At 26.7% G+C, this 115,343-nt stretch carries 105 protein-coding genes (2 of these 105 only partly in view); 56 read left to right on the top strand and 49 right to left on the bottom strand.

What is annotated here, in order from left to right; genetic code table 11:
- The 12 genes from AVENP_RS05735 to AVENP_RS05790 form a co-directional block, all read left to right on the top strand.
- Positions 1-2,203 carry the 3' portion of a molybdopterin-dependent oxidoreductase gene (locus AVENP_RS05735; RefSeq protein WP_128358852.1) on the top strand. It extends 599 nt beyond the left edge of the window, so only the last 2,203 of its 2,802 coding nucleotides appear in the window; its start codon lies beyond the left edge, outside the window; the stop codon is at positions 2,201-2,203.
- Between the two features lie 9 nt (positions 2,204-2,212).
- On the top strand, positions 2,213-2,806 hold the full coding sequence (gene fdh3B / locus AVENP_RS05740) for a formate dehydrogenase FDH3 subunit beta (RefSeq protein ID WP_128358851.1): 594 nt from the start codon (positions 2,213-2,215) through the stop codon (positions 2,804-2,806).
- Between the two features lie 8 nt (positions 2,807-2,814).
- Entirely contained in the window at positions 2,815-3,768 is a 954-nt protein-coding gene (locus AVENP_RS05745) for a cytochrome b/b6 domain-containing protein (RefSeq protein ID WP_128358850.1), read from the top strand.
- Positions 3,765-4,595 carry a formate dehydrogenase accessory sulfurtransferase FdhD gene (fdhD, locus tag AVENP_RS05750; RefSeq protein WP_128358849.1) on the top strand — a complete coding sequence of 277 codons (831 nt, stop codon included), beginning with the start codon at positions 3,765-3,767 and terminating at the stop codon, positions 4,593-4,595. Before AVENP_RS05745 ends, fdhD begins: the two co-directional genes overlap by 4 nt.
- Positions 4,588-5,010, top strand: coding sequence for a ModE family transcriptional regulator (locus AVENP_RS05755; protein WP_128358848.1), 423 nt, complete (start codon positions 4,588-4,590; stop codon positions 5,008-5,010). Before fdhD ends, AVENP_RS05755 begins: the two co-directional genes overlap by 8 nt.
- The gene (locus tag AVENP_RS05760; protein ID WP_228201872.1) at positions 4,988-5,983 is read left to right on the top strand and encodes a cysteine desulfurase; all 996 of its coding nucleotides are present in this window, start codon (positions 4,988-4,990) and stop codon (positions 5,981-5,983) included. The genes AVENP_RS05755 and AVENP_RS05760 overlap by 23 nt, the downstream gene beginning before the upstream one ends.
- A gap of 65 nt (positions 5,984-6,048) precedes the next feature.
- A complete protein-coding gene (locus tag AVENP_RS05765) occupies positions 6,049-6,288 on the top strand; it encodes a hypothetical protein (RefSeq protein WP_128358847.1) in 240 nt (79 codons plus the stop codon).
- 130 nt (positions 6,289-6,418) lie between these two features.
- On the top strand, positions 6,419-7,690 hold the full coding sequence (locus tag AVENP_RS05770) for a Y-family DNA polymerase (RefSeq protein WP_128358846.1): 1,272 nt from the start codon (positions 6,419-6,421) through the stop codon (positions 7,688-7,690).
- Between the two features lie 79 nt (positions 7,691-7,769).
- Positions 7,770-9,746 (top strand): type VI secretion system Vgr family protein, encoded by a 1,977-nt coding sequence (locus AVENP_RS05775; RefSeq protein WP_228201871.1) that lies wholly within the window; start codon positions 7,770-7,772, stop codon positions 9,744-9,746.
- A 282-nt stretch (positions 9,747-10,028) separates the two neighbouring features.
- The gene (locus AVENP_RS05780; RefSeq protein WP_128358845.1) at positions 10,029-10,475 is read left to right on the top strand and encodes a hypothetical protein; all 447 of its coding nucleotides are present in this window, start codon (positions 10,029-10,031) and stop codon (positions 10,473-10,475) included.
- Between the two features lie 72 nt (positions 10,476-10,547).
- Positions 10,548-12,155: a hypothetical protein gene (locus tag AVENP_RS05785; RefSeq protein ID WP_128358844.1), complete on the top strand. Its 1,608-nt coding sequence runs from the start codon at positions 10,548-10,550 to the stop codon at positions 12,153-12,155.
- Between the two features lies 1 nt (position 12,156).
- The gene (locus tag AVENP_RS05790) at positions 12,157-13,215 is read left to right on the top strand and encodes a tetratricopeptide repeat protein (RefSeq protein WP_128358843.1); all 1,059 of its coding nucleotides are present in this window, start codon (positions 12,157-12,159) and stop codon (positions 13,213-13,215) included.
- A 54-nt stretch (positions 13,216-13,269) separates the two neighbouring features.
- On the opposite strand, the gene AVENP_RS05795 is transcribed toward AVENP_RS05790, so the two are convergent.
- A complete protein-coding gene (locus AVENP_RS05795) occupies positions 13,270-13,917 on the bottom strand; it encodes a helix-turn-helix transcriptional regulator (protein WP_128358842.1) in 648 nt (215 codons plus the stop codon).
- Positions 13,918-14,097: 180 nt separating this feature from the next.
- Here AVENP_RS05795 and AVENP_RS05800 point away from each other — a divergent pair, with 180 nt between their 5' ends.
- The 4 genes from AVENP_RS05800 to alr all read left to right on the top strand — a co-directional run bounded on the left by AVENP_RS05800 (position 14,098) and on the right by alr (position 18,537).
- A complete protein-coding gene (locus tag AVENP_RS05800; RefSeq protein WP_128358841.1) occupies positions 14,098-14,472 on the top strand; it encodes a RidA family protein in 375 nt (124 codons plus the stop codon).
- A gap of 32 nt (positions 14,473-14,504) precedes the next feature.
- A complete protein-coding gene (locus AVENP_RS05805) occupies positions 14,505-15,743 on the top strand; it encodes an NAD(P)/FAD-dependent oxidoreductase (RefSeq protein ID WP_128358840.1) in 1,239 nt (412 codons plus the stop codon).
- 146 nt (positions 15,744-15,889) lie between these two features.
- Positions 15,890-17,227 carry an alanine/glycine:cation symporter family protein gene (locus AVENP_RS05810; protein WP_128358839.1) on the top strand — a complete coding sequence of 446 codons (1,338 nt, stop codon included), beginning with the start codon at positions 15,890-15,892 and terminating at the stop codon, positions 17,225-17,227.
- A gap of 128 nt (positions 17,228-17,355) precedes the next feature.
- Positions 17,356-18,537 carry an alanine racemase gene (gene alr / locus AVENP_RS05815; RefSeq protein WP_128358838.1) on the top strand — a complete coding sequence of 394 codons (1,182 nt, stop codon included), beginning with the start codon at positions 17,356-17,358 and terminating at the stop codon, positions 18,535-18,537.
- A 35-nt stretch (positions 18,538-18,572) separates the two neighbouring features.
- Here the strand turns inward: alr and AVENP_RS05820 are convergent, their stop codons facing one another.
- Both AVENP_RS05820 and AVENP_RS05825 read right to left on the bottom strand, forming a co-directional pair.
- The gene (locus AVENP_RS05820) at positions 18,573-19,541 is read right to left on the bottom strand and encodes an aldolase catalytic domain-containing protein (protein WP_128358837.1); all 969 of its coding nucleotides are present in this window, start codon (positions 19,539-19,541) and stop codon (positions 18,573-18,575) included.
- Between the two features lie 65 nt (positions 19,542-19,606).
- Positions 19,607-20,428, bottom strand: coding sequence for a ribonuclease H family protein (locus tag AVENP_RS05825; protein WP_128358836.1), 822 nt, complete (start codon positions 20,426-20,428; stop codon positions 19,607-19,609).
- Between the two features lie 233 nt (positions 20,429-20,661).
- Between AVENP_RS05825 and AVENP_RS05830 the strand changes: the two genes are divergently transcribed.
- Entirely contained in the window at positions 20,662-20,805 is a 144-nt protein-coding gene (locus tag AVENP_RS05830; protein ID WP_172664226.1) for a hypothetical protein, read from the top strand.
- A 102-nt stretch (positions 20,806-20,907) separates the two neighbouring features.
- A complete protein-coding gene (locus AVENP_RS05835; protein ID WP_128358835.1) occupies positions 20,908-23,139 on the top strand; it encodes a methyl-accepting chemotaxis protein in 2,232 nt (743 codons plus the stop codon).
- Positions 23,140-23,166: 27 nt separating this feature from the next.
- Here the strand turns inward: AVENP_RS05835 and AVENP_RS05840 are convergent, their stop codons facing one another.
- Positions 23,167-23,397: a transcriptional antiterminator Rof gene (locus AVENP_RS05840; protein WP_128358834.1), complete on the bottom strand. Its 231-nt coding sequence runs from the start codon at positions 23,395-23,397 to the stop codon at positions 23,167-23,169.
- A 111-nt stretch (positions 23,398-23,508) separates the two neighbouring features.
- Here AVENP_RS05840 and AVENP_RS05845 point away from each other — a divergent pair, with 111 nt between their 5' ends.
- Complete coding sequence (locus tag AVENP_RS05845) at positions 23,509-23,859, top strand: RidA family protein (RefSeq protein ID WP_128358833.1); 351 nt, start codon at positions 23,509-23,511, stop codon at positions 23,857-23,859.
- A gap of 19 nt (positions 23,860-23,878) precedes the next feature.
- Here the strand turns inward: AVENP_RS05845 and AVENP_RS05850 are convergent, their stop codons facing one another.
- The 8 genes from AVENP_RS05850 to AVENP_RS05885 all read right to left on the bottom strand — a co-directional run bounded on the left by AVENP_RS05850 (position 23,879) and on the right by AVENP_RS05885 (position 33,065).
- Entirely contained in the window at positions 23,879-24,352 is a 474-nt protein-coding gene (locus AVENP_RS05850; protein ID WP_128358832.1) for a DUF2721 domain-containing protein, read from the bottom strand.
- 125 nt (positions 24,353-24,477) lie between these two features.
- On the bottom strand, positions 24,478-24,855 hold the full coding sequence (locus AVENP_RS05855; protein WP_128358831.1) for a DUF302 domain-containing protein: 378 nt from the start codon (positions 24,853-24,855) through the stop codon (positions 24,478-24,480).
- A 66-nt stretch (positions 24,856-24,921) separates the two neighbouring features.
- Positions 24,922-25,533: a hypothetical protein gene (locus AVENP_RS05860; RefSeq protein WP_128358830.1), complete on the bottom strand. Its 612-nt coding sequence runs from the start codon at positions 25,531-25,533 to the stop codon at positions 24,922-24,924.
- A gap of 22 nt (positions 25,534-25,555) precedes the next feature.
- Complete coding sequence (locus AVENP_RS05865; protein WP_172664228.1) at positions 25,556-27,130, bottom strand: methyl-accepting chemotaxis protein; 1,575 nt, start codon at positions 27,128-27,130, stop codon at positions 25,556-25,558.
- Between the two features lie 85 nt (positions 27,131-27,215).
- The gene (locus AVENP_RS05870; RefSeq protein ID WP_128360354.1) at positions 27,216-29,411 is read right to left on the bottom strand and encodes a PAS domain S-box protein; all 2,196 of its coding nucleotides are present in this window, start codon (positions 29,409-29,411) and stop codon (positions 27,216-27,218) included.
- A 109-nt stretch (positions 29,412-29,520) separates the two neighbouring features.
- Positions 29,521-30,699, bottom strand: a complete 1,179-nt coding sequence (locus tag AVENP_RS05875; RefSeq protein ID WP_128360355.1) for a sensor histidine kinase — start codon at positions 30,697-30,699, stop codon at positions 29,521-29,523.
- A 14-nt stretch (positions 30,700-30,713) separates the two neighbouring features.
- Positions 30,714-31,394 (bottom strand): response regulator transcription factor, encoded by a 681-nt coding sequence (locus AVENP_RS05880; RefSeq protein ID WP_128360356.1) that lies wholly within the window; start codon positions 31,392-31,394, stop codon positions 30,714-30,716.
- 48 nt (positions 31,395-31,442) lie between these two features.
- A complete protein-coding gene (locus AVENP_RS05885; protein WP_128360357.1) occupies positions 31,443-33,065 on the bottom strand; it encodes a YcaO-like family protein in 1,623 nt (540 codons plus the stop codon).
- Between the two features lie 134 nt (positions 33,066-33,199).
- Between AVENP_RS05885 and AVENP_RS05890 the strand changes: the two genes are divergently transcribed.
- Positions 33,200-33,628, top strand: a complete 429-nt coding sequence (locus AVENP_RS05890; protein ID WP_128360358.1) for a hypothetical protein — start codon at positions 33,200-33,202, stop codon at positions 33,626-33,628.
- Between the two features lie 18 nt (positions 33,629-33,646).
- Here AVENP_RS05890 and AVENP_RS05895 read toward each other — a convergent pair whose 3' ends face one another.
- The gene (locus AVENP_RS05895) at positions 33,647-34,663 is read right to left on the bottom strand and encodes a hypothetical protein (protein ID WP_128360359.1); all 1,017 of its coding nucleotides are present in this window, start codon (positions 34,661-34,663) and stop codon (positions 33,647-33,649) included.
- On the bottom strand, positions 34,650-36,281 hold the full coding sequence (locus AVENP_RS05900; protein ID WP_128360360.1) for an AAA family ATPase: 1,632 nt from the start codon (positions 36,279-36,281) through the stop codon (positions 34,650-34,652). The genes AVENP_RS05895 and AVENP_RS05900 overlap by 14 nt, the downstream gene beginning before the upstream one ends.
- Before the next feature lie 265 nt (positions 36,282-36,546).
- Between AVENP_RS05900 and AVENP_RS05905 the strand changes: the two genes are divergently transcribed.
- The 7 genes from AVENP_RS05905 (at position 36,547) to AVENP_RS05935 (ending at position 44,173) form a co-directional block, all read left to right on the top strand.
- A complete protein-coding gene (locus AVENP_RS05905; protein ID WP_128360361.1) occupies positions 36,547-37,932 on the top strand; it encodes a DEAD/DEAH box helicase in 1,386 nt (461 codons plus the stop codon).
- Positions 37,933-38,002: 70 nt separating this feature from the next.
- Positions 38,003-38,773 (top strand): class D beta-lactamase, encoded by a 771-nt coding sequence (gene blaOXA / locus AVENP_RS05910; RefSeq protein ID WP_128360362.1) that lies wholly within the window; start codon positions 38,003-38,005, stop codon positions 38,771-38,773.
- Between the two features lie 107 nt (positions 38,774-38,880).
- Positions 38,881-40,116 carry a response regulator gene (locus AVENP_RS05915; RefSeq protein ID WP_128360363.1) on the top strand — a complete coding sequence of 412 codons (1,236 nt, stop codon included), beginning with the start codon at positions 38,881-38,883 and terminating at the stop codon, positions 40,114-40,116.
- Between the two features lie 15 nt (positions 40,117-40,131).
- The gene (locus AVENP_RS05920) at positions 40,132-41,358 is read left to right on the top strand and encodes a PAS domain-containing protein (RefSeq protein WP_128360364.1); all 1,227 of its coding nucleotides are present in this window, start codon (positions 40,132-40,134) and stop codon (positions 41,356-41,358) included.
- A complete protein-coding gene (locus AVENP_RS05925; protein WP_128360365.1) occupies positions 41,355-42,224 on the top strand; it encodes an aldose 1-epimerase family protein in 870 nt (289 codons plus the stop codon). The genes AVENP_RS05920 and AVENP_RS05925 overlap by 4 nt, the downstream gene beginning before the upstream one ends.
- A 74-nt stretch (positions 42,225-42,298) precedes the next feature.
- Positions 42,299-42,994: an MOSC domain-containing protein gene (locus AVENP_RS05930; protein ID WP_172664230.1), complete on the top strand. Its 696-nt coding sequence runs from the start codon at positions 42,299-42,301 to the stop codon at positions 42,992-42,994.
- A gap of 9 nt (positions 42,995-43,003) precedes the next feature.
- Complete coding sequence (locus tag AVENP_RS05935; protein ID WP_128360366.1) at positions 43,004-44,173, top strand: aspartate aminotransferase family protein; 1,170 nt, start codon at positions 43,004-43,006, stop codon at positions 44,171-44,173.
- A 9-nt stretch (positions 44,174-44,182) separates the two neighbouring features.
- Here the strand turns inward: AVENP_RS05935 and AVENP_RS05940 are convergent, their stop codons facing one another.
- From AVENP_RS05940 to AVENP_RS05955, 4 genes are all read right to left on the bottom strand, one after another.
- Complete coding sequence (locus AVENP_RS05940) at positions 44,183-44,890, bottom strand: glutamine amidotransferase (RefSeq protein WP_128360367.1); 708 nt, start codon at positions 44,888-44,890, stop codon at positions 44,183-44,185.
- A gap of 97 nt (positions 44,891-44,987) precedes the next feature.
- Positions 44,988-45,818 (bottom strand): bifunctional helix-turn-helix domain-containing protein/methylated-DNA--[protein]-cysteine S-methyltransferase, encoded by an 831-nt coding sequence (locus AVENP_RS05945; protein WP_128360368.1) that lies wholly within the window; start codon positions 45,816-45,818, stop codon positions 44,988-44,990.
- A 25-nt stretch (positions 45,819-45,843) separates the two neighbouring features.
- A complete protein-coding gene (locus tag AVENP_RS05950; protein WP_172664350.1) occupies positions 45,844-47,106 on the bottom strand; it encodes a serine hydroxymethyltransferase in 1,263 nt (420 codons plus the stop codon).
- A gap of 147 nt (positions 47,107-47,253) precedes the next feature.
- Positions 47,254-47,583, bottom strand: coding sequence for a DUF6172 family protein (locus tag AVENP_RS05955; protein ID WP_128358651.1), 330 nt, complete (start codon positions 47,581-47,583; stop codon positions 47,254-47,256).
- 128 nt (positions 47,584-47,711) lie between these two features.
- On the opposite strand from AVENP_RS05955, the gene AVENP_RS05960 reads away from it, so the two are divergent.
- On the top strand, positions 47,712-49,322 hold the full coding sequence (locus AVENP_RS05960) for a cation:proton antiporter domain-containing protein (protein ID WP_128358652.1): 1,611 nt from the start codon (positions 47,712-47,714) through the stop codon (positions 49,320-49,322).
- 4 nt (positions 49,323-49,326) lie between these two features.
- Here the strand turns inward: AVENP_RS05960 and AVENP_RS05965 are convergent, their stop codons facing one another.
- Entirely contained in the window at positions 49,327-49,617 is a 291-nt protein-coding gene (locus AVENP_RS05965; protein WP_128358653.1) for a hypothetical protein, read from the bottom strand.
- A 90-nt stretch (positions 49,618-49,707) separates the two neighbouring features.
- Here AVENP_RS05965 and AVENP_RS05970 point away from each other — a divergent pair, with 90 nt between their 5' ends.
- On the top strand, positions 49,708-50,355 hold the full coding sequence (locus tag AVENP_RS05970; protein WP_128358654.1) for a peptidoglycan recognition protein family protein: 648 nt from the start codon (positions 49,708-49,710) through the stop codon (positions 50,353-50,355).
- Here the strand turns inward: AVENP_RS05970 and AVENP_RS05975 are convergent.
- Positions 50,339-51,115 carry an RMD1 family protein gene (locus tag AVENP_RS05975; protein ID WP_128358655.1) on the bottom strand — a complete coding sequence of 259 codons (777 nt, stop codon included), beginning with the start codon at positions 51,113-51,115 and terminating at the stop codon, positions 50,339-50,341. The genes AVENP_RS05970 and AVENP_RS05975 overlap by 17 nt on opposite strands.
- Before the next feature lie 112 nt (positions 51,116-51,227).
- Between AVENP_RS05975 and AVENP_RS05980 the strand changes: the two genes are divergently transcribed.
- Entirely contained in the window at positions 51,228-52,505 is a 1,278-nt protein-coding gene (locus AVENP_RS05980; RefSeq protein WP_128358656.1) for an MFS transporter, read from the top strand.
- A complete protein-coding gene (gene betT / locus AVENP_RS05985) occupies positions 52,495-54,492 on the top strand; it encodes a choline BCCT transporter BetT (protein ID WP_128358657.1) in 1,998 nt (665 codons plus the stop codon). Before AVENP_RS05980 ends, betT begins: the two co-directional genes overlap by 11 nt.
- Positions 54,493-54,510: 18 nt before the next feature.
- Here the strand turns inward: betT and AVENP_RS05990 are convergent, their stop codons facing one another.
- On the bottom strand, positions 54,511-57,036 hold the full coding sequence (locus tag AVENP_RS05990) for a glycosyltransferase family 2 protein (RefSeq protein WP_128358658.1): 2,526 nt from the start codon (positions 57,034-57,036) through the stop codon (positions 54,511-54,513).
- A gap of 118 nt (positions 57,037-57,154) precedes the next feature.
- Positions 57,155-57,637, bottom strand: coding sequence for a ribonuclease E activity regulator RraA (gene rraA, locus AVENP_RS05995; protein ID WP_128358659.1), 483 nt, complete (start codon positions 57,635-57,637; stop codon positions 57,155-57,157).
- Positions 57,638-57,818: 181 nt separating this feature from the next.
- Between rraA and AVENP_RS06000 the strand changes: the two genes are divergently transcribed.
- From AVENP_RS06000 to AVENP_RS06030, 7 genes are all read left to right on the top strand, one after another.
- Complete coding sequence (locus AVENP_RS06000) at positions 57,819-58,748, top strand: methyltransferase domain-containing protein (protein WP_128358660.1); 930 nt, start codon at positions 57,819-57,821, stop codon at positions 58,746-58,748.
- A 67-nt stretch (positions 58,749-58,815) separates the two neighbouring features.
- Positions 58,816-59,100: a hypothetical protein gene (locus tag AVENP_RS06005; protein WP_128358661.1), complete on the top strand. Its 285-nt coding sequence runs from the start codon at positions 58,816-58,818 to the stop codon at positions 59,098-59,100.
- Positions 59,101-59,104: 4 nt separating this feature from the next.
- On the top strand, positions 59,105-59,551 hold the full coding sequence (locus AVENP_RS06010; protein WP_172664231.1) for a disulfide oxidoreductase: 447 nt from the start codon (positions 59,105-59,107) through the stop codon (positions 59,549-59,551).
- Positions 59,541-60,188, top strand: a complete 648-nt coding sequence (locus AVENP_RS06015) for a DsbA family protein (RefSeq protein ID WP_128358662.1) — start codon at positions 59,541-59,543, stop codon at positions 60,186-60,188. Before AVENP_RS06010 ends, AVENP_RS06015 begins: the two co-directional genes overlap by 11 nt.
- A gap of 11 nt (positions 60,189-60,199) precedes the next feature.
- Entirely contained in the window at positions 60,200-61,381 is a 1,182-nt protein-coding gene (locus tag AVENP_RS06020) for a hypothetical protein (protein WP_128358663.1), read from the top strand.
- Between the two features lies 1 nt (position 61,382).
- Complete coding sequence (locus AVENP_RS06025; RefSeq protein ID WP_128358664.1) at positions 61,383-61,679, top strand: hypothetical protein; 297 nt, start codon at positions 61,383-61,385, stop codon at positions 61,677-61,679.
- Positions 61,679-62,251, top strand: coding sequence for a TlpA family protein disulfide reductase (locus tag AVENP_RS06030; protein WP_128358665.1), 573 nt, complete (start codon positions 61,679-61,681; stop codon positions 62,249-62,251). The genes AVENP_RS06025 and AVENP_RS06030 overlap by 1 nt, the downstream gene beginning before the upstream one ends.
- Here AVENP_RS06030 and AVENP_RS06035 read toward each other — a convergent pair.
- From AVENP_RS06035 to AVENP_RS06055, 5 genes are all read right to left on the bottom strand, one after another.
- Positions 62,248-62,883 (bottom strand): HAD family hydrolase, encoded by a 636-nt coding sequence (locus AVENP_RS06035; protein WP_128358666.1) that lies wholly within the window; start codon positions 62,881-62,883, stop codon positions 62,248-62,250. The two genes, AVENP_RS06030 and AVENP_RS06035, sit on opposite strands and share 4 nt — an antisense overlap.
- A 211-nt stretch (positions 62,884-63,094) precedes the next feature.
- Complete coding sequence (locus tag AVENP_RS06040) at positions 63,095-63,658, bottom strand: LOG family protein (protein ID WP_128358667.1); 564 nt, start codon at positions 63,656-63,658, stop codon at positions 63,095-63,097.
- On the bottom strand, positions 63,655-66,147 hold the full coding sequence (locus AVENP_RS06045; protein WP_128358668.1) for an efflux RND transporter permease subunit: 2,493 nt from the start codon (positions 66,145-66,147) through the stop codon (positions 63,655-63,657). The genes AVENP_RS06040 and AVENP_RS06045 overlap by 4 nt, the downstream gene beginning before the upstream one ends.
- On the bottom strand, positions 66,147-66,746 hold the full coding sequence (locus AVENP_RS06050; protein WP_128358669.1) for a Tgt2/MlaC family protein: 600 nt from the start codon (positions 66,744-66,746) through the stop codon (positions 66,147-66,149). Before AVENP_RS06050 ends, AVENP_RS06045 begins: the two co-directional genes overlap by 1 nt.
- A 9-nt stretch (positions 66,747-66,755) precedes the next feature.
- Positions 66,756-67,508, bottom strand: coding sequence for an MlaA family lipoprotein (locus AVENP_RS06055; RefSeq protein WP_128358670.1), 753 nt, complete (start codon positions 67,506-67,508; stop codon positions 66,756-66,758).
- Between the two features lie 175 nt (positions 67,509-67,683).
- Here AVENP_RS06055 and AVENP_RS06060 point away from each other — a divergent pair, with 175 nt between their 5' ends.
- From AVENP_RS06060 to AVENP_RS06070, 3 genes are all read left to right on the top strand, one after another.
- Entirely contained in the window at positions 67,684-68,394 is a 711-nt protein-coding gene (locus tag AVENP_RS06060; RefSeq protein WP_128358671.1) for a YebC/PmpR family DNA-binding transcriptional regulator, read from the top strand.
- 140 nt (positions 68,395-68,534) lie between these two features.
- The gene (locus tag AVENP_RS06065) at positions 68,535-70,091 is read left to right on the top strand and encodes an AAA family ATPase (RefSeq protein ID WP_128358672.1); all 1,557 of its coding nucleotides are present in this window, start codon (positions 68,535-68,537) and stop codon (positions 70,089-70,091) included.
- Complete coding sequence (locus tag AVENP_RS06070; RefSeq protein WP_128358673.1) at positions 70,091-70,735, top strand: hypothetical protein; 645 nt, start codon at positions 70,091-70,093, stop codon at positions 70,733-70,735. Before AVENP_RS06065 ends, AVENP_RS06070 begins: the two co-directional genes overlap by 1 nt.
- Before the next feature lie 32 nt (positions 70,736-70,767).
- On the opposite strand, the gene AVENP_RS06075 is transcribed toward AVENP_RS06070, so the two are convergent.
- The 5 genes from AVENP_RS06075 to AVENP_RS06095 are packed head-to-tail and all read right to left on the bottom strand — an operon-like array spanning position 70,768 to position 80,384.
- Positions 70,768-72,897, bottom strand: coding sequence for an alpha/beta fold hydrolase (locus AVENP_RS06075; protein WP_128358674.1), 2,130 nt, complete (start codon positions 72,895-72,897; stop codon positions 70,768-70,770).
- The gene (locus AVENP_RS06080; protein ID WP_128358675.1) at positions 72,897-75,257 is read right to left on the bottom strand and encodes an acyl-CoA dehydrogenase; all 2,361 of its coding nucleotides are present in this window, start codon (positions 75,255-75,257) and stop codon (positions 72,897-72,899) included. Before AVENP_RS06080 ends, AVENP_RS06075 begins: the two co-directional genes overlap by 1 nt.
- Entirely contained in the window at positions 75,245-77,365 is a 2,121-nt protein-coding gene (locus AVENP_RS06085) for a 3-hydroxyacyl-CoA dehydrogenase NAD-binding domain-containing protein (RefSeq protein WP_172664233.1), read from the bottom strand. Before AVENP_RS06085 ends, AVENP_RS06080 begins: the two co-directional genes overlap by 13 nt.
- 1 nt (position 77,366) lies before the next feature.
- The gene (locus tag AVENP_RS06090; protein ID WP_128358676.1) at positions 77,367-78,641 is read right to left on the bottom strand and encodes a thiolase family protein; all 1,275 of its coding nucleotides are present in this window, start codon (positions 78,639-78,641) and stop codon (positions 77,367-77,369) included.
- Positions 78,642-78,650: 9 nt separating this feature from the next.
- Positions 78,651-80,384 (bottom strand): AMP-dependent synthetase/ligase, encoded by a 1,734-nt coding sequence (locus tag AVENP_RS06095; RefSeq protein ID WP_128358677.1) that lies wholly within the window; start codon positions 80,382-80,384, stop codon positions 78,651-78,653.
- Positions 80,385-81,166: 782 nt separating this feature from the next.
- On the opposite strand from AVENP_RS06095, the gene AVENP_RS06100 reads away from it, so the two are divergent.
- Positions 81,167-83,188, top strand: a complete 2,022-nt coding sequence (locus AVENP_RS06100) for an NACHT domain-containing protein (RefSeq protein ID WP_172664235.1) — start codon at positions 81,167-81,169, stop codon at positions 83,186-83,188.
- A gap of 390 nt (positions 83,189-83,578) precedes the next feature.
- Here the strand turns inward: AVENP_RS06100 and AVENP_RS06105 are convergent, their stop codons facing one another.
- The 3 genes from AVENP_RS06105 to AVENP_RS06115 are packed head-to-tail and all read right to left on the bottom strand — an operon-like array spanning position 83,579 to position 84,849.
- Positions 83,579-83,836, bottom strand: coding sequence for a hypothetical protein (locus AVENP_RS06105; RefSeq protein WP_128358679.1), 258 nt, complete (start codon positions 83,834-83,836; stop codon positions 83,579-83,581).
- The gene (gene def, locus AVENP_RS06110; protein WP_128358680.1) at positions 83,833-84,372 is read right to left on the bottom strand and encodes a peptide deformylase; all 540 of its coding nucleotides are present in this window, start codon (positions 84,370-84,372) and stop codon (positions 83,833-83,835) included. Before def ends, AVENP_RS06105 begins: the two co-directional genes overlap by 4 nt.
- Positions 84,373-84,408: 36 nt before the next feature.
- Positions 84,409-84,849: a YiiD C-terminal domain-containing protein gene (locus AVENP_RS06115; RefSeq protein ID WP_128358681.1), complete on the bottom strand. Its 441-nt coding sequence runs from the start codon at positions 84,847-84,849 to the stop codon at positions 84,409-84,411.
- A gap of 299 nt (positions 84,850-85,148) precedes the next feature.
- Here AVENP_RS06115 and AVENP_RS06120 point away from each other — a divergent pair, with 299 nt between their 5' ends.
- The 3 genes from AVENP_RS06120 to AVENP_RS06130 all read left to right on the top strand — a co-directional run bounded on the left by AVENP_RS06120 (position 85,149) and on the right by AVENP_RS06130 (position 90,014).
- Entirely contained in the window at positions 85,149-87,722 is a 2,574-nt protein-coding gene (locus AVENP_RS06120) for a bifunctional aconitate hydratase 2/2-methylisocitrate dehydratase (protein ID WP_128358682.1), read from the top strand.
- 136 nt (positions 87,723-87,858) lie between these two features.
- A complete protein-coding gene (locus tag AVENP_RS06125) occupies positions 87,859-88,707 on the top strand; it encodes a YitT family protein (protein WP_128358683.1) in 849 nt (282 codons plus the stop codon).
- A 71-nt stretch (positions 88,708-88,778) separates the two neighbouring features.
- On the top strand, positions 88,779-90,014 hold the full coding sequence (locus tag AVENP_RS06130) for a dicarboxylate/amino acid:cation symporter (RefSeq protein ID WP_128358684.1): 1,236 nt from the start codon (positions 88,779-88,781) through the stop codon (positions 90,012-90,014).
- A gap of 11 nt (positions 90,015-90,025) precedes the next feature.
- Here the strand turns inward: AVENP_RS06130 and AVENP_RS06135 are convergent, their stop codons facing one another.
- From AVENP_RS06135 to AVENP_RS06165, 7 genes are all read right to left on the bottom strand, one after another.
- Positions 90,026-90,916, bottom strand: a complete 891-nt coding sequence (locus AVENP_RS06135) for an EamA family transporter (protein ID WP_128358685.1) — start codon at positions 90,914-90,916, stop codon at positions 90,026-90,028.
- A 60-nt stretch (positions 90,917-90,976) separates the two neighbouring features.
- Complete coding sequence (locus AVENP_RS06140; RefSeq protein WP_172664237.1) at positions 90,977-91,936, bottom strand: C-terminal binding protein; 960 nt, start codon at positions 91,934-91,936, stop codon at positions 90,977-90,979.
- Between the two features lie 52 nt (positions 91,937-91,988).
- The gene (locus AVENP_RS06145) at positions 91,989-92,558 is read right to left on the bottom strand and encodes a GNAT family N-acetyltransferase (protein ID WP_128358687.1); all 570 of its coding nucleotides are present in this window, start codon (positions 92,556-92,558) and stop codon (positions 91,989-91,991) included.
- A 65-nt stretch (positions 92,559-92,623) separates the two neighbouring features.
- Positions 92,624-93,223 (bottom strand): Crp/Fnr family transcriptional regulator, encoded by a 600-nt coding sequence (locus AVENP_RS06150; protein ID WP_128358688.1) that lies wholly within the window; start codon positions 93,221-93,223, stop codon positions 92,624-92,626.
- On the bottom strand, positions 93,207-93,818 hold the full coding sequence (locus AVENP_RS06155; protein ID WP_128358689.1) for a MarC family protein: 612 nt from the start codon (positions 93,816-93,818) through the stop codon (positions 93,207-93,209). Before AVENP_RS06155 ends, AVENP_RS06150 begins: the two co-directional genes overlap by 17 nt.
- 83 nt (positions 93,819-93,901) lie before the next feature.
- Positions 93,902-94,681, bottom strand: a complete 780-nt coding sequence (locus tag AVENP_RS06160) for an AraC family transcriptional regulator (protein ID WP_128358690.1) — start codon at positions 94,679-94,681, stop codon at positions 93,902-93,904.
- Between the two features lie 9 nt (positions 94,682-94,690).
- Positions 94,691-95,275 (bottom strand): LysE family translocator, encoded by a 585-nt coding sequence (locus AVENP_RS06165; RefSeq protein WP_128358691.1) that lies wholly within the window; start codon positions 95,273-95,275, stop codon positions 94,691-94,693.
- A gap of 489 nt (positions 95,276-95,764) precedes the next feature.
- On the opposite strand from AVENP_RS06165, the gene AVENP_RS06170 reads away from it, so the two are divergent.
- On the top strand, positions 95,765-96,262 hold the full coding sequence (locus tag AVENP_RS06170) for a redoxin domain-containing protein (protein WP_128358692.1): 498 nt from the start codon (positions 95,765-95,767) through the stop codon (positions 96,260-96,262).
- Between the two features lie 44 nt (positions 96,263-96,306).
- On the opposite strand, the gene AVENP_RS06175 is transcribed toward AVENP_RS06170, so the two are convergent.
- Both AVENP_RS06175 and AVENP_RS06180 read right to left on the bottom strand, forming a co-directional pair.
- Positions 96,307-96,873 carry a pentapeptide repeat-containing protein gene (locus tag AVENP_RS06175; RefSeq protein WP_128358693.1) on the bottom strand — a complete coding sequence of 189 codons (567 nt, stop codon included), beginning with the start codon at positions 96,871-96,873 and terminating at the stop codon, positions 96,307-96,309.
- A gap of 68 nt (positions 96,874-96,941) precedes the next feature.
- Positions 96,942-100,628, bottom strand: a complete 3,687-nt coding sequence (locus AVENP_RS06180; RefSeq protein WP_128358694.1) for a CheR family methyltransferase — start codon at positions 100,626-100,628, stop codon at positions 96,942-96,944.
- 206 nt (positions 100,629-100,834) lie between these two features.
- On the opposite strand from AVENP_RS06180, the gene AVENP_RS06185 reads away from it, so the two are divergent.
- Positions 100,835-101,881, top strand: coding sequence for a hypothetical protein (locus AVENP_RS06185; RefSeq protein ID WP_128358695.1), 1,047 nt, complete (start codon positions 100,835-100,837; stop codon positions 101,879-101,881).
- Positions 101,882-101,886: 5 nt separating this feature from the next.
- Here the strand turns inward: AVENP_RS06185 and AVENP_RS06190 are convergent, their stop codons facing one another.
- The 5 genes from AVENP_RS06190 to AVENP_RS06210 all read right to left on the bottom strand — a co-directional run bounded on the left by AVENP_RS06190 (position 101,887) and on the right by AVENP_RS06210 (position 105,306).
- Positions 101,887-102,699: a metal ABC transporter permease gene (locus AVENP_RS06190; protein WP_128358696.1), complete on the bottom strand. Its 813-nt coding sequence runs from the start codon at positions 102,697-102,699 to the stop codon at positions 101,887-101,889.
- A gap of 8 nt (positions 102,700-102,707) precedes the next feature.
- On the bottom strand, positions 102,708-103,457 hold the full coding sequence (locus AVENP_RS06195) for a metal ABC transporter ATP-binding protein (protein ID WP_228201861.1): 750 nt from the start codon (positions 103,455-103,457) through the stop codon (positions 102,708-102,710).
- A complete protein-coding gene (locus tag AVENP_RS06200; RefSeq protein WP_128358697.1) occupies positions 103,448-104,317 on the bottom strand; it encodes a metal ABC transporter substrate-binding protein in 870 nt (289 codons plus the stop codon). Before AVENP_RS06200 ends, AVENP_RS06195 begins: the two co-directional genes overlap by 10 nt.
- Before the next feature lie 189 nt (positions 104,318-104,506).
- A complete protein-coding gene (locus AVENP_RS06205; RefSeq protein ID WP_128358698.1) occupies positions 104,507-104,821 on the bottom strand; it encodes an EthD family reductase in 315 nt (104 codons plus the stop codon).
- 131 nt (positions 104,822-104,952) lie between these two features.
- Positions 104,953-105,306, bottom strand: coding sequence for a DHCW motif cupin fold protein (locus AVENP_RS06210; RefSeq protein WP_128358699.1), 354 nt, complete (start codon positions 105,304-105,306; stop codon positions 104,953-104,955).
- Positions 105,307-105,442: 136 nt separating this feature from the next.
- On the opposite strand from AVENP_RS06210, the gene AVENP_RS06215 reads away from it, so the two are divergent.
- The 9 genes from AVENP_RS06215 to AVENP_RS06255 all read left to right on the top strand — a co-directional run.
- On the top strand, positions 105,443-105,838 hold the full coding sequence (locus AVENP_RS06215; protein ID WP_128358700.1) for a hypothetical protein: 396 nt from the start codon (positions 105,443-105,445) through the stop codon (positions 105,836-105,838).
- Complete coding sequence (locus AVENP_RS06220) at positions 105,835-107,202, top strand: dihydrolipoyl dehydrogenase family protein (protein ID WP_128358701.1); 1,368 nt, start codon at positions 105,835-105,837, stop codon at positions 107,200-107,202. Before AVENP_RS06215 ends, AVENP_RS06220 begins: the two co-directional genes overlap by 4 nt.
- Before the next feature lie 74 nt (positions 107,203-107,276).
- Entirely contained in the window at positions 107,277-108,713 is a 1,437-nt protein-coding gene (locus AVENP_RS06225) for a sensor domain-containing diguanylate cyclase (protein ID WP_128358702.1), read from the top strand.
- A 111-nt stretch (positions 108,714-108,824) separates the two neighbouring features.
- On the top strand, positions 108,825-109,382 hold the full coding sequence (locus AVENP_RS06230; RefSeq protein WP_228201869.1) for a TetR/AcrR family transcriptional regulator: 558 nt from the start codon (positions 108,825-108,827) through the stop codon (positions 109,380-109,382).
- A complete protein-coding gene (locus AVENP_RS06235) occupies positions 109,372-110,265 on the top strand; it encodes an NADH-quinone oxidoreductase subunit B family protein (protein ID WP_128358704.1) in 894 nt (297 codons plus the stop codon). Before AVENP_RS06230 ends, AVENP_RS06235 begins: the two co-directional genes overlap by 11 nt.
- Positions 110,266-110,267: 2 nt before the next feature.
- Positions 110,268-111,623 carry a nickel-dependent hydrogenase large subunit gene (locus tag AVENP_RS06240; RefSeq protein WP_128358705.1) on the top strand — a complete coding sequence of 452 codons (1,356 nt, stop codon included), beginning with the start codon at positions 110,268-110,270 and terminating at the stop codon, positions 111,621-111,623.
- A gap of 257 nt (positions 111,624-111,880) precedes the next feature.
- A complete protein-coding gene (locus AVENP_RS06245) occupies positions 111,881-113,116 on the top strand; it encodes a hydrogenase small subunit (protein WP_128358706.1) in 1,236 nt (411 codons plus the stop codon).
- Complete coding sequence (locus AVENP_RS06250) at positions 113,116-114,858, top strand: nickel-dependent hydrogenase large subunit (RefSeq protein ID WP_128358707.1); 1,743 nt, start codon at positions 113,116-113,118, stop codon at positions 114,856-114,858. Before AVENP_RS06245 ends, AVENP_RS06250 begins: the two co-directional genes overlap by 1 nt.
- A 19-nt stretch (positions 114,859-114,877) precedes the next feature.
- On the top strand, positions 114,878-115,343 hold the 5' portion of the coding sequence (locus AVENP_RS06255; RefSeq protein ID WP_128358823.1) for a cytochrome b/b6 domain-containing protein. It continues 212 nt past the right edge of the window; only the first 466 of its 678 coding nucleotides appear in the window; the start codon lies at positions 114,878-114,880; the stop codon falls past the right edge of the window.

Below are 115,343 nucleotides of genomic sequence, written 5' to 3' on the forward strand. Positions count from 1 at the left end.
AAATCATTTAGGTGATATGCATAACTCTAAAGCTATTTTAATAATGGGCGCAAATCCAGCAGAAGCTCATCCAATTGCGATGCAACATATACTAAAAGCAAAAGAACAAAATGGTGCAAAAGTTATAGTTATTGATCCAAGATATACTAAAACAGCAGTGAAATCTGACCTTTATTGTAGAATTAGAACAGGAACAGATATTGCTTTTTTATATGGTCTAATTAGGCTAATTCGTGATAATAACTGGTATAACAAAGAGTATTTAGATAACAGAGTTTATGGAATGGAAGAGATATTCAAAGAGTGTGAAGAGTACACTCCTGAAAAAGTTGCAGATATTACAGGTTGTAAGCCTGAAGAGTTAATTCAAGTTGCTACAACATTTGCAAATTCAACTCCAGGAGCTTTGATTTGGAATCAAGGTTGGACTCACCATACTATTGGTTCGTCAAATACGCGATTAGGAGCTATTTTACAATTATTACTTGGAAATGTTGGAGTATCAGGTGGTGGATGTAATGTTTTAAGAGGACATGATAATGTTCAAGGTTCAACTGATATGGGTTGTCTTGCTGATACATTACCTGGATATTATGGTTTAGCTGAAGGTTCATGGAAATACTTTGCAAAACAGTGGAAAGTAGATTATGAGTGGTTAAAAGGAAGATTTAAATCAAAAGAGTTAATGGAAGCAAAAGGTAATACTTTATCTTTATGGAAACATAGTGTTCTTGATGAATCAAATGCCAAATATAATGGTGGAACACCTATAAAAGCTCTTATTTGTATAGGAAATGGAGTATCAACTGTTACCGAAACTCATAAATCAAAAGAGGCTTTAGACAAGCTGGATTTAGTTGTATTTATTGATCCTTATGTAAATGACTCTGCTGTTATTACAACAAGAAATGATAATTTATTTTTATTACCAGCTGCTTCTCAAGTTGAGAATTCTGGTTCTGTTGTAAATACAGGAAGAAGTACACAATGGAGAACTCAAGTTGTTAAGCCACTTTTTGAATCAAGAAAAGATCAAGAAATTTTATTTGATTTTGCAAAAAGATTAGGGTTTTATAATGAATTTGTTGCAGGTATGGGAAAAGGTGATAACTTCACTTGGCCAGAAGATGCAACAAATGAAATTGCAAGAACTTTAAAAGCTCATGGTTTGACAGGTGTTACTGCTGAAAGATTAAAAAAACATCAAGAGAATTGGCACTTATTTAACCCTTCAAACTTAAAAGGAAAAGGGATTACTGAAAAAGAGTATTATGGATTACCATGGCCTTGTTGGAGCGAAACACACCCAGGAAGTCCAGTTTTATTTAATACAAGTTTACCTGTATCTCAAGGTGGTATGGGATTTAGAACGAGATTTGGAACACAGAGAAATGGAGTTAGTTTACTTGCAAATGAAGGAAGTGCACCAAAAGGTTCAAGAATCAAAGGTGGATATGATGAAATTACAGCTAAAAACATTGAAGAATTAGCAGGAATTACTTTAACTGCTGAAGAAAAAGCTCTTGTTGAAGGTACAAATTGGAAAACTGATACTAGTGGAATTTTAGTAAAATATGCACTTGATGCTGGACTTACTCCTTTTGGAAATGCAAAAGCAAGAACTATAGTTTGGGAGTTTATTGATAATGTACCAAAACATAGAGAACCTTTACACTCTCCTAGAACGGATTTAGTTGCAAAATATCCAGCAACTAAAGATATACCAAATCACTTTAGAATTGATGTTAGATATGAGAGTGAACAATTAAAAGAAGATTGGGCAAAAAATTATCCTGTAAATATGATTTCAGGAAGAGTAGTTGAACACATGGGAACAGGAACAGAGACAAGAGCATCTCATTACCTTTCAGAGTTAAATCCAGAAATGTTTGGAGAGTTAAATCCTATATTAGCTGGAAGATTAGGGCTAAATGATGGTGATATGATGTGGCTTTATGGAACAGGTGGTGGAAAAATCAAAATTAAATGTAAAGTTAGTTTAAGAGTAGATGACAAATCAGTATTCTTACCTCAAAACTTCTCTGGATGGTGGAGTGGTGAAGATTTAACAGATAGATATCCAAGTGGAACTGCACCATATGCAATGGGTGAAAATTCAAACCAAGTTACAAGTTATGGATTTGATCAACAAACAGCTTGTCCAGAAGTAAACTGTTCACTTGTAAGAATTGAAAGAGCATAGGAGAGTACCATGAATAATAATGTAGATTTTTCAAGAATGAAATTTTATTGTGATGAAAACCTTTGTATTGATTGTAATGGTTGTGTTGTAGCTTGTAAAGAAGCTCATGAAGTTCCAGTTGGAGTTAATAGAAGAAAAGTAATTACAGTAAATGAAGGAATAGTAGGGAAAGAGATTTCTCTTTCTATGGCTTGTATGCATTGTGCTGACGCACCTTGCCAAAAAGTTTGCCCAACAGATTGTTTTTATATTAGAACAGATGGTATTGTTTTACATGATAAAGATAAATGCATTGGTTGTGGATATTGTTTATTTGCTTGTCCTTTTGGTGCTCCACAATTTCCAAAAAATGGTGCATTTGGAACAAAAGGGAAAATGGATAAATGTACAATGTGTGCAGGAGGTCCAGAAGAGACTAATTCTCCTGAAGAGTTCCACAAATATGGACAAAATAGAATTAGTGAAGGTAAAGTACCAATGTGTGCGTCTATGTGCTCAACTAAAGCTTTACTTGTAGGTGATGCCAATGAAGTTGCTTTAATCAAAACATATAGAGCAGCATCACAAGGTAAAGGTATCTCTACTGAATCTTATGGATGGTAGGAAATAATATGGAAAATAGCTCATTTTTTTATAGAAATAAAGCGTATATTTTCACTCTTCTTGGACTATCATTAGTAGGTTTTGTATTTATTAAATTTATGATGATTATGGATTGGGAATATTTATTTAAATATACTATTCATGTAATTACAAGTGGGAGCGTGGATGGAGCAATAACTCCTCCAACTTCAACTTACAAAGCTATGGTAGATGCAGCTTTTGGCTCAAACTATGAGGCAATTGCTCCTGAAATAATAAGAGCCAGTAATGAAAGACAACTATACATTTGGTGGGTTTTTGTTGGTGAAATCGCAATATTTTGTGTAATGTATACACTTAATGGAAGAAAAAGCGCAATTATTACAAATCCAAATGACCAAGTTCAAGTATTTTCTGCATTTCACAGAGCAGTTATTTGGTTAAATGTAATTATTATAATTACTTTGATAATTACTGGATTTAATATTACTTGGAGTCTTAGAAGTGGAGGTGGATATATTCCTTTTATCCTAAGAGGTACACATGAAATAACAGGTCTTATTTGGTTTCCTATTTGGTTACTAATGACTATTATTGCATTTAAAGATGTAAAATTATTTTCAAAAAACAGTTTGTTAGGAAAAATAATTCTACCTGGAAAATATAAACCAATGAAAAGAGTTATTTTTATTGCCTTTGTATTAATGGGTGCTGGTTTACTAGCAAGTGGATTTATAATATGGTATCTTCATCCAGATGCTTATACAAATGCTCATTTAATTCAATTTAAAAGAGCTTTACTTTATGTACATTTTGGTTCTAGTGTATTGATTATGTTTTTCTTAATGGATTTTGTATATTCAGTTTTAATTGCTGTAAAAGGTAACTTAAAAGGTTTAATTACAGGTAAATATCCAAGGGAACATTTAGAACAATTAGCTCCTGATATATTAGCTGATATTGAAAAAGGAAAAGTGGCATGACAAAGCCTATGAGAAGTGAAAACTTCTCCCTTTCTTATACTAATTCAAATAAATATATTAAAGAGATAATTATTGAAAAAGTTGATGAGAATGGGATTGAAAGCCTTGAAGATTATGTTATAAAAGAAGATAAAGTTGAATTTTATTTAAATGGAAAAAAACTTTTATCAGTTATGAGTATAGCTCAATATCAAGATGCACATATTGTTGGATTTTTGTTAAGTGAAGCAGTAATAAAAGATTTTTCAGACATAAAAACGATAACTATAAGTAACGATGGATTAAAAGTTGAGGTTTTTGCAAATGTTAGCCCTGAGGGTTATGAAAATCTTTTTAAAGAAAAAACATTAACTTCTGGTTGTTGCGTAGGAGTTACAGGAAATGCAGAAAAAGTATTTGATTGTGCATTTGTAAGCACAGATTATAGTGTTCATGCAAAAGATATTTTAGCAAATATGAGAGAATTTAATAGACACTCAGACCTTTTTGATAATACAGGATGTGTTCATAAAGCTGAACTTATTTTAGAAGATGGTACAATTTTCGTCGCTGAAGATATAGGGCGACATAATGCAATTGATAAGGTTATTGGACTTGCAAGTATGAATAAAAAAGATGTTAAAAAATCAGTTTTATATGCAACTGGACGATTATCTATGGAAATGGTTGTGAAATGTGTAATGCATAAAATCCCAATCGTTGTTTCAAAAGCAGCCGTTACTTTTCAAGGTGTAAAATCAGCAAACGAACATGGAATTACACTTGTAGGATTTGCAAGGGGTAATAAAATGAACGTATATACTCACTCAGGAAGAATAAATGTCTAAAAATGAAGATAGCGTCGGTGTAGAGTTGGATAATATCCAAAAAGAATTTTTATTGACAAACTTAGATGAAGATGGAAAATTATCTTGTTTAAAAGCTTTTAAAGTTGCAAGATTAATAGGAAGAAAACCCATTGAAATGAATTCAATTATCCAAAGCATGGGGCTTGAAATCACAAATTGTGAACTTGGTGTTTTTGGAAAACTAAAATTTAAAGACCCAAATATTCAAGTTTATAATAGACTAAAACAGAACTATATGGGACATGAAACTTTAGAATGTAGAGTTTTATGGGATGAAGCAAAACGTTCAAATCTCAAAACAGTTGGTTCAACTGTAAAAAATAGTGATATAAAAGTAAGCCATTGTCAGCTTGGTTGTTTTAGAAGCAGAAATGGAAAAAAAGAGCTTGGTTAAACTAAATGTTTTACAATACAATCCAATAAAATTAGATTTATCAAATGAAAACTATTCAATAGATAGTTTAGTTACAAACACTGATTTTGAAAACTTATGTAAAAACTATAAACAGAAGTTTGCCTATTCCAAATTAAAAACTTTTTCTTTTTCAAAAGAGGGATTTTTAGGACTTTTTTTAGAGTTAAAAGGAAATATTGCCATAAGTGTTGGTGAATGTGAAGCTTTAATAAATGCTGCAAAATTATATGAAAACTTAGGTTTTGAAATATTATGGATAAGTTTAAATAAAGATGGAAAAGTAAATCTAAAGAAAATAGAAAATGAAAATATAGATTTTCTTTTTTTATCTTCTTATGTTATGGATACCTTTGTAATAACTTCTTTACAAGAAGCCAAAAAACTAACAAATGCAAAAATCATCTCAAATGCAAGTGCAAATTTTTCAATATTAAGTGATGCTGTTTATTTTGATAATTATAAACTAACAGGTTATAACCTCTCAGGAGTTTTACTTTTTGAAGATGAAAACTTATTTGAACTTTTAAATATAGGATTTATAGATACTTTAGCTGTAAAATACTGCTTTGAAGCCCTAGAAAATCAAAAGTTTAACTATGAAATGAAAGATAAATTTTTACAAAAACTAAAAGAAAAGTTCAAAGATGATTTATATTTTTTCGTAAATCCAGCTGATACCTTACCTTACTCACTTCATATCGCACTAAAAGGCATAAAAGCCAGAGAACTAATAAGAACACTAGCTTTAAATAAAATCTTCCTAACAAATGGTGAGGGGTGTTCTTTGGGACTTTCAAAACCCTCACGAATTATCCAAAATATGGGATATGATGATCAAACAAGCAGAAACTCAATACAACTAGCTTTTAACCAAACTTTTAGTGAGGAAGAAATAGAAAAGTTAGTGAATGCTATTTATTTGAAATATAAACAGATAAAGTCGTTTTCGTAAGTTTTTATTTCATAATTTCACTTTTTTTAGCTATCTTGTTTACATAAAATAAAAAAGGAATAAAAATGAAAAAAATTACATTATATTTATTGGTTGCCACTTCGACACTATTTGCTTCAAATGGTTTTGAGGGTTGTAAAGAGTTAAAATTAAGTGAATCAAAAAGTATGATCTCTTGTCCTAGTGGAGATTATGAGGTTACTTATGAAACAAAAAGGGAACAAAGGGATTTAGTTGCTGCTCCAACTGTGGTAAAAGTTGGCGAAGCTCCTAAACAAATCATTCAATACATCACAAATAAATAAGCCAAAAAGGCTTGTTTATTTTCTGCTTTTAAATAAAATATTACAATTTGACATATTATAAATAGAAACTTTTTTAATAAAGTATACTTCCTCATTCAATTATAAAAATCCTATAAAATAAAGTTTTTAAATGTTCCTACACCTAGACCTTGATTGTTTTTTTGTTTCTGCTCATAGAACTATCGATGATAGTTTATTTCATATTCCAGTTGCGGTTGGAGGAAGAAGTAATCTTAATATTTTTTCTTCAAAAAAAGAAATTAGAAAAATATCTTCAAACAGTGGAGCATTTGTGAGTTCCATTCTTACAAATGAGGGAATGAAGAGTTTCAAAGAGTATTTTGTAGATGAAAATGGGAAAATAAGAGGAATAATAACAACATCATCTTATGAAGCCAGAGCTTTTGGAGTAAAAACTGCAATGAGTGTAAATGAAGCTTTGACTTTGTGTCCACACTTAAAAATGCTACCGCCAAACTATCCTTTGTATCACGATTTATCAACAAAATTAAAAGAGCTTTTAATAAAAGAGATTCCTTTGGTTGAACAGTATTCAATAGATGAATTTTTTGGAGATGTATCTGGATATATTGAAGAAGATGAGATAGTACAATTTGCTTATTATTTGAAAAAAAAGATATTTGATGAATTAAAATTGCCTATATCAATAGGAATATCAAATACAAAATATCTTTCAAAACTAATAACAGAATACGCAAAACCAGATGGTGTAAAGTATGTAAGTGTTGATAATATTGGGAATTTTATAAAGGATATTCCAATCAAAGAGTTCCCTGGAATTGGAAAAGCATTTCAAGAAAAACTCAAAGGTTATGGAATAAAAACACTAGGTGATATTAAAAAAAATCAAAAGCTTTTTTATTCATGGCAAAAATCAGGAATTGATTTATACAATCGTGTTTGTGGAATACGAGATAATAAATTAACCTTTGAGAGAGAAAAAAAATCAATAGGAATAGGGCGAACCTTTGATGTTATTTTTGATAGAGAGGAACTAAAAAGAAGAGTAATGATTCTTTGTAGATATTTGTGTTTTCTAGTAAAAAAAGCAAATGTGAATCCCCTAACTTACGCCATACAAATAAGATATGAATATAGAAGTAAATCAAAAAACTATATAAATGTAAATAGGATTTTTAATGAAATGGATTTCAAAACTGAAATGGTAAAACTCTTTGAAGAGACAGACAACCATAAAACGCACGGAGTAATACAATTAAATATCACCGTTTTAAATTTCGCTAAAGTAAATGAATACACCTATAATCTTTTTGAATATGAAACAGACCTAAAAAAGAGAGCCTTAACAAATCAGATGCAAAAATTAAGAAGTAAATATGGCATTGATATTGTCAAGAGTGCGTTTGAGATAAAAAAATAAAAGTACTTTTTAATAATAATGTAACTTATTAATAGATAAAATACTTTTTTTTATTATTTTATCTATCAAAGAGAACAATATGTTAACTGAATTAACTAAAAACTTAAATATTTTAAAAGATTTAAGAAGTCAAATAAATCAAGATATAAAGTGTAGAGTAAATCTTTTAAACTATAAAAATAATCAAACATTTGGTGTTAGTGATGGGAATTATAGTGTTTATACTTTAAGTGGTGAAAGTAAAATAAACTCTCCTTATGTATTTGATTTAGTTTTTATAAGTGATGAATTTATATATGTTGAAGATATAGTGGATACGGATGTAAATATCATATTAGAAGATAATATAGATTTAAGCGTAAATAAAAAAATCTTTGGAAAAATATTTGAGGCTAGTGAACATAGTATTGTTGCAAAAAAGTACCTTTATAGTATAAAAGTAGTATCAGTTTTAGCTTATTTAAATATGACAAATAAATATGAAATTTTTCATGATAAAAAAGTAAGCGATGTAATATTAACAATTATAAATAGATATAAAGAACTCTTAAATTTAAATCTTGAAATCAAAATAGATTTATTAAATGAACCAAGAAGAGAATACTTAACTCAATATAATCAAAGTGATTTAGAGTTTATTCAAATACTTTGTGAAGAAGAGGGCTATAGTTTAATAATAGATTACTCATCTAATAATCCATATAATATTGTTCTTTGTGAATTAAACGAACATTCAATAGTAAAAACATACTCTTCAACTTGCAGTTTTAATCAAAAAAAAGAGTTTAAAACAAGCCATTTACTCCAAGATTTTTATGATAAAGATAATCCCTCAACAGAATATAAAAGTTCTTATGGAATGAACATAAATTCAAGTATAAAAGATAATGATAGTACAAAACAATTAAGAACGGATTTGATAAAAGAGAAGTTTAGAGATAAGTTAAATCTATTTAATGAGAGTTATTATAAAGATTTAAATAGATATATAAAAATCGATTCCCAAAGAGAATATGTCCAATCTAATACAATATTTGGTAAATCACAAGAATTAAATATTCAAGATGCCTTGTGTATAAGTTTAGAAGATGAAAAAGCAAATAAAAAAGTTGATTCTATTATCCTAAAAGTGAAATATCAAGGATATTTTCCAAATGCTTTGGATGAATATAAACAAGATAATAATGAAAATAAAAAAATGCAATATGAAGTAGAGTTTGAAGCTATTCCCAAAGATATAAGTTATAAACCTCCAATTAGTATAAAAAAAACAAAAATAAATTCAATATTAACCGCAATTGTTTCAAATACAAATTCTAATACAAAAGATTATGCAAACACAATAGATGTTGATGATAAAGGAAGAGTAAAAGTATTGTTTAGTTTTGAAAGAAACAAAACAACTTCTTGTTATTTACGAGTATCAACCTTTTTTGCAGGAAATAAATATGGAAGTCAATTTTTACCAAGAGTAAATAGTGAAGTAATAGTAAGCTTTGTAAATGGTGATCCAGATTATCCAATAATAATTGGAAACTTACATAATGGTGAAAATAAAAATCCCTATGATTTACCACAGAATAAAACTAAGTCATTTATCAAAACTTATTCGATTCCTCAATATGAGAATAAATTAGGATACAACGAAATACTTTTTGAAGATAAAAAAGCAAATGAAGAACTAAATCTTAGAGCTCAAAAAGATATGAATATTTTAGTGTTAAATGATAAATCAACTCATGTATTAAATAACTCAAAAACAATAATAGATAATAAAAAAGAAGAGATAGTAGAATCAAACTCAAAACAAACAATAAATAAAAACTATACCCAAAGAATAAACCAAAACCAAATAAATACAGTGTCAAAGGAAAAGCTAACAACTGTAAAAGGTAATTATGAAATCACTGTAAAAAAAGATTTAAATACTGTTGTTAAAAATGATATTAAAACAATTGTAGAAAATAATTATAAGTTAAAAGTAAATGGTAAAAAAACAACCTATGTAGAAAATGATGCAAAAGAGAAATATTTAATAAACCTTTTTCTCAAGTAGGTAAAAGTTTTAGACTTGATGTTCAAGAAAATTACCATCTAAAAAGTAATCATATAAAACATAATGCCTCAAATATAGAATTTGTTTCTAATAAAGCAATATCAATAAAATGTGGTGCAAATGTAATAACAGTAGATCAAAGTGGTATTCATCTAAAAGCTGCAAATATAGATACAACTTCTCCTAATGGTGGGGTTAAGGCTAAAGATGTAGGAAAAACAATAATTAATATTATTGATAAAATAAAAACAGATGTAATTATCTCTAAATAAGGAAAAAGAATTGGCATTAAATAATCAAAGAACATATATTCCAAAGTTTTCATATCCATTTGAAGAAAATAGTTATGAAAAATATATGCAAGAGATAAGTAGTCTAGCAAAAGGTAATTATTTGTTTACAGAAAATGGTTTTTGGCATGGAGGAATACACTTTGAGGGAGCAATGTTAAGTAGATTAAAATCTCATAAGGGCATAAAATGTATAGCAGATGGAGAAATCGTAGCATATAGAATAAATGATGAATACATAAATAATACAAGAGGATTGTACTCAAGTGGATTTTTTCTTGTAAGACATTTCCTAGAATATCCTGCAAATAATAGATTGACATTTTTTTCTTTATATATGCATACTGCAAAAAAAGAAGATTACTTTGTTAAAGTAATAGGTGAAAAACGATTTCTAAGAAAAGGCTATGAGAAAAGCTCAATTTCACCAATAATATGAAATGAACTAGAAATTGATACAAATATAATAGTAGATGGGAATTGGAAAAAGAATAGAGCAAAAGTATTGTATGTGAAAAATCAAGAAATAGACTTGTCTCAAAATTTAACAATTCATAACTCAAATGTAAATAAAGAAGAAGAAATCAGATATTTTGAAAATATAGGTGAAATACTAAAAAGAGAAAAAATAAATGAGATAGATATTCTAGAAATACCAATAGAGATAAAAGCAGGGGAAATAATAGGCTTAATAGGTGAATATAATATAAATAATGAAGAAAATGAAAAATGCTTGCACTTAGAAGTAATAGCAGATGATAATCTAAAAAGATACGTAGAGAATATAACAGAAGAAGAGAATGTGCCACAAAACTTAAAATGGGCGAGAATAATAGATGTAGAATCAAAAGATAAAATATCAATATTTGAAAATCTAGAAGTAATGTATGATAATAATATAAAAGAAGATATCCAAATAAATGATATGTATAAAGAGTTGTTTGATTTGGTGGATAAAGATAATAATGGAAAATTAGAACCTTATGAGATAAAACAAGCAGTAATAAATAAAGATATAAAAGAAGTAAGCTCAAAATATATAGTAAAACATTCAAGTGAATGGGATGAGAAAATAAATATGGTCGATGAGATACAGAAGATAATAAAAAAGATAGATAATAATAGATTTGAGAATAAAGAAGAGTATATCAAAATATTAGAAATAGAGAAAAAAAGGATAAAAAATCTAAGTTTGTTTGAAAAGTGTAAAGAAATAGAAGGATTTCCCCAAAGTGATGAAGTATTTCATATAAATGCAATTGGTTTGGTAAAAGCATTTAAAAAGTGTAAAATAACTAAAGAGATGTTAATTGCGATGGGATGTATACAAGCAAGTAATGATCAAGCTTTACTTGATGCATTAAATAAATATTGTGAACAATATGAGATAAACACTTGCCTAAGAGTTGCGCACTTTTTAGCTCAAGCTGCACATGAAAGTGGTGGGTTTACAAAATTTGAAGAGGGAATATATTATCAAAAAATTGCAGCAAGAGACCAAAGTGAATATAGAGTATACGAAAAAGAATTAGAAAAACTATATCCTAAAGATGAGGATGCCAATAGAAATAATATTTATTTTCCAAATAATCAAAAATATGCAGTGCAACCTGAGCTCTTCAATTTAGTTTATGCTAATGAAAATGGTAATGGAGATGTAAATTCAGGAGATGGATATACATTTAGAGGTAGAGGAGTTATTCAAATAACAGGAAGAGATAATTACAAAAACTACACCTTAATGCATAATAGTAAAAATCCAAATGATATAAAAGATTTTGAGAATGATGAAACACATAGAGATGAGATAAAAACAAATATGGAATATGCAGTTGAATCAGCTTGCTGGTATTGGACAACGCAAGGGAAAACAAGAGAGTATAGAAATATTAATACTCTTGCAGATTTAGGAACTACACAAGATGTACTTTATGCAGTAAGTTTAAGTATAAATGGATGGTATATTAAAACATCTTCTGAATATTTAGAACTATCTCAGAATCAGAAAAATATTTATAATTATTTGAATTCAACCTTTAATATATGGATGAGAGAATCAGAAGGACATTCTGATAGAACAATAAAATTTAATACAATAAAAAATTACTTAGGATTATAAAATGAAAAAAATATTTATAATATTATCTTTAATTACAAAAATTATCATAAATGCAAATGAATTAAATATTTCTCTATTAATTGATAATTCATATCTTAAAACAGAAAAAAAGTTATTGCCAAGTTATACAACAAAAGATTTAGAAATAAGTTTTGAAAAGAATAATTTATGGATTAATACTGATGGTGAAGAAGATATTAAAGGTAGAATTCTCCTCAATACTCAATCATTATCAACATTTATAACTATCAATAAAAAAAAAGAATTATTATTCAAGCAAAATGAATTTAATCCTTATGGGCAAAAAGTAATTACTTTAACTTGTAATATAGAGAGAAAAGTTTTAGTATTTGTTCAAACTCAATTTGGTAGTAATAGTAGTGTTAATCCATGGTTTATTCACTTTGAACCTTATGTTTATGAGATAGATAATGGAATAGTTACTAAAAATTTAGAAATAGTAAATAAATATTTTTATGGTAATGAATATTTTCAAAGAGACATTGTTGATGACCCAGATAGTAATCAATTTTCTTATCCTTACTTCAATGAAGAGAAAATCCTAAATAGACTCTATGAAACTGGGACTTGTGATAAAGAGCTAACACAAAAAGCAAATATAGAAGTATTAGTAGGAGATAAATGGATAGCACAAGAACAGAGTTGGAATATAAAAAAAGAAGAAATATCAAATACAATACAATTAAATTTAAATGAAGTTCTAAAAAATCTAAAAGAAAAAAAAGAAACTAATCTTCCAATAGAAAATCTAAATGAAATTTTAAAAAATGAAGAACTAAATCAAAAAACAGTACAAAAATATAACGATATAGCCTACTACCTACAACAAAAAAACGTAAATAATGAAGCAATTTTCCTTTTAGAAAAAATCATAGAAAAATTCCCAAATAGAATAGTTGCATACCTAAATCTTGCAGATGCTTATGATGGATTAGGGAATAAAGAAAAAGCAAAAAAAAACTATGGGAAATATATAAATCTTATGAAACAAGATAATAAAGAAGTGAAAATTCCAAAAAGAGTTTTAGAATATAAATGATTCTAAAACTTGAATATTTAACTTATTTATCAGTAATACTTACTTTAAGACTAATTAATTTTTAATTTTTTTGATATATCTATATATTGAAGGTTCAGACATTTGTAGTTTATTTGCAACTTCTTGAACAGAACCTCTTATATTAAAGATACCACAATCATTTAAAGCAGCAATTACATCAGTTTTTTCTTCTGTTGTCATTCTACTTGGCACTATATCAAATTCATTTATGATGGCATCAATTTTATTAAGTGTTAATTCTTGGGGGTCAGAATTTAGGTTTTCTTTTATATTGTTAATTGATAAAATCTTATCATCAACGTAATTTGGAAGAAGAGAAGTTAAAAATGATAATGATTTTTTAACTTCATGATAATCTGAGTTTAAACATAAAGCTCCAACTATTTTATTTGAATTATCTCTAATAAAGTATGTTGAAGAGTATAAAAGTCTACCTTCTATCGTTTTTGAATTATATTTAGCTATAAACTGCTTGTTTCCTTTAGATTCCGTTGCCATAAATTCTAAAACTAAGTCAGTAATTGGATCTCCAATTTTTCTATTGCTTATATGACCATTTATTATGTAAACAATAGATTTTTTATAGTCTGTTAGGTCGTGTATTAAAATTTCTGTGTTACTTCCTAATACTTCACCTAAAAAGTCAGCAATAGAAATAAATTTGTTAATATATTGATTCAAAAAATATCCTTAATATCTTAATTATTTTTATTATAAGGAAATAAGATTAAATTGTCAACTACTAATAATAAATTTTTATTGTAATAATAATTTATTAATTTGTGATAAAAACTATTTACATTGATAAATTTTTATTATATACTACTTTTAGTGAAAGAAAATTATCATAAAAGGATTAAAATGAAAGCTATTAACTCAATTAAAGCACCAAGTGCAATTGGACCATATTCACAAGCTGTAGATAAAGATGGATTCATATTTGTATCTGGGCAATTACCAATTGATGAAACTACAGGTGCATTTGCAGGGGAAGATATAGCTTCTCAAGCAAAACAATCTTTACAAAATATTAAATATATTTTAGAAGAGGCTGGTTTAGGAATGAAAGATATTTCAAAAACTACTATTTTATTAAAAAATATTGAAGATTTTACAGTAGTAAATGAAATTTATGGACAATTCTTTACAGCACCATATCCAGCACGAGCGACATATGAAGTATCAAGATTACCAAAAGATGCGTTGATTGAAATCGAAGCAATTGCAAAAAGATAAAAAGTTATTATAAATATTAATGGAGAAATGAAATGAAAAAAGACGTTATTGTTGTTGGTGCTGGATGTATTGGACTTATGTCAGCATATTGTTTACAAAAAAGTGGAAGATCTGTAACTGTAATTGATAAAAATGATATTACAAATGGTACATCGTTTGGTAATGCAGGATTATTATCTGCTTTTAAAAAAGCTCCTTTAAGTGCACCAGGAGCAATTCCTGATACTATAAAACTAATGTTAAAAGGTGAATCACCTGCAAGTGTTCATCCTACATTAGATTTACATTTATACAAATGGCTTTTAAAATTTGCAGCAAGTTCAAATCAAGATAGATTAAAAAGAACATTAGCTTTATTTGAAAGATATGGACAAATAAGTTTAGATATGTATGAATCAATGGTGAAAGAAGATGGAATGGATTTTCATTTTTGTAAAGATGGTCTTTTAATGATTTATACAGAGCAAAAAACTTTTGATGCAAAAGCTGCTCATTGTGAAGATCCTCAGGCTTATGAAATTCTTTCAAAAGAGCGAACAAAAGAGTATATGCCAATACTGAATGATAAGGTTATTGGTTCTATTTTATTAAAAGAAAATGGACATATTGATTCTGGCGAATTTATGTTGGAATTAAAAAAATATTTACAAGAAAAAGGTGTTGAATTTCTTTTAAATGAAGAAGTAAATAAATTAGAATTCCAAGGTTCAAAAGTTAGTAAAATTCATACTTCAAAAGGTTCATACGAAGCTGAAACATTTGTTTTATCAACTGGTGCTGATGATACTTTAGCAAAACAAGCAAAAAACAAATTCATGATGACACCTGCAAAAGGTTACAGTATCACATTTAAAATGGATGATGCTTTAAAACCAAAAACTTCATCTTTATTTGCTGATTTATTCATTGCAATGACTCCAAGAAGAAATACAGTTCGAATGACTTCAAAACTAGAACTTGGTACTACAAATCCTGATGTAGTAAGAAAACAAATTGATAGCATTCATAAGAATTTAGGTATGTATACAAATGCTTTTGAAATGAGAGAACAAATTGAATGGACAGGTTTTAGACCACTTACTCCAAATGATATTCCAATTCTTGGATTTGATGAAAACTATAACAATTTAGTTCATGCAACTGGACTTGGATGGCTCGGAATCACATTTGCTCCTGCAATTGGGAAAATAATAAGTGATGTAATTACAATAGATAAGAGAAATGAAACAAATGTAGATGTACTATTATTTTCTGCTTTTTTTCAAGGATAGTATTAAATGAAGAGAGATCTCTTCATTTGATGTTTGATTATTATATTAATCATCGGATTTATATTGTAATTAAACGCTTGTTTAGTTAGCTATGTAATAAACTTTAAATAGTTTATTTTATTTTAATATCTAAGGAGAGAAAAGATATGGAAACAATTAACAATGTAATCAGTTCACTATCATCATTTGTATGGGGACCGCCCATGCTCGTTTTATTAGTGGGAACAGGTATATTTTTGACTATAAGATTAAGAGCATTACAAGTACGAGCTTTATTTCATGCAATAAAAATTCTTTTTAAAAAAGATGAAGATGCAAAAGGTGATATTTCACAATTTTCAGCATTGATGCTGTCACTTGGAGCAACTGTAGGAATTGGAAATATTGTAGGTGTTGCAACTGCAATTGCACTTGGAGGTCCTGGTGCAATATTTTGGATGTGGATTACAGGAATAGTTGGAATGGCAACAAAATATTCTGAAGCAATTTTAGCTGTGAAATATAGAGAAGAGGGAATTAATGGATACAAAGGTGGTGCAATGTATTACATTAGTAAAGGATTGGACATGCCAAAACTTGGTATGGCATTTGCAATTTTTACAATCATAGCATCTTTTGGAACAGGAAACATGACACAAGCAAATGCTGTTTCTAGCGTACTATTAGATCAAGCTCATATTCCTACTTGGATTACAGGATTTATTTTAGTTGTGCTTACAGGTGCAGTTATCCTTGGTGGTATTAAATCTATGGGTAAATTCACTTCATACTTTTCACCAGTAATGGTTTTATTATATATTTGTACAGCTTTTTTTATTATCTTTACTAATTTTGATAGAGTGCCTACTGCCTTTGGATTAATTTTTAGTCATGCCTTTGCACCTTTTGCAGCAGCTGGTGGTTTTGCAGGAGCAGCAGTTGCAGCTGCAATTAGAATGGGTGTTTCAAGAGGACTATTTTCTAATGAAGCTGGTTTAGGTTCAAGTGCAATAGTTGCAGCAGCAGCACAAACAAGTTGTCCAGTAAAACAAGCGTTAGTTTCAATGTTACAAACACTTATTGATACATTAATTATCTGTACAATGACAGCAACTATTATTTTAATGGCACCTGTTTGGTTAGAGGGTGGAAGTGCTGGATTATTAACATTAAAAAGTTTTGAATTTTTCTTAGGTGATACAGGAATAATTATTGTGTTTATAACAACAGTATTTTTTGCATATTCAACATTACTTGGATGGTCATACTTTGGTGAAAAAGGATTTGAATATGCCTTTGGTGAGAAATCAGTAAAAATATATAGAGTAATGTTTTTAGTATTTGTTATGGTAGGTTCAGTAACAGAGTTAAAAATGGTATGGAACTTCTCTGATTTGGCAAATGGTTTAATGGCAATTCCAAACTTAATAGCATTATTATTGTTATCTAAAGTAATTGTTGAAGAAACAAATAAATATTTTCATGACCCTTTAGCTAAAATTTAATAAATCATAGGAAGTAACTCTTCCTTCTGATTTATCATATTTTTATAAAAGTAATAAAAAGTTGTAGTGTTCTTTTTATTACTTCTATAAGAATAATAATTTATTATCTGATAATAGGAGAAATACAAGTGAAATTATCAAGACCAGTATGGGCTGAAATAAATTTAGATAATTTAGCTCACAATATGAGAGAAGTAAGAAGAGTTACAAATAAAAACTCAAAAATTACAGCAGTTATCAAAGCTGATGGTTATGGTCATGGTGCTGTTGCTATTGCTGAAACATTACTTGAAAATGGTGCAGATAGATTTGCAGTTGCTACTTTATCAGAAGCAATACAATTGAAAACTTCTTTTCCAAATATTGAAACTATGATATTAGGATATACACCTGAAAATCTTGCCAAAGAAGTTATTGAACATAATATTATTCAAACAATTTATACAATAGAGCAAGCAAAAGAATTTTCAAATACAGCACTTTTTTTAAATAAAAAAATAGTTGTACATATTAAATTAGATAGTGGAATGAATCGTTTAGGTATGGTTTTTAGTGAAGAAACAATAGATGAAATACTTGAAATGAGTAAGCTTGATGGTTTAGTTATTGAAGGTATTTTTACACACTTTTCAACAGCTGATGAACTTGATAAAGAATACACAAAACAACAAGTAAAAAAATATCAATATATTGTAAATAGTTTAGAACAAAGAGGTCTATATATTCCAATAAAACATGTGTCAAATAGTGCAGGAATTATAGATTTGCCTGAATTTAACTTTGATATGGTTAGAGCTGGTATCATGTTATATGGTTTATATCCCTCAAAAGAGGTAAATCACGAAACTGTTAAATTAAAAGAAGTTATGTGTTTAAAAGCAAAAATATCTCAAGTAAAAAAACTTGCTGCTGGTAGTGGAGTTAGTTATGGTTTAAAATACAAATGTGATAAAGATTCATTAGTTGCTACTCTTCCTATAGGTTATGCAGATGGATATACAAGAATGTTATCAGGTAAAGGAAAAGTTTTAGTTAATGGTTCAATAGTTTCTGTAATTGGAAATATATGTATGGATCAATGTATTATTGATGTAACAGGTCTTGATGTTAAAATGGGAGATGAAGTAGTTTTATTTGGAGGAAATGATTCAAATGGAATTTCAATAGATAGTATTGCAGATTTATTAAATACAATTAATTATGAAATTGTTTGTATGATAGATAAACGAGTTCCTAGGTTATATATAAAAGATGGTAAAGAAATTTATTTTAAAGATTATGTGTTAATGATAAGTGATAAAAAAAGCTAATCTATTTTAGATTAGCTTTTTTGAGTGAATAAAAACTATTCTGCAAGTAAGTTTCTGTAAAACTCTCTATATTTTGTATCTTTTTCATCCCTAGCTTTCATTGCAGCTCTTGGGTGTTCATTTAGTTGTCCAGTTAACATATATGGAATACTATATCCCCAATCTAACTCTTTTTCAAGTGGAACGATAAACTCTTCAATAAATTTTAATACAGGCATTAATTTATATTTTGGATTTTTTAAGAAACCAATTAATAATTCAAGTGGGCAGTTTCCAGCACCTCTTCCTAATCCTGAAATTGTAACATCAAGAAAACTAGCTCCATAAATCATTGATTCTAAAGTATTAGCATAAGCTAATTGAATATTATTATGAGCATGAATTCCTATTTGTTTTCCTGAATCAACAGCCACTTTTAAATATTTTTCTGTTAATTTTTTGATTTGTTCTGGATAAAAAGAACCATAACTATCAGCAATATAAATAACATCAACAGGTGTTTTAGCAAGTTGTGCTAATACTTCATCTAGTTCATCATCAAATGATTTTGAAATAGCCATAATATTTACAGTTGTTTCATAACCTTTTGCATGGGCATCTTCAATTAGCTCAATTGCAGCTGGAAGTTGATGAATATATGTTGCAATTCTAATCATATCAACAACACTTTCAGATTTTGGTCTTAACTCTTCTTTTAAACTTCTTCCAATATCAGACATTACTGCAATTTTCATGTTAGTATTATTGTCACCAACAATTCTTCTAATATCTTCTTCTTTACAGAAATTCCAAGGACCATACTCATTTTCACTCATAATTGTTGTAGATACATTTTTACCAATTTCCATATAATCAACACCAGCAGCTAAACAAGCATCATAATGTGCTTTTACAAAAGCATCACTAAAATGGTAGTTATTCACTAATCCACCATCTCTGATTGTACAATCGAAAACTTTTATATCTTCTCTAACTGTTAGTATTGAACCTTTTTTTTCAATCATTATTGTTCCTTGTTCTTTTCTTAATAATTACGCATATAATATCTAAAAGGCTATCAAATATATCTTTAATAAGATTTCATGCCTAAAACTTCATCTATTTTATTGTAAGAATAAAAAGCAAAATTCTTATTTTTTGCTTTTATTGTATAAACAGCCATTCTATCAGCTAGTTCATTTCCCTCAACTCCTGCATGACCTTTTACATGATTTATTTCTATTTTTGCTTTTAGTTTTTCATATAATTGATGAGCCTCTTTTATTAGTTCAAGATTTTTAATCTCTCCACCTTTTTTGCTCCAGCCATTTTTTTTCCAACCATATGCCCAAACTGTAATACAATCAATTGCATACTTTGAATCTGAAAAAATAGAGATAATATTATCACTACTTGTTTGTTTTGCAATTAATAAAGCTTGATGTAAAGCATTTAATTCTGCAATATTATTTGTTCCCTCTTCTTCGTAAGCTCCATAAAGTAAAACAGGATTTTTTTTGTTTGAATAAATAGCTAATCCACTTCCAGCATTTCCTGGATTTCCAGAACATGCTCCATCACAATAAATTCTAATATACTCATCATCTTCATTTATTTCAACTTTTTTTTCACTTATTTGCTCTTTTGGAAGTTCATAAACTGATTTTACTTTTATATTATTAAACTCTAAAACCATGTGATAATTTTTTATTATTTGCTCTTGTGCTTTTAGTGCTAAATCACCTTTTAAAAGCATAAGTAAATTCATATCATTTTTTGAAACTTCTTTATCAAAAGCCTGATTTTTCCAGTTCTCAACAGGGGGATAATCTAAACCTAGAATTTTAAATTGTTCTTTATTTAGTATATCTTTATGTGAAATTAATTGGATAAAACTATTGTCTATTTTCATATTTTATTTTCTTTATATTTTTTAATTTGAAAAGAATTGTACTTAAATATACTATAACCCTTGCTTTTATTTTTTTATTCTGTTAGACTGTAGGCACTAAAGATGAATCGAGTTTCATCTGTTATTTGCCTTTTATTGATTACCCACAGCGTTAATATTACTCATCTAGACAACAAGCTCATAATTTATCTTTTTAATTACTTCATTAAATTGAAGAAAAAAAAGGAAATCATATGTCAATTACACATATAAAAACAAACAAAAAAATCGAAGTTTTATTAAGACTTTTAAAAAATAATGAAAGTTTAGAGGACGCAAGTTCAAAAGCTGGATTAAACATAGAAAAAACAAAATTAATTCTTAGTGAAAGAAAATAATATAATTATTCCGTATAACTCCCTAAAATCCTTTATTTGATATAAATCAAATTAATATAATAACAATTATGTTACTATATTAGAAAAATTCAAGGAAAAGTAATGCTCAATAAATTATCTATAAAACAAAAGTTGATTTTAATTATGATGATTCCTTTGACTGTAGTTATATTATTAGCAGCAAAGCTCGCTTTCGATTCATATTACACATCAAAGAACTTAAAAAGTTTAGATGCTGTAGTAAATCTTTCAACAAAAATTGGTGCATTAGTTCATGAAACTCAAAAAGAGCGAGGTATGACAGCAGGATTTTTAGGAAGTAAAGGTGAAAAGTTTAAATCAGAATTACCTACACAAAGAATAAGTGTAGATGAAAAAATTAAAGATTTAAATCTATTTTTAAACAAATTTAATAAAGATGCTTATAGTTCAGAGTTTAGTGAAAATCTAAATAATGGATTAAAGCAACTTTCAAACTTATCAAACATTCGAACAAATGTATCTTCTCTTTCAATTGAAACTCCTGTAGCCATTGAATATTACACAAAAGCAAACACCTTATTATTAAATGTTATTGGAACAATCACAAAACTATCAACTAATGCAAAAGTATCTCAAGAATTAGTATCTTATATGAACTTCTTATTGTCAAAAGAAAGAGCAGGAATTGAGCGTGCAATTGGTACAAATACTTTTTCAAGAAATAATTTTGCTGCTGGTATGAAATCAAAATTTTATACATTAATTGCTGAGCAAAATGCATATTTAGATTCTTTCTTAAAAGTGAGTGATCTAAGTGTAGTTCAGTTTTATAATGACACTATGAAAAGTGAATCAATTGCTGAAGTTGAAAGAATGAGAAAAATAGCACTTTATAGTGATCTTGATTCAAACTTTGCAATTGAACCTCAATATTGGTTTAAAACAATCACAGAGAAAATTGACTTATTGAAAAAAGTAGAAAATTTTATTGCAAATGATTTAATTACTACTATTGATGATGAGATGAATAGTTCACAAAATAATATGATTGTTTTTGGATTTTTAAGTGTATTTGGTATTGCTTTAACTATGATATTAGCAAGAACAATTGCTTTTACTATTTTAATAGATGTTGATTCTGTTAAGAGAGGTGTTGAAAATTTCTTTGCATTTATTAATTTTGAAAAAGATGATATTGAGTTAATTAAAGTTGATTCAGAAGATGAATTAGGAAAAATGTCGAAAATAATTAACAAAAATATTGAAAATACTAAAATAAATATTCAAAAAGATAGAGAATTAATTGCAGATGCTATTAGAGTAACTAATGCAATTAATAAAGGTCATTTAGATAAAAAAATTGAAGTTGGCTCAAACAATCCTTCTTTAAATGAACTAAAAAATATCATTAATGAAATGCTAGGAACTTTAAATAGTAATATTTCAAATATATTAAGAGTGTTAACTTCATATTCAAAACTTGATTTTAGACCAAAATTAGCAGAAAATAATCTTGAAGGCATCCTAAAAGAACTTGAAAAAGATGTAAATATTTTAGGTGATGTTATTACTCAAACTTTATTAGAAAATAAAAGAATAGGAATTACTTTAAGTGCTAATGCAAATCACTTAAGCAAAAATATGCAAGGAATTGCAAAAGCTGCAAATTCACAAGCAGCTTCTTTAGAAGAGACAGCTGCTTCTTTAGAAGAGATAACTTCAAATATTAAAAATAATACTCAAACTGCTATAAATATGGCTAATTATGGAATTAAAGTAAAAGAATCAATCTCTTTAGGACAAGCTTTAGCTAATAAAACAGTTCTTTCAATGGAAGATATTAATGCACAAACAAGTGCAATAAATGAAGCAATAACTGTTATTGACCAAATTGCATTTCAAACAAATATTCTCTCATTAAATGCAGCCGTAGAAGCAGCAACAGCAGGAGAAGCTGGAAAAGGTTTTGCTGTAGTTGCAGGAGAAGTAAGAACCCTTGCAAGTAGAAGTGCAGAAGCAGCTAAACAAATTAAAGAGTTAGTTTCAAATGCACAGGTAAAAACTCAAGAGGGTAAAAATATTGCTTCTAATATGATAGAGGGATATTCTGATTTAAATAAAAATATATCTACAACTTTAGAGTTAATTGAAAATGTTACAACAGCTAGTAAAGAGCAATCAATTGGTATGGTTCAGATAAATGATGCTGTTAATAATTTAGATCAAATTACTCAACAAAATGCACAAAATGCTTCTGAAGCTAATGAAATATCTAAAGAAACTTTAGATATTTCAAATACAATTATTGCTCAAGCAGATGCAAAAGAGTTTAACGGCAAAAATTCATTTTAATATAAAAGTAAAAGAGCTTTTGCTCTTTTACTCTTCTTTATGTCGTCTTCCATTAAAAGTTAAAACAGTATCAAGTCTTATTTTCTCTTTTTTATTCATAATTAAATATTCTATTCCATCAATTACACTCATAGTTTCAATTAACCCTTTTATAGTTTTTTTTTCATTATTTTCTAAATAAACAACAGTTGAGGGAATTTTTCTTTGCATTGCCACATTTAATTGGTCAAAAAATTCACATGAAATTGGAGTGTACATATAAAAAGCCTTATTTTCAATTTGAACGCAATTTTAGTATTTATTAAATTAATAAATGGTTTCTTATTTTAAAATGATATACTTAAGACACTCACATATAAAGGAGTTATTATGATAAACAGAAAAATAGTTGGAACTAGAATGAGTAAAATTGTTGAGCATAATGGTGTTATATATTTTGCTGGTATTGTCCCAAATGACAAAACACTTGATGTTAAAGGACAAACAAAAGAAGTATTAAATATTGCACAAGAGCTTTTTGAACAAGCCAATACAGATAAAGAAAATATTTTAAGAGCCGAAATTTATTTAAAAGATATAGATAGGGATTTTGCAGATTTTAATGAAATTTGGGATGAATGGGTTTCAAAAGAGAATCCACCTGCACGAATTTGCGTACAAGCTAGTATGTCAACTCCTCAAACTTTAGTTGAAATCATGTTTACATCTGTGAAAAAGTAAAACATTTTGTTTTACTTTTTTATGGAATATAACTCTTTTTTGATTTAATAAAAGAGGTTGTATAGAAAATTTCTTTTAAAAATAAAATTAAAGAAGTAATCAAACAAAGCATCGCTGAAATAAAAAGTATAACAATAAAAAAAGAGTCTTTAAACTCAAATATTGCACTTAAAAACATAGTAACAATTACTAAGGCAATTAATAAACCAGTACTTGTACAAAAAAGTATAGCAAGATTTGTATTTCTCATTCTCATGGTTAGAAATTCTCTTCTTTGCTCAATCTTTTTAATTATTTTACTATTTTTATCAAGGTGTTGATTTTCATCTTCATATTTATCTAATTTATCAACTTTATCTATAATTCTTGAAAGTCTTCCTGCAAAAACATTTAATAATCCAGCTACACCTGCTAGTAAAAATACAGGAGCAACCGAGAGTTGAATTAGTTGTGAAACGCTATTTACAGTACTTGTTTCTATCATTGTTAACATTATATTTCTTCTTTATTTTATATTACATTTTCCAAATTTGCATCTGAAAAATTTGATAATCATATAGATGAAAAATAAAAGAATAGCTATTTCAAATATTTTATTTAATATTTCCAAAATAATCTCTATTTTATCTCATCAATTATTTCTAATAACTGCTCTTGAACTTCTTGTGCAATTTCGATTAAATCAGGATTTATATCATCTACTAATTGAACTAAAGAGTTCATAGCTATTATTGTTTCACCATCTTGTGTGTAAACAGAAATTTTACAAGGCATGACAATAGAAAGTGACATATCTTCACTTAAAAATTTTTCAGCAATTATAGGATTACAAATATCAACAATTTGACACTCATTTTCTAATTCAATGCCTTTTGATTTTAAAGTTTCAGTTATATTATGAATATGTTGAATCCCAAATTTATATTTTGGTGATATTTCTTTTAATGAATCAATAACTTCTTGAACACTTTTTGTAGTCATTTCCATATATTGCATATAATTTCCTTTATTGTATAAATTTTGCTGATTATAACTAATTAATTTTTATATGTTAATTTTAGATTATTTTCTTTTGACTTTTTTTCTAGTAGTGTTAATTTTATATTCAGTTTTTTTCAATCTATCTATTAATTTTGAAGAAATTTTATACATATTAATTACTATCTCTTTTTTCTCATTATCAAGATTTATTTTAGTATTATCATAACAATTTAATAACGCTAAATAATCAAAATATTTCAAATAAGGATAAAAATATGTTGATTTTTCTTCTTCTATTACCCATTCACTTAAAAGACAAATAACAACTAATTCAGGTATCCAAAAATTTCCGTTTTTTAGTAATTTCTCTATTTCTTTTACTATAGAATCGTAATAAATCATTAATGATTCTTCTTTTTTTGCAATTATTTTTAAAGAATTATTTTTAGAAGCATTTTCTATTAAACTTCTTAAATACGAAGAATTAATAACTGTATCTTGTAGGTTTTCTAATAATTTTTTTAACTGTGAACTAACAAAAATATTATCCTGTTCATTTCCTAATTGAAAATAAAATCCATGTTTTTCAATCTGATAAAAATAATCTTCAAGTGTAGTTCGTACAAATACTAATAATGCTTCAGTTTTTATATCTCTTAGTAAAAGAGGTTTTACTCGATTTTTACAAGTCATTTATATTTTTCCTAGGAAAAGTTTAAAAACTTTCCCATTCCGTATCATTAGATTTATTAGAAACTATTTTTGTCTCTTGTTTTACTGGTTTTTTTACTTCAGTTTTATGTATTACTTGATTTGTTCTTGTATTAGATGAAGAGTTTAATCTCATTTCTTTAGCTTTAACATCATTTTTACCAATAAACTCTTTTTCATTTGCATTTGAAACTATAAGTTTTGCTATTGTATCAGTATTCATGGCAACATCATGTGTTTGTGATGCAACAGCTGCATTTTGTTGTGTTTGTTGGTCAAGACTATTTACAGCATCATTAATTTGTTCTATACCTGTAAGCTGTTCTTTACTTGACATCTCTATATCTTGAATTAAATTTATAGTATTTGTTATATTTTGATTTAACTCTTTATATCCATTTATCATATGATTTGCTATTTCTTTACCTTGATTGGCTTTTGAAGTTGCATTTCCTACTATATTTTTTATCTCTTTTGCTGCTTCTGCACTTCTACTTGCAAGATTTCTTACTTCTGCTGCAACTACTGCAAATCCTTTTCCTGCTTCTCCTGCTGTTGCTGCTTCTACGGCTGCATTTAAAGAAAGAATATTTGTTTGAAAAGCTATTTGGTCAATTACTGTTATTGCTTCATTGATTGAATTTACTTGAACATTTATCTCTTCCATAGCAACTGTTGTTTGGTTTGCTAAATTCTCTCCATCTTTTGCAGATTTTGTAACACTACTTGAATATGTTGCCATTTTTTGAATATTTTGCGTATTATTTCTAATATTTGATGTTATCTCTTCTAAGGCTGCTGCTGTTTCTTCTAGGCTTGCTGCTGCTTCATTTGAACTGATATTTAATTTATCTACATTTCTTAATAGAATATCTGAGCTTTCATCTAATGTTAATCCATTTGATTTATTTTCAACTAACATATCATTTACAACATTTGCAAGACTATTTAATCCAACAGATACTTCTCCTAAATTATTTCCTGTAATTCTATGTCTAAAGTCTAATTTTTGAAAAGCTATTAAAGCTTCTGATATTTTATTTAAATCCCCATCAACTTTTGCAGATACAATTTCAAATAAGTCATTAACACCATTTTTAAGTTCTTCTATACCTTCATTTTTAGTTGATGCAGTTATAGTTTGTTTCATAATTCCTGTTTTTGCTAACTCAATAGCTTTTTTCACAGCATCAATTACTTTTTTAGCTTCTGTAATATCTTGTGCAAATTTAATAACACGAGTTACTTTTCCACTTTTATTTTTTACAGGAGTATATGAAGCTTGAATCCAAACAGAACTACCATTTTTATGAATTCTTTCAAACTCATTTATTTGAGATATTCCTTTATCTAAATTATTCCAAAATTCTGTATAAGCTGTTGTAGTTGTATATGTTTTATTACAGAACATTCGGTGATGATTCCCCACCACTTCATTTAATTTATAACCAAGAACATTTAAAAAATTATCATTTGCATGTATTATTGTACCATCTGGTTTAAATGAAATAATTGCAAAATTTTCATCCATTGCAACTAACCGTCCTTTTTCTTCTTCTGTTTTCCCTATATTAAACATAATAATCTCCTTATAATTTGTAATCTATCATTTCGTTTTGTAATATATTTTTATTTTGTATTCATTTGAATCCTCTATTTAAATATTAATCTTTATACCTATCTCGAATCTCTTTAAATTTATCAATATTTTCAAAAAATAAATCAATTAATTTAGGGTCAAAGTGTTTTCCTTTTTCATTTTCTAAAAGTTTAAAAATTGCTTCATCTTCCCATGCTTTTTTATAACATCTATGGCTCCCTAATGCATCAAATACATCTGCAATTGCTGTAATTCTTCCATAAATATGAATGTCTTGACCTTTTAAGTTTCGTGGATAACCTGTTCCATCCCATTTTTCATGGTGTGTCATTGCCACAACTGCTGCTGCTTTTAGTATTTCTCTTTTTGAGTTTTTAAGAATATTAAATCCAATAACCGTATGTTTTCGCATAATTTTCCATTCATTTTCATCTAATTTTCCAGGTTTATTTAAAATTGAATCAGGAACACCAACTTTTCCAATATCATGCATTGGGCTTGCTGTAAATAAAATATCACACTCTTTTTCATCAAGACCAGATAGCAATGCTAAAAGTTTTGAATATTCTGCAACTCTTTTTACATGATTTCCTGTTTCATTACTTCTACTCTCTCCAATTTCACCCATTTTATAAATAATTTCTCTTTGAGTATCTTCTATTTCTTCATGTAATTTTATAATTTCTGTTATTTCTTTTCTAATACTCATATACTCTAGGATTTCACCATTTAGATTTATAATTGGGATGACAGTTGCTAAAAAATAATGAATTTTTCCATCTTTAAAAATATTATGAACTTGACCATTCCAGATTTTACCACTTTTTAAATGCTTCATTATTTTATTGTTATCTTCATTTAATGGGAATATTCTTTTTATATTATCATAAGGTTGTCCAATTAATTCTTCTTTGGTATATCCACTAATTTTATAAAATTTTTCATTTAAATATGTAATATTTCCTTCTGTATTTATTCTTAATATAATATTACTTTCATCCATTGCACTTTCATAAAGTTTTGATAAATTCATAATTTCTTGGAAATTATTTTGAGAGATATTATATTGCTCTTTTAAGTATTGTTTAGCTTGAGTTATTTGGGTTATATCAGTTCTAATTCCTATATATTCAATTATATTTCCATCCGTATCTAAAATTGGATTTATTATTGATTGAACCCAATAATCACTACCATCTTTTTTCTTATTTTTAATGATACCCGTCCAAGTTCTTTTTTCTTCTTTAATCACTTGCCACATATTTTTAAAAATAGAAGAATCTGTATCTGGATGTTTTATGATATTATGAGATTTACCTAAAAGTTCATCTTCTTTATATCCTGAAATCTCACAAAAAGCATCATTTACATAAGTTATGATTCCATTTGTATCTGCCTTTGAGACTATTGAACTTCTATCTACAGTATTTTTATATTGTTCAAGAAGTTGCTTTGAACAATCCATTTTATCTTCTATCTCTTTATCATTTATAAACATATCAGTTTTTAAAATTAATTCTTCTATTACATAAGGTTTTTTTATTATATCTCTAACTCCTAATCTAAAAGCATCTCTTAATATAGTAGAAGAAATACTTCCACTTACAATTACAACTTTTATTTTTAATTCATCTAAAATTGTCTTTTTATTTTTTATTAAAAATTCAAAACCATTTTCTTTTTCTAATTCTAAATCAAGTAACATCAAATCAATTCTATTTGTATTAATAAAGTCTAAGGCAATAGTTATATTTGAAGCTGTTAATACTTTATACTTTCTATTTTCATATATATCTTTAAGTTGTTCTCTAACAACAAAAGAATCTTCTACTATTAAAATTGTTTTTGCTATATTTTTTTCAAGTTGTTTTATCAAATTAGGTATTTCAGAAATTTTATATATAAAATTTTTATCTTTATTTATAAAATCAATTATCCCTTTTTGATAAGAAATTTCTCTTAATTGAGAATCTGTTTGTGATGTAAGAACTATTATTTTAGTTTTTGATGAAGACCACTCTTTTATAAGTTCATAACCATTTCCATCAGGGAGATTAATATCTAAAATTATATAGTTTATTTCTATTGAGTTTATTTTTTCTCTTGCATCTTTTATACTTGTTGATAAGAAAGTATTAAATCCATTATTTGAAAAAATATTATCAATAATCTTAATCATAGAAGAAGAATCTTCTACGATTAAGATATTGAATTTTTTAGTATCAAAGATAAATTTTTCAAAATAATTACAATTTTGCATTAAAAAATATTCCTTCCTCAATTGTATAATTGTTAATAAAATAATACAAAAAAGATGTGACTTATTTGTGAGTTTGTATTAAATAATTTTTAAATTGTTAATAAAATTATTAAATAGGGATTTTTATAGTAAATTCAAAACCGTTATTTATATTTTTTGTTTCTATTTTTCCTTTCATATTTTGTTCGATAATTATTTTAGTCATATATAATCCTATCCCTGTTCCATGTGAATTTGCTTTAGTAGTAAAATATGGTTCAAATATAGATGTAAAATTTTCTTCATTTTCTATTCCTCCACCATTGTCTTGAATAATTAAATTTACAAAAGAATCATCTTTTTTAGCATTTAATAAAATCATTCCATTTTTTATATTTTTATTTAGTATTGCTTCTTTTGAATTAATTAATACATTGATTAAAGCTTGTTGCAATTGATTTTCCAAACACACGAGCAAAATTGGTTCTTGTATATTAACCTCTATTTTTATGTTATTTATTTTGAGTTGTAAACTAATTAAAGATATTACTTTTAAAATTATTTTTTTTAAGGAAACTTCCTTGAATTTTTCCTCTGGTTTATAGAAATTTCTAAAATCATCAATTGTTTGAGACATGAAATTTACTTGATTATTCATTTTAATAATCCAGTTATCAATATAATCTTTTGTTAATTTAGAATTTAATAATTTTTTAGTTATAGAAGCACTTAGTAGAGAAATTGTATTAAGGGGTTGTCTCCAATTATGTGCTATTGCAGCCATCATTTCACCCATTGTTGCCATTTTAGATTGTTGAACAAGTAGTCTTTCTTGTTTAAATCGTTTCTTAATCTCTTCTTCAACTTTTTGTTCAAGTTTTTCTTGAAAATATTTTTCTTCTGTAATATCATTATGCACACCAATCATTCTTATTGGTTTCCCGTGGTCATCTCTAATTATATTTCCTCTACATCTAACCCAAATTGTATGTCCTTTTTTATGTTTGTATCGTACAATTTGATCATAGGGATAATTTGGATTTTCATAGTGTTTATAAAAGTTTTCAGTTGCTTTTTTTAAATCTTCCGGAAATATTATTTCTTGCCATTGTGAAGATAAATGTTCTTTTTCTTCTGGTAAATAACCTAATACTTGCCAAAATTTAGGACTCATCCATTCATTTTGAGGATTTTCAAGATCCCAATACCATACTCCATCTAAAGAGTTTTCTTCTAAAAAATCAAAAATTATTGAATCTTTTTTAATTTTTTCATAGAATTCAGTTTTTAAATAGTGATTTTGTTTCATTTTTAACTTTATTATTAGTTTTTAATTTCTAACTTATATCCAACCTTTGGAATATTTTCAATTATATCGCAAGATAATTTTTTACGAATGTTTTTTACTAATGTTCTCAAACTTGTGCTAGTCATAATTTTGCCATCATTCCATAATACTTGTTCAATTGTCATATATGAAACTACTGAGTTTTTTTTCTGTAATAATAATTTTATAAATTCTATTTCTTTATAAGTCAATTTTTTAACTTTATTATTAACTATTACTTGCGAATTTTCTAAATCTAAAATAGTTGAGGAATTTAATTGAATATTATTTATCAACTGATGATTTTGGTGATAAAATATTTTAGCCATTATCTCTTCTATCTTGTCCAAAGTTAGTGGTTTAGTAATATATCCTTGTATATTGCTGTTAGAAGCTTTTAGCAGATTATCACTATCTGAATATGCAGAAATGACTATAATTGGGATAGAATAATCAATTTTTCGAATTTTATTTATTGTATCTAGTCCATTTAATTTAGGTATATTTATATCACATAAGATTACATCAATTTTGTTATTTTTGAAAGTTTCAAAAGCTTCATCTCCATTTGTTGCTTTTAAAACAGTAGAAAATTCTGATTCAAAAAGTTCAATCATAATTTCTAATGTTTCTATATTATCTTCAACAATTAAAATATTTTGTTTAGAAAAATCCATACTTTACTCCTTGATGTACAACAATCTTATATAATTTATACTTTAATATTATTTATAAAAAGCCAATTTTTTAACTTCTAATTTATCAAACATTGACAACATATTGTTATAATCTTTGTGTAAAGTTCTATTTATTAAAAAGCCTTTACCTTCAATAACATCTACTGCTTTTTGGATTTTTTCTTTTCCATAAACATTATTTAATGCAGTTTCATACTCTTCCCATACAAGTTCATCATTTTGCATTCTAAGAAGTTGAGCTACTAAATGACCAAATTTATTGTTTGAAAACTCTAAAATTTCTAAAGCATCATCATACTCTTCTAAAAGAAGTAACATTTGAGCTTTAAAATCTCCCATTGTAAAGTTTTCTTCAAAAATAACACCAATATATAGTTGCATATTAAGTGAATCATCTAAACTATCAAGTGTGTCTAAAATCTCATTTGTATCATACTTTTCAAAGTTTAAAACCATATCTCGGATTAGTTTTCCATTATTTTTGTTGTTATAAACCATGTCATCTAGTGGATAAACTTCTGAGAAATTTGGAACAATCATTTGACAAGAATAAAAATCTAAATAAGTATATTCTCTTACATACATTTCTCTATCTTGAGATTTTAAAATATCAAGTAAAAATGCGTATTCATCATCGCTTCCATTTCCTTCATATTTCCAAGGAGCATATTCAAAACTTTTTTTAGAGCTTAAAAATGGGAAACCTAATTTTCCATTTGAATCAATAAAGTGAGCTTCTAAGTTAAAACTATCAGCTACTAAACTCATATCAAAAGTAGGAATTTCAAAGGCATCAAGATTTGTCAAATCTCTTCCTTGCATAAGTTCTGTCATAGTTCGCTCAAGACTTACTTCCAAAATAGGGTGCGCTCCAAAAGATACAAAAAGAGTATTGTTTTTAGTGTTTATTAGTGAAATTGCCGTTACAGGAAAAACTCCACCAAGCGATGCATCTAAAATCTCGATTATGTAACCTAAATCCCTTAAAGTTTGAGCATCTTTGTAAACTTTTGGAAATGATTTTACAACTTCTTCAGGAAACTGTGGAAGTGCATAACCCTCTTTGATGATAGCAATTTTTGCGTATCTTTCAAAGATTTCACTAAGTGCTTGAACTTTTGCTTCATTTGCTGTATTTCCAGTTGCAAGTCCGTTGCTCACAAAAAGGTTACTTAAAATATTTATTGGAATATATGTTTTTTCTTTTGTTGATTCTTTGATGAATGGTAAAGCTACGATTTTGTCCATATAATCGCTGTTAAAATCCACTAAATCTTTGTCTTCAAGTTCACCATTTGCACTATAAATATTTTTTAATTCAGGATTTAAATAATCTCCTCCAAAATCAAAAGCAACTTCATCAGGATAATATTTTCTATTTGGTAAATGGAAATCTATAAAAAAGTTGTTAGTTTGTAATCTTTCAATGTATTCTCCATAAGCACTAGCTATTGAAGCATCTGAGATTGTTCCTTTTCCATTTGAATAGATGTGATTTGGTGCTTCATTTGAAGCTAAATTTACTGAAAAGCAGTTTTCTAAAGGGTGTTTTTCTTGTGAAAATGAGGCTTCACAACCAACATCTTTTAATACAGCTTTCATTTTATTAATTGATTGTTCTACTGGGCTATTTTTTGATAATAAGTTCATTTGATTTTGTTCTTTCTTCTTGTTAATTTTTCTATAAAAGGTATTCATTATAGCTGAAAATTTTATATTCCAAGAATAGGGCGTAAATATTAGCTACAATACGAAATCAATAGAAAATATATAAAGGTTTATAAATGGCAAAAGGTAAAAAAACAATAATCAAAGAGATTAAAAAATTAGATGATGAAATATTATTAATAAATGGAAAAGAGTATGTAATCGTTGAAGACACAGTTGATATCGAAACAGCAACTACAATGAAAATTTCATCAAATGGAAATAGAATTTTAAGATTTGAAGATGAAAAGAAAAAAGCAACAATCGATGTAAAAAGAGATATTGAGATAGTTAAATATTCATTTAAAGATGCAAGTGTTGCCAAAAAATTTGCAAAAGGTTATGACAAAACAGTTATCACACCAGATGACAAAAGAGAAGAGATAGGAAATGCAAGTTCATTTAAAAAAGCTAGAAAAATTATAAATACATATATCTCAAAAGATGGTGTAAATTTTGACCCTAAAAATGGTAAAACTACATTTTATGTGACGGAAGAAGCGTAAAAATTTTAAAGGGATTTTCTACAAAATCCCTAACTCTTTACTCATATCAACTATAAGTTTGGAAAATGGCTGTTTTGATAAATCTTCATTTTCATCTATAAGATTGAAAATATCTTTTTTGATTTCTTGAAATGGAATACCTGTTAAATCTTGCAACTCTTTGAGCCTACTTTCTGGGTAAAGTTCTGCTTTTTGAATCATGTCAAAAACTATATCTTTGTGGGCTTTGTATCGTTCATTTAGCTTGAAAATCTCGATATATTTGTCATACATATCAGTAAACTGTTCTTTTAAAGTTATATCAATATCATCTTTTGATTTTATATGTAAGTTTTTGCAATCTGAGTCTAAAAGTAGTTTGAATTTTACTTTTTGATGGAAGTCAAATTTTTCCGAGTTTGGAGCAATACAATTATTTTCAAAAGTATTTGCACTTAATTTTACTTTTGCGTTACAAACATAACAAGATGGAATAAGGTTATAAAAACTAAGTGCTAAATATGGATAAGTAGCTTTATCAAAAAAATGGTCAAGTTGAAAAGTTGAGACTTTTTTTTCTGCTTCAAAATTTGTAATGAAATCTTTATTGCAATAAAAACAAGTTCTAAAATCAAAATTATCAGTAAAAAATTTGGTTATTTCACTTTGGAATTTATCGTAATTAAATACATATTTTAATTTTGACAAAGATGACTTATTTTTATTCTTTTCAAGTATTTTTATAATTTCATTTTGACTTAAAGTTAAAATATATTGTAAATCTTTGTTTTGAAAAATTACATCAAATTCATCTATCTTTTTTTCTTTAAATTTATCGAAAATTTCTTGTAACGATTTATTTTTTTTGTCACTAAAAATGTCTTTTTTATTATCTTTAAACTCTTCTCTTACTTTTTTTAGCAAAACTTTTTTAGATTTCCCTTTTTGTTTAGTAGTAAATGTTATTTGAAATGAATTAGTAAATATTTTTTTATATTCTTCTTCAATATTAAAATTTTTATTTTTTAAATAATTTGAGTAATTAAGCTTTATCATTTTTCAAACTCTCTAAATATTCTTCTAATTCTTTTTCTGAGAATTGTTTTAAAAGCTCTTGTTTTTTATTGCTTTTATAACTTTCTTTATCAAATATTTCTTTTAATTCATCCAAATAATTTTTGATAATTGTTTGTAAAAACGGTTCACCTATTATTGATTGAATGTGTTCAAATTTATTTCTTCTTTTTAAATAATAATTTGCAACACGTTCAATAGTTTTCTCTTTTGAATTAATTCTAGATTTAAATTTTTGAATAAAATCATAAAACTTTTTAATCTCATTTATTTTATTTTTCGCAAACTCACCCATAAGCCCATCACTCATAAAAAATCCATTAGAAAGTAATGTGTGAATATTTGCTCCAAAGGTTTTGAGTTTTATATCTTTACTTATATTTTTGCAATTCCCATCATCATCTTTTATAAGAAATACAATGTTTTCTTTTGGTAAATCAGAAAGTAAAAATGGAGAATGTGAGCTAATAATAAGATGAATTTGCTTACTAGAAAAATTCTCTTTCAAAAATTGATATAAATAATTTATATATTTTTTTTGCCAGTTTGGATGTAAGTAATTTTCACCCTCATCTATACAAAGAAATATAGTTTCTTGATTTATTTGTGAATATATACTATTAAATATGTATGTTAATTGATATTGACCATCACTTATTTTAGGATAAAAATCAAAGTTAAATACATTTTTTCCTATGAAGTCAAGAAATTCATTACCATTTTTTCTTTTAATAATTTCAATATATATTTTGAAAAAATCACTTGGAATTTTTTTAATATTTACATAATTACTTGAGATAACAGAAAAATCTTCTTGAGGAGTTTGAATAAAACTTCTAATTTTTTCCTTAATATCAATATTTATTTTATTTTCTAACTCTGAAATCGTAATATCAAGATTTTCTGATGCTTGTAGAACAAAATCTATTTCATAATTTTTCAAATATGCAAGTAATAAAAGGATACGATATATTTTGAATTTTTTAGGCTTATTTTCTTCATAAACATCATAACATGGCCAAAAATCAAATTCTTTATTTTCTATAAGATTTAATAAATCATAAAAATCATCATGTATGCCAAAACTTATAATTTCTGGTGTATCAAAAGGAAAATCCATATTATTATTTTTTAAAAAATCTAATAATAGTAAATATTCTTGCTGATTATGAGAAGGAGTTGGTTTTATAAATATTTTTTGAATAAATTCACTAGGTATTTCTTTTTCAGTGACTGAAGACTTATTATTTACGGTTGCTATAAGATTTCTTTTGTATATGTAAAGTTTATTTATTAATCTATTATAGTAAACAATTATTTGAACTAATTCTGAAAATATAACGGGATAATCTTTTTTCCTATACGGATCTTCATAATATCCAATATCACTAATCAATTCCAATAAATTACTTTTTCCACTCCCATTCTCACCAACAATAGCAGTAACATTTATATTATCAGGAAAAATACTCACATAATCTTCATTTTCATTTATAGTTAAAGTCTTTCCATCAAACTCACACTCAAACCTAGTCGAAAAATTAAACCCCTGATTCTTAATATTTTTATACTCTTCAACCCATAAATAAACTAATTCCATAAAAAACCTTGATTATTATTTGACTAAATTATATCAATAAAAGATAAGAAAATAATTATTCTTTAGTTCAAACTTTTCTTTTAAATTCTCTTAACACTTTTAATTGGATTATTTATGATATAATGTCGCAATTTCAGCATACATCGGTCTATGCCTGACTTCGTTTTTGTAGTCAATTTACAACTCAACTAAACTCAAATTATATAACCTAGATCGTAACTCAAGTTTACAACTTTTGATAGGTTCATAACAAAACAAGGTACTTATGTCATTTTCAAACTTAGGTTTATGCGCAGAACTTCTTCGTGCAATTAAAGAAGAGGGTTATACAACGCCAACGCCAATTCAATCAAAATCAATTCCAGTGATTTTATCAAATAAAGATGTTCTAGCAGCTGCTCAAACGGGTACTGGAAAAACGGCTGGATTTACACTTCCACTGTTACAAAGATTAAAAACTGCTTACAATAAAGATAAAAAATCTCATGTAAGAGCTTTGATTTTAACTCCAACAAGAGAACTAGCAGCTCAAGTTGCACAAAGTGTTGAAACTTATGGGAAATATCTTCCTTTTAAATCAGCTGTTGTTTTTGGTGGAGTTGGAATCAACCCACAAAAAGCACTTTTAAGAAAAGGCGTAGATATTGTGATTGCAACTCCTGGAAGATTACTTGATTTAATTTCTCAAGATTGTTTAGATTTATCAAAAATCGAATTTTTTGTTCTAGATGAAGCAGACAGAATGCTTGATATGGGATTTATAAACGATATTAAAAAAGTTCTAGCAATTATTCCAAAACAAAGACAAAATCTTCTTTTCTCAGCTACTTTCTCAGATGATATTAAAAAACTAGCAGATAGTTTATTGAATTCTCCTGTTTTAATAGAAGCTGCAACTGCAAATAGCACTTCTCACAAAGTTGAACAAAGTGTTCATTTAGTTGATAGAGAGAGAAAAAAAGAGCTTTTATTACATTTAGTAAATAAAAACAACTGGAAACAAGTTCTAGTTTTCACAAGAACAAAACATGGTGCAAACAAATTAAGTGAAGCACTTGTAAAAGATGGTATTTCTTCATCTGCAATTCATGGAAATAAATCACAAGGAGCAAGAACAAAAGCCTTAGATGATTTCAAAGCTGGAAATGTAAGAGTTCTTGTGGCTACTGATATAGCTGCAAGGGGAATAGATATTGATAATCTTCCACATGTAATAAACTTTGAATTACCAAATATTGCAGAAGATTATGTACATAGAATAGGAAGAACTGGAAGAGCTGGAAACGAGGGTGAAGCTATATCTTTAGTTTGTGTAGATGAACATGATTATTTATTTGGAATTGAAAAATTAATCAAACAAAAAATCAGAAAAATTGAAACAATCGGATTTAAAGTTGACCCAAATATAAAAGCTGAGCCAATTGGAAATAGAGGAAACAGAGGTAATAGTTCAAACCAAAATAGAACTGCAAAACCAAAAGATGCAAACTCTAGTTCTAAAAAACTTTTTGGTAAAAAAAGAGTTGAAGAGAACACATCTTCAAGTGCAAAACCAAAAAGCAATAACAATAATAGATTTGCTTCTAAAAAAAGTGAAACATCAGCAACTTCAAAAAACAGAAGAACAAACTCAGGTTTTAAAAACAACTAATTAGTTCAAAAAATATTTAAGTAAGGTATTGTTTTATAAAATACCTTACTTTAAATTTAGGAACTACAAAATGAACAAAAAAATCAAACTACTTATTACAATACTTTTTCTAACAAACTCTTTTTTGTTTGCTCAGGATTTGGAACTTGAAAATATCTTCAAAAACAAACAAGTTGATGGAACTATTGTTATTGAATCTTTAAATACAAAAAAAATCTATATTTATAATGACAAAAGAGCTGAAATGCTTTTTAGTCCTGCCTCAACTTTTAAAATTCCAAATACCTTGATTGCCTTAAATGAAGGTGTTGTAACAAAAGATTCTGTGATTGTTTGGGATAAAAAAATCAGAGAATATGAATCTTGGAATAAAGACCAAACTTTATTGACTGCTTTTAAAAGCTCTTGTGTTTGGTGTTATCAAGAGTTTGCTTCAAAAATTGGGATTGAAAAATATAAAAAATATTTAGAAGAACTTGATTATGGTAATAAAAATATAGGTGATGAAATAACTAGATTTTGGTTAGATGAAAGTTTAAAAATTACAGCTTTTGAGCAAATCAAATTTCTAAAACGACTATATAAAAATGATTTACCTTTTAAACTTGAAGATATGAACACTTTAAAAGAGATTATGATTGATGAAAAAAATGAAGATTATATAATCAGAGCAAAAACTGGTTGGGAAGGGAAATATGGCTGGTATATTGGTTATGTAGAAACAAAAAATGATGTTTGGTTTTTTGCTTTAAACATAGATACAAAAACAAAAGATGATTTAGCAAAAAGAAAAGAAATTACATTAAAAGCTTTAGAAATAAAAAAAATAATTAATAAATAATAAAAAAAATCTTTTATACTTAGTCTAAATATTGACTGTTTTTAATAGTTAAAATAACTAAAATATAGTATTATAACGGCAAAATAAAAAGGAAATAATAAATATTTATGCATAATAAAAATTTTTTAAAAGAACTTACTATTATGTTAGTTGAAGATGATGAAATAATTTGTGAACAGCTATTTTCCAGTATGAAAGATTTTTTTAAAGAAGTTATAATAACAAAAAATGGTAAAGAAGCTTTTGACAAATTTTTGGAATTAAAAACAAAAATAGATATTGTAATAAGTGATATTTCAATGCCTTTGGTAAATGGAATTGAACTTTTAGAAAATATAAGAGAAATTGATAAATATATCCCTTTTATATTTACAACTGCTTATACTCAAAAAGATTATTTAATTAGTAGTATAAAATATGGAGTTAATGATTTTATTGTTAAACCATTAGACATTGGCTTATTAATAGATAAAATTGAATCAGTATGTAAAAAAAATAAAAGTGAAATAGAAATAATAAATCATCAAGAGATGATTAAAGAGTACTTCAATACAATAAATAAAGTTGCTATTGTTTATATATATGATTTAGAAGGTAAAATCTTATATATAAATGATTTTTTTAAAGAGTTGTCTAAATATGAAGATAATGATTTAATAGGTGAACATTATACAAAAATATATCATTTGGATATTTCTAAAGAGCTTATAAATAAACAAGAAGAGAGTTTAAAAGATTCAGAAAAATTCACAGGAAATTTAAAATGTTCCACTAAAGATAATGCAGTTTTTTATGTAAATTGTACAGTTCTTCCTTCTAAAGAGAATGGTAAAATTAAAAATTTCACAAGTATAAATTTTTTAACAACTAAAGAAGAAAATGAAAGAAGAGAATTTAAAAAGAAAGTTCTATATAATTTTCAAGAGACAAAAAAGATATTTTCAAAAGCACAAGAACGAATAGACAAATTGACTTTTGAATTATCAAAATATGCAAATTATCATAAAAAAGAGATTATCTTAAAAAATCTTCAAGTTGAAAATAGCATTTATTTAGAAAAAGTTTATTCAGTTGAAGAAAAAATCAAAAGAATAAAAGCTCGCCAAGATATGTTTACTTTTGAAATTAATATAAAAATAAAACAAATTTCTCAATCTGCTGCTGATTTATTAGATAATAGTGAAAAATTACAAAAAAAAATGAATAAAATGTCCCATGAAATAAAATTAAGAGATAAATATATTAAGAGATTGAATCTAGAAGTTGAAGAACGAACTCAAAAAATTGTTAATTTAGAAGATGTTCTTTTACATAGGGATAGTCAAATATTAGAATTGAAATAAAAAAAGGTATTTATTGTGTTAAAAAAAGATAATTTGTTTAGTAAACTAAATATTATGATTGTTGAAAGTGCAGATGACAGTTGTTTTGGTGAAGATTTTATTAACAAATTTAATAGTGTAATTTTCAAAGATAATGAAAATGACGCTATTGATTATTATAAAAATAATTTAAACACAGAAAAAAAAATAGATATTATTTTAAGTCAAATGTATTTTTCTGATAAAAAAGCAACAAATATTTTAGAAAATATAAAAAAGATTGATGAAAATATATCATTTATTATATTTACAAAAGATATAGAGAATAGCGATTTATTAACTTTGATAAAATTAGAAATAAGCGATTTTCTATTTGAGCCGTTTACTTTTGATGAAATTATGCTTGCCATTGAAAAAATTTGCGACATAAAATATAATCAATTATTTAAAGAAAAAATACAAAAAGATTTAGAAAATATTATTGATCTTGTAGATGAAGTTTCCATTGTTTCAAAAACAAACTTGCATAATGAAATTATATTTGTAAATAAATCATTTTGTGAAATTTCTAATTTTACGCAAGAAGAACTAATAGGAAAAAAACACAATTTTCTTAGTGATATAAATAGAGTAGTTTTTGATGAATTAGAAGAAATAATTCATAAAGGAGTTCTTTGGGAGGGGAAAATGAAGTATTTATCAAAAGATTCTGAAGAATTTTTTACATATTTAACAGTAATTCCTCTTCTTGATTTCAGAAATAATATAAAAGAGTTCATTTGGATACAATTTTTAGCAACAGAATATGAACAAGAACAAAAAAATTTTAAAAGAAAAGTTGCTCAAAATATAAATGTTAGTAGAAGAATTAATACTCAAGCTAGAGAAAAAATTGATGAATTGCAAAATCAACTGGAATTTTATAATAGTATTGATTATATAATAGAAGAAGAAGAAAAAAGAAAAAGTAAGTTTAGTAGTCAATATAAATATTTTGAAAAGTTAAGTAATGAAAGTGAAGAAAAACTAAAAGAAGTAAGCACAAGAGCAAAAGAGAAAATAAAAGAAGTTGTTTCCTTGCAACAAGAAGCAAAAGAAAGAAATGATCTTATTCGAACTTCTTATAAAAAAGTATCAAGAGAATTTTTTGAAAAAACTTCTATTGTAAAAGATTTAGTAAGCGTCTTAAGTGAACAAAAAAATAAAATAGATACTCTTTTATCTAGGATTGATATAAAGGAAATTAAATTAGGTTTAAAATGAATTATGAGATAAAAAATAGTTTTATAAAAGCAAAAATTAAATCTTTTGGAGCAGAATTAAATAGTTTACAAAAAGTAGATGAAAACTTAGAATATATCTGGCAAGGAAATCCTAAATATTGGAATCGTCATTCTCCTATTCTTTTTCCAATTGTTGGAAGATTAAAAGATGATAGTTATATTTATCAAAATCAAAAATACAATATGACTCAACATGGATTTGCCAGAGATAAAGAGTTTGAAGTTGTAAAAAATGAAGTTGATTTTATAGAGTTTAGGCTTTGTAGTGATGAAAAAACTTTAGAAATTTATCCCTTTTGCTTTGAACTTTTTATCTCATATAAACTTGAAAAAAACAGTTTAGTTATTGCCTATAAAGTAATAAACAAATCCCTAGATAAAATGCTTTTTTCAATAGGTGCTCATCCTGCTTTTAACTGGCCTTTAGAAGAAGATGAAAAAAAAGAGGACTACTTTTTGGAGTTTGAAAATATAAATGAGTGTAAAAGATATTTTTTAAATGATAAAGGTTTAGTATATAAAAGTGAAGATTTAAAAATAATTGAAAATAAAATGCCTTTAAATGAAGAATTATTCAAAAATGATGCTTTAGTTTTTAATGATTTAAATATAAAAAAACTCACTTTAAAAAATTCAAATAATCAAAATTTTGTAAAACTAAATTTTGTAAAATTCCCATATTTAGGTATCTGGTCAAAACCTAGTGCTGCACCATTTTTGTGTATTGAACCTTGGTTTGGAGTTGCAGATGTTGAAAATTCTACTCAAAATCTAAAAGATAAAAATGCAATGATTACTTTACAAAAAGATGAAATTTTTTCTTGTTTTTATAGTATTGAAATATAAATAGCAATAATTGGATTGTTATATAATTATAATTTACTTATACTTCTATGTTTTAAAAATATTGGAGTATTTAAATGAAAATATCAAATGTTTTATATATAAAAGTGGGAATTGTAACTAGTACTAAACTTGAAAATTCTAAAAGAAGTGAATTGACTTCAGGAATTAAAAAATATCCAGTTTCCAAAGCAAATCTAACAAAAACAGGTTTTAAAGAAGATTTTCAAGCTGATTTAGAACATCATGGTGGCGTTAATAAAACTTTATTTCTTTTTTCTGCTTTGACTTATGAAAAAATAAACTCTTTTTTTAACAACAGTTTTGAGATGACAAATATGGCATATTTTGGAGAAAATCTAATTTTATCTGATATTTGTGAAAAAGATATTTGTGTTGGTGATATTTTAAAAATAGGGCAAACAAAAGTTCAAATAACACAACCAAGGCAACCTTGTTGGAAATTAAGTGCAAATACAAATCAAAAAAATATGACAAAATTTATTTTTGACAATGGGCTTACAGGTTGGTATGCAAAAGTCTTAGAAGAGGGAATTATTTGTCAAAATGATGAAGTTATTTTACAAGAGCGGAAACATCCTAATTTAACAATTGAAAAATTAAATAAATTAATAGTAAATCCCATGAGTGATGAAACTATTAGCCTTGAAGCTTTAAATTGTGAAGATTTAGGAAAACAATTTTTTGAGTCATTATCTAAAAGATTTAAATTAAAAGATAAAGATAATCAATTTTCATATTATCATACATAAGGAATAAAAATGAATGAAGATAGTTATTTATTACCTTTATACAATAGATTAAATGTATCATTTGTAAAAGGTAAAAAATCAGTTTTATACGATGAAAAAGGCAAAGATTATATAGATTTTACTTCAGGAATTGGAGTAAATAGTTTGGGATATTGTAATAAAGAACTTGTTAAAACTATGGAAAAACAAGCAAATAAAATTTTACATACTTCAAATGTTTATCATATAGAATCTCAAGAAAAATGTGCAAAAAAAATAGTGGAATTAAGTACTTATGATATGAAATGTTTTTTTTGTAATAGTGGAGCAGAAGCAAATGAAAGTGCAATAAAACTTGCAAGAAAATATGGGAATACTGCATTTTCAACGCCAAAATATAAAATTATCACTATTCAAAACTCTTTTCATGGAAGAACAATAGCTACTTTAAAAGCAACAGCTCAAGAAGATAAACATAAATATTTTGGGCCTTATCCAGATGGATTTATTTACGCAAAAGATATAACTGAAGCTATAAATTTGATTGATGATTCTACGGTTGCTGTTATGCTTGAATTGATTCAAGGTGAGGGTGGTATTTATATGCAAGATGTAAATAAAGTAAAAGAGTTAGAGAGAACTTTAAAAAATAAAAAACTTCTTTTAATAGTTGACGAAGTTCAAACAGGAGTTTATAGAAGTGGGAATTTTTTAATGTCTCAATATTTTGCAATTAAGCCAGATATTATAACTCTTGCAAAAGGTTTAGCAAGTGGAATTCCAATTGGTGTAATGATGACAAGTTTAAAAGATGTTTTAACAGCTGGTGATCATGGTTCGACATTTGGAGGAAATCATTTTTCAACTACAGTTTGTAACAAAGTTCTTGATATTTTAGAAGAATATTTAAATAGTGGAAAACTTGAATCAAATATTAATTATTTTAACAAATATTTAGACCATTTAGTTGATAGCTATCCTAAAATATTTTTACAAAGAAATGGTTGGGGATTTATGAAAGGGCTTGTATTAAAAGATGAAAATAAACTTTCTGAAATTATAAATAATGCCTTAGAAAATGGTGTTTTAGTTTTGAAATCAGGAAAAAATATAATTAGATTTTTACCACCTTTGACTATTTCAAAAAAAGAGATAAAAGAAGGGTTTAATAGATTTGAAAAAACAATTCAACAGAGTTAATAAATTTTATTAACTCTGTTTATTTTTTACAAAATCTGCAAATAGTTTTATGATTTTATTTGAATAATTTGTATCTTTGACTTTTGCTAATATTTCATCTTCATTTATATTTTTACTTTTTGCAACTTCACTAATATAGGCTTTCATAATATTTTCATCATATTCTGGATGAAATTGAACAGCCCAAATATTTGGCTCAATTTTAAAAGCATGATTTTTTTCAAACTCATTTGAAGCCAAAACAATGGCATTTAAAGGCAAAGTTAACGCACTTTGAGAATGAACAACATGAACATCAAATGTTTGTGGAAGATGTTTGAAAATCTCATCATTTTGTGCCTCTTGACTAAGAGAAATATTTACAGTTCCTAACTCCATACCTTTTGGATGATAGTTTACTTCTGCACCTAAACTTTTTGCAATTAATTGATGACCATAACAAATACCTAAAAGTGGTATTTTATGTTTTAAAAGTTCTTTTATGAAAGCTTCTATTTTTAAACTCCATGGAAGTTCTTGTGTCACCATTGCGTGTGAACCTGTGATTATTACACCAGCGCAGTTTTCAAATTTTGGTAATTGTTCATTTTGTTGAATATCAATAATTTGAGTTGAAAAATCATCTATATATTTTAAAATCCAATGCTCAAAATCTCCATATTTTTCAACAATATTGTCAAATGTTGTTCCAGCTTTTATGATATAAATCTTTTTCATTTTTTACCTTGATAATTTTAATAATAATACTTAAATTATATCTTTTATAGGAATTACTTTTTGATTTAAAATGTTGATAATATGTACAGAAATTTAGTTATTTATTGATAGATTCATAAGCAATAAGTATTTTTTTTCTCTCAATTCCCCATCTATAACCACTCATAGCTCCACTTTTTGCGATGACTCTGTGGCAAGGAATTAAATAGCCAACATGATTTCTTCCAATGGCACTAGCAATGGCTCGAACAGCTTTTGGTTTATCTAAATAGTTTGCTATATCTTGGTAGGTTGCAACTACTCCATTTGGAAGATTTAAAAGAGCTTTCCAAACATTTACTTGAAGATTAGTTCCTTTTACAAAAAGATTATATTTTTTATTTTTTACGAAGATATTTTCTAAATATTCATTTGCAGCAATTTCATTATGAACCAGATTTGCATTTTCCCAAAGTTCATTAAATCGATTAAAAATCTCTATTTTATTATCATCAATAAAACCTAAATAGCAGATTCCTTTGTCAGTAAATCCAATTAAAGCTTCACCAAAAGGAGTTTCACCAAATCCATAAGTGATTTGAACATCTTTCCCTTTTTCTTTCCACTCTTTGGGAGTAACTCCAATTAGATTTACAAAAAGTTCATGAAGTCTACTTGTACTGGAAAGTCCAATATCCAAACTGCTATCTAAGATGGATTTGGACTCTTTTATATGTTCTTTTGCATAATTTAACGTTACACAATGCAAAAATTGTTTAGGAGTAACTCCCACATACTCTTTAAATACTCGGATAAAATGAAATTTACTCATACCTACATTTTTTGCAATTTCATCAATTGATGGATGTTCTTTAAAATTCTCATCAATATATTTAATTGCTTTTTCTATTTGTATATAGTTATCATGTAAGGCAACAATATCTTTCATTTTTTATCCTTATATAAAAAAGAGACTAGAAAGTCGATTTATTGTAAATCACAAAATTCCCAGCTAATTCTTCTAATTCTTTATTTATTTTTGCATGAAGAGCTGTATCTTCAATATTATCTAATACATCACAAATTTTATTTGCAATGATTTCAAACTCTTTCTCTTTCATCCCTCGTGCTGTTAATGCTGGGCTTCCAATTCTTATACCACTTGTTACAAATGGACTTCTTGTCTCACCTGGAACTGTATTTTTATTTACTGTAATTCCTGCATTCCCTAACGCTGCATCTGCATCTTTACCACTGAACGGTTTATTTAAAAAACTTACTAATACTAAGTGATTATCTGTTCCACCTGAAACTAAATCATATCCTCTTTTTATTAATACATCAGCTAATACTTTTATATTTGCTTTTACTTGTTTTGCGTAATCTTTCCATTTTGGATTTAAAATCTCTTTAAATGCTACTGCTTTTGCAGCAATTACATGAACAAGTGGTCCACCTTGAATTCCTGGGAAAATAGCTGAATTTATTTTTTTAGCAATCTCTTCATCATTTGTTAAAATCATCCCACCTCTTGGACCTCTTAAAGTCTTATGAGTTGTAGTTGTTACAACATGAGCATAAGGGAATGGACTCATATGTTCACCAGCAGCAACAAGACCAGCAATATGAGCAATATCAGCAAATAAAATTGCTCCTACAGCATCAGCTATTTCTCTAAATTTAGCAAAATCAATTTCTCTTGCATATGCACTTGCACCACAAACAATAATTTTTGGTTGAGCAATTTTAGCAATTTCCATAACTTTATCATAATTGATTCTACCATCAAGTTCAACACCATAATAAAATGCAGAATAGTTTTTACCAGAAAAACTTGGTTTTGATCCATGAGTTAAATGTCCACCATGAGATAAATCCATACCAAGGATTCTATCACCAGCATTTATTAATGCAGCATAAACAGCACCATTAGCTTGAGAACCCGAATGAGGTTGAACATTAGCATACGAACAACCAAAGATTTCACAAGCTCTGTCAATTGCTAATTGCTCAACAGCATCAGCAAACTCACAACCACCATAATATCTTTTGTAAGGATAACCTTCCGCATATTTGTTAGTAAAAACAGAACCCATAGCTTGCATAACAGCTGGACTTGTAAAGTTTTCACTTGCAATCATCTCTAAGTGATTTGTTTGTCTTTTTAATTCATTCTCGATTATGTCAAATACTTCTTTATCTGCTTGTTCTAGCGTTGCGTTTGTTATGTAATTCATCATAAAGCCTCCGTTTTTTTATTTTTAAAACAATAACTTAATTACAAATATTAAACAATCCAAAAATTGCTATTTTAGAGGAAATTTGATTTTTTAGATTTCAATTTATAAGTAGATTAAGTGAGTTTTTTAATGATGAAGAGAGAATTAATCTTCTAATTCTTCGTCTTCTTCATTATTCGTTTGAGTTTTTTCTTTTGGTTTTCTAAATTCTGCACGAGCCACAAGTTCTAAATAAAAACTATCAAGATTTTCACTTGCAGCAATATCTATTGATTTTGTAATATCTACAAATCTAATTTCTGTAGCCTCTTCTTGTGTTTTGCCAAATTTACAATCAAAATTCCAGTAATTACAATTTTCTGGTAATCTTTTTGTTCTTTCTCTTTTGATATATTTTCTTACATCATTTTTGATAGATTCAACTTGTCTATCTTTATTTTTATTTGCAACTATTAGTTGGAATGTTTTTTTCATATAAATCCTTTGGTGAAATTATAGCAAAAAAACTTAATTTATTTAATGAATAAAATATATACAATTAATCATAAAATAAACAAGCAAATTTTGATATAATTTTTATACATATAAAAAGAAAGAGAATAATGGAAAATATCTTATTTACGCTATTTTTGAGCATTTCAATAGCAACTATTTTAAATATAATTTTAAAAAGATTTGGAGTTTCACATATTATTGGATACATAATAACAGGAACATTAATTAGTTATATTTTTAATTTTAATGGCTTAGATATTGGTTCATTAGAACTTATTGCAGAGTTTGGAATTGTATTTTTAATGTTTACAATTGGCCTTGAAATGAGTTTTGATAAAATCAAAAAAATGAAAGAAATCCTTTTATTAAATGGGTTTTTACAAGTAAGTGTTAGTGCAGGGCTTATTTATTTAGCTGCATTTTTTGTTTTTGGTTTGAGTGTTGAAGTTTCACTTATTGTTTCATTGGCTTTTTCTTTATCTTCAACAGCAATTGTTTTAACATATTTAAAACATTCAAAAGATATTCACACTCCTTATGGAGAAAAATCAACTGCAATTTTGATTTTTCAAGATTTAGCAGTAATTCCTATTTTATTACTTATTACATTTTTAACAAATGATACTTTATCAATCAGTGAAGTTTTAGGAAAAACTTTTATTTCAGCAATAATTATTGTACTTTTTATGTTTACAATTGGTAAAAAACTTATCTCGTGGCTTTTGAAATTTGCTTCAAATACAAGAATCGAAGAGTTATTTTTAGGTTCAGTTCTTTCAATAGTAATAGGAACTTCACTTTTAGCAAATCAAATGGGATTTACTTACTCTTTGGGAGCATTTATTGCTGGTATGATTATTTCTGATACTAACTTTAGTGTAAAGGTTGAATCTGATATTGCAAGTTATAAAGATTTACTTTTAGGAGCATTTTTCTTTTCTGTTGGAACAAAAATTGATGCTTTATACTTTTTAGAAAATGTGCATATTATATTGGCAATATTTATTCTAATCATGCTTATTAAAGCTTTAGTTATTTATGTAATTATTAGAAGAAAGTCAGATAAAAGTACCGCTATTAAATCAGCACTTGCCCTTTGTCAAGTTGGAGAATTTTCATTTGCTATTTTTGCATTAGCTGCAAGTAATAATTTATTATCACATGAAATGGCAAGTTTCTTGATTTTGGTTTCAGTATTATCAATGATTTTAACGCCATTTATTGTAAATAATATTTATAAATTAGCTTCTTATTTTGTTGTTGAATTTTATGAATCTGATAAAATTACTCCAATTGAAGCAAAAAACCATGTTGTTATTTGTGGATTTTCAATTTTAGGAAGAGTAATTGCAAATGATTTAAAAGAGAGAAAAATTCCTTTTGTAATAATTTCGGATGATTTAAGACACGTACTTTTAGGAAGAAAATTAGGTTATATGGCATATTTTGGTCACTTAGATAAATTACCCGTTTTAGAGTCATTAAAGGTTGATGAGGCTTCAAGTGTGATTATTACTGTTAGTGATACTCATAGAAAAAGATTGATTTGTGAAGCAATTTTAAAGTTTCATGCAAATGCAAATATATTGTTAAAAATTGAATCTTTAGACGAAAAATCACAATTAAAAGATTTAAATATTAAAAAATTTGTACATGCTCATTTTGAAGTAGGGCGATTATTGGTTCAAGAGGCTTTAGTAAATTTAGAAAACAAGTAGATTTTTAATCTTCTTGTTCTTCAATATTATGTCCATGTTCATGTTCATCTAAATTTTTCATAATATAATCATAAATTCTTTGATATTCAGAATCTTCAGTTTTATTCTCTTCAATAACAGCTAAAATATTTTGAAGTTCAACTAAAAATGACTCCATCTCTTCAATAGCTAACATATCATCTTCTGTTTGAGAATTTGTTTCTAAAAGTTTAGATAAATCTTCTAAATAATTTTCAACTTCTGGAATCATTACTGTTTCAACTAAGTCTTTTAGTTTTTCTTTTACATCTGTCATAAGTTTCCTTTTTATTGATAAGTAGATTATATTATTATCTTCATTTAAATTACAAATGAAAATCTAAAGTTAATTTGTTACAATGCTGCCATGAAAAAAATATTTATTACAATTTTACTTTTACTTCTTAATTCTTATGCTCTTGAAATAAAGCAGATGCCAATAAAGTTTACACAAAATCGTATTGATTTAACTAAAGAATATATAAAAAATTCATATGGTTTAGATGTTAAAGATATAAATATTGTTCCTCAAATAATAGTTATTCATCATACTGCAAGTGATGATTTAAAAGAGTCTTTTGATAGATTTTATCCTGAAATTTTATTATCAGATAGAAAATATATAAAAAAAGCTGGTGATTTAAATGTATCAGCACAATTTTTAGTAGATTTTGATGGAACAATTTATTCTTTGATGCCTGAAACGTATATGGCAAGACATATAATTGGCTTGAATCTTTCAAGTATTGGAATTGAGAATGTTGGTGGAAATAAAAAAGCATTAACAAATGAACAATTAAAAGCAAATATTGAATTAGTTAAATATTTAAAAGATAAATATAAAACAATCCAATATTTAATTGGACATTATGAATATATGCGTTTTGAAAAACACCCTTTATTTTTAGAAAAAGATGCAAAATATAGAACAATAAAACATGATCCAGATAGCATTTTTATGGAGAATTTAAGAGTAAATTTTCCAGATTTAAAATCTGTTAAAGATACTCTTTAAGACTAATTACTATTTCAAATGCAATTAAAATAATAATTATCCACTCTAAAAATGATGAATATCTATGTTTTTGTTCATCTCCTAAAACATGCAGAAGTTCTTGAATAATTTCCACTTTTTTGTTTAGAACTTCAACCCTTGATTTTATATCTAAATATTTAATCATTTTTTCATATTGATTTTCATATTGTGGATATTCCCAAAAGAATTCAGGAGTATCAAGTAAATCATAGTGTAGATTTATCTTACTTTTTACTAAAAACAGTTCTCCGATTTTTTTTGAAATCTCTTTTTTTGTAAGTTTGATTTTTCCAGTTTGGGCTAATTGTAAAGGAATATTTGAATTATCATCAATACTTGATTGTACTTCTTTTTCAAATTGGTCAAGTTTTACATTTTGTGCTAATGCTTGAGAGATAGCAATTTTTGAAGTTGAAGATAAATCATCTAGATAAATTGTGTCGAAATTTATTTTAAATTCACTTTCTAAAATATAATTTAACTCTTCAACAAAAGGAATTTCAAAACTATTTATTTCATAATTTTTTATGAAATCCATAAAAAATTTGATATTTTCAAATTTTACGTTCCAACAAATGAAAACACCATATTTAAATAGAATAATTTGTTCATTTTCTTCTAAGTTAATAATAATTGCATCTTTTATAATAGTGCACTTATATCGTTCTTCAATGCTTGTAAATATCTCTTTTTCAAATTTTTCACAAGTTAAATAAGATATTAATTTTTTTATTTCCATGATTTTTCCATAGCTAAGTATTTAGGATTATTATATAACAATAATGTTACTTTTTAGAAACAAATAAAAATACAAAAGAGAGAATTAAGAAGAGATATGTTAGTTTGAAAGGATGAATGAACATATAAACACACACTCGTATATAGAAAAATTCTCATTAAGTCCTGTTTCATCACTATTTTTTGCCATTGCTTTTTTAGCCATTGGATATGGAATGATTTTGACTTATGTGGGAGTTTATCTAAAAGATTTAGGTTTAAATGATGCAGTAATTGGTTTGATTAATGCCTCATTTTTTCTAGGCGCCATTGGCTCCTCTATATTTAGTCAGAAAATTATATCCTCCGTCGGACATATCCGAAGTTTCGCTACCTTTGCTTCTTTGATGGTAATCTCTTTTTTAATTCAAGCTCTATTTTTTAACGAATATTTATGGGCACTTTTGCGTTTTATCTCTGGTTTTGCTTTTTATGCTTTGTTAATTATTATTGAAAGTTGGCTAAATGAAAAAAGTAGTCAAACTCATAGAGGAAAAATACTTGCTATTTACACAATTATTTTTTATTTAGCAACTGCTCTTGGACAACTTTTTTTAAATATTAAAGGTGATACGACTTATATAATTTTTATTTTAGGTTCTGTATTAATACTTTTTTCTGTTCTTTTTATCTCTATGACAAAAATAAAAGAGCCAATTTTAAAACCTTTTGAAAAATATAGTTTTCCAAAACTCTATAGTGTAGTTCCACTTGCTTTAACAGGTAGTTTCATCGGTGGATTTTTTGTTGGTGGATTTTTTACAATGATACCAATTTATCTTATGCAAAAATACTCTTCAATAGAAATTGTTTCAATATTTATGGCTTGTTCTATTCTTGGAGGATTAATTTCTCAATGGCCAATTGGTCTATTGTCTGATAAATATGGAAGAAGAAAACTCATAGCTTTTAATGGTTTTTATATCTGTTTTATTTGTTTACTATTTTTATTTTCCATATCTTCTGTAATTATGATTTGTATATTAGGTATTTTATTGGGTTTTAGTATTTTCTCTATTTATCCTTTATCTTTATCAAGAGCAAATGATGTTGTGGATGAAAACAAAGATATTGTTGAAATTAGTAGATCTTTATTATTTACTTATGGATTAGGTTCTTTTATTTCTCCAATATTTTTAGGATTTGGACTTTATTATTATCCAGAATTTATTTTCATTGTTTTTTCGATTTTAGGTATTTTTATTGGATTTTATTCTTTATCTAAAAAACGAATTGCAGATGATGATATGAGTGTATTTGTAAATATCCCAGTAGCTTCAGGAGGAACTGTAGTAGAATTAGACCCAAGACAAGATTTAGAATATAAAAAGGAAAATGAAAATGAAGAATAATTTTAAAACAACAATATTAAAACCTGTATTTATTCCATCAGTATTGTTTATAGTATTATTGGTGGCATTTACAATGATAATGCCCCAAATTGCAAATGAGGTTTTTAGTAGTATTAAAAATTTTGTTGCAGAAAAATTTGGTTGGCTTTATATGTCAAGTGTAGGTATTTTTACCATTTTTGTGCTATATCTAGCAATTTCACCCTTTGGTAAATTTAAGTTAGGTCCAGATCAATCAAAACCTGCTTATAGTAATTTATCTTGGTTTGCAATGCTTTTTTCAGCTGGAATGGGAATAGGGCTAATGTTTTGGGGTGTTGCTGAACCTGTAATGCATTATGTCTCTCCACCTGTTGGAACACCTGAGAGTATTGAATCTGCAAAACTTGCAATGAATATTGTATTTTTTCACTGGGGTTTGCATGCTTGGGGAATTTATGCAGTTGTAGGTTTAGTATTGGCATATTTCTCTTTTAGACATGGTTTACCTTTGTCAATTAGGTCAGCTTTATATCCTTTAGTTGGAGATAAAATTTATGGTGGGATTGGACATAGTGTTGATACAATTGCTGTACTTGGTACTATTTTTGGGGTGGCAACATCATTAGGATTTGGAGTTTTACAAATAAACTCAGGTCTAAACTATTTATTTGATATTCCAGTTGGAATATCAACTCAAATTGTATTAATTGCAATCATAACAACTTTTGCCACAATTTCGGTCGTTTTAGGACTTGATACAGGAATAAAAAGATTATCAGAACTCAATCTTTATTTAGCTTGTTTCTTAGTTTTATTTATCTTTTTAGCAGGACCTACATTTTTTCTATTAAATGCATATATCCAAAATATTGGTTCATATTTATCTAATATTGTATTTATGACTTTTAATCAATATGCTTATGATAAAACTTCTTGGATTAATTCTTGGACACTATTTTATTGGGCTTGGTGGATTGCTTGGGCTCCATTTGTAGGAATGTTTATAGCAAGAGTATCAAGGGGAAGAACAATTAGAGAGTTTGTAATTGGTGTTTTATTTGTGCCAGTTGGATTCACATTTATGTGGATGACTGTTTTTGGAAATAGTGCTTTAAATGCAATTATGCATGAAGGATTTTCTGGCTTATCAACAGCTGTGTCAGCTGATGTTTCAACTGCACTTTTTAAATTTTTAGAGCATTTTCCTTTTTCTAGTTTTATATCTGTAATAGCTATTCTTTTAGTTGTAACATTTTTTGTTACATCATCAGATTCTGGTTCTTTAGTTGTTGATACAATTGCTTCTGGTGGAAAAGACAATAATCCCGTTTGGCAAAGAATATTTTGGTCAATAACAGAAGGTGTTGTAGCAATTGCTTTATTACTTGCAGGTGGCTTAGGAGCTTTACAGTCAGCTTCAATAATAATAGCTTTACCATTTGCAATTATAATGTTAATCGCTTGTTGGGGACTCTATAAAGCTCTTAAATTAGAGTCAATTAGATATGAGAGTTTACAACATCATATGAATGCAGGACGACATGGAAAAATAAGTGGAACTTGGCAATCAAGACTGAGTAGAATTATTGAATTTCCAAAAGTTGATGAAACAAAAAGATTTATTAATGAAAATGTTTTTAATGCTATGAATATAGTAAAAAAAGAACTTAATAGTTATTCATGGAATGTTGATGTTTCTAATGATAAAGTTAGTGGAATATCAGCTATTAGAGTTGAACACTCAGATGATTTTGATTTTATTTATGAAGTTCGTTCTAGAAGTTATGATACTCCAAGTTATGCTTATCCTGAATCTGTAAATCCAACAAAACAGCAGAAAAAATATGCTCGAGCAGAAGTTTATTTACAAGATGGTAATAAAGCTTATGATATTTATGGATATGATGAAGACGTGATTGCTACAGATATAATTGATCAGTTTGAAAAACATAGACATTTTTTACATAATACATCTACTTTAAATCCAGTAGTGCCTATTGATTAAGAGTGAATCAGAAGTCTTTTAAGACTTCTGATTTTTGATAGATGATAGTTCTAAATATCTCATGATAATAGCTGAGATATAAGGAATACTTTGAATAAATATAGTTGCTGCAAATACGTAAATTTCTGTAATTCCAGTAAAATTTGTAAAAATTAAAGCAAAGAATGCAATCAATAATAATACAGCTAAAATAGTTTCATATTTTATTGGGTTATCACTTTTTTTAGCTTTCCCACCTTTTTGAGTTCTTTTAAATGGTAAACCATCTTTTACAAATCCATCATAAACAGCTTTAAAAATAATAAGTTGTAAACTCATAGATGCAATAGAACTTAAAACAGTATTTTTAAGACTAGTTTTTACTTTCATTCTATATAAAATAAATGTGTGTAAAATATTTACTAAAAATGCCGTAATAATTGGAATCGTTAATGGAATTGTAGGAATCGTAACTCCCACAAAAATAATAACAGGAACCCAAATAATATTCATAACAGCCATAACAGGACCTAATGCATCACTTAACCAGAAGAACCAACCAGCAACAAATTTACTTTTTTGTCTAGGTTCAAGTCTTTTTGCTGATGGTCTAAATTCTTTCCAGTGTTTTTTAAGAATTTGAATTGCTCCATAAGCCCATCTGTGTCTTTGTGTTTTGAAAGCCTCAAATGTATCTGGAAGTAAACCGTAACCATATCTTCTATTTGTATAATGTGCAATATAGCCAGCTTCAAATAGTCTAAGACCTAGTTCACTATCTTCAACAATAGTATCAGTTCCCCAACCACCAACTTCCATCATAGAGCTTAGTCTTACCATAACCATTGTACCATGAACAACAATTGCATTTTCTTCATTTCTATCAATCATACCAATATCAAAGAAACCTGCATATTCAGCATTCATTGCAGTTTTAATTATAGATTCATCACCATCTCTATGATCTTGTGGAGCTTGAACGATTGCTACTTTTGGATCATCAAATAATGGAACTAAATCAACTAACCAAGATGATTCAACAACATAATCAGCATCAATTACAGCAATGATTTCTGCTTCTTTATTTGTTTGCTCTAGTGCAGCATTTAAAGCACCTGCCTTAAATCCTGTACATGTAATATTCATAAATACAAATTTATCTCCAAGCTCTTCACATAACTTTTCAATTGGTTTCCAGTAATATTCTTCAGGTGTATTATTTATAATTATAAGTACTTCATAATTTGGATATCTTAATTTTGCTAAAGCTCTTAATGTCTCTTCTAAAACATGTGGTTGCTCTTTATAAGCTGGAACATGAATCGAAACAAAAGGAATATTATCTGATTTTAAATCAAGTGGAACTAATCTCATAGGAGGAGTTCCAATTGAACACTTGAATAATTCATTAGCTTTTGCAAGGGTAATTACTACAAGTGGAATCATTAAAAAGGTTCCCATACCCCACATAACCCACATACCAAAGTTCATATAGTTTATAAATGGATAAGTAATAGCCATTACAATACCAAAAGCCATACCTTGAGCAGCAATACCATATGCTAATGCATGATTTAAATTTAATCTTTGATTTCTAAGTCCAAATAATGTTAACAGCGCTCCAATAATAATTGCAGCTACCATTTGGTAAATCCAATATTGATTTAATTCAATATCACCATTTAAATAGAATTTTAATGCTCTATTTGAAGTGAATATTCCCCAATATTGTCCAACATTACCTTCATCATAACCTTTCCATGGTTGATCAAAAGCTTCAACTATGTTATAAGACCAGTTTTTCTCTTTTGCAAGATTTAAAAATCCTCTAATAGCAATTGCTTGATTTTTTAAACTTGGAACTGCACCATTGAAATTGTATCCATGACTAGGCCAACCAGTCTCCCCAATTGTTATCTTCTTATCTGGATATTGTTTTTCAACTAGAGTATATTTTTCAATCACAAATTCATTAAACCTATCAATTGGAATTTTTTCCCAATAAGGTAAAATATGAACCATAATAAAATCGACATGATTTCCAATTTCAGGATATTTAACCAAACTATGCCAAACTTCCGCAGTAGTGATTGGTTTGTCAGTAAATTCTCTCATAAAATCTAAATAAGCAGATAATTCTACTTCATTTAAATCTGTTCTAAGAAGTGTTTCATTTCCAACAATAACATTGTTAATGGTATCAGGATATTTTTTTAAAAGCTTGATAGCTCTTTGAATTTCTAAGAAGTTTTCAGCATAATCACCACTTAACCATAAACCTAAGTCTACTGTCATAGTTGTTTTTGATGCAACTTCTAAAATTACTTTTGCATCTTCTGTTGAATAAGTTCTAACTTTGTCTGTGAAATTTAATAGAATACCAATATCTTCTTCTATTTGTTCAGGTGACAGTACTTTTTTATCATATCCTTGATATGGAGAATATGAAAGCGATTCAATTCTTGCTGACGCATCTTGTTTTAGTGATACTCTATTATCTTGTGTAATCCAAAAAAACACTTGAAATAGTCCAGCAAGTATAAGTCCTAAGATGATATATCTCAACACAGTTTCCTTTTTTTATAATTAGTCCGTAATATTACCATTTTTTGATAATTTCTTTATAAAAATTACTAATATTGAGATACTTATTTTAGATATTTTGATTTATATTTCTTTTTTACTAAATTAGTTTACTTTTTGTAACAATAACACCATCATTATCTGCATAAATATAATCGCCAGTATTAAAAGTTACACCTTCAAAATTTAATTCACAATCTCTTTGTGAATCTGTTTTTTCAAAGTTTCTAAGAGGACACGTTCCAATTGCATATAATCCAACATTAATATTTTTTGTTTCGTCTATATCTCTTACATAACCATTTAAAATAATTGCTTTCCAATTATTATTTCTAGCAAAAGCCATTAATTTATCTCCAACAACTCCAAAAAATTCTTGTGAGTTATCAACTACAACAATTCTTCCTTTTCCATCTTCATCTCTTAACATTTCTAATAAAAGCCAGTTACTTTTATCTAGTTTTACAGTTACTACTTGTCCACTAAATTTTTTTAATCCACCATAATTATTAAATTTTGCTGATAAAACTTGTATTTCTTTATCTCTATTATCATCACATAAATCTGCTGTTTGAATATTCATAATTGTTCCTTCTTTTCCTAAATAAATAATGTTCCTATATTAATAAAATAAAATGTATAAAAAGTGTATAAATTAAAAAAAGTTTAAATAAAAATATTAATATTCAAAAATAAGCAAAAAAGTAACAATATGATAATTATATGAAATATACTATAATTAAAAAAAATTATGTGAGAAGAAAATGAAAAGAATTACCAATGAATCGATGTTTGAGATAATCTCTTATTTAGAAGAAGAACTAAAAAATAAAAATGAAGTTTTATTTGAAGTATTAAATCCAGATATAAAAATAGATATTTATGCAGGAGAGATAATAAAATTAGAAAATCAAGAATTTGTTTATAGATCTTATAAATCATGGACTGATTTAGCTGAATTATTGTTTTCAAAATTGTTAATTGTTTCTATAAAGGTCCAAACAGTTGTTATAAAACTACAAAAATTAAATAAAAATGATTCATTTCATAAAGATTTAAATGATGAAAAAAATGAAAAATATGGTGAATTATCAACTTTTTTCAGAATTAATAAAAATGAAGAACCAGCTTTTTTATATGCTTATATAAATGCTTTGAAAAATGTAAAAATTGAAGAAAAAAGAAATATTTTAAATTTAGGAATAAATAAAGCAGATGAATTTGAAATAATAAAAAAGTTAGTAGATGAAGATGTTCTAAAGCAGATGCATTTTATAGGAATTGATTACTCTTCTAGTGCTATTGAATATTCTAAAAAAAGATTTCCACAAGATAATTTTAATTTTTATAATCAGGATATTAATAAATTAGAGGAATTAAATCTAAAAAAAGCAGATTTAATTATTTCAATAGGAACTCTTCAAAGTTCAGGATTAAATTTTAAATTGTTATTTATGGATTTAATTCAAAATTATTTAGAAGATAAAGGTTCAATAATATTAGGTTTTCCCAATTGTAGATGGATAAATGGAGAGATGATTTATGGAGCAAAAGCTGCAAATTATTCATATAGTGAACAATCTGTTTTATATAAAGATGTTTATTTTTGTAAAAAATATCTTCAACAAAAGAAATATAGAGTTACTTTAACTGGAAAAAATTATCTTTTTTTAACTGCAACTTCAATTAAATAGGGAAAATACTTTGTTTATATAACTTTTTTTTGTTACAATTATCTTATAAAAATAAAAGGAGTTTATTATGCCAGCAAAACATATTGAAGTTAAAACATTTAAGTTAGCTCACAGTATAGATGATACTGTAAAAATAGAACATGTTGAAAAACCTTATGGTGAATATAGTAGTCCAGTTGTTAGTATTGCAGTTTATTCTCATGGTAAAACTAAAACTTCAGAAGTTGAAATTCCTTATGAAAATATAGAAACATTTTTAAAAGCGTTACATGAATCAATTGATTTATGTGAATCAATTCCTAGAAATCCAATTTATGCAGAATTAAATTCAGATATTGGCGGAGGAGCTTAATTTTATGTCTTTAGATTTATCTAAAAGGTCAGACTCTTTGAGTTTGGCCTTTATTTTTTTGGCTTTTTTAGTCTCTTTAGTAGCAACATTAGGAAGTCTTTTTTTTTCACAAATAATGAATTTCATACCTTGCTCTTTATGTTGGTATCAAAGAATATTTATGTATCCTTTAGTATTTTTATTTTTAATAAATTTACTTTTTCCTGATGATAAAATATTTAAATATACTTTTCCAATAGTATTAATAGGTTGGAGTATCTCAATTTATCATAATTTATTAATGTATAAAATTATTCCTGAAGATTTATCACCTTGTGTTCAAGGTGTGCCTTGTTCAACTATGTATATTAATTGGTTAGGATTTATTACAATCCCTTTGTTATCTTTTTTTGCTTATACTATCATCCTTATTTTATTAATAATTTTAAAAAAGGAAATAAATGAAAAATAAAAAATTAGTAGGAATAACTCTATTTGTTTTAGTAGTTTTATTCATTGCATTAGGCTATTTTTACAAAAATAGTCAAAATAATAAAGAATCTTCTCTTGTATCTTCAAATACAACATCTTTGGTAAAACAACAATCAATATCATTTGGTGAAAATAAACAAAATGTTACAGTAGTTGAATTTTTAGACCCAGAATGTGAATCTTGCGCACTTTTTTATCCAATAATGAGAAAACTTTATAAAGAGCATTATTCTGATATAAAATTAGTAATTAGATATTTAGCGAATCATAAAAATTCAAAATTTGCTATTCAAATTCTTGAAGCTTCACGAGAACAAAATAAATACGAAGAAGTGTTAAATATTATCTTTGAAAAACAGTCACTTTGGGCAGACCATAATAATGAAAAACCAGAATTATTATGGACATTTTTATCACAAATAGATGGATTAAATATTGATAAATTAAAAGAAGATATGAAAAATCCTAAAATAGATGAAATTTTAAATAACGATGCAAAAGATGCAAAAGATTTAGAAGTTAGAGGAACACCAACGGTTTTTGTAAATAATAAAAAGTTACAAAGATTATCTGAAAAAGATTTATTCGATTTAGTTGAAACAGAAATTTACAAATAAAAGGAAAATTGATGGATGTTTTTGGAAAAGTAACTGATTTTATAACTCTTGTACAAGAATCAGATTATAATTTATCAATGATTTATTCTCAAGATCCAAATACTATTTATGTAATTCTATTGATTATGTTAGCTTTATTATTCGGAGTATTATTTACTTTGAATAATATAGTAAAAACTAAAGAGCTTTTAAATCTAATTTCAGAAATAAAAGATACAAAAGAGCTTGAAGAGTATAATAATAAACTAAATAAAATTGTTTTAGAATTGCCAAAAAGAGGTTTTAAACCAGCTAATAATCTAAACTCTTTAAAAGAAGTTATTTTAAAAAATCATTTAAATTTATTGAAAAATAAAAACATAAAAGAGAAGATTGAACAGTATAAATATTTATCAAATTCATATACTTCAATTTTTGAAAGTATGAAAAAGTTTAATATAAAAGATGGAATTAAATTCTATGAAAAAAAATCAAAAGATCTTTTAGATATAGAGTTATTTAAAGAGTTAGAAAATTACTACAAAAATACATATTTTAAAAAAGAAGATGCTGTTTTTGTTGATAGTATCGTTTCTTATGCAAATTCTACAGCAAATTCTAGTGATATTATTAATCCATTATTTATTCAAATAAATAGATTTGATTTTGGTTTTAACCTAGAACTATTTAAATTTATTAGAGCTTTAGATAAAAAGAAATCAGAGCGAATTTTTATTGAGTGCAATAAAAAAATGGATAATTTATTATCAAACGAATATGGTAAAGTTTCAGAAGTTATTTTGTTTTATATGTTAAAAAATGGTGAAGAAGATAAAGTTTATACTTATATCTCTACTTTAAAAGATTCTAAACATTTACAAAGTTTGTATTATAATTTATTTGCAAAAAAAGATGATATAAATTTAGATTTATCATTTATAAAAAATGAAACTAAGATTAATGAAAAATATAAAGATTATTTAGATAATCAAATTAGTCTAAACTGGAAAGATTTAAATTATGTAAATCATATAATAAAATCAGCAAATGTAGTTCAAACTTTAGGCCATGCTGATTACAGAATCATTTTAGAAAGAGTCGAAAAGTTAGAAAAAGAGCTTTTGGATAATCAAACAATACAGCAAGTTTTAGAAATCGCAAAACGAGCAGAAACAATAGCTAAAGAAGCTAAAGCAATAGCGAGAAGTAAATAATATGGAATATTTATTTGCTCTACTTTTAAGTGCTTTTTTCACGGTTGTTTATATCTATTTAAAAAAGAATAAAACAAATTTTGTAAAACCAAAAGCTGTAAAAAAAGATGAATTAATAGAAAATTATAAGGTTGAGCTTCAAGAAATTTTGAAAAAGTATGAAGATAATAAAGAGTTACAATTACAAGAGAAATTAAAATTTCTTAAAAGAGTAAATTATGAGTTGTCAATGAATATCTTTTTTGAACAAGAAGAAGCTAGAAATTTAATACAAGAATTATCAAATTTAGGAAAATAATGAAAAAGAGTTTTTTAGTAGGGTTATTGATTATTGGGTTTTTATTTAGTGGTTGTGATGACAAATCAACTATTGATAGTAGTGTAATTGCAAAAAAATCATTGCTGAGTAATAATTATGAATTTGTTCCTCAAATATTTAATTTAACTACAACAGATGATAAAACTATTAGTTTAAAAACAACACCAGATGGTATTGATTTTGATGAATACAAGGGTAAAAAAGCAGTTTTAATTGATGTTTTTGCAACTTGGTGTCCTCCTTGTATAGAAGAATTACCAATTCTTAAAGAAGTAAGAGAAAAATATAAAGATAATTTTGAAATAGTTTCTGTTTTATTCGAACATGACAGATTAAAACAAGAGATTAAAGATTTTATTTCTAAAAATGAAATTAATTATCCTATGACAATCGGTGAAGAAAATTTCAAATTAACAAAAGAGTTAGGTGATGTTCAAAAAGTTCCTGAAATGTTTTTATTTTCAAAAGATGGAAAATTTATCAAAAAGTTTGTAGGAAAAACTCCTAAAGAAGAGTTAGAACAATATATTGAAATGGCGATTGGAAACTAATTTAAAATAGTTTCCAATTCTTTTAGATTATCTATAAAATAACTAGCTTTTGAGAAGTCTTGAGTTCTTGTAAATTCATTTTTTACAATAACACACTCAATCCCAGCTTTGTGAGCTGCTGTTAAACCTCTTGTAGAGTCTTCAATCACAATAGCTTCATCTTTATTCGCTTTAAACATTTCTAAGCCTTTTAAGTAAGGTTCTGGATGTGGCTTTGCATAGTTATAATCTTCTTCACAAAGTACAAAATCCATATAATCAACAATTCCTAAATCTTTGTGAATTATTTCAAAATCCACTCTTCTTGAAGTTGTTACTATTCCCATTTTATATTTTTTTGATAGTTTTTCAAGTACTTCTTTTACTTGTGGTATTAAAATATTTTCAGTTCTTAAAAAGTTTTGATAATATAAATTTCTCTGATTTCTAGCTTTTTCTATTTCATTTGAAGAAAAACCTTTTTCAAATGCTTTTTGCCATATAGTAGTTCCTTCACTCATTATTTTCATATACTCTTCAAACTCTAAAGAGATATTAAAAAATTCTTCTAAAGCTATAATATTTGCTTTAAAATATAAAGGTTCAGTATGAACTAAAACGCCATCATTATCAAATAAGATATATTTTTTCATAAAAAGTTTTCCTGAGTTTAAATTAGATTAAATAAGAAAAAGGGAAGGTTATAGGCTTCCCTTTTGATTTGTATATATTAGGAGGAGAAATTAAAGTTAAATAAGTCTTAACATCGCAATTAAGTTATAATCAACCTGTAAAGTAATTATAATCCTTGAGCATTAACCTTTATTAAATAAAAGGTTAACAGAATGTAAATATAACAAAATTTTATTTTTCCCACTTATCTTTTGGTGCATTATAATTAGATATTCTTTCAATTATTTCATCAATATCATCAGAAACAATCAGCATATCAACATAAAGTTTATTGATAAATCCTTCTTTTACACTATTTCTTAAAAATTCAATTAAATGAGTGTAATAACCATTTATATTTAAAAAAGCACAAGGTTTTTTATGATAACCAAGTTGAGCAGAAGCTATAACATCAAAAATCTCTTCTAGTGTTCCATAACCTCCAGGAATTGCTATAAAAGCATCAGCAAACTCTGCCATTTTTTCTTTTCTTTGATTCATAGTATGAACTTTATGAATATTTGTGATACTTTTATTTTCTATCTCTTTAGATACTAAATCATGTGTTATTACACCTGTTACCGTATTATTGTGTTTTAGTGATTCATTTGAAATAACACCCATTAGTCCTTGTAGTGAACCACCATAAACAATATTAAAATTTTTTTGTGCTAATTTTTGAGCCAAGATTTTTGTTGATTCTTCATATATTTTATTGTTCCCAAAAGAAGAACCACAGTAAATTGCTACATTCATTTTTTCATATCCTTTAACTTTTCATAAGGTTTAAACATCAATAATAATTTTGGAAGTAGTAATAAATCAGCTGCTAATACACTAATCATTGTAATAACAGTCAATAATCCAAAATAAATAGTTGGGATTAAATTTGATAATACTAAAATAGAAAAACCAAGAATGATTACTAAAGAAGTATAATACATGGCATAACCAATACTTTGATGTGATCTTTTCATTGCATTTATATAATTATGGTCAACTCTAAACTCTTCTTCAAATCTATGAATAAAGTGAATAGTATCATCTACTCCAATTCCAATGGCAATTGCCGCAATTGTAATAGTCATAACATCCAAAGGGATATTTAACCAACCCATTATTCCAAAAATACTTGAAATTGGGATTATGTTTGATATTAAGGCTATTAGTGCAACTTTTATTGATCTAAATAGTATTAAGAACATTATAAATAAAACAATAATTGTAAATCCTAAAGTTGACACTTGTGAATTAAACAAAGATTGAAGCATATTGTTATATAAAACCATAAGATTTGATAATTTGTAAGTTGTTTCTTTATTTTTAATAATATCTCTTACATCATGGTTAATTTTATTTAATAAATCATTTCTTCTTAGATTTGGATTTGAATCTACTATTCTCATAGTGATTCTTGCTTCATTTTTATCAATATTTATATATGGAGAAAGAATTAATGTCTTATATTGCTCTGGTAATTGATTGTATAACAAGGCCAAAGTTATCCCATCTAATCTTTGTTCATTATTTAAAAGTTCTCCAACTTTTAATAAAGTAGCTAATGATTGAACTTTTCCAACTTCTGGAATAGATTCTAAATAATCATGAATAGCCATAATTACATCCATTTTATCTTGGCTAAACCAGTATTGTTTATCATCATTTTTTTCATCAAATTCATTTTCAAAATCATCAAATTCATTTTTATTTGTAGGGCTTGTAACTTTCTCAACTTTAGGTTCATCTTTAAATTTTATAATAATATCTAAAGGAGTTGTTCCTCCTAGTTCTTCATCAATTACTTTCATTCCTTTATAAATATCAGTAGATTTTTTGAAGTAATTTATGAAACTATTTTCAACAATTAATTTAGAAGCTCCTGTTACTGAAAAAATAATTGTAATAAGACTAACAATAATAATTGCTTTTCCATAGTGTTCTACTACATCTGAACATTTTTGAATAAAAGAAAATCTTGCAGTTTCTTTTTCATGTTCATCTTTTTTTTCCATTAATATTAAAATTACAGGAAAGGTAATAAAAGATAAAAATAGTGAAACAGCAATTCCTGTACTCATCATTAATCCTAAATTAATAACTGGTTCAATATGTGATAAGATTAAAGATGCAAATCCTACTATAGTTGTAATAATTGCAAAAAAAGATGGTTCAAGTTTTGATAAAACTGTGTTAATAACTAATTTATATTGGCTTGCATGTTTGTATTTTATATTTAATTCTCTATATCTTACAATTAAGTGTAAAACTATAGATATTGTTATTATTAGTTGCAGGGCAATAAAATTTGAAGAAATTACTGTAACTTCCCAACCAAATAATCCTAAAATTCCAGCTGTAGAAATCACTGAGATAAAACAAATTAATAGAGGAAGAATTATCCATCTAATATGTCTAAATATGTACCATAAGATAAATATTAAAATTAAAACTAAACTAGAACCATAAATTATTAAATCATTTTTAACATAACCTACAATATCACTAGCTATCATATTTACGCCACCCAAAAATATCTTATTATTGGGTTCATATTTTTTTATAATATTTCGGATACTGTGGATTTCAGCAGTCTCTTTATTTCTTATAAAATCTCTATAATTTTTAAATTCAATAATAACATTATCTAATTGTTGAGTCTCTTCTTTTGTAATCGTCTCATCTCTTTTTTTAGCAAGTAAAGAATTTCTTTTTTCTAAAAGTTCAAAATATTTTGTATCAGTTTCTAAATTTAATACTATAGCAGTTGTTTTAAAATCCTTACTTACAAGGTTGTTTTTATACAAAGGAGAAGTAAGAAATTCATTTTTTGCAAGTTTCTTATCAAAATCTTTAGTTTCTAAGGAATCAACTCCTGAAACTAAATCAGAAATAGGTCTAATTGGAGATAAAAGTAAAGGAACATTTAAAATCGAAGTGATACTTTTAACATTTTCAAGTTTTAGAAAATCATCAGAGATGTTTTTTATATCTTCTAAACTCTGTTTTGAAAGTAAGTCAGTTTTTGGAGAAAAAGTTACAAATAAAAAGTCAGAATTATTGTATGTTTTATTAACTTCTCTAAAAAACATTAAATCTTTATCATCATCTAGTAGAAGTGTTTCAGCAGAGGCATCTATTTCTACTTTGGTTGCATAATAACCTAAAGTAGAAACAAATATTGTTAAAATAAATAAAACAGCAATTGGATACTTAAATATGAAAGTATCATAAAATTTTTTAATCATTATTTTGAATTTGGATTTTCTAATAAAACCAACATTTCATCAAAAGTTTTTTCTTTTAATAAACCTTCAAATTGTTGTCTATATGTTTGAATAATACTAACACCAACTAAATCTACATCATAAATTAACCAATTTTGACCATCTTTTGATTTATTATAAAAATTATAATTAATTTTATAAATCCCATCTTTACCTAAAAGTTCAGTTTCAAGTTGTAGTCTTGAATCTCTGTATGGATTAAGACCTACAATTTTTACTTTTTGGTCATTATATAAATTTAATTTATCAATATATGAGTTTTTTAATTTTGTTTCAAATATTTTTGAAAACTCTTTTTGTTTATCTTGTGATAAAGTTGCCCAAGTTTTACCAAGGGCAATTTTAGCCATTAATTCATAATCAAAAACTTCATCAATTATTTTGATTATTTGTTTACCTTTTTCATCTGTAGATAAATTTTTTTGTTCTAAAACTGTCAAAACACTATCAATTTTTTTTGTCATTGTTGTTTGTATTTCATCTTGATTTAATGCATTAGCCGATGTTATTGCAAATACAATTAATAACAAAATTTTAAATAAACTACTTAATTTCGCCATATTATTTTTCTATTCCTCTATATCTTTTTTTCTTTTTTGTGAATAAATATCTCTTAAAAATGGATATAAATCTAAAGCATCTTTTTTCAAAGATTCATATTGTCCAAGTCTCAAAGATGTTGAATTAATTGCATCAAATGATTGGATTGCAATTTGTTGTTCGATATTGTTTGGTATTTTATATTTTATATCTCCATCACCAGTTATTGTTAATGGACTCAACCATGAATCAGTAGCAATACCTGTTATATCTCTTAAATTTGATGGGCCTAAAAATGGCAATACAATTGGAATTCCCTCACCAACTCCATAAAAACCTAAAGTTTGCCCAAAGTCTTCCTTATGAGCTTGAATATGAAGTTCACTTGTTGCTAAATCTAATACTCCACCAAGTCCCCAAAGGCTATTAATTAAAAATCTTTCTGCTTCTTCAAGTGAATTTTTGAATTTTAGTTGTAATAAATTATTTGAAAATCTTACTGGAAACATTATATTATCAAAAAAATTGTTTATTCCTATTCTAATTGGTTCAGGAGTTACATAAGCATAGCCTTCAGCAATAGGATTAACAAGATAAATAAATGTTTTATCGTTAAAAGTAGTCATTAATCTATTGTATCCACTCAATGGATCAAAGATATTTTCTTTTTTTGTTGAAAACTCAGAATCAAATTCATTAGTAAAATCATCGTTATTAGAAGTGTTATTCTCATTTGCAAAACTAAAAACAACTAACAAAATTACAAAAAGTAAATTTTTCAAATTAGTCCTTTCTTTTTAATAATTTAGCATTATATTCTAAATATTTAGAAACAATCATTAAGTGCTATTTTTTTGCTATTTATACTATTAATTATTTATAGAAAATTAACTCATAAAGTATTTATTACAAACTTGCTATAATGGCCAAAATTTTGAAAAATAAATCGGAGTTATTATGGGTAGAGCCTTTGAATATAGAAAAGCAGCAAAAATGAAAAGATGGGGAAACATGTCAAGAGTTTTCCCAAAACTTGCAAAAGCAATTGAAATGGCAGCAAAAGCTGGTGTTCCAGATCCTGAAATGAATTCAGCATTAAGAACAGCTATTTTAAATGCAAAAGCTGAAAATATGCCAAAAACAAATATTGATGCAGCAATAAAAAGAGCTTCAGGGAAAGATTCAGCAAGTTTTGCAGAAGTTAATTTTGAGGGTAAAGGTCCACACGGAGTTTTAATTTTTGTAGAAACAGCAACTGATAATAATACAAGAACTGTCGCAAATGTTAAAATGTATTTTAACAAAACACAAGGACAAGTAGTTCCTACTGGTTCTTTAGAGTTTTTCTTTGATAGAAAAGCTATTTTTGAATTTGCAAAACCTGCTGGTATGGAAATTGAAGATTTAGAATTAGAATTAATTGATGCTGGTTTAGAAGAGATTGAAGAAGAAGATGGAATCGTATTAGTTACAGCTGATTATAAAGATTTTGGAACTTTAAATAAAGCATTTGAAGATATGGGAATTGAACTTACAAAAGCTAAACTAGAAAGAATTGCAAATAATCCTCAAGAATTTACAGAAGCTCAACAAGAAGATATTGGTAAATTAATCGAAAAACTTGAAGATGATGATGATGTTCAAGCTGTTTATACAAATATCGCTTAAATAATCTACTTACATATTTTCCAATTTTTTGGAAAATATGTTTTCTTATTTCACACTTTTTTCATTATTATTTATAAGTAAGTTAGTTTTATTTAGATAAAATCTAGTAATTAAGCACAAAAATAGGTGGCAAATATATAATGAAAATATCTCATTTAGTAATAAAAAACTTTAAACAATTCAAAGATTTATCATTAGATTTAACATATCCAAAAGGACATGAAAATGAAGGGCAGCCTTTAAATAAAATTTGTATCATTGGACAAAGCGGTACAGGAAAAACTAACCTTTTAGATATTATTAAAAAATCTGTAATAGATTTTAGTAATAATCAAACTTCTTATAAACCTTTTAATGAATTTGTAGGACAATCTACTGATGATAAATATATAACTAATACTTTTGTTACAAAATCAAATATTGAAGTTAAAGCACTTTTTACAAAAGATAAATCACAAATTGATTTCCAAAAAAAAAATGATTTAGAATTATTTAGTAGTTTTGAGAAAAACTATTTCGTTGGAACAAAAGATTATTCATCATTTAATAAAATTGTTGAAAATAAAGAAATTGATACTCAAAAAATGACATCATCTGATAAAGCTTTGCTAGATAAATTAACAAGTGCGAAAGCTGAATTAATTTTAAATAGTTTAAGTTCTAATAAAATGGCGGAATTCTATAAAAATGCAACAACAATTGGTCGATGGGGAGGATATAATAAATTTTTAGAAAAAAGTGATGATGAAAAATTAAGAGATATTAATTCCGCGATAAATGATTTAGAATCAAAATATCAAAATAATGATACGATTGAACATTCTCTAAAAAAATTAAAAGCTCAAAATTTCATTGATAAATATGTTATAAATATAAATGATGAAAATGAAAATATTTGGGAAATAATGAAATCTAAAATTGAAGATTATCAGAATTTACGAAGTCAATATAATGACTTATTAACTTCAAAACTTTTAGAAGATGATAGATATTCAAAAGAAAATTATCGACAAGATATTTTAGATTGGGAATCTAAAAATGAAAATTTGCTGGAAAAAATATCTTTTGTTTTGAATGATATTTTAAAATATTTTAATTTAGAACTTACAAAAATTGATGAAAATCAAAAAAATTATAATGGACTAATTTTTAAAGACTTATCAAATGGAAATATTATTGATTATGAAAATTTAAGTACAGGTACAAAAAATCTTATTTCAACATTTATACCTTTAAAAACTTATGCACCAAAAGATAGTATTTTACTTATTGATGAGCCTGAAAACTCTTTTTATCCAAATATACAAAAATTATTAACAAATTTATATATGGAAGCAGGAGAGAATAATCAGATTATATTTGCTACACATTCACCGATTATTGCTTCAAATTTTGAACCATGGGAAGTTGTGGAGCTAAAATTTGACAAAAACAATCAGATTTATAGAGAAGTTTATTTTGAAGGTGAAAATCATATTAATAACTATTTTGTAGACCCTAGAATGCTTACATGGACTGGAATTCTAACAGAAGTATTTGATTTATCTGAAGACTCAAATTTTTCATTTCGAGAAAAAAAATTAATGGAATATGCAACTTTCAAGGCTGAGATAAAGGTATTACAAGATGAAAAAGAGAAAGAATTAAAATTTATTGAATTAAAAAAAATATCTAAAATTTTAGGTTTAAAAAACTAATGCAAAAAATAGATAAAAGCCAAATTCTTTCAAATAATTATAAAACTTGGCATGATAGTTTGGGTGATAGTCATCCCATATATAATAGTTCAAGTAATAAACATTATGACGATATAAAAATGAGTTTGTTATATTGTCAAAAAGGTTTATGTGCTTATACTGAAGAGATTTTATGTGATGAAAAATATATTGACACATTAAATTGGAATGATGTTAAATATAACACTTCTTTAACAGCAGAAGAAAAAAATAAGATTCAAGGTGATTTAGAACATTTTGATGAGAGTTTAAAGCCTCAAAAAGCTTGGCTTTGGGACAATCTTTTTGTTGTTCATACTCATATAAATTGTAGAGTTAAACATACAAAACCTATTAAATATATTTTGAAACCTGATTCTCCAACCTATGACCCATACAAATATTTAGATTTTGATTATGAAACGGGTGTATTTTTCCCAAATATTGATTTATTAGAAAATGAAAAAGAAGAGGTCTCTTATATGATTGAAATTTTAGGTTTAAATTGTCTTTTTTCTCAAAGAAAAAAACAGCTTCAAGAGTGGAAAGAGAGAATTGAAGTTGGATTATCTGTAAATCCTTATAGATTTATAACTGCTTGGAATATGACTTTAAAAAATTTATAATAAACTAAAGGTGAAATTTTTTTTATTTTGTCTTAATTACTCTTTTTTAAATTTAATCTTTTTATAAAATCATAAATAAAATCAAATAACTCTTTTGTATCTTCTTGTGTAACTATTACATGATTTGCTGAATCTATAATTTTTATACTTTTATTTGTTGAATTAACTTTCTCAAATATTTCATAAGCAGAAGTAGGATTTACAACAGGATCATCTTTTGCTTGTAATATTAAGATTGGTTTTTGCACTTTCTCTAAATTTTTTCTTGTTTTCTTCATTAGTAATTCTAATTGTTCAATGGAATCAATATAATGTTTGTCATAGTTAATATCTGGATTTTGAGGATAATTATCCACATATTCTTTTTGGTATTTTTCTTCATTAAAAGCTTTTAATATATCATTCCAAAATGAAATTGCAGGTAATAAGGTTTTAATTCTCATATCATTTAAATGCAGTGCTGCATTTATACAAACAAGACCTGAAAACTCTTTATAACATTTTTTTGTACTTAAAAGTGCTAATAATCCACCAGTTGAAAAACCAATTATAAAAACTTTCTCATATTTTAATGAAGCAATACTTATTGCTCTTGAAATACTATTGTACCAATCTTGCCAAGTTTTATTTTTTAAATCCTCTGCTACTGTTCCATGCCCATCAAGTCTTGGAGTATAAACATTCAAATTTTTAGAATTTAAAAAAAGTGCTAATTTTTCCATCTCTTTTGGCGCTGATGAAAATCCATGAATTGCAATTACACAAGTGTTAGAATCTTTTGCTTCAAAATATTTTGCATTCCCAATATCTTTTGGTTTCAATTTTAATGCATATTTATATTTTTCATAAGATTTGTCAAACTCATCTTTTTCTTGATTTTGAAGTAATAAAAGTAAATCTTGATTGTTATTTTCTTCTTTTTTTGAAACGATTTTTTTTACAATACTAAGACTTTTTTGACTTATTAAAATTTCATTTAAAATTACTTTTAAAATATTTTTTAATCTAATTGTATTATGAGTATAGTTATCAAGTAATTTTTCTTTATTGATTACATATCTATCCTCGTCAATATTTATAATATTATCGTTAAGTGCAACTTTTAGAATATCTTCAAATTTCTCAAATTTTTCATAAGAAATTAGTTGAATCAGATTTTTATTTATTTGATTATCTAAAAATAGATTCTGATTTTGCATTTCTTGAATACTCATATAAATCAATCTTTTAAAATAGTTTATATTAATACTTTTTTGTGAATATAAAAATAAGGTTAAGATAAAAATATGGTCAAAATTAATAGTTAATGATTCATATATTTTATCCATAAAATCATGGGTTATTTCATATCTTAATTTATTAATTATTGTTTCTTGTGAGAAATCTTTTTTATATAAATTTTTTATTATATCTTTTGTTGAAATTGGTTCTAAAATTCTTATAGTTATTTTTGAATTTAGAATAATATTACTTTCAATTTCAAGCTCTTCTTTGAAATTTTCACCTAAATCGTCGATTAGTTTTTTAGTCATATCAACTAAAAAGTTATCTCCATTTCTAAGTTTTGAATAACTTATATTTATTGGAACTATTAATGTTTCATTTTTATCTATATCTTTACAATCATTTACAAAATATTTTTTGCTAAATTCTTCATAATTATCTATTTTATAATCAAAATATTTTTCTCTGAAAAATTGTGATGATAGGGCAAAAACTGCTGCTCCTGTATAAACTCTTTGACAAGTTTCATCGATTTTCACACAAAAATTTTTATCAATTTTTGAAATATCTTTGGCTTTTACCATCATTCCTTCTGGAAAAATCATCCAATCTTTACATGAAGTTATTAAGTCACCAATTATATGTTCGTTTCTATTTTTAGCACTTTTTTTTAAAGCACCTAAATTACTCAAAAAAGTTCCAAAAAAACCTTTGAACAATGAATCATCAGCAATCACTCCAACTTTTTTATTTGTTAGATTATATAAAGTATAAGGAACTAACATAGCTTCAATTCTAGTGAAGTGATTTGCTACAAATATTTTTGGATTTGAAGTGGGAATATTTTCTATTCCTTTTACTTCAATATTAGCATTTAAAATCTTTTCTAAAAGACTTAGAACATAACCATTTATATTTATTAGCAAATCATTGTGCATTATCTTTGAACCTTATAAATAGTTGCTTCAAAAGAATCAACACTTATTACTTCTTGTTTTAAAGCGTGGGCATTTTTTAATTTTTCTATCTCTTGTGCAGTTAAAATATTTTTTTCTAAAAGTTGAGTCAACATATTTTCAAAACTATCTTTTTTTATAGTTTCATTTTTAATTGCATCTTTTAGTTTTTTAAATCCAACTTCACACTCTTTATTTTGTTTTACTGCTTCTTGAATAAGATTTAATCTATCTTTTTCATTTGAAGAGATAAATAAAGATGAAGTTAAACTTTTTAGATAATCTTGATTATTTAAATTTTTAACTATTTTTGCATTTAATTTATCTTTTGATTTTATTGAAAATGGATTTATTTTTACAAGTGGAAGTAAAAATCCTATATATCCAATATTTGAAATAATCTCTTCACGTGCAATTTGTATTTCGTTAAAACAATAATTACAAATATAATCAACTAAATCTCTATCTACTTCATTTGGATTATTTTCAAACTCTCTTAAAGTTGCAGTTATTAAATAACAATTTGATAAAATATCCCCAAATCTTGCACTTATATTTTCTCGTTTTTTCAAACTGGACCCTAAAATTCCTAAAGCTACATTTGTTAAAAGAGTAAATTCACTACTAACCCAAAGAAGTTTTTGTTTATATCTTCTAAATTCACCTTTTTGGTAACTAAACTTAGCTCTTGTAAAATAGAAAGCCAATGATTTTGCAAATGAGTTAAAACCTAAAGTAATATGAGCAAAAAAAGCTTTATCAAAATTTTCAATATTATTGTTTTTTAATGCAGTTATTTCTGAATAAATATATGGATGAGATTTGATTAAACCTTGTCCAAATTGCATTAAATTTCTAGTTAAAATATTTGCACCCTCAACTGTAATTGAAATAGGAATTGCAAAATAAGCGTGAGCTAAAAGATTGTTCTCACCTCTAATAATTGCACTTCCTCCTAAAACATCCATTGCATCATTTATTACAGTTCTAAATTTTTCAGTTGCATGGTATTTCATAATAGAGTTTATAACTCCTGGTTTTACACCATCATCAATTGCATCTAAAGTGAAGTTTCTAGCACTATTTAACATATAAGTAAAGGCTGCAATTTTCGCAATTTTTTCTTCAACACCTTCAAAATAATTAATACTAAGTCCAAATTGCTCTCTTAATTGTGAATATGAAGCCACAACATTAAGTGCTAATTTACTTCCACCAAGACTCACACTTGGAAGTGAAATTCCTCGACCAATTGATAAAGATTCAACAAGCATTTGCCAACCTTTTCCAATACCATCTTTTTCACCTATGATATTTTCCATATCAATAATTACATCTTTCCCATAAAGTGGAGAGTTTACAAATGGAATTCCAAGTGGGTCATGTCGTTTAGAATTATCAAGTCCAGGAGTTTTAGAATCAATTACTGCAAAGGTAATTCCTAAATCTTCATTTTCACCAAGTAGATGTTCAGGATCTTTTAAAACAAAGGCAAGACCAATTAAAGTGGCAATGTTTCCTAAAGTAATATATCTTTTTTCAAAGTTTAGTTTGATTTTTAATTCACCATTTTCATCTTTGAAAACTACACCATTTGAAGTTATTGAAGTTGCATCACTTCCAGCATTTGGTTCAGTTAGTCCAAAACAAGGAACTAATATTCCATGGGCTAAATCACTTAAATATTTATCTTTTTGTGCCTGAGTTCCATGTTTTAAAATAAGCTCAGCAGGTCCAAGTGAGTTTGGAACCATTATTGTAATTGCCAAAACTTGTGATCTTGAAACTAATTTTTCAATAACCTTTGAGTGAGCAGTGGCACTGAAACCAAGTCCTTCATACTCTTTTGGAATAATCATTCCAAAGAATTTTTTATCTTTGATAAATTGCCAAACTTGTGGACTTAAATCTCTATTTTGGAAGATTTCCCAATCAGTTGTCATCTCACAAAGTTCATTTACTTCATTGTCTAAAAAGTCTTGTTCTTCTTTTGAAAGAGTTGTAACTCTTTGAGCATTTATCTCTTTGAAATTAACTTGAGCATTAAAAAAGTTTGACTCAACCCAATTTGTTCCAGCTTGTAAAGCTGCTTCTTCAGTTGCTGATATTTTTGGTAATAAGCCTTTTTTATTTATAAAAGCTACAAGTTTACTTGAGATAAATTTTATTCTCAAACTTGGAATTAAAAAAATAGCACCTAAAACTATAAATATAAACCAAAAAATAACTCCAACATCACAAAATGCAAAAGTATAAGCTCCAACTAGAACAAAATAACTGTAAAGTGGAAATGAATAAAATCCAAAAACTAAAATAATAAATAGTAAAATTAGCGTTTCCATAGTGACTCTCCCGTTTCAAAATCTTCGTGTTCTTCAACTAATTTGATTAAAAGATTAGATGGAGTAAATCTACTTCCACAATCTTTTTCAAATTTTCTTAATGATTCTAAGATATTTTTTAAACCAACTTCGTTTGCATAAGTTAATAATCCACCTTTATAAGGTGGAAATCCAGTTCCTGTAATCATTGCAAAATCAATTATTGCAGCTTCTGTCACGATATTTTCTTCAAGACATCTTGAAGCTTCATTTATCATAATATACAGACATCTTTGAACTATCTCTTCATCTTGAAAAATTTTACTGTTATTTTGTAGCATTGACGTAACATGTTCATTCACATAATCATCTTTTCCATCATATTGATAAAAACCACCAGTTTCACCCTTCTTACCCAGATATTTTGCATCATACATTTTTTCAATTATTGGAGCAACTGGCATTCTATATCCATACTCTTCATGTAAAATTGTTGCAACTTTGTATCCCACATCAATTCCAACTGTATCAGCAAGGGCAAATGGTCCCATTGGCATACCAAACTCTTTTATTAGATAATCAATATGATCAACTCTTGAACCCTCACTTAAAATAAAAGCAGCTTCATTTAAATATGGAAGTAAAATTCTATTTACAATAAATCCAGCACAATCTTTCACTAAAATTGGAGTTTTTCCACAAGAAATAAGAAGTTCAAAAACTTTGTTTATTGTCTCTTTAGAAGTATATTGTGAGGGAATTACTTCAACCAAAGGCATTAAATTTACTGGATTAAAAAAGTGAACTCCTAGGAAATTTTCTTTGTTTTTTAGTTCAGTTCCTAATTTTTCTATTGAAATAGATGAAGTATTTGTAGCAATTATTGCATTTTCATTACAAACTTTTTCTATTTGTTCATAAGTTTCTTTTTTTGTTTTTTCATCTTCAATTATTGCTTCAATAATAAAATCAAAGTGCTTAAATCCATCAAAATTTTGTGTATATGAAATTTTATTTAATTTAAAATCAACTTCATTTTTTGTCATTTTTTTAGTTTTTATTAAATAAGAATATATTTTTGACACATCTTTAATTATGTCGTGAGCTTGTGAAACATCTCTTAGTTTAATTCTTACATCTTTTAAATATTTTGAGAATAACCAGATAATTCCTTTTCCCATTACTCCATTTCCAAGAACTACAGTGTTTGAAATAGGATTTGAAGTTTTTTCAAAATTTTTATTTAACTTTTCAAAAATGAAAAATAGTTTTATTAGATTTTTTGACTCTTTAGTAATTGCAATTTGTGAAAATTGCGTTGCTTCAAGCTTATTTGCAAACTCTATATCTTTATTTATTGTCTCTTTTATAACTTTTAAAGCTGCAAATGGAGCTTTAAATACTGGATTTACTTTAGTTTCTAATTTTTTTAGGGCTCTACTAAAAATAATTTCATTTAGAGGAGGGAAATTTAGAATATAAAAACTATTTCTACTTCCTAATGTTTTATTAATAGCCTTTTTTATGAAATTATCTAACATAAACTCTTTTTGAGCATTATCAAAAATCTCATCTGCAAGATTTATTTTATAAGCTTTTTTTGCATCTATACTTTTGCCTGTTAGAATTAAATCTAAAGCATTCACAAGTCCTATTAATTTTGGAGCTCTATAAGTTCCTGCAAAACCTGGGAATATTCCTAGTTTTATCTCTGGAAATGCAACTTTTGTTTTTGGATTTGTACTCATTACTCTATATTTACAAGCAAGGGCAAGTTCGAGTCCTCCACCCATACAAGCACCATTTATATAGGCAATTGTTGGGATTGTAAAATTTTCAAGTTTATTAAATATTTTATGAACTTCCATTAATGCATCATAAATATCATTTTCATTTTTTAGTTGCTCAATCTGTTTAATATCAGCACCAGCAATAAAAATATCTTTTTTTGCACTATCTATTACAAGGGCTTTTATTGTGTGGTCTTGTTGAACTAGATTTAGCTTTTCATCAAACTCTTTTAATACTTCAAAAGATAGTGTATTTATCTTCTCATTTTGTAAATCAAAAGTTATAGTTGCTATTTCTTGATTAATTTCAAATTTTATATTATTTATTAAATTGCTCATATTATATCTCCAATAAAAAAGAAGCACCTTGCCCGCCACCAATACATAGTGAGGCTAATGCTTTGTTTTTGTTTCTTCTTTTTAACTCTTTTAATGCTGTTAAGACAATTCGAGCTCCACTCATTCCAACTGGATGTCCAAGGGCAATTGCTCCTCCATTTACATTTAAAATAGATTCATCAATCTCTCCAAGTGCACTTGAATTAAAAGTTTTTTGACAAAACTCTTCTGATTTAAAAGCTTCAAGATTTGCTATAACTTGAGCAGCAAAGGCTTCATTTATCTCAATTAAATCAATATCTTTAAGAGTAGTTCCTGTTTTATCAAAAAGTTTTTTTGTAGCATAAACTGGTCCTAAACCCATTCTATGTGCATCAAGTCCAGCATAAGCATAATCTGTTATAAAACCAATTGGTTCAAGGTTTAATTCTTTGGCTTTTGATTCAGTACAAACAATCAAACTACAAGCTCCATCTGAAACTTGTGATGAATTTCCAGCAGTTACAGTTCCTCCAACTCTTTCAAAAATAGGGTTTAATTTATTTAAAGCTTCAATTGTTTGATTAAATCTTACTCCATCATCATTTGAGATAGAAGCATTTTTTGTCATTATTGGATGAATTTCATCTTTGAATATTCCAGCTTCTATTGCTTTTTGAGCTTTTTTGTGAGAATTTAAAGCATATTCATCTTGGGCAGCTCGGCTTATTTTAAACTCATTTGCTAAGTTTTCAGCAGTAATTCCCATGATTTTTCCAGAAATTGGGTCAGTTAAACCAGAAATTAATCCAATAGTAGGTTTTAAAAATCTTAATCTAAAAGTTGTTAGAAGTTCAAATTTTTCAATGATTGATTTTGAATAGCTAAATTTTGTGATTAAATTTCTAAATTCATCACTATAAAGTAAAGGAATATTACTCATAGATTCCATTCCACCAACTAAATACAACTCCCCTTGATTTGAGTTTATTTTTTCAATAGCACTTGAAATTGATTGCATTCCAGAAGCACAATTTCTATGAACCGTATATGCAATAGTTGATTGGGGAAATCCAGCTCGAATAGCCATAACCCTTGCAATATTTGCAGCATTTGCAGGTTGAGCTACATTTCCCATGATTACTTCATCAAATTGTTTGTAATCTAAATCATTTCGTAAAACCAACTCTTTTGTAATAATTGCACCTAAAGTATCAGCACTTACATCATTTAGTTTTCCATTTGCTTTTGCGATGGGGCTTCTTAGTCCATCTATTATGGCTATTCTTTCTTTCATTTTAAACTCCTAATACATACTATTTATAACATTTGAATATTTTTCTTCAATTTTAGCTCTACAAATTTTCATAGATGGAGTTAATTCTCCTGTTTCTATTGAAATATTATTGGTTAAGATTTCGAATTTTACTATTTTTTCCCATTTATTTAGATTGGAATTCACTCTATTTATGTGGTTCGAAATACTCTTTAGAATATCATCTTTGTTATAATATTCTTCTATAGTTAAATTCTTATTTAGTTTTTTTGCATTTTCATATTTCTCTTTATCCACAAAAAGTAGGGCAGAGGTGTATTTTCTATTTTCAGAAATTATAACTGCAAACTCTATATATTTATTTTTAGATAATTTTTGCTCAATTTCAACAGCATTTACATACTCTCCCGTTGAAGTTTTGAATATCTCTTTCGTTCTACTTTTTATAAATAAATATCCCTCTTCATCTAAGAATGCAACATCACCTGTGTGAAGCCAACCATCTTTATCTATTGTTTTAGCTGTTAATTCCCCTTGATTTAAATAACCTTTCATCAAAGCAGGGCCTTTTACAAATAGTTCGCTGTTTTCATTTATTTTGATTTGCGCACTTGGAATTACCTTTCCACAAGAACCAACTTTATTTGCATTTGGATAATTTGTAGAAATCACAGGTGAAAACTCAGTCAAACCATATCCTTGATAAACGGGAACATTTATATTTACAAAGAATTGTGCAATTTCTTTTGAAAGAGGTGCTCCTCCACTTATTAGTTTTTCAAGTTTAGAACCAAAGATTTCTCTAAATTTTGAATAGACAAGTTTGTCATAAATCTTAAATAAAAGTGAGTTTTTATTTATATCTTCTTTTAGGGCATAGGCAAATGCAAAAGAGGCTATTGCTCGACTAATAAATGGTTTTGTAGAGATATTTAGTTTAATTTTGTTAAATATTTTCTCTAAAAGTCGCGGAACAACAGTCATAATTGTAGGTCGCACAACTTTCATAAGATTTGCAACATTTAAAACATCATCAACAAAATAGATACTAATTCCACGACTTAAATAATAACTCATTACAGTTCGCTCAAATATATGAGCCAAAGGAAGAACAGAAAGGGAAACTTCATGTTGTTCAAGATTTATCAAACTATTTATATCATGAAGTTGTGAAACAATATTTTTATGTGTAAGCATCACACCCTTTGGAGTTCCAGTATTTCCACTTGTATAAATGATAGAAAAAATATCATCTTCTAATGCTTCAAAAGAGGTAAATCCACTAGAATCACAAATCTGTTTTCCAATTACTAAAATCTCATCAAAGTTATAGAAATTTGGCTCTTTTATACAAAAGTTGTGAGTAATAAAAGTAAGATGTGAATTCTCTTTTTCTATGTCATTTAGTCTTTCTTGAGAATCAATAAACATAAATTTCATAGAAGAGTCTTTTATCTCAAAATTAAGATTTTCACTAGAAATATTTGCAAAAATAGGAACACTAATAGCTCCCACTTGTAAAATAGCAAAATCAAAAATAAGCCAAAAAGGTGAAGATTTAGCAAAAATCCCAACCTTATCCCCTTTTTGAATACCTAAATCTTTCAAAGCAAGACTCAAACAAATAACTTTGTTCTTAAAATCACTTGTTGAGATATTTGTATATTTTCCATTTGATAAATAGTTTAAAAAATATTCATTATCATAGTTGTTTGATATATGTAAAAAAAGTTCACTATAGGTTTTGAAGTTGTAAGCATTCATTTTAGCTCTCCTATGATAGTTAAATTATAATAATTATAACTATAAATAATTTATTATCAAGAGAAGGCTTACAAAATAGATATTGTTTATATTATAAACAGTAGAAATTACACATAATTATATTAAATTAGAAGTTCAAAATATAAAAGCATTTTAATTAATTATTAAAAGCTGTTGTATAATAAAAATTATTTTTAAAAGGATTTATCATAAAAAATATAACTACTATTACAGATTTAATTACTGATGGTTTCAAGTTCATTGATAAAAAAGATTATTTAAAAGATTTTTTATCAAACAATGATGATTTATTATCAACAACTTCTTGGGGAAAACTAATAAAGTATTTAGGTGAAAAAGCTGTTGAAATAAGTGATTTAAACGAAGCATATTATTTTACAATTTATACAACTTATCTAAATACTTTTGAAAAAGCTTTAGACTATTTTGAAATTAGTTCAAATAACTTTTCAATTCCATTTAATGAGGATTTAAAATATGATTATAATGAATTTGAATTATCAAAAATCACATCAAATCATTTAAAAATATATTTTGATGGAATATTTAAAGATTTTCTTTTAGAAGAGGATAAATCAAAAGTTCAAAGATATATAAACAATAATATCAAATTAAATTATTTTGAAGTACTAGAGCAAAATAGTTCAGTTTTAAATAAATATTTAAATCATACAAAAAGTATTTTAGGAATAGAAGAAAAAGAAATTTTTTTTAAAAATAAATATAAAAATACAATTGCAAATGAATATTTTGAAGTTGTATTGGGTGATGAAAATAGTTTGACTTTAGATGATTTGTATATTGAACCATATTTTAGAGTTCATAAAAATTGTTTTAAAGATAGTGATGAAAGATTAAAAGATGAACGAAGAGATAAATATGTAGATGTAGAAGATGAAAGTATTCATAATTTCATAGATGATATTTTAAACAATAAAAATAAACATAATTTAGATTTAAAAGATGTAAATACCATATTTATAGCAGGGCAACCAGGTCAAGGTAAAAGTTCTTTTACAAAAAGATTTATTTACGATATGGTTGAAAATAGAATTTCTTTATCTAAAGATGTAATTTTAATTAAACTTAAAAATATAAAAGAACCAAATGATTTAAAAAATAAAAGTTTTAAAGAAATAGTAAAAGAAAATACAAGATTAGAAATACATAACTTAGATGACTATATCGTAGTTCTTGATGGGCTTGATGAATTAGTAATGAAAACAGGTTTATCAACCAGTGATATTGAAACAATATGTCAAAAATTTTCAAGAGAAAATACAACAATAATTATCACAACAAGACACGGGTATCTAAATTTTGATATATTAAACGAAGATAATATAGCTGTTGTAGAATTAAAAGAATTAGATGAAACTCAACAATTGTCTTGGTTAGAAAAATATAAAAAAACATATCCCGATATAAAACTATCAAATGAGATTATAGAAAAATTTCATAAAGATGAAGATAAACATATTTTAGAGCTTATAAATCAACCTATTTTATTACATATGATTGCAAAAATGGATATAGAAAATATTGAAGAGTTAAGTAAAACTACTTTATATAGTGAATTCTTTGAAATATTAATCAAAAGAAAATGGGAAAAAGATGCTCATACTCTATCAAAATTAAAAGGACTTGACCAAGAGGAATATTCAAGAGTTTTAAAAAATATGTTAAAAGAATTAGCTTTTCATATTTTTAATTCAGAGTATGAATATATCCAAAAATATGAGTTCGAAAAGTTAGAAAGTGTAAAAGAACTTCAAGGATTATTAGCAGAAAAAAACAACAATGAATCTTTAAAATCAAATCTAAAAGGTGTAATGGTATCTTTTTATTTTAAAGAGATAAAAAAAGTTGAAGAATCTAATCCTGAAGAAAGAAATGAGCACTATGCTATAGAGTTTTTACATAAATCACTTATGGAATATATGGTTGCTTCATATATTTATGATTATTTAGATGAAAAGTTTTTAGATAAATCAAGTAAAACAAAAAAATATCATATTGACAGCGGAGAAGAAGTTTTAAAAGAGTTATGGTATCTATTCCATCAAAAAAGAATTTCTAGTGAAGTTACAGATAATTTATTAGAAATTATCAAAGAAAAAGAACAAAGTATAAATGATGAATTATCAAAGAGATTTGATGTTTTTTTAACATATTTGATAGAAAAAGACTTTTTATATGAATCAAATATAGGAAATAATAATCCAATAGAAAAGGCAAAAGATACTTTTTACGGATTTTGGCAAGTAATGTGTAATCTTGATGATAAAAATCACATGCCGGAAGATGGATATTTAAAACGTAAAATATTTAACAATTTTATTATAGATAGTGTTAATGAATTTAATTTAATAAATATGGATTTATCAAATATGTATATCGGAAATATGGTTTATTTTGCATCTTCTAAAGGTTATAAAATTAATTTTAATGGTATTCATATAGGTGCATCCTTATTATTTGGTAGAAATAATAAATTTCATAATATATATATATTAGATGAAGTAATAAATTTAAATAAAGCAGAGAGGATTATTCATTCTAAGATTTCATACACAACATTTAATGATTGTTCTTTCTCGACTGTAGATTTAATAAGTTGTCATTTTGTGAATTGTCAATTTAGTAAAGTAGTTTTTAGTAAATTTAGTCATAGTTTGATATTTCAAGATTGTACTTTTATAAATTGTAAAGAAATTGATTTTAAGGAATTAAAAAAAGATAATTATTTTATAAATTGTACAAATGATGATAAAAAAATCTAAATAGTCAATAAAATATCATTGATAAAAAAATATGATAAAATCAAAAACAAGGTAAATCCATGAACTGTCCAAACTGCAACGAAAAAATTGAATTAACAACAAAAAGATATTTTAAAAGTCTGTTAGGAAAACATATTTGCCCAAATTGTTCTACTGTGTTCAGTTTAAAACACACAAAAATATATTTTTTATGGATATTTTTATCAATCGTTTTTGTAGTGTGTAGTTCTTTATTTATAATTAATTTTGTCACAAATAAAGAGGTTTTAAATATAATTTATATGCTTTGGTTGGTGATTTTATTTTTTGTTTGCAGTTTTATAGATAGAAAAATTGAAAATAGTTTGCCGACTCGGAATAACTAAACTCCTTCAAATAAAGAGTAATTTCCTACTCTTTATCTAATCTCATCTCTTCAAGAACTTCTAAAATATCTAAAGCATCTTCTTCTGTAAGGTTATTGTTTTCAATATCTAGTTCAACTTCATCAAAATATGCTTTCATCTCTTCGAGATATTTTAATTCATCTTTATCATCTTTTGAACAATCGCCACTATCGATTATGTCCATCATCTCTTCTAAATTTTCATCAAGTTCTGGGATTAACTCTTCTTTTAGTATTTTTGCAAGTTTTTCTACATTTGTCATTTTTTTTCCTTGATTTTTTTTAAATAAACTTCTTCACTTATAATATCTTTATTTGATTCAACTCTATCAATATAGGCAAGTCCAATTAAATGGTCATACTCATGTTGAAAAATTCTAGCTACAAAATCTTTAAAGATAATAGTTTTTTCTTCATCATCTAAAGTTTTGTATTTTACTTTTATTTTATTAAATCTAGGAACTATGGCTCTAATTCCTGGAATGCTAAGACATCCTTCCCAATCTTTGTTTTTACCCTTTGAAGTTTTTATTATTTGGGGATTTATTAAAACTAACTCTTGCATCAATGGAGCATTTGGGTATCTATCATTTGGTTTTGATGAAATAATCATAATCTGTTTTGAAATAGAAATTTGAGGAGCAGCAAGGCCAACGCCATTTGATTTTTTTAAAGTATCAATCATAATTGAAATTATCTCTTTTGTCTCTTCACTTTTTACATCTTTTACTTTTTTAGCTTTTTTTCTCAAAACTTTTTCACCAAGTTTAGCTATTTTTATATTTGTTGAATCAATCATTTTAAACCTTTTTAATAAATATATACAAATATCAATTTAGACTTTTATAACATAATAGCCTACAAAATCAACACATATTTTCCCCTCTTCAATTATTTGTGATTCTATTTTTATAGAGGCACTTTTTTTGTTTTCTAACTTTTGTTTTAATATTTTTATCTCTTGTAATAAGGGCTTTTTTGTGTGGCAAATTATATCATTTGTTACTGGTTTTCTAAAGCTTGTTTCATTTTTAATGATTACAATATTATTTGAATCAAAGCCTAATTCTTTTGAAATCAGCCAACATAAACTCCATGCACTTATAATACTCAAAGTTGATAAACTTCCACCAAAAGCTGTACCTTTATCATTTATATTTGGCTCAAGTGGAACGGTGGTAATTAATTCATTTATATTATAATCTTTGATTTGTAATTCCATCATTTTTGTTAGTGGAATCTCATTGTAAAGTTTATTTTGAAGTTCTTGTATCATTTTTTTACCCTTTATTTTAAATAAAATTTGATTAATTTTTTTGTTCTAACTTATCATTATAGTACAAAAAAAATATTGAACAAAGAATAAATATTATGTACAATAGTTGTACATCAATAGGATGATAATAGTACAATTATAGAGTATAAGAAAATTATTTAATCTCTCTTTTTAACCATAGTGTAACTTTTATTTACATAAATAAAGACTTGTACAATTCTTTGCAAAAATTGTACATACTAATTTTTTTCTTTGTGATATAATAAATCAAACTTTCTAAAATAAAGAGGAGATAATATATGAGTTTATTAGCAAATTATAAAGCACATTCACAAGAAAGACTTAATGAAGGTAATTTACCTGCATTACCTTTAACTGCTGAGCAAACTGCTGAATTAGTAGAATTATTAAAAGCTAACCCAGTTGTTGAAGCTGAATACTGTTTAGATTTATTTACAAACAAAATCAACCCAGGTGTTGATGATGCTGCTTATGTAAAAGCTGCATTTTTAAATGATATTGTACAAGGAAATGTAACTTGTTCTGTAATTTCTAAAGTTCAAGCAATTGAAATTTTAGGAACAATGATGGGTGGATTTAATGTTACTCCACTTGTTGAAGCATTAAAAATTGCTGACGTAGCAGATGCTGCAGCAAATGAATTAAAAAATACTATCCTAGTTTATAATGCTTTTAATGATGTTAAAGAATTAATGGACGCTGGAAATGCTAAAGCTAAAGAAGTTATCGAATCATGGGCAAATGCTGAGTGGTTTACTAATAAACCTGCTTTAGAAGAAGAAATGACTCTAACTGTATATAAAATTCCTGGTGAAACAAATACAGATGATTTATCTCCTGCAACTGTTGCATTTACAAGATCTGATATTCCATTACACGCAACTGCAATGTTACAATCAAGAATGGAAAAATCATTAGAAAAAATGGCCGAGTTAAAAACAAAAGGTCACCCTTTAGCATACGTTGGTGATGTTGTTGGAACTGGATCTTCAAGAAAATCAGGTATCAACTCTGTTCAATGGCATATGGGAAGAGACATCCCAGGTGTTCCAAATAAAAGAACTGGTGGGGTTGTATTAGGTTCTATTATTGCTCCAATTTTCTTCAATACTGCTGAAGATTCAGGATGTTTACCAATCGAAGCTAGCGTTGATGCTTTAGAAACTGGTGATGTTATTACAATTAAACCATACGCTGGTGTAATTGAAAAAGATGGTGCTGTTGTTTCTAAATTTACTTTAGCTCCAAATACTTTAACAGATGAAATGAGAGCTGGTGGAAGAATTCCATTAATTATTGGTAAAGGTTTAACTGCAAAAGCAAGAGCTGCATTAGGTTTAGGTGCTTCAACTGCATTTATCGCGGCTTCTCAACCAGCTGATAACGGTAAAGGATTTACTCAAGCTCAAAAAATGGTTGGAAAAGCTTGTGGTGTTGAAGGTGTTAAACCAGGTATGTATGTTGAGCCAATCGCTACAACTGTAGGTTCTCAAGATACAACTGGACCAATGACTAGAGATGAGATTAAAGAACTTGCTGCATTATCTTTTGGTGCTGATATGGTTATGCAATCATTCTGTCACACAGCTGCTTACCCAAAACCAGCTGACATTAAATTAAGACATACTTTACCTGAGTTTATCTCTTCAAGAGGTGGAGTTACATTAAGACCAGGTGATGGTGTTATTCACTCATGGTTAAATAGATTATGTTTACCAGATACAGTAGGTACTGGTGGAGATTCTCATACAAGATTCCCAATTGGTATCTCTTTCCCAGCTGGATCAGGTCTTATTGCATTTGCTGGAGTTACAGGTATGATGCCTTTAACTATGCCAGAATCTGTATTAGTAAGATTCAAAGGTGAAATGCAACCAGGTATTACTTTAAGAGATTTAGTTAATGCTATTCCTTACCAAGCTATTCAAGATGGTTTATTAACTGTTGAGAAAAAAGGTAAGAAAAATGTATTTGCTGGAACAATCGTTGAAATTCAAGGTTTACCAGACTTAAAAGTTGAGCAAGCATTTGAATTATCAGATTCAGCAGCAGAGAGATCAGCAGCAGCTTGTTCTGTTCAATTAGATAAAGAACCAATTATTGAATATCTATCTTCAAATATTGCTTTAATTGAAAAAATGATTGAAGAAGGTTACGAAGACGCTAAAACTCTTCAAAGAAGAGCAGATAAAATGAGAGAATGGATTGCAAATCCAGTATTATTAACTCCTGACGCTGATGCTGAATATAAAGCAATTATCGAAATTGATTTAAATACAATTACTGAGCCAATCTTAGCTTGTCCAAACGATCCAGATGATGTTGATACATTAACAAACATCAACAATGATCCAAAAAGAATTAAAAAAATCGACGAAGTATTCGTAGGTTCTTGTATGACTAATATTGGATTATTCAGAGCTTTAGGTGAAGTACTTAAAGGTGAAGGTGAAGTTCCTTCTAAACTATGGGTTGCGCCACCAACAAAAATGGATAAAGAGCAATTAACTGAAGAGGGTTATTATTCAATCTTTGCAGCAGCTGGTGCAAGACTTGAAATTCCTGGTTGTTCTTTATGTATGGGTAACCAAGCACAAGTATCTGAAGGTGCTGCTGTATTCTCAACATCTACAAGAAACTTTGATAATAGACTAGGAAAAGGTTCTCAAGTTTATTTAGGTTCTGCTGAAGTTGCTGCTGTTACTGCACTTTTAGGAAGATTACCATCTGTTGCTGAATATATGGAAATAGTACCTAAAAAAATTACAGAGAAAAACAGAGATGGTGTTTATAAATACTTAAACTTCCACCAAGTTACTCCTGCACAATTAAGAAACCTAGTACACTCTTAATAGTTATTTTAAGCTGTACAAAAGGGGAGAGGCTTTGCCTCTCCCCTTTTTTTTGTTAAAAATAAATTAATATTGAAATAATCATTCTATCAAAGAGAAATGGCTAAAATTCTATAAAATTATTAATAGGATTGGTATGAATACTTTTTTCTCAATAGAAGAACTTAAAAATTATGCTTTTATAGTAATAGGTTCGATATTTCTATCTCTATCAGTAGTTGGTTTTTTTGCACCTAATGAACTTATTACTGGTGGTTCTGCTGGACTTGCATTATTAATTCACTATATGACAAATCTAACTATTGGAACAATTATTGTTTTGATTAATTTCCCCCTAATATTAATAGGGATTAAATATCTTGGAAAAATGTTTGCTGTTCGAACTATTCTTACTATTATTTTAATATCTGTATTTATTGATTTTTTAACTCAAATAGTTCATGTAAAACCTTTTGTTATTGATGATGCTTTGGGCGCAATATTTGGTGGTATTTTTGTTGGTATTGGTTTGGCTTTTACTATAAAAGGTAATTCAACAGCTGGTGGCTCAACAATATTAGCAAGAATTATTTCATCAAAAACAGAGATTAAACCTGGTCAAGTTATTTTGGTTATTGATTTTTTGATTATTTTTTCATCTTTATTTATACTTGAAGATACAAAAAAAGTATTATGGAGTATAGTTAGTATTTATATAACTGCAAAAATAATTGATATTATTTTAACAGGTAATCTAAATAAAAAAGTAGTATATCTAGTAACTCAAAAAACTCAAATTCTTAAAGAAATAATTAGAGAAGAATTAGGTCCAGAAGGAACAATAATAAAAGGTGATGGACTTTTTGATAATCAAGAGAAAAAAATGATTCTAATTGTTGTAAAAGTAGATAAATTGCAAAAATTAAGACAGATTGTGAAAAAAAATGATCCAGATGGATTTTTAATAATCACAGAAGCTACTGAAATGTTAGGAAGAGGTCATTGATTTAATTAACTACTTTTTAGACACTTTAAAAAGTTATAGTTTATTACTAAAATATATTAAAAAGGGGCTACATGAAAAAGAAATCGTTATTTAGAAATATCGGATTTCAAATTTTGATTGCGATGATTTTGGGTACTATTGTAGGTGTTATGATGGGAGAAGGTGCATCTGTGTTTGCTCCTTTAGGTACTATTTTTATTCATTTAATTAAAATGTTAGTTATACCGTTGATTGTTATTTCAATTATTTCTGGTGCTGCAAATTTAAGTGATAGTCCAAGTGCTGGTAAAGTAGGAATAGTAACTATTACTTTTTTCTTAATAACATCTGCTTTTGCTGTTGCTATTGCACTTTTTGCTGGTGAAATATTTAAACCAGGTGTTGGCCTTGATTTAAGTAGTGTTAATCATATGTTCTCAAATCAATATGCTGACAAAGGTCAATTACCAAGTGCAATTGAAACAGTAATTGGAATGATTCCAACAAATATATTCCAATCACTTTTAGATGCAAATATTCTTCAAATATTAGTTTTTTGTCTATTTTTTGGTATTGCTCTTTCAAAAGTGCCAAAAGAGAAAAGTGCTGTAATTTTAAATAGTTTAGAAGCTACAACTCAAGCATTAATTTGGATGGTAACCGTTGTAATGTTTTTAGCACCAATTGGAGTATTTGGTCTTATGGCTGATTCTGTTGGTACTTATGGTTTTGATATGCTTGAACTGGTTGGAAAATTATTTATTGTTTATATTGGTGCTTTATTATTTTATGGATATGGTTTTTATCCTTTATTAATAAAATTATTTTCAAAAATGCCTGTACTTGAATTCCTTTCTGCTATGAAAAAACCTCAAATAGTGGCACTTTCAACAGCTTCATCAATGGCAACACTTCCTGTTAATATGAAAACTTGTGAAGATGATTTAAAAATCTCTAAATCAACATGTTCATTTGTTCTTCCCTTGGGTGCAACAATTAACATGAGTGGAAATGCTATTTATTATGGTTTAGTAGCAATATTTTTTGCCCAAGTTTATAATATAGACTTAGGGTTTGGTGGATATGTGGCTATTATCTTTACAGCAACAATTGGTGCTATTGGACAAGCTGGAGTTCCAGGTCCTTCATTTTTAGTTGTTGCTGTATTAATTTCTGCTGGTATTCCAATAGAGGGTTTACCTTTACTTTTTGCTTTAGACAGAATGTTTGACATGACTAGAACAGCTTTAAATATCACAGGTGATGCAGCTTGTGCAGTTATAGTTGATAATTTTAATAACAAAAAAGATAAATTAGAAACAGTATAAAAAAGAAGAGTTTATTCTCTTCTTTTTTTTGTTTTAAAAACTAATGTATAAATTCTATTTCCTAGAACTGAAATAAATAATCCAAATAATATTAAAATAGTACCCATCACCTCTACTTGATTTAATTTCTCATTAAGTAAAATATTTGAACTAATAATCCCAATTACAGGTATCACTAATGCAAATGGAGTAACAATAGCAGAGTTGTAGTTTTTAAGTAACCATCCCCAAATAGCAAAAGCCACTAAAGTAGAAATGTATCCTGTATATGCAACTGAAATCCAAGTTTTAATACTAGAATTTAATAATAAAGTTAAAGGTTCATGTGTTTCAAAAATATATGAAAGTATGAATAATGGAAGTGGAGGAATTAAACTTACCCAAACCATAAAATGTAAAAGATTTACATCTTTTATTTGTTTCATAATTACATTTGATACTGACCAAAAAATAGCAGCACTTAGTATTAAAACAATACCTAAAAGAGTGATATTTGTATCAACTGTAAAAAAGAAAAATCCAAAACCATAAAGAGCTATTATCATACCTAATAATTGTGCATTTGAAACTTTTTCTTTAAAAATAATCATACTAAGAATTATTGTAAAAATAACTTGTGCTTGTAAAAGTAAAGATGAGATTCCAGCACTTGCATCTGCTTTCATGGCAATAAATAAAAATGAGAATTTTAGAACACCTAAAAACAGTCCTACTCCTAAAACATTCCAAACGGATGTTTTAGGAAAAGGTATAAAAAATACAGCAGGAATAGCCACTATAAAAAATCTCAAAGATGAAAAAAGTATAGGAGGTAACTCTTCTAATCCAAACTTTATAACTGAGAAATTAACTCCCCAAATTAAAACAACAATTAATGCTAATGAAATACTTTTTAAATTCACTCTCTCTCCTTAAAATGAGAATTATAGAAAATGAATTAAATTATGTATAGTAAGAAATTGCTATTTTAATCCATTAACAATATTTATTGGTTTTTTCCCATCCAATACTCTTTTTGCATTTAAAACAGCTTTTTGTCTCATTTCAAAATAAGCTTTATCACTATAAAAAGCAGAGTGTGGATTTATAAGAAATCTTCCATCAAGCCAACTCTCTTTTGCTCTCCATGCATCTATCATCAAACCATTTTTTGGTGGTTCACTTGGAAGAACATCAAGATTTACACAATTTAGATGTCCAGATTTTAAAGGCTCATAAAATACATCTAAATCTTTTACAATAGGACCTCTTGCTGTGTTTACAATTGATGCACCTTTTTTCATTTTTGCTATAAACTTTTCATCAACTAGGGCATTTGTTTCAGCGTTTAAAGGGCAGTTTATAGAGATGATGTCACAAGTTGCAAGTAGTTCATCTAAATCATCAAATCTTTTAGCTCCTAACATCTTTTCTGTTCCACTTGATAAATAAGGGTCATAAAAATATGTTTGAAATCTCAAAGCATTTGCTTTTAAAATAACACTTCCACCAATTCTTCCAGCCCCAATTACTCCAAGTTTATAATCACTATTTCTTTTGATATTATTGAAAGTATTTGATTGCCAAGAACCATCTTTATAATCTCTACATAAATAATCATATCTTGTAATTCCACGAGCAATATTCATAATCATAGCAATTGCTGTATCACTTACTTCATCGGTTCCATAATCAGGAGTATTTGAAGCATAAATACCTTTTTGTTTGATATATTCTAAATCTTCAAATACATCATAACCAACTCCATATCTAACCAGAGCTTTTAGATTTGGTAATTTATCAATAAACTCATTTGTTATTTTTTTGTGCCAAACTAAAAGTACTTCTATATCTTCATGTAGTTCAGGTGATAGTTCATCTCCTAAAACCTCTTTTTCTATATAAGGGTCAGTTATTTTATCTGTTATAAATACTCTATTCAATTTTTTTCCTTGTGATAATATTGATAGTAGAGTACTATTTCATTTATTATAATTAGATAATGTTTGAAACTCTTTTTGAGGTATCAAAAACCATTTCATAGTATGTGTTATTATTAAATTCAAACTCTTGAATAACATCAAGTCCTAGTTTTCTTTTGTGCGCTGCATATGATCTTTCATTTATTTTATTAACAAAAGTTACTAAAATAGGGTATTTTTTAGACATAGATTCTAAGGCAAAATCAAAAAGATTTTCTAAAAGTCCACTTCCTCTAACACTTTTATCAATACAAACAGGTCCATATTGGTAAGAATTATCTACTGTTAAAGTTTGTCCTAAATAGCTAAGTTTTGGTAAGTCATTTATCATGTGAGAAAATATCGGCCATTTTGACCAGAACTGCCAAGAAGCAGACATAACATATCCAAGAACTATATCATTTTCAACAGCTATAAAAATTCCTTGTTCTTCTTCAATAATCGCTCTAAGTTCTTCTGGTGTAAATCCTGTTGTTACAAATCCATCTTTTTTATCATCTTCTGAAATAGTTGCTAGTTGGTATTTCGCGTGTAGTTTTAAAATATTATCTATATCTTTTATTTGGGCTATTTTTAATTGCATCGTTGTCTCCATAAAATTGATAGGCAAAGTATACAATCAAATTTTTTTATTGTCATTAACCTATGTTAATTTTTCATCTCTTTTCTAATTCTTGATAAGGCAACATCAGTAATACCTAAATATGAAGCAATATGATAGTTAGGAACAGCATCTTCTATCATTGAATAATCACTTAAGAATTTTTCATAACGCTCTCTTGCATTTAAAAGTAAAAAATCAGCTTCTCTTCTCTCTTTTTTGATAACTAAATTTTCGTAAATACGTAATAATAAATCGTTCCATTCTTTGTATTTCTCACCAAGTTCTAATAGTTTTTTGTAAGGAATATAAAGTGTTGTAAATGAACTAAGTACTTCAACACTAAAAGGAGAACCAGTTCCATGTGATACAGCAGAGATACTACTTAAAAGATGTCCTTTTTTTTCTGCAAAAGACTTATTAAACTCTTTTCCTTTTTCAGTAAGATAATAATATCTAGCTAATCCCTCAATTAAAAAATAAAAGTCTTCAACCTTATCTTCCATATAAAAAAGATGTTCACCTTGTTTTAATGTTTTTGTTTTGAAATATGGTTTTGCAATGTCCCAGTTAACTTTGGAAATAGGGGAAATATTATTAAGTATTGGATATAAAATATCAAATTGTTTTTCAAAAGTTAAAGGCATTATTTATTCCTATAATTAACATTTGTACCCCAATAACAGCTAGAATTAATCCCATTAATCTTGTAACTAAACTAAGACCTTGTTCTCCCACAATAGATATAATTTTAGTGCTAAATATGAAACAAACATAAGTGATAATACATAAAAGTGCAAATACAAAAACAGTAATTACAATCTCAAGCCAACCTCCACTTGCTGAATAATTCATAGCAGTTGCAATGGTTCCAGGTCCTGCTAATAATGGAACTGCTAAAGGAGATATTGAAACTTCTGTATCTTCACTTTCTTGGGCTGTATGAAGTTTAGAATTTATTCCTTGTAGCATATGATAACCAACTAAAAATATCAAAATACCACCAGTTATTTTTAAAGCAGGAAGAGTTATTCCAAATAAGTTAAAAATTGATTTTCCTAAAACTGCAAATAAAACTATTATTATAAAAGTTATAAACAGAGATTTTTTTGCAATTTGTTTTTGTACAGAAGCTTTTCTATCTCCTGCAAGGGCTACAAAAACTGTAGTGTTTGCAATAGGATTCATTATGGCAAAAAAAGCCATAAATACTGTAAGTGCGTGTTCAAGTGGTAAATTCATTATTTCTCTTTGTATTGTTTTTATGAAACGTAGTTTATTGAAATTTGATTATACAAAACTTTAATATTATTTATTCTGTTCAATTAAGCCAAAGAAAGAAGATATGCATAAGCTGTCAAACCATAAACTCTCTTAAAATGTTTATTAAGATGAGACAAGTCAGTAAATCTATACTCTACAACTGTTGCATATAAATCTTTTGTCTGCTCTAAGTATTTTTTTGCATGAATTACTTTGCAATTTAAAAAAAACTGATAAGGAGTTATTCCCGTATTTGTTTTAAATATTCTTATAAATTGAAATTTATTCAAATTTAACTCTTTTGCTATTTCATCTATATTCAAAATATCTTCTAGCTCATAATAAATCATCTCTTTTGCTTTTTTTACAATCAAATTTTCTTTTTTATAATCCAAAATAAAATCATTTGTAGAAAAGTTATCTGTTATATTTAGCAAAAGTTCATTACATAAAGCTTCATCTTTTTCAAAAAAAATAGCAGATGAAAGATTTATAATATCTTGTTTTAGTTTTTCATTATAAACAATTGATGAAGAAAATTTCACTATATCTTTTTTCCCTAAAGCTTCCAAAAAAAGCTCTGGTTTGATATATAACATTATATAATCTAACGATTCATCATTATCCCCTGATTCTCCATCATGTAACTGTTCTGGATTGAAAAGCATTACTCCATTTTTATAAGATGATTGATTAATACCATCTAAATTATATTTTTGAATACCATTTAAAGTTACACCTAATGCGTACTCTTCATGGGCATGTTTTTTATATGAGAACTTTTTCATTTTTGCTTTTAAGGCTGTAATATCTACTCTATTTTTATATATAAATTTATCCATAACTCTCTTTTAATTAAATATTCCAGAAATCATAATTGCACACACCACTAAAAATATCGCCATAATATTATTTGCTAATTTATTATACTTATCCAAAAAAGACTTTAAAACTTTTCCAAATAGTACCCATAATGAAAAAGCAACACAAGCAATAAAAGTAATTAATATAACAAAAAAACTTAACTGCCAAAAAGATTTATAATAAGGCAAAATAAAACTAGGAAAAACAGTTAATGTAAATAATATTGGTTTTGGATTGACAAATTGCATAAAAAATCCAGTTTTAAAAGATGAAAATTGACTTTTATTTTTAGTGCTTTTATTCATTTTAAAAATCTGATAAGCTAAATATAACATGTAAATTGCTCCAATTATTTGTAAAATAATTATAATATTTGGCAAAAAATTAATTAATATAGAATTAAAAATAACAGATATACTTAATAATATAAAAAATGCAAAAGTTGCACCAATAGAAAACTCAAAAGCTTTTCTAACTCCGTAATTATGTACAGTTGTAAGAATCATAATATTAGTAGGACCAGGTGTTACTATCATCAAACAACAATACAATAGAAAAAATACTATATTCATAATTTACCTTTTTATTTTGGTAAATTATACTTTTTAAGAAAATTTAAGCATAGTACATTATTGCAATATAAATAAGCTAAATATCAAAAACTTTTAATACAGTTATTTTTTCTCTAAATAATGGGCTTTTTGAATCTGCTTCTATGATGTGAGAAGTCTCATGATTTATTTAGAATATTTGCTATTGCTGATTAGTAAAAGCCAGTTTTAGACCTAATAAAGCAAAAGTTCCAGCAAAAACTCGTTGTATAAATTGTGGTAAAAAAGCTAAAAAGAATTTTGTTATCTAAAATAATGGAATTATCTTTATCCATTAAAAATTATTTGACTATATCAAAATAAAACTAAATAATTTTATTTAATTTTGAGTTCATATTGGAATTAATAGGGGATTATTTTGGAAATTTTAAATTATTTCGTAGATTTTTTGTTTTTTAAAGATATAGTTATATCTTATATATGATTATTACGATTTAAAGAAGGCTAAAAATGAAAGACAAAATAAAAAAATATATTAAAGAAGGTATATTTTTTATTATAATATTAATTATAATAGTAAATGGTATTAGTTATTATAAATCACTTGATTTAAATAAAAATAAATTAGATATCCAAACTTTTACACTTCTTGACAATAACAAATATACTTTAGTAGAAAATAAACCTATATTGATTCATTTTTGGGCTACTTGGTGTCCTATTTGTAAAGTTGAAGCGCCAAATATACAAGAATTATCAAAAGATTATGAAGTAATAACTATTGCAGTTCAATCTGGAAGTAAAAAAGAAATTGAAGAATATCTAGCTGAAAATAAATTAACTTTTAATGTTGTAGAGGATAAAGATAATTTTTATTCGCAAAAGTTTAATATAAAAGTATTTCCTACCACATTAATATATGATAAAGATAAGAATTTAAAATTTAGTGAAGTGGGTTATAGTACAACCATTGGTTTATATTCAAGAATGGTATTAGTAAATAATTAGATTTTATAGAATTGTTACAAAATATGAGGCTTTATATATGAATATTACTTTAATTTAATTGGAAGTAAACTCAAAAAACTCAAAGCCTCAGGAAGAGAAAATAAAGCATCTTTTATATCATTTTGTTTTGGGTCAATAAGATAATTTTTTGATGTTTCAAAGTTTGCTTTTTTTAGATTGTTTTTTATAAAACTTGTTAGTTCTAAATCGCAAGTTTCAAAGAGTGTTCGTTCAAGATTACACTCTTCAAAGCCAGTATCTTTTATTAGTGAGTTTACAAACTTCATTTGTCTTAAATCAAGTAAATGAAAAGAGTTTTGAGAAAGATTACAAGAGGTATAAGTCACATCAAAAGGCTCTTGACAACTACTCCACGAGATACCAATAAGTTTGCAGTTTTCAAATGTAACATCATTAAAAGTGCAAGATTTTAATGATGCTAGGGATAAATCACAGTTTATAAAAGTGCATTCTGTAAACTTACAACTATAAAAAATAGTTTTTGAAAAATCGCATTTTATAAAAGTACAGTCATCAAAGTAAATAGAATCTAAGTTTTTATCAGCATACTCTATAAACTCTTCTTCCCAATAATCATTTGTTTTAAACATATCACTCTTTTTTTTGAATGGATTTTATCCAATTAGAAATTAAAAAGACAAAATAATCTTTAACAGCTTTACTCATTTAATTTTCTAAATAATATTTTAAAACATGCTCCCGTATAAGGCTTATTGTTATATTCAAAATTTTCATTACAAACACTAATATTCCCAAAATATCTTTGAGTAATTATTTTATAGCTTATTGATAAACCTAATCCTGTACCTTGAGATTGATGTTTCGTAGTAAAATATGGCTCAAAAATTTTATTCATAATGGAATCTTTTATCCCACCACCACTATCTAATATTTTCAACTCTAAATTTTTATCATCTATTTGTTTTGTAGATATAAACAATAATCTATCTGCTTCTACTTTTATATGACTTTTTAATATATCTTTACTATTATTTATTATGTTTATAAGAGCTTCAGTTAATTCATTGATATTACCATCAATACTTATATCATCTTCTAAATCTAAAATAATATTTATATAATTACTACTTAAAGAAGCCTCTACAATACTTAAAGTATTTTCAATTAGACTTAAAATACTAATTTTACGTATAAATACTTCAGGTTTTAAAAAGTTTCTAAAGTTATCAATTGTATTTGATAGATAATTTGCTTGTTTTAGAATAATTTTTTCACAATTATTTATATCAAGTTTCTCTACCTTTAAAATTTCAGACTTCATTTTTAAACCACTAATACATAAGGTAATTACATTTAATGGTTGTCTCCATTGATGGGCAATATTACCTAGCATTTCTCCCATTGAAGCTAGTTTTGATTGTTCTTCCATAATTTTTAAATTTGAAATATCTTTTAATGATAGAAGAATATTTCTTTTATTAGGAAGTAAGGTTGCACTCATACTAACAGTAACAACTTTGTTATCATTAAGAATATAACATTTTTCAATATTTTCTACATGACCAATTTCTATAGCTTTTTTTATTGCTAATTCATTTATTTTTTTATCTTCTGAGGTAGTTAAATCATTGTAATTTATTGATAATAAATACTCTTGAGAATATCCTGTTAAATCTAAAAATGCCTTATTAAATTTCAAAAAGTTCATATCTAAATCTATGATAACTATACTATCATGGCTAAAATCAAAAATTATTTCTAGCTCATCTTTTTGTAATTGTAATTGTAATTCATACTCTTTTTGCAAAGATATATCTTTTATTACATTTATAAAATAGTCTGGTTCACCTGTTGAACTATTTCTCACAAGAGAGGATGTTATATTTATCCAAATTATTGATTTATCTTTTTTATAATAACGTTTATTTAGTGAATAGTTATTAATTTCACCTTTTATTAATCGAGCAATATAAATTAAATCTTCATCTAAATCATCAGGATGAGTGATATCTTTGAATTTAGATTCTATTAATTCTTCTTTTGAATAACCAACTATCTCACAAAACTTGTTATTTACTTTTAGCCATCTACCATTTAGTGAAAGATGTGCAATTCCAACTGCTGCTTGTTCAAATGTATTTTCAAATAATTCTAATGTTTCAGTTAATGCACTATTTTTTTCTTTAAGATTTTCATTTATTTTTTTTATTTCAATAGTTTTTTCATTAACTAGATTTCCTAGATTATTATTTATATGTTCTAGTTCTAATTTTGCTTTTATTAACTCATTAGATTTTGTTTCTAACTCTTCATTTACAACAATAAGCTCTTCATTGGTACTTTGAAGCTCTTCATTTGAAGATTGCAACTCTTCATTGCTTGACTGGAATTCTTCATTTGTACTTTGGAGTTCCTCATTTGAAGATTGTAAATCCTCAACTGCTGATTGAAGTCTCTCTTTTGTTTCTATTAACTCTTGTTCTAATTCTTGAATATTTAATCTGTTGTAGGTATCAAATAAATCTCTATTTTCACTTGTCAAATCTATAGTTATATTATCTTCGTTTTCTTTAAAAATGATACATAAACTTTCAGTTGTTGAGTGATTCTCTGTTATAGGAAGCACGTCAATTTGGAGATTCTTTTCTTTATTTAATTTGATATTTAATTTAATTATCTCATTATCTCTTCTAGCTTTTATAATAGCGGTTCTTACCTCTACCCTTATATTATCTTTCAAAAAAGAGAATAATTCTTGGGTAAATCCACCTTTTGGTAGTTTCATATAATTATCTAGTTCACCTTGCGTGTAGACAATATTATTTTCTTTATTTATAATAATATAATTTTGAATATATTTATCTAATATAGTTTGGCATAAAGAATCTTGCAGATGATTTCTATTTTCATTCTTTTTTATAGGTATTGTGTTTGATGTAAATTTTTTGTGATTATAGGCTAAGTTATCATAAGTAGGAGAAGCAGCAGATAAATCTTTTTTAAAAATTTTACTTTTACTACTTACACTAGAAAAAAGATTTGTAAGATTAATAGTGCTTTCACTTTTACCTAAAAAAAGAAAACCTTCTTTTCTTAAAACATTAAAAAATATTGAAAAAATTCTTTTTTGAAGAGTAGGATTAAAATATATAAGTAAGTTTCTACAAGTAATTAAATCCATATTTAAAAATGCAGGATCTTTTATAATATCATGTTTTGAAAAGATAATTAAATCTCTAATATCTTTAGATAGTTTAAACTCTCCATCTTTTTTTTCAAAATACTTATCTAAAATAACTTGGCTAAGATCTTTTAAATCTTCTTCTAAATAGCTTCCTTTTCGGGCAATTGCTATGGCTTCTGTTGATATATCAGTTGCAAAGATTTGGATTTTATTATTTAAGTCATTTTTTTCTAATATCTCATACAAAATAATAGCTATAGTATAAGCTTCTTCACCTGTTGCACAACCTGAAACCCAAACTCTAATAGGCTCATTTTTTTCTTTTTTTAATAAAAGTTCTTCTACTGTTTTTTCTAATTCTATAAAAGCATCTTTATCTCTAAAAAAAGATGTAACAATCACCAATAACTCTTTATGTAATAGAAAAACCTCTTTTTCAGAATGTTCTAAATAATCAATGTAATCATTTAATTTATTTATTTTATTTAAAATCATTCTTCTTTTTATTCTTCTTTGAATTGTACTAGTTTTATAATCACTAAAATCTGTATTAGTTTTATCAAATAAAATACTATAAATTTTATTTAGTTGATTTGAATAATCTTCCTCTTTTTCTAAAATAAATGGATGTTCTAAAATATTTTGTAATTCTAAAGCAATATTATCAGCTGGTAAAATCAAATCAATATGCTTTGTATTTATAGCTGATTTTGGCATTTCAGGATGTATAGCTGTTGATTCTTCTTGGGCGATTGTAATACCACCTGCATTTTTTATAGCTTCAATTCCTTTTGAGCCATCATTTCCTGCTCCTGATAATATAATACCAATAGCTTTATCTTCTTTATTTTTTGCAAGTGAGATAAAAAATTTATCTATGGAAGGCGTAAAATAAGCATTCTTATCAGGAGTAACTAATTTAAAACAGTTTTTTTCTATGATTAAATCGTATTTAGGTGGACAAATATATATTCTATCTGATTTGATAATTTCATTGTTTTCTATCATAGATATAGGTATTGATGATACTCTTGATAAAATTTCTAAAAGTTCAGTAGTTTTTTTTGGATCTAAATGTTGTGTAATTACGTAAGTAAAATTATCTGATGATGATATTTTACTCAGTAAAGATTTTATAGGTTCTAATCCACCAGCACTAGCTCCTATGCCTACAATATTAAAAGTCTTATTTTCATTCATACAAAATTTCCTTATAAAACTATTTATATATTAAATACATAATAACATAATAAAATAAAATCACTAACACTTTATCCAATCATATTCTATTAAATCTTTTTCATATAATTTTATTTTACATTTAACTTTTTTTTGTATTTAAATAATATTGACTATTATTCATAAATATGATACAATTCTTAAAATTAGTTTAAAAAGGATTGATTATGACAATAGAAAATTCTCAAGTTAGCCTCTATTCTAAAACACAATTAAATTTTGTGCATTCACAAAGTACATCACTAGAACTTCATTATGGAGAAAAAAATAATACAAATGAAAGTGACATTTCAACTGTTTTAAATTTTCAAAAATCTTATTCAACCATGACACAAAATTCACGAGCTGTATATGATTATGAAGATAATTTAAGTTTGGAAGATCGTTTAAAAAAATTATTAATTGAAATATTACTTGGGCGACTTAACAAGGATAAATCAGATATAAAGATGTATCCAGATAAAAAGTCAAATGAGGTTAAAAATGACTTTTCATTTTTAAACCCTTATCAAAAGCAACAATCAAATAATAGTGAACTCAAAGCTATGGTCTTTAATACACAAGAACTGTATTACCAAAAACAAACAGTAGATTTTTCTTCTTCAGTAAAAATTAATACACCAAATCAATCATTTGAAATGAATATAAATCTCTCTTTTTCACAAGAATTTTATAAATCACAAAGTACTCAATTTATTCTTGGAGATAAAAGTTTTATTGACCCATTGGTGATTAATTATGATGAAAATGTTAATCCCTTTGATAATATCAGTAATTTACATTTTGCATTTGATTTAGACAATGATGGCACTACTGAAATGATTCCTCAACTCAAACAGGGCGCTGGTTTTTTAGTTTTGGATAAAAATGAAAACAGAAAAATTGATAATGGGAGTGAACTTTTTGGTCCAAGTACAAATAATGGTTTTGCTGAACTTGCCCAATATGATGAGGATAATAATAACTGGATAGATGAAAAAGATTCAGTTTTTGACAAGCTTAAAGTGTGGAGTATTGATGAAAACGGAAACTCATCTTTAGTCTCACTTATTGATAGAAATGTTGGTGCAATTTACTTAGGAGATGTACAAAGCGGTTTTAAATATCAAAGTGCAATTGATGAAACTACTGCAGTACAAAAAAGTAATGGTATTTTTGTAAAAGAAGATGGTTCTGGTTTAGGGGTTGTAAATTCAATTGATGTAGTTGTATAACTACATCAATGTATAAGATTTTTTCTATTTATTTTTAAAGTAATACTTAATATAAAAAAAATTAATGAAACAACTACAATAGTAGCTCCACTTGGCAATGAGATATAAAAAGAGGCAAAAAGACCTATAATCACTGCTAAAACTGCAAAAAATACTGCTAGAAAACAAGTTATAAAAAAACTCTTTTCAAATTGCATTGCTGAAATTACAGGCATTATCATTAAGGCACCTATTAATAATACACCAATTATTTTTATGGATAAACCAACAGTTATTGCCACAAGCGATACCAACATATAGTTTAAAAAAGCTACATTTATTCCAGATGCTTTTGCAACTTCTTCATCAAATGCCACAAAAAGTAGTTTTTGATAATAATTAGCAATAAAAAGTGCCGTAGCACTCCCAAATATTAAAATCGTATAAATATCTTCTTGGGAAACGGCAACAATTGAGCCAAAAAGGTAATCAAAAAGTGCCACATTAAAAGAGTGTGATAATGAGACAATAATAATTGCAAGGGCAAGTGAACCAGATAGAAATATTGATAAAATCGAATCCGAATAAATATTATGATTTTTTCTTAAATATTCTATTATTAGCGAAGCAAAAAGAGCCACAATAATTGCACTAAATGTAGTAGAGATTGAAAATAAAAAACCAAGTGCAACACCAAGTAAAGATATATGAGCTAAAGAATCAGAAAGCATAGAATATCTTCTAACCACCACAAAAGTACCCAAAGTTGGTGCTAAAATTGCTATAAAAATTCCTGCAATAAAAGCTCTTATCATAAATGAATATTCAAAAATTTCCATATAATTCCTTAGTGATGATGACAAATAATATTGCTATTGATGCCATAGATTTTACTCATTTGTTCATCGTTAAGTATTTCATTGGGTGTATGACATGACAAAAGTGTTTGGTTAATACATAAAACTCTTTTAATATCATTTACAATTACACCTAAATCGTGGGTTATAAAAAGTATTGTAATATTCTCTTGTTTATTTAATTTGTTCAATAATTCATAGAATTTAGCTTGTGAATGTGTATCAACACCTGTATTTGGTTCATCAAGAATAAGAATTTCTGGTTTGCTAATAAGTGCTCGAGCAATCATTACTCTTTGTCTTTGCCCTCCTGAAAGCTGTGAAATTCTTCTATTTTTTAAATCTGTAATTTCAAGTTTTTCCATAATATTTTGGATATGTAAACTCTCTTCTTTTGAAATCTTTGAAAATAGAGAACTTTTGTGGGCTAATCCTAAATTAATCACTTCTTGAACAGTAACTGGAAAATTATTATCTACTAAAGTGGCTCTTTGAGGTACATAACCAATTTTACGATATTGTTTAAATAATGATTGTTCATAATTAAATAGTTTTATATGTGCATTTGTGGCTTGAATCAATCCTAATAATATTTTTATCAAAGTGCTTTTGCCACCACCATTTGGACCAATGATGGCAGCATATTCACCTCTTAATATTTCAAAAGATATATTTTGTAAAACATCTTTATAAGTTAGATTTTTAACATCAATTATAATATCAGAGAATTTTATTGACAATTCATTGCACTTTTTAATTTGATTAAATTTGCTGACATAATATCAATGAAACCTATGTTTTTTGTGTTTTCTTCTTGTGTTATATTTTCAACTGGTCTTAGGGCATCAGTTTTTACATTTGCTTCTTGAGCAATTGTTTTAGCTGTTTTATCACTTGCGAATTCTTCAAAAAATACTGTGTTTATTTTTTCTGTTTTAACTATTTTTATAAGATCAGCAATTTGTTTTGCAGATGGTTTTTCATCAGGAGACATTCCAGAAATTGAATATTGAGTTATTCCATAATCATTAGCTAAATATCCAAATGCATCATGATTTACAACAACTTTTTTGTTTTTACAAGTTTTTAATACTTGATATTCTTTTTGTAAAGCTGTGATTTTTTCAAGATAAATTGAGGCATTTTTCTCATAAACTTCTTTATTTACAATGTCTTTTTCAATTAAAAGTGTTTCAATATTTTTTATCATTTTAATATAGTTATCAAAACTAAGCCAATAGTGTGGGTCATAAGTTTTTCCATCATCGAACTCTTTGTGAGTTGCTAGTTTCACATGTTTACTCATATCGTATGTTTTATTTTCAATATCCATTGATTTGATTATTTTTACACTCCAAGGCTCCATAACTTCACCACTTGTAATAAAAATATCACTTTTTGATAAAATTGCCATATCTTTTGGATTTGGTTCAAATTCATGTGGTTCTGTTCCAAACGGAATTAGATTATTAAGAGTTACATTATTTCCTCCAACTTCTTTTACTACGCTATATAATGGGTATATTGTTGTTGTAACAGTGATCTTTGCAAATAACATTGTTGATGCTAAGATACTTAATCCTAAAATTTTTTTTAACATAATTATTCCTTTTGCAACTAAGTTGCATTTATTTTTGAGAATAATACATCTTGTGATCTTAAATGCGACTTAGTTGCAAAATAAATATATTTTAAATGAATTGATTAGCATAGAGTGATTTATTGAGATTAATTGAGCTTTTATCCCAATTACTAATAACTTTAGTATCTTGGGATAATATTTTTAGGGCTATTTACTTGCGATTTCACTAATTTGTATTTGAGCTTGAGCATTTGTATAATTTGGAATATCATTAACTAATCTTTGAGCATGTGGTCCAAAGGCAGTTTGAAAAGCTTCTATTGAATCAAAAGTCATAAAAACCATAGCAATAAAAGCAGGAGCTTCATCAATAGAGGCTCCAACTAATCCGAAACTTACTTGAATATCTTTTATGGCATCACCTAATAATTGTGAAATTAAAGGAATATGTTTATTACAATAATACTCTTTATTAAATTTCACATCTGCTGAGTTTGGATACATTACACTTACATTTATCATGGTATTTTCCTTTTTATAAATCTTCGAAAAGTTTAAAATTAATAGTATAAATACTTAATTAAAAATAAGCTACTTACACCGTTTAGATTCTACTTTATTTATTTTAGTGATAGCTTAAAAAAATCTTTATGTTAGTTCTTTAATTTCAAGAAATCCCCATCAATTATAAGTAACTTTACCCCATCTTTTGTAACTGAACGATGTGAACTTAACTCATCTGAAACTATATATGACATGCCAACTTTTAGTATAGAACTCTCACCATTTTTCTGTTCATTTATAACTTCACCTTCTAAACAGTAAACTATATGTCCTTTTTCACACCAATGATTAGCTACATAATTTTCACTATATTGAACAACTCTTACTCTTAATCCATCAAATTGTAATGTTTGCCAATATGCAACTCCTGATTCACCTTTATGTTCAGTTTTTGGTATATTTGACCAATCTATAGTTTGAAAAGGTATATTTTTATTATTCATTAATTATCCTATTTTGGTTTTTTAAGAAGTATAAGTTAATTAAAAGTTTTAAACAATCCAAATATTGCTAAAAATTACGTAAAGTTAAATTCTTAATCTATTGTTTGCTAGAATCAATAAAACAAAAGGAAATATTTTGATAAAACAACTTGGTCTTTTTACACTATCATTAATATCTATCATAGCTGTTTATGTTTTTTTATTGGGAGAAAATAAAACTATTGAAATAATAAAAGATGATTATCTTTATCTTTTAAGTTTAATTCCAATGGGATTTATTTATTTATATTTTAGGCTTAAATTAAAAGATTATGAGTTAATTGATTTTAATAAAAATGCCAATCTGTCTTTTCGTACTTCTATTGTGATTTTTCTTGTTTTTGAAGTTATTGATTATATTCAAGAAGATGGATTTATTGGAATGATTTCACAATGGTTCTTTTATTGGGTTATGGGCTTAATCGCTTTGTTTTTGATAGAAATTATAAACTATCTTAAAAATTATGTATTAATAAAAAAGGCTATAAAATGAAAAAGTTTGATTTAATAATAATAGGAGCAGGAAGAGCTAGTAATTTAGCTGTTAGTGCTGGAAAAGCTGGAAAAAAAGTTGCAATAATTGAAAAATCTACTTTAGGTGGAACTTGCCCAAATAGAGGTTGCGTTCCTTCTAAACTTCTAATTGGTTATGCACATGTTGCAAATGCTATAAAAGAATCAAATAGACACTTTATAAACTCAACAATAAATAATATTGATATAGAAAAAATCTTCGCTGAAACAAATGAATATATCTCAAAAATTGATGGAAGATACAATAGTAGATTTAATGAAAATGTAGAAGTTTTCAAAGGTACAGGTTTTTTCGTTTCAGATAATATAATAAAAGTAAATGAACAAAAATTAACAGCTCCTAAAATTGTAATTGCAACAGGAACAAAACCTAAAAAACCTGAACATGAAAAAGCTTGGACTAGTGATGATATTTTTCCTTTAGAAGGTAAAATTCCAAAATCAATTACAATAGTGGGTTCTGGATTTATAGCTTGTGAATTAGCAGGCTTTTTCTCGGCTATTGGAATAGAAACAAAATTACTTGTACGAAGTCAAAATATTTTAGGAAATGAAGATGACGAAATAGCTTCAATCTTTAAAAAAGAGTTTAGTAAAAAAGTAGATATTGAGTTTGATACAAGTGCAATTGATGTTGAGTACAAAAATGAGCAATTTACTATGATTTTAGAAAATACAAATGGACAAAAGAAACAGCATAAAAGTGAAGCTTTACTTTATGCAATTGGAAGAGAATCAAATACATCAAGTCTAAAACTAGAAAATACTTCTATCGAAATAAATGAAAGAGGCTATATAAAAAGAGATATTTTCTTTGAAACAACAGCAAAAGGTGTTTATGTAGTTGGTGATGCAGCAGGAGTTTATATGCTTCAACACGCAGCTGCTTATGAAGTAAATCACGTAAGTAAAATTTTACTTGAAGAGTGTGAAGAACCTTTACATTTTAAATATATGCCCCATGCAGTTTTTACAGATCCTGAAATTGCAAGTGTAGGACTTACTGAACAAGAAGCTAAAAAATTAAATATTGAATATATCTCTACAACAACAAACTGGTTAGCAAGTGCAAAAGCAATGTCAACAAAACTGAAATATCCAGTTACAAAATTTATAGTTAATCCAAAAAATTATGAAATCTTAGGTTGTCATATGATTGGTCCTGAAAGTTCAACAATGATGCATCAAGTATTAGCTGTAATGCACATAAATAATGACATAAGGCATTTAAAAGAGATGTTATATATTCATCCAGCTATGAGTGAAGCAATACTTCCAGCAGCAGTTGAAAGTGTAAGAGCGATTGAAAAGTTTAGGGAATAATTAGAAATTTAACCTTTTTTAGCTCTTTAAAGTTATAATTCCCAAAAATTATTATTTTAAATAAAAGGTAGATAATGAATTCAAAATATAAAATCGTTGTTTTAATTGGTCTTTTGCTATTAATACTATCAGTATCGATAACATTTATTAATTATTTTGTTTCGTTAAATAGTACTGAAAAACATTTAAGAACTCAATCTTTACCTCTTTCTTTGGATAATATTTACACAGAAATACAAAAGCATATAATTGAACCATATTTAGTATCTTCTATGATGGCAAATGATACTTTTGTTCAAGATTGGTTATTAAGTGATGAGGCTAATAATCAAAAAATTCAAAAATATTTAGAAGCTGTAAAAAATAAATATTCTATGTTTACAACATTTTTAGTATCAGAAAAAACAGGTAATTATTATACTCAAGATGGATTACTTGAAAAAATTGAGAAAGAAAATCCAAATAACGCTTGGTATTTTAAATTTAAACATATACAAGAAAGCCATGAAATAAATTTAGATTTTAATAAAAATCTATCAAACTCTTTAATTATGTTTATTAATTATAAAATATTTGATAGTAATTATTCTTATCTTGGAGCAACAGGGGTTGCCATTAAAATCTCATATATTGATGATATGCTAAAAATGTTTAGACAAAAATATCATTTTAAAGTCTCTTTTTTAAATGAAAATGGTGATATTGTCTTATCTGAAAAAGATATTATGCCTGAGAGAAATATTGATGAATTACCCAATTTAAAAAAGTATAAAAGTGAAATTATTTCAAAAGAACCTTTAAATTTAGAGTATGAAATTAACAACAAAAAAGGCCTTTTAAATACAAAATATATACCTGAGTTAAATCTATATTTATTAGTTGAAGCAAATCTTGATGATTTTATTACTGATGTAAAAGATATATTTTTTATAAATCTATTTTTCTCTTTATTTATTTCTATAATTATTACAATTATCATAACTTACATGATAAAAAAATATAATAAAAAATTAGAATATTTAGCTGATATTGATTTATTAACAAATATAAATAACAGAAGAGTTTTTACCTTAAAATTAGAACACACTATGTTATTTCATCAACGACATGAACAATCAATGTCTTTACTTTTCCTTGATATTGATAATTTTAAAGATGTAAATGATAAATTTGGACATATTATTGGGGATAAAGTTCTTGTACGAATTGCAGATATATTAAAAACAAATATAAGAAAAAGCGATTTATTAGCAAGATGGGGTGGAGAAGAGTTTGTAATTGCTTATGTAAATAGTTCAATTGAAGATTCAATAGCTGTAACAGAAAAATTAAAAAGTTTAATTGAAGATGATTATATTTTGAAAAATTTAAATGAATCAATAATCACTGCAAGTTTTGGATTAACCATATTGAAAAAAGAAGACACTATGGATGATTTAGTAAATAGAGCAGATATGGCAATGTATGAATCAAAAAATAATGGTAAAAATAGAATATCAATTATAGATTAATTATTATTTCAATTAATTCATAATTAATTAATATTAAATGTATTATTATAAACAAACGTTTTTAAAGGATAAAAGATTTCGACTACTAAAGAAAATAAAAAAAATAATATTATACAAAATGCTTTAAAACTTTTTTCTCAAAAAGGTTTTTATAATACTACAATTCCAGACATTGCAAAAGCTATGAGTATGAGTGTTGGGAATATGTATAACTATTTCTCTTCAAAAGAAGAACTTGCAAAATTTGCAATAAAATACTCAACAAATATCTTAGCTGAAGAGCTCAAAGAGATAAATAATTTAGATATAAGTTCAAAAGAAAAAATATATTTATTTGTAGAAAAATATTTAGAAAATGTACAAAAATCTCCTGAAGTTATTGAATATTTTTTAAGAGTCTATTTATCAAATAGAGAAGTATTCAAACAAGGTTGTGAGGGTTTCTTATGCGTAGGAGAATTTGTAACAGAAGTTATGATTTTACTTGAAGAGGGTGCAAGTAAAAAAGAGTTTAGAGAACAAGAATTTTTTCCAGCATTTGCCATGATAATGGGTTCATTAGGTGGATTTGCATTTTTAAGTGGAGAAAATGTTTTAGATAAAGAATTGCTTTTTTATTCAGATTCTGTTTCTGAAAACATATATCGTGCTTTGAAGTATGATAACTAAAAAAAAAACAACAGTTGTCTGGTTTACTGCAATTACATGTAATGGAAATACCCACTCTTTATTGAGTGCAAACTCAAGCAGGTTTGAACTTTTTCTAAATAGTTTTGATTTTATATATCATCCAAGTTTAACCATTGATAAAACCCTTGAAGATATATTAAATCAAAATGAAAAAATTGATTTTTTGTTAATCGAGGGTTCTATCTCTTCAAATAAAGATATATTTTCAATTCATGAAGATTCAACTTTTAATCATTTAAATAAATTGGCTTCAAAATCAAATTATATTATTGCTGTGGGTTCATGTGCATCTTACGGTGGAGTTCATGCAAAATTTACGCAAAATAGAGATATTTGCGGTATTAATGAGGCTATAAATAAAGATATTTTAGAAAATTTAGAACACAAAATAGTAAATCTTACAGGATGTCCAGTTCATCCAGAATGGATTTTACAAACTCTTTTTACATTAAAAACTTGTGGTGAAATGGCTTTGGATGAAGTAGGGCGACCAAAGGAACTTTATAGTAACTTAGCCCATCATGGATGCACAAGAAATGAGTATTTTGAGTGGAAAATTGAGGGTGCATTTGGACAAAAAGAGGGCTGTTTATTTTACGATCAAGGTTGTCGAGGGCCAATGACTCATAGCTCTTGCAATAAAATATTATGGAATGATATTAGTTCAAAAACAAGAGTTGGAATGCCTTGTATTGGCTGTACTGAAATAGATTTTCCAAGAAATGATATGTTAGAAACTAAAAAAAATATAGGAATACCTTATGAAGTTCCTTTGGGAATTTCAAAAAGAGCATATTTAAGTATTAGTGGAGTTGCAAAAACTTTTAGAATAGACAGACTTCATAAAAAATTAATGGAATAAAAGTGAAAACAATAGACTTAGTAGAAAGAATCGAAGGTGAAGCAAAACTTCATTGCACATGGGAAAACAATAAAGTGAGCAATGCCAGAATTGATTTTTTAAACTTTAGAGGTTTTGAATATATTTTAGAAGGAAAATCACCTTTAGATGCTTTAGTTTATACCCCAAGAATTTGTGGAATTTGTGGACAAGCTCATTTAAAAGCAACCGTTGAAGCTTTGGAAAATATTTATGAAAATATAAATGAGAAATTACAAATTACGCAAAAAGCAAAACTTTTAAGAGAAATAGGTTTAAATATCGAGATAATAGATTCTCATATAAAATGGTTTTATATGTTTATTCTTCCTGATATTATAAAACTAGATACAAATGATTTAGGAATTTATGCTCCATTAAAAGGAACACGATGGATGCAAGCTCAAAAAGCTGCCAGTGAAACTATAAAAGCATTAGCAGTGATTGGTGGACAATGGCCACATACATCATATATGATTCCTGGTGGAGTTATGAGTGACCCTACTAAACTTGATTTAATTATGATGCAAAACTATCTTCAAACAGCAATTAGTTTCTTTGAAAATTCAATTAGTGGAGTTAGTTTAGAAAATTATTTAGCTTATGAGAGAGTTGATAATTTAGAAGATTTAAGTGCTGATTTAAAATATTTTAAAGATTTAGCATTTAAATACTCTTTAGATAAATATGGAAAATCATATAACAGATTTATAACTTTAGGGGAATCAAGTTTATTTAAAAGTGGAAGAATAAAACGAAAATTAGTTAATAAATTAGATTTTTCAAAAATAGTTGAAGATGATACTAATACTTTTTCTTTAAATAAAAATGATAATACTCAAGAAAAACATACTTGGTCAAAATCAGTATCTTATGATGAAATTTTTTTTGAAACAGGACCACTTTCTCGTGCAATTATCTCAAATAGAAAATTTATAAAAGAGATACACAAATCTTTTGATGATTCAGTTTTTTCAAGAGTAATGGCAAGAGTTGATGAAATTGCACATCTTTTAAATGAAACTAATAATTTAATCTCTCAAGTAGATATTTCAGAACTTTCATATGTAAAACCAAAATTCTCACTAAAAGATATTGAAAATGGTTCTGGAATGGCAGTTGTTGAAGCTTGTCGAGGCTCACTTTTACATAATATAACTATTGAAAAAGGATTGATAAAATCATATGATGTAATTACTCCAACTGTTTGGAATTTAGGTCCTGAAAATAAAACTCAAAAAGGAATTGCACAAAAAGCTATTATTGGTTCTTCAAGCATCGAAATAGCAAAAATAGTCTTACGAAGCTTTGATGTTTGCTCTGTTTGTACTACTCACTAATGAACATTTATTCGTAAAATAAGTGTATATTTGTAACAATTTGAAAAAAAATTAAAATTAAAATTTTCTTATACACTTTTCGAACTAAAATAATGTAAATACCATAAAATCATATAAGCTGAAAAATAAAATAATATAAATACCAACAATGCTAGTTTAATGCTATTTTTCACGTAATTTAATTAAGAAAAGAATAAGTCTGATACAGATATTTTACATATAGTAAATGAACATTCATTTTTTAAGGAGTACGAGGTATGATTGATTCGCAAGAAATGGTAAAAAAAGTTTTTACCCAAAAATCAGGAAAAGTTGAAACAAACAAAGGTGAAGAATATTACAACTCTTTATTTGAAAAAGTAAAAAGTCGTTTATCAATATTAAAAGCGCAACCTGCACTTAAAGATATTGATTTAATGGATGTAATAGAATCTGAAGGTGTAAATAGAAGAGATTTTATGAAGTGGGTTAGTGCTACAACTGCTACACTTATGTTACCTCCTATGTTTGCTCCACTTGTAGCAGAAGCTACTGAACTTATGAATAGAGTTCCAGTTATTTGGATTGAATTACAAGATTGTGCTGGAAATTCTGAAGCACTTTTAAGAAGTTCAGCTCCAACTGTTGATGATTTATTATTTGATGTATTAAGTTTGGAATATCATGAAACTTTACAAGCCTGTGCTGGTTTTGATGCTGATAAACAACTTGAAGAAGCAGTTGAACATTTCAAAGGTAAATATTTATTATTTGTTGAGGGTGCAATTCCAATGGCTATGAATGGTCAATATGGAACAATTGGTGCTATGGGTGAAACTTTCCATGATCACTTAATTAGAATGTCAAAAGATGCAGCTGCTATTGTTGCTGTTGGTACATGTGCAACATTTGGAGGAATTCCAGCAGCTGCTCCAAATCCAACAGGTGCAGTTGGTGTTATGGATATTGTAAAAGGTAAACCAATTATCAATATTCCAGCCTGTCCTGCAAATCCTGCAAATATGGTGGGGGTTGTTTTACATTATGTATTAACTGGTCAAATTCCAGAACTTGATTCACTTTTAAGACCAAAATTCGCATTTGGATATAGAATCCATGATAACTGTGAAAGAAGAGCTCACTTTGATGCTGGTGAGTTTGTTGAAGAGTGGGGAGATGAAGGTGCTAAAAACAATTTCTGTTTATATAAAATGGGTTGTAAAGGTCCAATGACATTTAATAACTGTTCAATTATTAGATATAACGAGGGTACAAACTGGCCTATTGGTGTAGGACGAGGATGTATAGGATGTAGTGAGCCACAATTTTGGGATAAATATGCTTATGAAAGACCAATGGCAGATGCAAAAATCAAAGCACCAACTGGTGGAGTTGAAAAAACTGTAGATGAGTTTGGTTTAGGATTATTAACAGCAACAGCTATTGGTATTGGAGTTCATGCAGTGGCATCAGCAGTTGCAGGAAAAAAATCAAATGAAGGGGAAGAAAAATAATGGCAAACAAACACTTAGTAATAGATCCAATTACAAGAATTGAAGGACATCTTAGAATCGAAGCAATTATTGATGAAAATAATGTTGTAGTTGATGCTTTTTCATCTTCAACAATGTTTAGAGGAATTGAAGAGATTTTAAAAGGAAGAGACCCAAGAGATTGTGGTTTATTAGCAATGAGAATTTGTGGAGTTTGTACAGGAACTCACTATCAAAGAAGTATTGAAGCTGTTGAACATGCCTTTAAAATTACTATTCCAAAAAATGCAAGATTAGTAAGAAATCTTATTCAAGGTGCTTTATATTTACATGACCATATTGTTCACTTCTATCACTTACACGCACTTGACTGGGTTGATATTACAGAAGCTTTAAAAGCAGATCCAAAAGCAACGGTAGCTGAAGCTCAAAAATGGGCAGGTGTTTCAGGACACAGACCATGGAATGCTAGCGAAGATGTATACGCAGCTGTTCAAGAAAGAGTTACAAAATATGTAAAACAAGGAAGATTAGGAATCTTTGGAAATGCATATTGGGGAAGTAAAGGATTTAAACTTACTCCTGAACAAAATTTAATAGGTTTATCTCACTATTTAGATGCTTTAGAATTACAAAGAGAATTAGCAAAAATGATGGCTATTTTTGGTGGTAAAAACCCACATCCACAATCTTTTGTTGTTGGTGGAGTAACTTGTGTTCAAGATATTAAAAATCCAGCAAGAATTGCAGAATTTAAACAAATTCTAAAAAGAGCTCAAAAATTTGCAAAAGAAGCATATTTACCAGATGTTTATATGGCTGGAACTATGTATGCAGGCGAAGCTCTTGAAGGAATTGGTGGTGGTTTAGGAAACTATATGTGTTATGGTGACTTTAGACTTGATGATACACCATTTTATGAAGCATCAAAACTATTCCCATCAGGAATTGTAAAAAACAGAGATTTATCAAAAGTATTTGATATTGATCAAACAAAAATTACAGAAGATGTTACTCATGCTTGGTATGAAGGTAATACAAATTTACATCCATTTGAGGGTGTTACAAAACCTGCATATACTGGTTTTGGTAAAAAAGAAGACAATATTGCATACCTTGACACAAACAATAAATATTCTTGGATTAAATCACCATTATATGATGATGAAAGAATGGAAGTTGGACCACTAGCTAGAATGATAGTTGGGGTTGCACGTGGTGATGAAAGAATTTCTAAATATGTAACAACATTCTTAAAAAATGGAAACTTACCAACAACTGTATTATTCTCAACAGTTGGAAGAACTGCTGCACGTGCAATTGAGACAGAACTTATGGCTGATGTTATGATGGAATGGATTGATGAATTAGCTTCAAATGTAGCTCATGGAGATTTATCTACATGGACTGAATTTAACTTTGATACAGTTTCAAAAGATGCTCAAGGGTATGGAATGGCTGAAGCTCCAAGGGGTGGTTTAGGTCATTGGATTAAAATCAAAGATGGGAAAGTAGCAAATTATCAAGCAGTTGTTCCATCAACTTGGAATGCAGCTCCAAGAGATTATAAAGGAAGAATGGGTGCTTATGAATCATCATTAATTGGCACAAAAGTAGCAAATGTGGATCAACCCCTTGAGATTTTAAGAACAATCCATAGTTTTGACCCATGTATTGCTTGTGCTGTTCATATTGTTGATACAAAAGGTAAAGAATTAGGTGTTTATAAAGTAGATCCAATTGGAGGAACAAGCCGTGCCTAACATTAAAGAGGTTAAAAGAATGACAGGAACTATGAGAATCATACATTGGCTAAATGCTATTTGTATGGTAGTTGCTGTTATAACCGGTTTATATATAGGTCACCCTTATTACCAAACATTTATAGCAGATCCAGCAGTGGATAAGTATGTAATGGCTTGGAATAGATGGGGGCATTTAATAGTTGCAATTATTTTTGATGTAACTGCTGTATTAATAGGTTATTTATATTTCTTTTCAAGATTTGAAAAACCATATAAAAAACTAATTCCTACGGGAAAAAATATAAAAGAATTCTTTGAAGTATTTTTAAATCTAATTACTTTTAACAGAAGAAAAAACTTTGATTCATCACATAGTGATAGTTATAATATTGTATTTTTTACAATTTTTCACTTATTACTAATATTTATGTTATTTACAGGACTTCAACTTTATGTTCAAGGACTAGCTTCAGGTATTAGTTCAATTGGAACTTGGTGGCCTT

Origin of the sequence: Arcobacter venerupis (assembly GCF_013201665.1) — a bacterium.
In the GTDB taxonomy this organism is placed as follows: domain Bacteria; phylum Campylobacterota; class Campylobacteria; order Campylobacterales; family Arcobacteraceae; genus Aliarcobacter; species Aliarcobacter venerupis.

What these genes read in the sequence shown, in the direction of transcription:
- AVENP_RS06000 (WP_128358660.1), top strand. Translation starts at nt 57,819, where the DNA reads ATGAAAAGAATTACCAATGAATCGATGTTTGAGATAATCTCTTATTTA.
- AVENP_RS06150 (WP_128358688.1), bottom strand. Translation starts at nt 93,223, where the DNA reads ATGCCTTTAACTTTTGAAAAACAATTTGATATTTTATATCCAATACTT.
- AVENP_RS06205 (WP_128358698.1), bottom strand. Translation starts at nt 104,821, where the DNA reads ATGATAAATGTAAGTGTAATGTATCCAAACTCAGCAGATGTGAAATTT.
- AVENP_RS05820 (WP_128358837.1), bottom strand. Translation starts at nt 19,541, where the DNA reads ATGATTGAAAAAAAAGGTTCAATACTAACAGTTAGAGAAGATATAAAA.
- rraA (WP_128358659.1), bottom strand. Translation starts at nt 57,637, where the DNA reads ATGAATATTCAAACAGCAGATTTATGTGATGATAATAGAGATAAAGAA.
- AVENP_RS06145 (WP_128358687.1), bottom strand. Translation starts at nt 92,558, where the DNA reads ATGCAATTAAAAATAGCCCAAATAAAAGATATAGATAATATTTTAAAA.
- fdh3B (WP_128358851.1), top strand. Translation starts at nt 2,213, where the DNA reads ATGAATAATAATGTAGATTTTTCAAGAATGAAATTTTATTGTGATGAA.
- AVENP_RS06030 (WP_128358665.1), top strand. Translation starts at nt 61,679, where the DNA reads ATGAAAAAGAGTTTTTTAGTAGGGTTATTGATTATTGGGTTTTTATTT.
- AVENP_RS06095 (WP_128358677.1), bottom strand. Translation starts at nt 80,384, where the DNA reads ATGAATGCTTACAACTTCAAAACCTATAGTGAACTTTTTTTACATATA.
- AVENP_RS05895 (WP_128360359.1), bottom strand. Translation starts at nt 34,663, where the DNA reads ATGATAAAGCTTAATTACTCAAATTATTTAAAAAATAAAAATTTTAAT.
- betT (WP_128358657.1), top strand. Translation starts at nt 52,495, where the DNA reads ATGAAGAATAATTTTAAAACAACAATATTAAAACCTGTATTTATTCCA.
- AVENP_RS06025 (WP_128358664.1), top strand. Translation starts at nt 61,383, where the DNA reads ATGGAATATTTATTTGCTCTACTTTTAAGTGCTTTTTTCACGGTTGTT.
- AVENP_RS05905 (WP_128360361.1), top strand. Translation starts at nt 36,547, where the DNA reads ATGTCATTTTCAAACTTAGGTTTATGCGCAGAACTTCTTCGTGCAATT.
- AVENP_RS05945 (WP_128360368.1), bottom strand. Translation starts at nt 45,818, where the DNA reads ATGAAAGATATTGTTGCCTTACATGATAACTATATACAAATAGAAAAA.
- AVENP_RS06245 (WP_128358706.1), top strand. Translation starts at nt 111,881, where the DNA reads ATGATTGATTCGCAAGAAATGGTAAAAAAAGTTTTTACCCAAAAATCA.
- AVENP_RS05900 (WP_128360360.1), bottom strand. Translation starts at nt 36,281, where the DNA reads ATGGAATTAGTTTATTTATGGGTTGAAGAGTATAAAAATATTAAGAAT.
- AVENP_RS06070 (WP_128358673.1), top strand. Translation starts at nt 70,091, where the DNA reads ATGCAAAAAATAGATAAAAGCCAAATTCTTTCAAATAATTATAAAACT.
- AVENP_RS06035 (WP_128358666.1), bottom strand. Translation starts at nt 62,883, where the DNA reads ATGAAAAAATATATCTTATTTGATAATGATGGCGTTTTAGTTCATACT.
- AVENP_RS05825 (WP_128358836.1), bottom strand. Translation starts at nt 20,428, where the DNA reads ATGAAAATAGACAATAGTTTTATCCAATTAATTTCACATAAAGATATA.
- AVENP_RS05840 (WP_128358834.1), bottom strand. Translation starts at nt 23,397, where the DNA reads ATGTACACTCCAATTTCATGTGAATTTTTTGACCAATTAAATGTGGCA.
- AVENP_RS05810 (WP_128358839.1), top strand. Translation starts at nt 15,890, where the DNA reads ATGGAAACAATTAACAATGTAATCAGTTCACTATCATCATTTGTATGG.
- AVENP_RS06040 (WP_128358667.1), bottom strand. Translation starts at nt 63,658, where the DNA reads ATGAATGTAGCAATTTACTGTGGTTCTTCTTTTGGGAACAATAAAATA.
- AVENP_RS05745 (WP_128358850.1), top strand. Translation starts at nt 2,815, where the DNA reads ATGGAAAATAGCTCATTTTTTTATAGAAATAAAGCGTATATTTTCACT.
- AVENP_RS06010 (WP_172664231.1), top strand. Translation starts at nt 59,105, where the DNA reads ATGTCTTTAGATTTATCTAAAAGGTCAGACTCTTTGAGTTTGGCCTTT.
- AVENP_RS06015 (WP_128358662.1), top strand. Translation starts at nt 59,541, where the DNA reads ATGAAAAATAAAAAATTAGTAGGAATAACTCTATTTGTTTTAGTAGTT.
- AVENP_RS06125 (WP_128358683.1), top strand. Translation starts at nt 87,859, where the DNA reads ATGAATACTTTTTTCTCAATAGAAGAACTTAAAAATTATGCTTTTATA.
- AVENP_RS06090 (WP_128358676.1), bottom strand. Translation starts at nt 78,641, where the DNA reads ATGAAAGAAAGAATAGCCATAATAGATGGACTAAGAAGCCCCATCGCA.
- AVENP_RS06225 (WP_128358702.1), top strand. Translation starts at nt 107,277, where the DNA reads ATGAATTCAAAATATAAAATCGTTGTTTTAATTGGTCTTTTGCTATTA.
- AVENP_RS06020 (WP_128358663.1), top strand. Translation starts at nt 60,200, where the DNA reads ATGGATGTTTTTGGAAAAGTAACTGATTTTATAACTCTTGTACAAGAA.
- AVENP_RS05880 (WP_128360356.1), bottom strand. Translation starts at nt 31,394, where the DNA reads ATGGATTTTTCTAAACAAAATATTTTAATTGTTGAAGATAATATAGAA.
- AVENP_RS06190 (WP_128358696.1), bottom strand. Translation starts at nt 102,699, where the DNA reads ATGGAAATTTTTGAATATTCATTTATGATAAGAGCTTTTATTGCAGGA.
- AVENP_RS06210 (WP_128358699.1), bottom strand. Translation starts at nt 105,306, where the DNA reads ATGAATAATAAAAATATACCTTTTCAAACTATAGATTGGTCAAATATA.
- AVENP_RS06170 (WP_128358692.1), top strand. Translation starts at nt 95,765, where the DNA reads ATGAAAGACAAAATAAAAAAATATATTAAAGAAGGTATATTTTTTATT.
- AVENP_RS05875 (WP_128360355.1), bottom strand. Translation starts at nt 30,699, where the DNA reads ATGAAACAAAATCACTATTTAAAAACTGAATTCTATGAAAAAATTAAA.
- AVENP_RS05885 (WP_128360357.1), bottom strand. Translation starts at nt 33,065, where the DNA reads ATGAACTTATTATCAAAAAATAGCCCAGTAGAACAATCAATTAATAAA.
- AVENP_RS06235 (WP_128358704.1), top strand. Translation starts at nt 109,372, where the DNA reads ATGATAACTAAAAAAAAAACAACAGTTGTCTGGTTTACTGCAATTACA.
- AVENP_RS06045 (WP_128358668.1), bottom strand. Translation starts at nt 66,147, where the DNA reads ATGATTAAAAAATTTTATGATACTTTCATATTTAAGTATCCAATTGCT.
- AVENP_RS05765 (WP_128358847.1), top strand. Translation starts at nt 6,049, where the DNA reads ATGAAAAAAATTACATTATATTTATTGGTTGCCACTTCGACACTATTT.
- AVENP_RS06115 (WP_128358681.1), bottom strand. Translation starts at nt 84,849, where the DNA reads ATGATACAAGAACTTCAAAATAAACTTTACAATGAGATTCCACTAACA.
- def (WP_128358680.1), bottom strand. Translation starts at nt 84,372, where the DNA reads ATGATTGATTCAACAAATATAAAAATAGCTAAACTTGGTGAAAAAGTT.
- AVENP_RS06180 (WP_128358694.1), bottom strand. Translation starts at nt 100,628, where the DNA reads ATGAATGAAAATAAGACTTTTAATATTGTAGGCATAGGAGCTAGTGCT.
- AVENP_RS06165 (WP_128358691.1), bottom strand. Translation starts at nt 95,275, where the DNA reads ATGAATATAGTATTTTTTCTATTGTATTGTTGTTTGATGATAGTAACA.
- AVENP_RS05950 (WP_172664350.1), bottom strand. Translation starts at nt 47,106, where the DNA reads ATGAATTACATAACAAACGCAACGCTAGAACAAGCAGATAAAGAAGTA.
- AVENP_RS05770 (WP_128358846.1), top strand. Translation starts at nt 6,419, where the DNA reads ATGTTCCTACACCTAGACCTTGATTGTTTTTTTGTTTCTGCTCATAGA.
- AVENP_RS06080 (WP_128358675.1), bottom strand. Translation starts at nt 75,257, where the DNA reads ATGGAAACGCTAATTTTACTATTTATTATTTTAGTTTTTGGATTTTAT.
- AVENP_RS05890 (WP_128360358.1), top strand. Translation starts at nt 33,200, where the DNA reads ATGGCAAAAGGTAAAAAAACAATAATCAAAGAGATTAAAAAATTAGAT.
- AVENP_RS06250 (WP_128358707.1), top strand. Translation starts at nt 113,116, where the DNA reads ATGGCAAACAAACACTTAGTAATAGATCCAATTACAAGAATTGAAGGA.
- AVENP_RS05915 (WP_128360363.1), top strand. Translation starts at nt 38,881, where the DNA reads ATGCATAATAAAAATTTTTTAAAAGAACTTACTATTATGTTAGTTGAA.
- AVENP_RS05935 (WP_128360366.1), top strand. Translation starts at nt 43,004, where the DNA reads ATGAATGAAGATAGTTATTTATTACCTTTATACAATAGATTAAATGTA.
- AVENP_RS05955 (WP_128358651.1), bottom strand. Translation starts at nt 47,583, where the DNA reads ATGAAAAAAACATTCCAACTAATAGTTGCAAATAAAAATAAAGATAGA.
- AVENP_RS06200 (WP_128358697.1), bottom strand. Translation starts at nt 104,317, where the DNA reads ATGTTAAAAAAAATTTTAGGATTAAGTATCTTAGCATCAACAATGTTA.
- AVENP_RS05790 (WP_128358843.1), top strand. Translation starts at nt 12,157, where the DNA reads ATGAAAAAAATATTTATAATATTATCTTTAATTACAAAAATTATCATA.
- AVENP_RS05830 (WP_172664226.1), top strand. Translation starts at nt 20,662, where the DNA reads ATGTCAATTACACATATAAAAACAAACAAAAAAATCGAAGTTTTATTA.
- AVENP_RS05960 (WP_128358652.1), top strand. Translation starts at nt 47,712, where the DNA reads ATGGAAAATATCTTATTTACGCTATTTTTGAGCATTTCAATAGCAACT.
- AVENP_RS06120 (WP_128358682.1), top strand. Translation starts at nt 85,149, where the DNA reads ATGAGTTTATTAGCAAATTATAAAGCACATTCACAAGAAAGACTTAAT.
- AVENP_RS05870 (WP_128360354.1), bottom strand. Translation starts at nt 29,411, where the DNA reads ATGCAAAATTGTAATTATTTTGAAAAATTTATCTTTGATACTAAAAAA.
- AVENP_RS06185 (WP_128358695.1), top strand. Translation starts at nt 100,835, where the DNA reads ATGACAATAGAAAATTCTCAAGTTAGCCTCTATTCTAAAACACAATTA.
- blaOXA (WP_128360362.1), top strand. Translation starts at nt 38,003, where the DNA reads ATGAACAAAAAAATCAAACTACTTATTACAATACTTTTTCTAACAAAC.
- AVENP_RS06130 (WP_128358684.1), top strand. Translation starts at nt 88,779, where the DNA reads ATGAAAAAGAAATCGTTATTTAGAAATATCGGATTTCAAATTTTGATT.
- AVENP_RS05805 (WP_128358840.1), top strand. Translation starts at nt 14,505, where the DNA reads ATGAAAAAAGACGTTATTGTTGTTGGTGCTGGATGTATTGGACTTATG.
- AVENP_RS05930 (WP_172664230.1), top strand. Translation starts at nt 42,299, where the DNA reads ATGAAAATATCAAATGTTTTATATATAAAAGTGGGAATTGTAACTAGT.
- AVENP_RS06065 (WP_128358672.1), top strand. Translation starts at nt 68,535, where the DNA reads ATGAAAATATCTCATTTAGTAATAAAAAACTTTAAACAATTCAAAGAT.
- AVENP_RS05925 (WP_128360365.1), top strand. Translation starts at nt 41,355, where the DNA reads ATGAATTATGAGATAAAAAATAGTTTTATAAAAGCAAAAATTAAATCT.
- AVENP_RS05845 (WP_128358833.1), top strand. Translation starts at nt 23,509, where the DNA reads ATGATAAACAGAAAAATAGTTGGAACTAGAATGAGTAAAATTGTTGAG.
- AVENP_RS06160 (WP_128358690.1), bottom strand. Translation starts at nt 94,681, where the DNA reads ATGGATAAATTTATATATAAAAATAGAGTAGATATTACAGCCTTAAAA.
- AVENP_RS05970 (WP_128358654.1), top strand. Translation starts at nt 49,708, where the DNA reads ATGAAAAAAATATTTATTACAATTTTACTTTTACTTCTTAATTCTTAT.
- AVENP_RS06075 (WP_128358674.1), bottom strand. Translation starts at nt 72,897, where the DNA reads ATGCACAATGATTTGCTAATAAATATAAATGGTTATGTTCTAAGTCTT.
- AVENP_RS05800 (WP_128358841.1), top strand. Translation starts at nt 14,098, where the DNA reads ATGAAAGCTATTAACTCAATTAAAGCACCAAGTGCAATTGGACCATAT.
- AVENP_RS05860 (WP_128358830.1), bottom strand. Translation starts at nt 25,533, where the DNA reads ATGACTTGTAAAAATCGAGTAAAACCTCTTTTACTAAGAGATATAAAA.
- AVENP_RS05775 (WP_228201871.1), top strand. Translation starts at nt 7,770, where the DNA reads ATGTTAACTGAATTAACTAAAAACTTAAATATTTTAAAAGATTTAAGA.
- AVENP_RS05760 (WP_228201872.1), top strand. Translation starts at nt 4,988, where the DNA reads ATGGAAAAAAAGAGCTTGGTTAAACTAAATGTTTTACAATACAATCCA.
- AVENP_RS05980 (WP_128358656.1), top strand. Translation starts at nt 51,228, where the DNA reads ATGAATGAACATATAAACACACACTCGTATATAGAAAAATTCTCATTA.
- AVENP_RS05855 (WP_128358831.1), bottom strand. Translation starts at nt 24,855, where the DNA reads ATGCAATATATGGAAATGACTACAAAAAGTGTTCAAGAAGTTATTGAT.
- AVENP_RS06175 (WP_128358693.1), bottom strand. Translation starts at nt 96,873, where the DNA reads ATGTTTAAAACAAATGATTATTGGGAAGAAGAGTTTATAGAGTATGCT.
- AVENP_RS05850 (WP_128358832.1), bottom strand. Translation starts at nt 24,352, where the DNA reads ATGTTAACAATGATAGAAACAAGTACTGTAAATAGCGTTTCACAACTA.
- AVENP_RS05755 (WP_128358848.1), top strand. Translation starts at nt 4,588, where the DNA reads ATGTCTAAAAATGAAGATAGCGTCGGTGTAGAGTTGGATAATATCCAA.
- AVENP_RS05835 (WP_128358835.1), top strand. Translation starts at nt 20,908, where the DNA reads ATGCTCAATAAATTATCTATAAAACAAAAGTTGATTTTAATTATGATG.
- AVENP_RS06085 (WP_172664233.1), bottom strand. Translation starts at nt 77,365, where the DNA reads ATGAGCAATTTAATAAATAATATAAAATTTGAAATTAATCAAGAAATA.
- AVENP_RS06105 (WP_128358679.1), bottom strand. Translation starts at nt 83,836, where the DNA reads ATGACAAATGTAGAAAAACTTGCAAAAATACTAAAAGAAGAGTTAATC.
- AVENP_RS05865 (WP_172664228.1), bottom strand. Translation starts at nt 27,130, where the DNA reads ATGTTTAATATAGGGAAAACAGAAGAAGAAAAAGGACGGTTAGTTGCA.
- AVENP_RS05975 (WP_128358655.1), bottom strand. Translation starts at nt 51,115, where the DNA reads ATGGAAATAAAAAAATTAATATCTTATTTAACTTGTGAAAAATTTGAA.
- AVENP_RS06005 (WP_128358661.1), top strand. Translation starts at nt 58,816, where the DNA reads ATGCCAGCAAAACATATTGAAGTTAAAACATTTAAGTTAGCTCACAGT.
- AVENP_RS06050 (WP_128358669.1), bottom strand. Translation starts at nt 66,746, where the DNA reads ATGGCGAAATTAAGTAGTTTATTTAAAATTTTGTTATTAATTGTATTT.
- fdhD (WP_128358849.1), top strand. Translation starts at nt 3,765, where the DNA reads ATGACAAAGCCTATGAGAAGTGAAAACTTCTCCCTTTCTTATACTAAT.
- AVENP_RS06155 (WP_128358689.1), bottom strand. Translation starts at nt 93,818, where the DNA reads ATGAATTTACCACTTGAACACGCACTTACAGTATTTATGGCTTTTTTT.
- AVENP_RS05940 (WP_128360367.1), bottom strand. Translation starts at nt 44,890, where the DNA reads ATGAAAAAGATTTATATCATAAAAGCTGGAACAACATTTGACAATATT.
- AVENP_RS05965 (WP_128358653.1), bottom strand. Translation starts at nt 49,617, where the DNA reads ATGACAGATGTAAAAGAAAAACTAAAAGACTTAGTTGAAACAGTAATG.
- AVENP_RS06060 (WP_128358671.1), top strand. Translation starts at nt 67,684, where the DNA reads ATGGGTAGAGCCTTTGAATATAGAAAAGCAGCAAAAATGAAAAGATGG.
- AVENP_RS06220 (WP_128358701.1), top strand. Translation starts at nt 105,835, where the DNA reads ATGAAAAAGTTTGATTTAATAATAATAGGAGCAGGAAGAGCTAGTAAT.